Source organism: Citrobacter sp. Cb080 (genome assembly GCF_030334745.1).
GTDB classification, from domain to species: domain Bacteria; phylum Pseudomonadota; class Gammaproteobacteria; order Enterobacterales; family Enterobacteriaceae; genus Citrobacter; species Citrobacter braakii.
Map to the genome: position 1 here is coordinate 57672 of NZ_JAOWDG010000077.1, position 115343 is coordinate 173014.

Consider the following 115343-nt stretch of genomic DNA (forward strand, 5'->3'; position numbering starts at 1 on the left):
AGCGAAATAACAAGAACTTGTGGTGACAGATGACCAGTAGCTATCTGCATTTTCCGGATTTCGATCCGGTCATTTTCTCAATCGGACCCGTCGCGCTTCACTGGTACGGCTTAATGTATTTGGTGGGGTTTATTTTTGCGATGTGGCTGGCGACGCGCCGTGCTAATCGTCCGGGCAGTGGCTGGACCAAAAATGAAGTAGAAAATCTACTGTATGCGGGCTTCCTCGGGGTTTTCCTTGGAGGGCGTATTGGTTACGTACTGTTCTATAACTTCCCGTTATTCCTCGATAACCCGCTGTATCTGTTCCGCGTTTGGGACGGCGGGATGTCCTTCCACGGTGGGCTTATTGGTGTGATCCTGGTGATGATTATCTTCGCCAAACGCACCAAGCGTTCGTTCTTCCAGGTTTCTGATTTCATTGCCCCGCTGATTCCGTTTGGTCTGGGGGCAGGGCGTCTGGGCAACTTTATCAACGGTGAGCTGTGGGGACGCGTTGATCCGAACTTCAAGTACGCCATGCTGTTCCCGGGCTCCCGTACCGAAGATATTTTACTGCTGCAAACTAACCCGCAATGGCAGTCTATTTTTGATACCTACGGCTCGCTGCCGCGCCACGCCTCACAGCTTTATGAGATGGCGCTGGAAGGCGTTGTGCTGTTTATCATTCTTAATCTGTACATTCGTAAACCGCGCCCGATGGGCTCGGTATCCGGTCTGTTCCTGATTGGTTATGGCGCGTTTCGTATTATCGTTGAATTCTTCCGCCAGCCGGATGCGCAGTTTACCGGCACCTGGGTACAGTACATCAGCATGGGACAGATCCTCTCAATCCCGATGATTGTCGCAGGCATTATTATGATGGTTTGGGCGTACCGCCGCAGCCCACAGCAACACGTTTCCTGAGGAACCATGAAACAGTATTTAGAACTGATGCAAAAAGTGCTGGATGAAGGCACACAGAAAAACGACCGTACCGGAACCGGAACGCTTTCCATTTTTGGTCATCAGATGCGTTTTAATCTGCAGGAAGGGTTCCCGCTGGTTACGACTAAACGCTGTCATTTACGCTCGATCATTCATGAACTGCTGTGGTTTTTGCAGGGCGACACCAACGTTGCCTACCTGCATGAAAACAACGTCTCAATCTGGGACGAATGGGCGGATGAAAACGGTAATCTGGGCCCGGTTTATGGCAAACAGTGGCGTGCGTGGCCTACGCCAGACGGTCGCCATATTGACCAGATCACCACGGTGTTAAACCAGCTCAAAAATGACCCGGACTCTCGCCGAATTATCGTTTCTGCATGGAACGTCGGTGAGCTGGATAAAATGGCACTGGCGCCGTGCCACGCGTTCTTCCAGTTTTACGTGGCGGATGGCAAGCTCTCCTGCCAGTTGTATCAGCGTTCGTGCGATGTGTTCCTCGGTTTGCCGTTTAACATTGCCAGCTACGCCTTGCTGGTACACATGATGGCGCAGCAGTGCGATCTGGAAGTGGGTGATTTTGTCTGGACCGGCGGCGACACGCACCTGTACAGCAACCATATGGATCAAACGCATCTGCAGCTTAGCCGCGAACCGCGCGCGCTGCCGAAGCTGGTCATCAAACGTAAGCCTGAATCTATTTTTGACTATCGCTTCGAAGATTTCGAAATTGAAGGCTACGATCCGCATCCTGGTATTAAAGCGCCAGTGGCTATCTAATTGGCTTCATGCTGTCACAACCGACGCTCGTGTGCGTCGGTTTTTTTTGTCTCAAATCGCGTTCTTCGGCGTGGGTTCCTGAAATATTGCAACGACCTGCAACGCGACAAATATTCCTCGTAGCTCGCCGTAGAAACCGAATTTCCCGCTCGTTATTCATTTTCCTCACGCCATACTGGCAACATGAAAAAACAACACGGCTACACGCTTCTCGAAACCCTGATTGCGATGCTGATCGTCGCGGCGCTTGGCGCCTCGGGGCTGTATGGTTGGCAGCGCTGGCAGCAGCAACAGCGGCTATGGCAAACCGCCATTCAGGTGCGAGATTACCTGCTGCAACTGCGTGAAGATGCTAACTGGCGTAACCGCGATCACGTCATCAGCGTGATTCGGGATGGCACATCCTGGTGTTTTGTCAGCTCTGCTGCTGTGCAAACCACGTGTCTACCCGTTTCGCCCTTGGTTTTTACACCGCCTTGGGACGATGTCGAAATGGCAGAGATAACGCCTTCACTGGCCTTTTTTGGTCTGCGCAATACGGCATGGGCTGGACATATTCGCCTGAAAAATACGACAGGGGAATGGCGCGTGGTGGTGTCAGGCTGGGGGCGAATCAGGCTTTGCGAGAAAGATGAGGCCAGGTTATGTCAGTAAATGAACGGGGCTTTTCACTCCTTGAGGTGCTGATTGCTATGGCGATTAGCAGCGTTTTATTGCTTAGCTCAGCGCGATTTTTACCCGCGCTGCAGCGAGAGATCCTGCGCAACACGCGCCAGTTAGCGCTTGAAGATGAAATATGGCAGCGGGTATACACCGTGGCGAAGCATCTTCAGCGGGCAGGGTACTGCCGCGGAAACTGTGTCGGAGAAGGGCTGGAGATATCGGCTAAGGGCGACTGTGTCATTGCACGCTGGGATGCCAATAGCAACGGCATTTGGGAGAGCAGTCCCGCGAAAGAGGCCGATACGATTGGATTTCGTTTACAGGACAAGGTACTGGAGACCCTGCGGGGAGTAACGGACTGCAATGGAAAAGGGTGGGAGAAAATGACCGATCCAGCCACGATACAGATTGAGGCATTTCTGGTCGAACGTCTGAATATCAGCGGATATTCCCCGCTCCTTACGCTGCGTTTGCGCGGAGTGAACAATGCCGAACCACAAAAGGTTATTGAAGCAGTCTACAGCGTGACAGGATTCAACCTGTGAACCGTGAGCGGGGCGTTTCATCTTTAGCGATGGTCCTGTTACTGCTGGTGCTCGGTAGCCTTCTGCTGCAAGGCGTTAGCAGGCAGGAGTCCCGTTTTGCTTCGCGAGTGGTCACGCAAAGTCAGGCTCTGCAGCGCCAGGCGGTGGTGCAATCCGCGATGGAATGGGGGCGTATGCAGCCCTGGCGCTTACAACTCGCTGCACAGTGTCGGCGTTATACCACGCAGGATGCCGCGGTTTGCCTGCGACTGCTTACTAATAATTTCGTGCTGCTTATAGTCCATTATGAAGGGGTATCGTTATGGCGGCAGGGGGCGATTATTGATGACAATATCGAATATTCGGCGCATGGCTGGAGCGATTTTTGTCCACTAAAGGAGCAGGCACTATGTCAGATCCCCTGAACAGACAGCGTGGCTTTAGCCTGCCGGAAGTGATGCTGGCAATGGTGCTGATGATCATGATTGTGACCGCGCTGTCAGGATACCAGCGGGCGCTGATGAACAGCTTTATCATCAGAAACCAGTATCAGCAACTCTGGCGTCACGCCTGGCAGCAAACCCAGCTGTATCAGTTTTCATCGCCTTTGAACTGGCAGGTTAACCGAATGCAGACAACGAGCGCGGGATGTGTCAGCATCAACGTTAAAATTTCTTCACCCTTGGGCAGGCAGGGTCAGATGACGCGTCTGCATTGCCCGAATCGTCAGTAGTCAGGAGTCGCTATGTTAAGGGTCTACCACTCCAATCGTCTGGATGTGCTGGAAGCGTTAATGGAATTTATCGTTGAGCGCGAGCGGCTGGACGACCCCTTTGAACCTGAGATGATCCTGGTTCAAAGTACCGGTATGGCACAGTGGCTACAAATGACCCTTGCACAGAAGTTTAGTATTGCCGCCAACATCGATTTTCCGCTGCCCGCGAGTTTTATCTGGGATATGTTTGTGCGCGTGCTGCCGGATATCCCGAAAGAGAGCGCGTTCAGCAAACAGAGCATGAGCTGGAAGTTGATGACGCTGTTGCCGCAATTGCTGGATGGCGATGACTTCGCATTGCTGCGCCACTATCTGACGGACGACACCGATAAACGTAAGCTGTTTCAGCTTTCCTCGCGCGCGGCTGACCTCTTCGACCAGTATTTAGTCTATCGCCCTGAGTGGTTGACCCTGTGGGAAGCCGGGCGACTGGTTGAGGGACTCGGCGAGTCTCAGGCCTGGCAGGCGCCGTTGTGGAAAGCGCTGGTGGAACACACCGAGGAATTGGGCCAGCCGCGCTGGCATCGCGCCAATTTATACCAACGATTTATTCAGACTCTGGAAAGTGCGTCCGAGTGTCCGCAGGGACTGCCTTCTCGCGTCTTTATTTGCGGCATTTCGGCGCTGCCGCCGGTTTATTTGCAGGCATTGCAGGCGCTGGGCAAGCACATTGATATTCATCTGCTGTTTACCAACCCTTGTCGCTACTACTGGGGAGATATAAAAGATCCTGCCTGGCTGGCGAAGCTGATGGCGCGTCAGCGTCGGCACAGCTTTGAAGAACGCCATCTGCCGCTGTTTCGCGATAGTCAGAAAGCCGAAGGGGTGTTTAACAGCGATGGTGAACAGGATGTGGGCAACCCGATGCTGGCCTCGTGGGGCAAACTGGGGCGCGATTACATTTATCTGCTTTCAGAACTGGAAAATAGTCAGGAGCTGGATGCGTTTGTCGATATAACACCTGACAATCTTTTGCATAATATTCAATCGGATATTCTGGAACTTGAAAGTCATGCCGTGGCGGGCGTTACGCTTGAAGAGTATTCGCGTAGCGACAATAAACGACGGCTTGAACTAAACGACACCAGCGTGACTTTCCATGTTTGTCATAGTCCACAGCGCGAGGTAGAAATTCTTCATGACCGCCTGCTGGCAATGCTGGAAGCGGATCCCACGCTGACGCCGCGCGATATTATTGTGATGGTGGCGGATATCGACAGCTACAGCCCATTTATTCAGTCGGTCTTTGGCAGTGCGCCAGCTGAGCGTTACTTACCTTATGCGATTTCCGACCGTCGGGCGCGCCAGTCTCATCCTGTCTTACAGGCCTTTATTAGCCTGCTGTCGCTGCCGGATAGCCGTTTTGTCTCAGAAGATGTGCTGGCATTACTGGATGTGCCCGTGCTGGCGGCGCGTTTCAATATCGATGAAGAAGGGCTGCGCTATCTTCGGTTATGGGTCAATGAATCTGGGATTCGCTGGGGAATTGACGACGATAACGTGCGTGAACTGGAACTTCCGCCTACAGGTCAGCATACCTGGCAATTTGGTTTAACGCGCATGCTGCTCGGCTACGCGATGGAAAGCGCGCAGGGCGAGTGGCAATCGGTATTGCCATACGATGAGTCCAACGGTTTGATTGCCGAGTTGGTAGGGCATCTGGCCTCGTTGCTGATGCAGCTCAATCTCTGGCGTAGAGGGTTAGCGCAGGAGCGCCCGCTGGAAGAGTGGCTGCCCGTTTGTCGGGACATGCTTAATGATTTCTTCCTGCCGGATGCAGATACCGAAGCGGCGATGACACTGATTGAACAGCAGTGGCAGGCCATTATCACTGAAGGTCTGGGGGCTGAGTATGGTGATGCCATACCGCTTTCTCTATTGCGAGATGAGCTGGCTCAGCGTCTTGACCAGGAGCGCATTAGCCAGCGCTTCCTGGCGGGGCCAGTTAACATTTGTACGCTGATGCCGATGCGCTCTATTCCTTTCAAGGTGGTTTGCCTGCTGGGTATGAACGATGGCGTTTATCCGCGTCAGCTTGCGCCGTTGGGCTTTGATTTGATGAGTCAAAAACCGATGAGGGGCGATCGCAGCCGTCGCGATGATGACCGCTACCTGTTTCTTGAAGCATTGATTTCAGCACAGCAAACGCTCTACATCAGCTACATTGGCCGCTCCATTCAGGACAACAGCGAGCGCTTCCCGTCGGTACTGGTGCAGGAACTGATGGACTACATCGGGCAAAGCCACTATCTGCCGGGCGATGAATCATTGACCTGCGATCAAAGCGAAGCCCGGGCAAAAGCACACATTACCCGTTTGCATACCCGTATGCCCTTTGATGCACAAAACTATCTACCGGGCGAACAGCAAAGCTATGCCCGGGAATGGCTGCCTGCGGCGAGCCTGTCAGGAAAAGCGCACACGGATTTTGTCCAGACGCTTCCCTTTGAGATGCCTGAAGCGCTGACGCTGGAAACGCTGCAGCGATTTTGGGCTCATCCGGTAAGGGCTTTTTTCCAGATGCGTCTGAGGGTCAACTTCCGCTCTGAAGAAAGTGAGATCCCGGAAACGGAACCGTTCACTCTTGAAGGATTAACCCGCTATCAGCTTAATCAGCAATTGCTTAACACGCTGGTTGAAGAGAAGGATGCTGAACAACTGTTTCGCCGTTTTCGTGCGGCGGGCACGCTTCCCTATGGGCCATTTGGCGAAATTCTGTGGGATACGCAGCGTCAGGAGATGCAGTCGCTGGCTGAACGCATTATCGCCTGTCGTCAGCCCTGCCAGAGTATGGAAATCGATCTTAACTGTAACGGCGTGCAAATCACCGGTTGGCTGCCACAGGTGCAAGAGGACGGTTTGTTGCGCTGGCGCCCATCTTTGATAAGCATTGCGCAGGGTGTGCAACTTTGGCTGGAACATCTTGTCTATTGTGCCAGTGGCGGTACGGGAGAGAGCCGGTTGTTCCTGCGTAAAGACGGGGAATGGCGTTTTCCGCCACTGGATGCAGAGCAGGCACTGCTGTACCTGTCGCAGCTCATTGACGGGTATCGGGAAGGCATGTCGTCACCATTGCTGGTATTGCCCGAAAGCGGCGGCGCCTGGATAAAAACCTGTTATGACGCCGTAAATGATGCCATGTTAGATGACGATGCAACGTTGCAAAAAGCGCGCAGTAAGTTTCTGCAGGCCTATGAAGGCAACATGATGGTACGGGGTGAAGGTGATGATATCTGGTATCAGCGTCTTTGGCGTCAGCTGGATGCGGCTACGCTTGAGACCATTGTTTTACAGTCTCAGCACTACCTGTTACCGATTTTTCGCTTTAATCAGTCATGATGATTGTATAAAAATTGCGCAGTTCGATGGCTTCCACTATGATGCGCATTCTGTCACGGACTGATTCTTACAAAGAGAGGATGCTGGCTCGTTCAGCACATAGTCTTGCCCTGTTCAGACCACGTATTTATGCGTGCTTTGCTGTGAACAGGTGAATACGTTAATGATGAGGTTTGTGAATGCCCCGCAGCACCTGGTTCAGCGCATTACTGTTGTTCGTCGCCCTTTGGGTTCCCGTAAGTCAGGCAGATACCGGTTGGCAGCCTTTAGCTGAAACCATCCGTAAAAGCGATAAAGACACCCGCCAGTATCAGGCCGTGCGCCTTGATAACGGCATGGTCGTGTTGCTGGTATCCGATCCTCAGGCCGTGAAATCCCTTTCTGCACTGGTGGTTCCCGTGGGCTCGCTGGAAGATCCGGACGAGCATCAGGGGCTGGCGCATTATCTCGAACACATGTGTCTGATGGGCTCGAAAAAATACCCACAGCCGGACAGTCTGGCTGAATTCCTGAAAATGCACGGCGGCAGCCACAATGCCAGCACCGCGCCTTACCGTACGGCCTTCTATCTTGAAGTCGAAAACGACGCGTTGGTGGGGGCGGTGGATCGCCTGGCGGACGCTATTGCCGATCCGTTGCTGGATAAAAAATATGCCGATCGTGAGCGTAACGCGGTTAACTCCGAGCTGACGCTGGCGCGTACCCGAGACGGGATGCGTATGGCGCAGGTGAGTGCTGAGACCATCAACCCGGCGCACCCTGGCTCGCGTTTCTCCGGCGGAAATCTCGAGACATTAAGCGATAAACCGGGAAACCCGGTGGTGCAGGCATTACAAAAATTTCATGAAAAGTACTACTCCGCGAACCTGATGAAGGCGGTGATTTATAGCAATAAGCCGCTGCCAGAGCTGGCGCGGATAGCTGCTGACACCTTTGGACGCGTACCGAACAGAAATATCGCAAAGCCTGAAATTACCGTACCGGTAGTCACCGACGCGCAAAAGGGCGTCATCATCCACTATGTTCCGGCAATGCCGCGTAAAGTACTGCGCGTCGAGTTTCGTATCGATAACAACAGCGCGCAGTTCCGCAGTAAAACCGATGAGCTGGTTACCTATCTGATTGGTAATCGTAGCCCTGGCACGTTGTCTGACTGGCTGCAAAAGCAGGGACTGGTTGAAGGTATTCGTGCGGATTCCGATCCGGTGGTGAATGGGAACAGCGGCGTGTTAGCCATTTCCGCGACGTTAACCGACAAAGGGCTGGCGAACCGCGATGAAGTTGTTGCGGCAATTTTCAGTTATCTCAATCTGTTACGCGATAAAGGCGTCGATAAACGCTATTTTGACGAACTGGCGCACGTACTGGATCTCGATTTCCGTTATCCCTCCATCACCCGTGATATGGACTACGTGGAATGGCTGGCTGATACCATGATCCGCGTTCCTGTCGAACATACGCTGGATGCGGTGAATATTGCCGACCAGTACGATGTGAAAGCCGTTGAGCAACGCCTGGCAATGATGACGCCACAGAATGCGCGTATCTGGTATATCAGTGCGAAAGAACCGCATAATAAAACCGCTTATTTTGTCGATGCGCCTTACCAGGTGGATAAAATCAGCGACAAAACCTTTGCCGACTGGCAGAAAAAAGCGCAGGGCATTGCGCTGTCGTTACCGGAGTTGAACCCCTACATTCCGGATGATTTCACGCTGATTAAAACGGATAAAAAATACGCTCACCCGGAACTGATCGTTGATGAGCCGGATCTACGCGTGGTGTATGCGCCGAGCCAGTATTTTGCCAGTGAGCCGAAGGCTGACGTCAGCGTGATCCTGCGTAACCCGAAGGCCATGGACAGCGCCCGCAACCAGGTATTATTCGCACTTAACGATTACCTGGCGGGGATTTCGCTCGATCAGTTAAGCAATCAGGCGTCGGTAGGTGGAATTGGTTTCTCTACCAACGCTAACAATGGGTTGATGCTTAACGCCAACGGCTATACCCAACGTCTGCCGCAGCTTTTTCAGGCGCTGCTGAGCGGCTATTTCAGCTACACCTCAACGGATGAACAGCTGGAACAGGCGAAATCCTGGTATGCCCAGATGATGGATTCTGCAGAGAAGGGTAAAGCCTACGATCAGGCAATTATGCCAGTGCAGATGCTTTCTCAGGTGCCGTACTTCTCACGCGATGAGCGCCGTAAACTACTGCCTTCCATCACCCTGAAAGAGGTGATGACGTACCGCGACGCCTTAAAAACCGGTGCGCGGCCTGAATTCCTGGTAATTGGTAATATGAGCGCCGCTCAGGCGACGACCATGGCGCGGGATATCCAACAACAGCTTGGCGCTAACGGGTCACAGTGGTGTCGCAATAAAGATGTGGTTGTGGACAAGAAGCAGTCCGTCATCTTTGAAAAAGCAGGCAGTAGCACGGACTCCGCGCTGGCGGCGGTATTTGTGCCAACCGGATACGATGAATACGCCAGTTCAGCCTACAGCGCCATGTTAGGGCAGATTGTTCAGCCGTGGTTCTACAATCAACTGCGTACTGAAGAGCAGTTAGGCTACGCTGTATTTGCTTTCCCGATGAGTATCGGCCGTCAGTGGGGAATGGGGTTCCTGCTGCAAAGCAATGATAAGCAGCCGTCTTATCTTTGGGAGCGTTATAAAGCGTTCTTCCCGACGGCGGAAGCGAAGCTGCGGGCGATGAAACCTGAAGAGTTTGCGCAAATTCAGCAGGCGATTATTGCGCAAATGCTGCAGGCGCCGCAAACGCTGGGGGAAGAAGCCTCACAGTTAAGCAAAGATTTTGATCGCGGCAATATGCGCTTCGATTCACGTGATAAAATAGTGGCTCAGATTAAACTGCTGACGCCGCAAAAACTTGCCGACTTCTTCCATCAGGCGGTGGTTAAGCCGCAAGGCATGGCGATACTGTCACAGGTTTCCGGCAGTCAGAACGGGAAAGCAGAATATGTGCACCCGGAAGGCTGGAAAGTGTGGCAGACCGTCAGCGCGTTGCAGCAAACCTTACCCCTGATGAGTGATAAGAATGAATGATGCCGCTGAGTCCCTTGATCCACTGCGCTTGCCCCTGACGGGCGAGCGCCTGATTGAAGCCTCTGCGGGCACCGGTAAAACCTTTACCATCGCCGCCCTGTATTTACGTTTACTGCTTGGACTGGGCGGCTCTGCCGCCTTTCCTCGTCCTCTGACCGTTGAAGAACTGCTCGTGGTCACCTTCACCGAGGCGGCCACCGAAGAGTTGCGCGGTCGAATTCGTAGCAACATTCATGAACTGCGAATTGCCTGCCTGCGTGAAAAGACCGACAACCCGCTATATGCCCGTTTGTTAGATGAAATCGCCGATAAAAAACAGGCCGCTCACTGGCTGCTATTGGCTGAAAGACAGATGGATGAAGCGGCGGTGTTTACCATCCACGGCTTTTGTCAGCGTATGCTCAGTCTCAACGCCTTTGAATCAGGCATGCTGTTCGAACAGCAACTGATAGAAGATGAATCGCTGCTGCGCTATCAGGCCTGTGCGGACTTCTGGCGTCGACACTGCTATCCGCTACCCCGCGACATTGCGCAGGTGATTTTTGAAACGTGGAAAGGACCGCAGGCTCTGCTGAGAGACATCGATCGCTATCTGCAGGGGGAAGCGCCGGTCATCAAGGCTCCGCCGTCTGATGACGAAACGCTGGCTTCCCGGCACGAACAAATTCTCACGCGCATTAACCAGATCAAGCAGCAATGGCGTGATTCCGTTGATGAGCTGGATGGCCTGCTGGAAGCCTCCGGGATCGACCGGCGTAAATTTAATCGTGGTAACCAGGGCAAGTGGATCGAAAAGATCAGCGCATGGGCGCAAGAAGAAACCCAAAGTTATCAGCTTCCTGACGCGCTGGAGAAATTCTCACAGCGTTTTCTGGAAGAGCGCACTAAAGCGGGCGGAATAACCCCTCAGCACCCGTTGTTTGTCGCTATTGATGAACTGCTTAGCGAACCGTTAACTCTCCGCGATCTGGTGATCACCCGGGCGCTGGCGGAGATCCGTTCAGCGGTTGCCGAGGAGAAACGACGCCGCGGTGAGCTAGGCTTTGACGATATGCTCAGCCGTCTGGATGCGGCGTTGCGCAGTGAAAGCGGTGATGCGCTGGCGACGGCTATTCGTACCCGTTTTCCGGTCGCGATGATCGATGAATTTCAGGATACCGATCCGCAGCAGTACCGTATTTTTCGCCGGATCTGGCAGCATCAGCCGGATACCGCACTGCTGCTGATTGGCGACCCAAAACAGGCGATTTACGCGTTTCGCGGCGCGGATATCTTCACCTATATGAAGGCGCGCAGCGAGGTCAGCGCACACTATACGCTCGATACCAACTGGCGTTCGGCCCCCGGCATGGTCAATAGCGTAAATACGCTTTTCAGCCAGATGGATGACGCCTTTATGTTCCGCGAAATCCCCTTTAGCCCGGTAAAATTTGCAGAAAAAAACCAGTCGTTTCGGTTTGTTTTACACGGTGAGACACAGCCAGCCATGAGCATGTGGCTGATGGAAGGGGAAAGCTGCGGCGTAGGCGATTATCAGAACTACATGGCCCAGGTGTGCGCCACGCAAATTCGCGACTGGCTTAAGGCCGGGCAGTCTGGCGCTGCGCAACTGGTCAGTGGTAAAACATCCAGTCCGGTACGCGCGTCGGATATCAGCGTACTGGTTCGTAGCCGCCAGGAGGCGGCACTGGTCCGTGATGCGCTGACGCAACTGGCAATTCCCTCCGTCTACCTTTCCAACCGTGACAGCGTATTTGAAACGCTGGAAGCGCGGGAGTTGCTGTGGGTGCTGCAGGCGGTGATGACGCCGGAGCGTGAGAACACGCTGCGTAGCGCGCTGGCGACCTCAATGATGGGGCTGAATGCGCAGGATCTTGAAGCGTTAAATAACGACGAAAATGCCTGGGATGCGGTGGTCGAAGAGTTTGATGGCTATCGTCAGATCTGGCATAAACGCGGCGTGATGCCGATGCTGCGCGCGCTGATGACAACCCGCCAGATTGCGGAAAACCTGCTGGCGACGGCGGGGGGCGAACGCCGCCTGACCGATATTTTACATATCAGCGAACTGTTGCAGGAAGCAGGCTCGCAGCTGGAAAGCGAGCATGCGCTGGTGCGCTGGCTGTCCCAGCATATTCTTGAACCCGACAGCAACGCGTCCAGCCAGCAGCTCAGGCTGGAAAGCGACAAGCATCTGGTCAAAATCGTCACTATCCATAAATCTAAAGGGCTGGAGTATCCGCTGGTCTGGCTGCCGTTTATCACGAATTTCCGCGTCCAGGATCAGGCTTTCTACCACGATCGCAGCTCTTTTGAAGCCGTGCTGGATCTCAGCGATGCCGAGGAGAGCGTTGAGCTGGCTGAAGCGGAGCGTCTGGCGGAAGACCTGCGTTTGCTCTATGTCGCGCTAACCCGTTCGGTATGGCACTGCAGCCTTGGCCTGGCGCCGTTGGTGCGACGTCGGGGCGATAAAAAAGGGGATACCGATGTACATCACAGCGCCCTTGGTCGCCTGTTGCAAAAAGGTGAGCCGATGGATGCCGCGGGTCTGCGTAGTGCGATTGAAGCGTTGTGCAGTGATGATATTGCCTGCCAGACGCCTGCGCAGCCTGACGGTGAACGCTGGCAAGTTGCGCAAGCTGTTAGCTGCGAACTGAGTGCGAAAATACTGCAGCGTACGCCCGGCGATAGCTGGCGCGTGACCAGTTATTCCGGTCTGCAGCAGCGTGGGCATGGAATCGCGCAGGATCTGATCCCGCGACTGGATATTGATGCCGCAGGCGTTGGTGAGGTTATTGAAGAGTCAGGGCTTACTCCGCATCAGTTCCCGCGCGGCGCTTCGCCAGGTACATTCTTGCATAGCCTGTTTGAAGATCTCGACTTTACTCAACCGGTAGATCCGCGTTGGGTCGAGGAAAAACTGGCGTTGGGCGGTTATGACGCGCACTGGACGCCGGTTTTGACCGAATGGCTGGATGCCATTTTGCAGGCGCCTCTCAACGAGACGGGCGTGAGTTTGAGCCATCTTTCCGCGCGTGAAAAACAGGTGGAGATGGAGTTTTACCTGCCGATTTCGCAGCCGCTGATGGCCAGCCAACTTGATGCGTTAATTCGCCAATACGATCCTCTCTCCGCGGGGTGCCCTGCGTTGGAATTTATGCAGGTACGCGGCATGCTGAAAGGATTTATTGACCTGGTTTTCCGCCACCAGGGGCGTTATTACCTTCTCGATTACAAATCGAACTGGCTGGGGGAAGACAGCTCAGCGTATACGCAGCAGGCGATGGCCTCTGCCATGCAGGCGCATCGCTACGACCTGCAGTATCAACTTTATACCCTGGCGCTGCATCGCTACTTGCGCCATCGCATTGCTGATTACGATTATGAACGCCATTTTGGCGGCGTTATTTGTCTCTTCTTGCGTGGCATTGACAGTGAAAATCCGCAACAGGGAATTTACGCGACCCGACCAGACGGGGAGTTAATCGCCTTGATGGACGAGATGTTTGTCGGTGCGCCACTGGAGGAGATGTCATGACAATCCAGAAACGATTACTGGAAGCTGTGGAGCAAAAACAGCTCCGGCCTCTGGATGCCCAGTTTGCTCTGGCGGTTGCCGGAAATGATAACCCTGCCGTTGCGCTGGCGGCGGCGTTGCTTAGTCGTGAAGCAGGAGAAGGGCACGTCTGCTTACCACTTTCACGGTTATCCCTGAGCGAGGATGCCCATCCCCTTTTAAGCGCCTGGCTCGCTGAAGTGGGGGAGCCAGAAGACTGGACGGAATGTTTGCTGGCCTCCGGGGCGGTAAGCCGTGGTGAGCAACCCACGCCGCTGGTGCTGCACGGCGATCGCCTGTATCTGAATCGGATGTGGCATAACGAACGGGCGGTGGCTCGCTTTTTCAGTGAAGTTAACCACGCCATTGAGGTGGATGAACAACGGCTGACCCACACGCTGGCGGCGTTGTTTCCACCAGCGGAAGGTGTTAACTGGCAAAAAGTGGCCGCTGCGGTGGCGTTGACCCGTCGTATATCGGTGATCTCCGGCGGGCCGGGGACCGGAAAAACGACAACAGTTGCGAGGCTTTTGGCGGCGTTGATTCAGATGGCGGAGGGAGAACGCTGCCGTATTCGTCTGGCGGCTCCTACTGGAAAGGCGGCAGCGCGCCTGACTGCCTCGCTGGGCGCAGCGCTACGAGAACTGCCGTTAACCGAAGAGCAAAAGAAACGCATTCCCGATGACGCCAGTACGTTGCATCGATTATTAGGCGCTCAGCCAGGCAGTCAGCGCCTGCGTCATCATGCGGGAAACCCGCTGCATCTGGATGTGCTGGTGGTGGATGAAGCCTCGATGATTGATTTGCCGATGATGTCGCGCCTTATCGATGCGCTGCCGCCGCACGGGCGGGTGATTTTTCTTGGCGATCGTGACCAGCTCGCTTCCGTCGAAGCGGGGGCGGTGCTGGGGGATATCTGTGCTTTCGTCGGTGACGGGTTTACCCCGGAACGCGCCCGCCAGCTCAGTCGTCTGACCGGAAGCGCTATTCCGGCAGGTCTGGGAACTCAGGCCGCCGCTTTGCGCGACAGTTTGTGTCTGCTGCAAAAGAGTTACCGTTTCGGTAGCGATTCGGGAATCGGTCAGTTGGCTGCTGCGATTAATCGTGGTGACAAAGCCGCGCTCAAAACGGTCTTCCAGCAGGGGTTTAGCGACATCGAAAAACGCACGCTACATAGCAGCGAAGATTACGCCGCGATGTTGGATGAGGCGCTGGCGGGTTATGGGCACTATCTGGATTTACTGCGCGAGGGCGCTGAGCCGGATGCTGTCATTCAGGCCTTCAATGAGTATCAGCTGTTGTGCGCCCTGCGTGAAGGTCCGTTTGGCGTGGGTGGTTTGAATGAACGCCTTGAGCAGGTGATGGCGCAAAAACGTAAAATTCATCGTTCGACGCATAGCCGCTGGTATGAGGGAAGGTCGGTGATGATCGCGCGCAATGACAGTTCGCTGGGATTATTTAACGGTGATATCGGTATTGCCCTCGATCGTGGACAGGGCCTGAGGGTGTGGTTTGCGCTGCCGGACGGTTCTATCAAATCAGTCCAGCCCAGTCGCTTACCTGAACATGAAACCACCTGGGCGATGACCGTGCACAAATCGCAGGGATCTGAGTTTGACCATGCGGCGTTGATTTTACCCAGCCAGCATTCACCCGTGGTTACCCGCGAACTGGTCTATACCGCCGTCACCCGCGCGCGCCGGCGTCTGTCACTGTATGCCGATGAGCGGATATTAAGTAACGCCATTGCCACCCGCACTGAACGTCGCAGCGGATTGTCGGCGTTGTTTAATCAATAAAATTCGTCGCCGGATAAGGCATTTATACCGCATCCGGCAACGACCACTACCCCAAATCCGCCATCAGCACCTTTGACCGCCGCTGATAGTTGTACATCTCTTTCTTGCTTTCCGGCAGCAGGTCGATATCCACCGGCGTGAAACCACGTTCCTGGAACCAGTGAATGCTGCGCGTGGTCAGCACGAACAGCTTGCTCAGTCCCATTTGCCGGGCCTGCGCGGCGATCCGCTCCAGCAATACTTCCCCGCGCGATGAGCTACGGTAGTCCGGATGCACCGCCACGCACGCCATTTCGCCAATTCTCTCCTCCGGGAACGGGTACAGAGCGGCGCAGGCGATGGTCAGGTTATCGCGCTGAATAATCGTGAATTTGTCGATCTCCATTTCCAGTTGTTCGCGGGAGCGACGTACCAGAATGCCTTGCTGCTCCAGCGGGCGGATCAGCTCCAGAATCCCGCCGATATCGTTAATGGTAGCGCGGCGGATCTGCTCGGCGCTTTCCATTACGATCTGCGTACCGATCCCGTCACGGGAGAACAGTTCCTGCAGCAATGCGCCATCTTCCTGATAGCTGATCAGATGGCAGCGCCGTACCCCACTGCGACAGGCTTTCACTGCCCCGCGCAGGAAGCGCACTGTGCCGGAGCTGTAATCGCCTTTATCTTCCTGCAACTCAACGCGCGCCTGGGCTTCGTTAGGAAACAGCTCGGAAATAATATCGCCATCATCGTTGGTGACGCCCTGAGAGGAGCAAAAGCCGATCATTTTCTCTGCCTTCAGTTTGATAGCCAACTGCGTGGCGACCTCTTCTGAAGTCAGGTTAAAGCTCTCTCCAGTGACGGAAACGGCGACCGGGCCCATCAGCACAATCGCGCCACTGTCTAACTGCCGGTGAATGGCATCTTCATCAATACGACGAATACGTCCGCTATGGCAGTAATCCACGCCGTCATCAACGCCCAGCGGCTGGGAGATAATAAAATTACCGCTGACCACATTGATGTGCGCCCCCTGCAATGGCGTATTATTCAGGCTCATTGACAGGCGGGCGGTAATATCAAGCTGAAGTAACCCTGCCGCCTGTTTGACCAGCTCCAGGGTTTTAGCGTCGGTAACGCGCGTATTCTTGTGGTACACCGGTTCATGATGATGTGCCGCAAGATTGGCATCAATCTGCGGTCGTGCGCCATAGACCACGACAAGGCGGATGCCGAGGCTATGAAGAAGGCCAATGTCATTGACGATACTGGAAAAGTTTTCATGCTCGATGGCTTCGCCGCCCAGCATAATGACAAACGTCTTTCCCCGATGGGTATTGATATAGGGAACAGAATGGCGGAATCCCTGTACCAGTTCGGTTCTACGCTCCTTCACCACGGCACACCCTCATTGCATGATTATTCGTAATTTGTGTATTTTTATTCTGTTTTGACGCTGTGCGCAAGCGTAATTTTTACCCATGCCGAAGATTTTTCTCAGTAATGCCGTGAATATAAAAAGAATGTTTACCCTTTTATAGATGACAGATTATGCGTCATTCGCTAAAGTTTCCGGTCAATTCAGACGTTTTACGTATTACCTCAATAAAGATTTCTTTTTGCTCTGGAGAAGCATGTCGGGATCCAATTCAGCAATCAGTCGCCGCCGTTTACTGAAAGGTGCGGGTGCTATGTGGCTTTTGAGCGTCAGCCAGGTTGGTCTGGCTGCCATGAGTCAGGTCGTTGCCGTACGTGTCTGGCCAGCGTCCAGCTACACCCGCGTCACGGTAGAATCTAACCGTCTGCTGAAATACAAACAGTTTGCCCTGAGTAATCCTGAGCGTGTGGTTGTGGATATTGAAGGCGTTAATTTGAACTCGGTGCTCAAGGGCATGGGTGCGCAGATCCGTCCTGACGATCCGTATATTAAATCGGCGCGCGTCGGGCAGTTTGACCCACAGACCGTGCGGATGGTGTTCGAGCTGAAACAGAATGTGAAGCCGCAACTTTTTGCGCTGGCTCCGGTGGCAGGCTTTAAAGAACGTCTGGTGATGGATCTCTATCCTGCTAATGCCCAGGATGTTCAGGATCCGCTGCTGGCGTTGCTGGAAGAATACAACAAGGGCGATCTGGACAAACAGGTGCCGCCTGCGCAAAGTGGCCCGCAGCCGGGTAAAGCGGGGCGCGATCGTCCCATTGTCATTATGCTCGACCCAGGGCATGGCGGAGAGGACTCCGGTGCGGTGGGGAAATACAAGACGCGTGAAAAAGATGTGGTGCTGCAGATTGCCCGACGCCTGCGAGCCCTCATAGAGAAAGAGGGCAACATGAAGGTCTTTATGACGCGAAATGAAGATATCTTCATTCCGCTTAAAGTCCGCGTGGCGAAAGCGCAGAAGCAGCGTGCAGACCTGTTTGTCTCTATTCACGCCGATGCATTTACCAGTCGACAGCCCAGAGGTTCGTCGGTATTTGCGCTCTCCACCAAAGGGGCGACCAGCACCGCCGCGAAATATCTGGCGCAAACTCAGAACGCCTCGGATTTGATTGGCGGCGTCAGCAAGAGCGGCGATCGCTACGTCGACCATACCATGTTCGACATGGTGCAATCGCTGACCATCGCCGACAGCCTGAAGTTTGGTAAAGCGGTATTGAATAAGCTCGGTAAAGTCAACAATCTGCATAAGAACCAGGTTGAACAAGCCGGGTTTGCGGTACTTAAAGCGCCGGATATTCCGTCTATTCTGGTGGAAACCGCATTTATCAGTAACGTTGAGGAAGAGCGCAAGCTCAAAACTGCGACCTTCCAGCAGGAAGTTGCAGAGTCGATTCTGGCGGGGATCAAAGCCTACTTTGCCGATGGTGCGACGCTGGCGAGAAGGGGATAACAAAAAAGCGCTGAAAAGCGCTTTTTTTATGGACCACAGATACAAAAAAACACCCTTTAGGGTGTTTATAATGTTGGTTGCGGGGGCCGGATTTGAACCGACGACCTTCGGGTTATGAGCCCGACGAGCTACCAGGCTGCTCCACCCCGCGTCACCGTACTGCTTTATATTTTATCAAATTTGATTGGTTGCGGGGGCCGGATTTGAACCGACGACCTTCGGGTTATGAGCCCGACGAGCTACCAGGCTGCTCCACCCCGCGTCACCGTACTGCTTTTATTTCATCAAATTTTAATTGGTTGCGGGGGCCAGATTTGAACTGACGACCTTCGGGTTATGAGCCCGACGAGCTACCAAGCTGCTCCACCCCGCGTCCGTGGATGCGCACTATACTCTGCTCGCATTTTCATGCAACCCTTTTTTCACCTTGATCACGTTTTTAAGGTGAAAATGAACAAAAACAACGCATTCTGGATTGTTTTTTGCTCAAAATTTGCGTTCGGGTATGTATACGCATTTCATTAGGTTCGGGGGTTTGTTATCTTCGTCTCGCATTCAGGCAACATAAGACGAGAACAATGAAAGGACGTTGGGCAAAATATCTTCTTGCGGGAGCAGTCGTCGCGATGCTCGCCGCGTGTTCCTCAAAACCCACCGATCGTGGGCAGCAGTATAAAGACGGGAAATTTACCCAGCCTTTCTCACTGGTGAACCAGCCTGATGCGGTTGGCGCACCAATCAATGCCGGTGATTTCGCCGAGCAGGTTAATCAAATTCGCAGCGCTTCGCCACGTTTGTACGGCAACCAGAGCAACGTTTACAACGCTATCCAGCAGTGGTTACATGCGGGCGGTGATACGCGCAGTATGCGCCAGTTTGGTATTGATGCCTGGCAAATGGAAGGGGCGGACAACTACGGTAACGTCCAGTTTACCGGTTACTACACGCCGGTTATCCAGGCGCGCCATACGCGCCAGGGCGAGTTTCAGTATCCTATCTATCGCATGCCGCCAAAACGTGGGCGCTTACCAAGCCGTGCCGAGATCTACGCGGGCGCGCTGAGCGACAACTACATTCTGGCGTACAGCAACTCCCTAATGGATAACTTCATTATGGATGTGCAGGGTAGTGGTTACATCGATTTTGGCGATGGCAGTCCGCTTAACTTCTTTAGCTATTCCGGGAAAAACGGCCACGCCTATCGCAGCATCGGTAAGGTGCTTATCGACCGTGGCGAAGTGAAAAAAGAAGATATGTCGATGCAGGCTATTCGCCATTGGGGTGAAACGCACAGCGAAGCCGAAGTGCGTGAGCTGTTGGAGCAGAACCCATCATTTGTCTTCTTTAAACCGCAATCTTTTGCACCGGTCAAAGGGGCCAGCGCGGTACCGTTGATTGGCCGCGCATCTGTGGCTTCTGACCGCAGTATCATTCCGGCGGGCACAACATTGCTGGCGGAAGTCCCGTTACTGGACAATAACGGCAAGTTTACCGGCCAGTACGAACTGCGCCTGATGGTGGCGTTAGATGTGGGTGGCGCTATTAAAGGGCAACACTTCGATATCTATCAGGGCATTGGTGCTGACGCCGGACACCGTGCGGGGTGGTATAATCACTACGGTCGCGTCTGGGTACTGAAAACAGCGCCGGGTACGGGTAACGTGTTCAGCGGTTAATAGCCGGATGGCGCTCGATATTAATGAATTTGAGGTGTTATGTCTGTGGTTATCAGTGATGCCTGGCGCCAGCGTTTTGGCGGTACGGCGCGTCTGTATGGCGAAAATGCGCTGCAGTTGTTTGCCCAATCGCACGTTTGTGTGGTCGGGATTGGCGGGGTAGGGTCGTGGGCGGCGGAAGCGCTGGCGCGTACCGGTATTGGCGCCATCACGCTCATCGATATGGATGATGTGTGCGTCACCAATACTAACCGCCAGATCCATGCTCTGCGCGATAACGTAGGCCTGGCAAAAGCTGAAGTGATGGCTGAACGTATCCGCCAGATTAACCCGGAGTGCCGGGTGAACGTGGTCGATGATTTTGTCACGCCGGATAATGTTGCTGAGTATATGAGTGCGGGTTATTCGTATGTCATTGATGCTATTGATAGCGTGCGCCCAAAAGCGGCACTGATCGCCTGGTGTCGGCGTAACAAAATTCCGCTGGTGACCACCGGTGGTGCGGGAGGGCAGATCGACCCGACGCAGATACAGGTCGTTGATTTGGCAAAAACTATCCAGGATCCGCTGGCAGCCAAGCTACGCGAGCGACTGAAAAGCGATTTTGGCGTGGTGAAAAACAGCAAAGGCAAGCTGGGCGTGGACTGTGTGTTCTCGACCGAAGCGCTGGTTTACCCGCAGGCAGATGGCTCGGTATGTGCGATGAAGGCGACGGCGGAAGGGCCGAAGCGCATGGATTGCGCATCCGGTTTTGGCGCGGCCACTATGGTGACCGCCACCTTTGGCTTTGTTGCCGTCTCACACGCGCTGAAGAAGATGATGGCGAAAGCGGCGCGCCAGAGTTGAGTGTGTTGTGCCGGATAAGACGCGTTCGCGTCGCCATCCGGCAACCATCAAACCTGTCGGGCAGCCTCAAGAATCGCCTCGTTCAGAGCATGCAGCCCCTGGGTACGCGAGGCGCTGAGCTGCGCGCGTAAACCTAGCTCGTCAAATAATGCCATAGGCGAATGCGCCAGTAACTCGGCTGCAGTTTTACCTTCGACCGCCGTGAGTAATACCGCCAGCAGCCCGCGTACAATGCGACCTTCGCTGTCGCCGAAGAAATGCAAAGTACCATTCTCATGAAGGGTATGCCCCAGCCAAACGCGGTTTTCGCAGCCCGCGATCTCTTTGGCCTGTGCCTTTAGCGAATCAGGAAGAGCTGGCAACTGCTTACCCAGCAGAATCAGCTGGCGATATTTATCTTCCCACTGGGTGAGCGAGGTAAAGGTATTGCGTAACGTCTCTTCCGTTACGGTTGTGCCAAACGGGTGTCCAGCGAACAGAGGGCTTGTCATTAATCCACCAATATTTCCAGCGCGCGGTCAATGGCTGCGACCAACGCATCTACATCACTTTGCGTATTATAAGGTGCAAATGAGGCGCGTAGCGTCCCGGATACGCCCAGTTCTGCCAGCAGCGGTTGCGCACAGTGTTGTCCTGCACGCAGTGCAATGCCATATTCGGCCAGCAGTGTCACCATGTCGCTGTGATGAACGCCTGCGAAATCAAAGGCTAACAGACTTGAGTCCTGGCAGCGGAAGGAGCGAAAGCCGGGGCGTTTCGCCAGCGCATCTTCTGCCAACGTCGCCAGACCCCGGCTCCAGTTTTCGGCCTGCACCACGTCAACGTCCGCCAGCCATTCGAGCGCCGCGCTTAGTCCGATAACGCCAGCAACGTTAGGCGTACCGGCCTCCAGCTTCCATGGAGCAGCCTGGGTGGTGAAACCGTCAAAACTGACTTCGCTAATCATTTTACCGCCACCGAGCCAGGTAGACATGGCATCCAGCAGTTCCGGTTTACCGTACAGCACGCCAATGCCGGTGGGGCCATACAGCTTGTGGCCCGAGAACGCATAGAAATCAATGTCTAATTGCTGTACGTCGGCGGGGAAATGGACAATCCCCTGGGCACCATCCACCATCACCACCATTCCAGCCGCATGGGCGAGCGTAATGGCGCGGGCTAAATCCGGGCAACCGCCGGTAACGTTCGACATCTGCCCAAGCGCCAGAATGCGGCTGCGTGGAGTGATGAGTTGCGCGAGGCTTTCAACGTCTGGCAATAAATGGGCATTAAGCGGCAGCCTGACGACCTTCGCCCCCGTTTGCTCCGCCACCATCAGCCAGGGCACGAGGTTGGCATGATGCTCTGCTGCGCTAACGATAATCTCATCACCCGGTTGTAAGCGCGGTCGCGCATAGCTTTGGGCAACCATGTTGATCGCTTCCGTCGTACCGCGGGTCCAGACGATTGTTTTGTCATCCGGCGCATTAATCAGGCTTGCGACTTTTTCCCGTGCGGCTTCATAGCGTGCGGTCAGGCGTTGTGCTTCGGCAAACTGGCTGCGGTGGACGTTCCCGGCGCTCAGGCTATAAAACTGATGGGTGGCCTCAATCACTGCCTGCGGCTTCAGTGCGGTAGCAGCGCTGTCGAGATAGACGCCAGCATCGTTGAGTGCGGGAAATTGCGCGCGAAACTGCGCGGGGTTAAAAGCGTTCATGGTATTCCTCAGTTCAGTAAACCGATCGTGGCGCAAAAAGGGCGCTGATACAAGGGGTGTGCTAACCATCGGAATACTCTGGATATCCTGGCAAAGTCCACGCAGTGTCTTATGCTATATACCGTTAGGCGAGCAATTTAGCCTGTTACGGAGTGTGTTTTTAATAGCATAAATCGCTTTAAGGAGAAAAAGATGAAAAAGACTGCCGCAATTATCTCTGCTTGTATGCTGACTTTTGCCCTGAGCGCCTGTTCTGGTTCGAATTACGTGATGCACACCAATGATGGTCGATCAATCGTATCTGATGGTAAGCCACAGACCGATAATGAAACGGGGATGATTTCGTATAAAGACGCTAACGGCAACAAACAGCAGATTAACCGTACCGATGTGAAAGAGATGGTAGAACTGGATAACTAACCGGTCGTCCATCGACTAAGAGTCGGACAAAAAAAAGCACCGCAATTTGGCGGTGCTACATTAATCACTATGGACAGACAGGGTAAATGTACAGGAAGTGAAAAAGGGTAGCCTTGCTACCATGGTCTGAATCGCAGACCAATTGCAAACACAACAACACAACATCACAACCGTAAGCCAAAAGCCCACCAGAACACGCATTCCGATAAAACTTTTCGTTCCGGCTTCAGGAAGTGCCGCCACTATAGGTATTTGCTGGTAGAACCTCAACGGACAATTTATAATGGCTCAGATAAAAAAAACTAATAGGTTACAACCTGTTGGTTAATTGTTAAATTCATTTAACATCAAAGCCTAAAAGTCATGTCAAAACGATTACCACCCCTAAATGCGTTGCGTGTTTTTGATGCTGCAGCGCGTCATTTAAGCTTTACTCGCGCAGCAGAAGAGCTTTTTGTGACGCAGGCCGCAGTAAGTCATCAAATCAAGTCACTTGAGGATTTCCTGGGGCTGAAGCTGTTTCGTCGACGCAATCGATCTTTGCTGTTAACGGAAGAAGGCCAAAGCTACTTTCTCGACATCAAAGAGATTTTTTCGCAATTAACCGACGCGACGCGTAAACTTCAGGCACGCAGTGCAAAAGGTGCGCTCACTGTGAGTTTATTGCCCAGTTTTGCAATCCAATGGATGGTTCCCAGACTCTCTAGCTTTAACTCAGCTTATCCGGGAATCGATGTCAGGATCCAGGCGGTGGACCGTCAGGAAGACAAACTGGCTGACGACGTTGATGTGGCGATTTTCTACGGACGTGGCAACTGGCCGGGTCTGCGTGTTGAAAAATTGTACGCAGAATATCTATTGCCGGTCTGCTCGCCGCTATTACTCACCGGTGATAAACCGCTAAAGACGCCCGAAGATCTGGCGAAACACACATTATTGCACGATGCGTCGCGCCGTGACTGGCAAGCCTATACGCGCCAGCTTGGCCTGAATCATATCAACGTACAGCAGGGACCCATCTTCAGCCATAGCGCCATGGTGCTCCAGGCTGCTATCCATGGACAGGGAATTGCGTTGGCTAATAACGTCATGGCGCAATCCGAAATAGAAGCCGGACGTCTGGTCTGTCCGTTTAATGATGTTCTGGTCAGCAAAAACGCATTTTATCTGGTTTGTCATGACAGTCAGGCAGAACTGGGTAAAATAGCCGCCTTCCGTCAGTGGATTCTGGCGAAAGCGGCCACGGAACAAGAAAAATTCCGCTTTCGTTATGAACAATAATTTACGTAGGGTATTCACATGACCAGCCGTTTTATGCTGATTTTTGCCGCCGTAAGTGGCTTTATCTTTGTGGCGTTGGGCGCCTTTGGGGCACATGTTCTGAGTAAAACCCTCGGTGTCGTTGAGATGGGGTGGATCCAGACTGGCCTCGAGTATCAGGCGTTCCATACGCTGGCTATATTTGGCCTGGCCGTCGCCATGCAGCGGCGCATTAGCATTTGGTTTTACTGGAGTAGCGTGTTTTTGGCATTAGGAACGGTGCTGTTTAGCGGCAGCCTGTATTGCCTCGCGCTCTCGCATTTACGCCTGTGGGCGTTTGTTACCCCCGTCGGCGGTTTCAGCTTCCTTGTGGGCTGGGCGCTGATGTTAGTGGGCGCTATTCGATTGAAACGTAAGGGCGTTAGCCATGAATAAGGTTGTATTGTTGTGTCGCCCAGGTTTTGAAAAAGAGTGCGCCGCAGAAATTACGGATAAAGCAGGACGCCGGGAAATCTTCGGTTTTGCCCGCGTGAAAGACAATGCGGGTTACGTCATCTTCGAATGCTATCAGCAGGACGATGCCGAAAAGTTAGTGAAAGAGTTGCCGTTTAGCTCGTTGATTTTTGCCCGTCAAATGTTTGTGGTGGGCGAACTGCTGCAATATTTACCGCCGGAAGACCGCATTACGCCGATTGTCGGCATGTTGCAGGGCGTGGTGGAGAAAGGCGGCGATCTGCGCGTTGAAGTTGCTGATACCAATGAAAGCAAAGAGTTGGTTAAATTTTGCCGTAAGTTTACCGTACCGCTGCGCGCGGCGCTGCGGGAAGCGGGTGTGCTGGCAAAGTATGAAACGCCAAAACGTCCGGTGGTTCATGTGTTCTTTATCGCACCAGGCTGTTGCTATACCGGCTATTCCTGGCCTGACAATAACTCCCCGTTCTACATGGGCATTCCGCGTCTGAAGTTCCCGGCCGATGCGCCGAGCCGTTCAACACTGAAGCTGGAAGAAGCGCTGCACGTGTTTATTCCTGCCGATGAGTGGGATGAACGTCTGGCTAACGGAATGTATGCGGTGGATTTAGGGGCATGCCCGGGCGGTTGGACCTATCAACTGGTTAAACGCAACATGTGGGTTTACTCCGTGGATAATGGTCCGATGGCGCAAAGCCTGATGGATACCGGACAAGTTACCTGGCTGCGCGAAGACGGATTTAAGTACCGGCCAAATCGCAATAACATTTCGTGGATGGTTTGCGACATGGTGGAAAAGCCCGCGAAGGTTGCCGCCCTGATGGCGCAATGGCTGGTCAACGGCTGGTGTCGAGAGACTATCTTCAACCTCAAGCTGCCGATGAAAAAACGCTACGAAGAGGTGTCGCAAAACCTGGCTTATATTCAGGCACAGCTTGACGAGCATGGCGTAAATGCCCAGATTCAGGCGCGTCAGCTGTATCATGACCGTGAAGAAGTCACTGTGCACGTCCGTCGCCTGTGGGCTGCTGTTGGTGGTCGTCGCGACGAGCGATAAGGTAAAATTGCAGGCCGGATGAAGGCGTAAATGTCTCATCCGGCCTGCATTGTTTCAATCAGCGGCGTATCTGAAATAATATGCGTCACATCATCCAGATGCCCAATCCGGGCCTCTCCCGAACGATTAAATTTACTTTTATCGATCAGCAATAATGACTGCGCTGCGCGCTTAAGCAGAATGGACTTGAAGTCGGCATTGGTCGCGTTAGAGTCCCAGAGTGCGCCGTCGCTGTCGATCCCTGCGCAGGAAAAAATAAACAGATCGATCTCGAGTGGTTTGAGCTGCGAGATGAGCGAGGGGTTAACATAGCAACCGTATTTACGCTCAAGGCGACCGCCGGAGCTGATTAGCTGAAGGTGTTCGCGTTTAGCCAATTCCTGGCAAATGGGCTGGCTGTTGGTAAAGACGTGAATGTTGATGTCCGGTAACTGTCGCGCCAGGTACCAGCACGTTGAGCTGGCGTCCAGGGCTATCACCATACCTTCTTCGATCCATGCCAGCGCTTCGCGGGCAATATTCGCTTTGTGGGCATAGTGGCTTTTGAGTCGCATATGAAACGGGTCGCCGCTGTCCTGATTTTCCCGATGAATCACTTTGGCCCGCCCGTGATTGCGCAGCACTTTTCCCTGGGCTTGTAGCTCGCTGAGATCGCGGCGGATGGTCTCTTTGCTGACCTTAAGTTGCAAAGCAAGGGTTTCGGTTGTCAGATTTTTGTGGTTGGTAAGCAGATCTACGATCGCCTGCTGGCGCGCCGCTTTCATGTTCTGATCCTCATCTTATGATGAATGCCCGTAGCTGACGGGCATTCAGACCAGAGATTACGGGGTTACTCCTTTTTTTAATAGAATATTCCCGTACTTTGCCCGCTCTCCAGTGATAACGATCGCAAACGCCTGTTGCGCGCGTTCATAGAAGGCATAGCGGTCAATACGCGTGATGTCCGGGCAGGGGGTTTGCAGTGAAAGCGCCTGACGATAGCGGGCCTCGACGTCAGGATCGAGGGCATCGCCTTCAACAGCCGCCATCATCACCAGCGGTGGGGCATAGCTGTCCAGTTCAAAGAGCGGAATAATCGCCTGTAGAAGGTCGCTGACCAATAGACCGTCGGCGCGGATAACCTGCGGTCCCATGCTGTGGGCCGGGAAGTGGGCATCGGAAAATATAATCTCATCGCCGTGCCCCATCTCAGCCAGCACCTTCAGCAGGTCGGGCGAAATTAAGGGAGATATTGTTTTGAGCATGTTACTCGACTCCTGTTAGTTCGGATTCGGTTTGCGGATAGAAGTAACGGTACTGGTAGCGTACCTGCCCGCGTGCCTGTTCCGGTGAGGCAAATTCCCCAATGCCCGACCACGCAAACATTGCGGCACCTGCCACGGTGGTTTCGGCGTCATCCAGCACTTTGACAGGTATCCCGAGAACATTCGCTTTGATCTGATTCCACAACGCGTTACGGCTTCCCCCACCAACCAATAGCAGTTCTGTGGCCTGGAAATGACCGATTTTTTCCAGCGTATGGAGGTTTCGCTGCAGCTGTTCTGTCAGTCCTTCCAGCGCGGCGCGATAAAAGTGCCCACGGGTGGTATTGAGCGTAACCCCTTGCCAGCCCGCATTCTGACAGGCCAGCAGGTCGCAGTGCATCTTCACACCTTCGGCGCCTGCCGGGATGGCCCTGGCTTCGTCAATCAGCGTCTGCCAGGGGGTGTCGGCAGTCCACAGCAGCTTACGCACCCACTCGAGTACACCGGAAGCCAGCCACTGCATGCCGGGGTTATTAAGTCCAGCCTGGCTATCCAGCTCACAAGTGGAACCCGCATATTGGCTGAGCTGGGAGGTATCCACCTGCGCACTGCGCACCATCAGAATTTCCCATGTGCCGGAAGAGAGCACCGGTTCATCTGGTTGGGCTCCAGCGCCAAATAGCGCAAACTGCGTGTCGTGGCCGGCAGAGATGACCGGAATTCCCGCCGTAAGCCCGAGCAGGCTGGCAGCCTCCGGTTGCAAAGCCCCAATCTTTTCGCCTGCTTCAACCAGGCGCGGGAACAGACGGCGCGGTATGCCCGTAGCATGCAAAATGTCATGACTAAAATCGCGCTGCCGGATGTCCAGCAACTGGCTGGTGCCCGCCATGGTGATATCTGTAGTGAACTCGCCGGTTAAACGGTGGTTGATAAGCGACGAGATAAACAACCAGGCGTGCGCCTGCTCCAGAAATTGCGGATGGTTTTCTTTCAGCCACACCAGTTTATACAGCGTGTTGAAGCTAAATGCGCCGACGCCGGAAATTTCCTGCAATTGCTGCGGTGATATGTAGCGGTGAATATTCTCCATCACCGCTGCGGTGCGTGGGCATTTCCAGCTAATCACCGGATACAGCTGCTTGCCGTTCTTATCAACCAGCGTGCCGTCTACGCCAAAAGTGGTGACGGCGATCCCGCGGACATGGCAGGCGGCCAGTTGCGTGCAGAGGCGCTGACAGCAATCGGCGAAGCGTTGCAGAATGGCCTCCAGCGACCATTGATGCCAGGTACTGTTTTCTGTTGCGATGTCACTGGCGTTCGGGGTTGCTGCGCGGGCGACAATCTTTCCCTGTCGGTCAACGGCGATAGCCCGCACGTTGGTCGCGCCACAGTCGAGAACCAGGATAACGTCTTGTTTCATAATCGCTCCCCAAACGTAGCCGGATGGCGCAGCGCTTACCCGGCCTACAAAATTCACTGCGCAGGCCCGGTAAGCTTGCGCCACCGGGCCAGAGTCGCATTAACGCTTATACAGCGGGCCGTAGTTCTGGCAGGCGCGATAATCCTGGCCTTCCATATCCATACCATGGGCTGCCCAGGCTGAAGGGCGGTAAATTTTTTCGTCTTCCACGTTGTGCATACAAACCGGGATACGCAGCATGGCGGCGAGCGTAATAAAGTCCGCGCCCACGTGACCAATCGTCAGTACGCCGTGGTTTGCGCCCCAGTTAGCCATGACGGAATAGACATCGCTGAACGGGCCTTTACCGGTTAAGCGCGGGGCAAACCAGGTGGTTGGCCAGGTGGAGTTGGTGCGCGCATCAAGCTGGTCGCGCATCTCTTTCGGCAATTCCACGCTCCAGCCTTCCGCGATTTGCAGCACCGGGCCCAGGCCTTTGATGATGTTGATGCGGGTCATGGTGAACGGCACGCCGCCCTCGGTCAGGAAGCGAGAAGAATAGCCGCCGCCGCGGAAGTATTCGTGAATAGCCGGACACCATTCGGTAGCAGCCAGGCAATCATCCGCCTCTTTCTGTGAGATTTCCCAGTGCGGCTTCATAGTCGGTTTCCCTTCGCCGTCGCGCTGTTTGCAGGAGCCATCCAGCGCTGCCGAGCCGGAGTTAATCAGGTGAATAATACCGTGCTCAGCAAGGCCGGTAAGCGGTTTACCCGTGACGCGTTCAACCGCCTCTGGCGACCAGTAGGTGCGCACATCGGCAAAGACCTGCGCTGTGCCGGTGAGTTGATGACCAAACAGCATCGCCACGCCGTTCAGGCTGTCGTTTTCGGTGGCGACAACGAACGGTTCGCGAATGCCGTTCCAGTCAAAGGAGCTGTTGAGCAGTGCTTCGGCGGTATCGCCATTCGGGTATTGATCGGTCCAGTGACGCTGGCCCTGGAAGCCTGCGGCAATCGCGTTGCACCCCAGCGACTCTTCAACCCGACCTTTGTCTGCCAGTTTCTGGTTACCCTGCATCATGTCGCGAATGCACATGGCCATCAGCAGGCTCTCTTTCAGCACCGCACGGCTCTGCTCTGCGTTACGCTTATATTGCTGTGCGTTCTGATCTTCACCGTAGCGGAAGTTTTTATCCGCCCACGCCAGCGCCATTTCCAGCTCAGCTTCGTCATAGATTTTTTGGTCGATGCGACGACGCAGTTCGGTCATATCAACGGGTTGAACCTTCATTCCCAGCCAGGATTCAAAGAAGTTATGATCGACAATCGAGCCGGCAATGCCCATTGAAACACCGCCTACGGACAGGTAGCTTTTGCCTTTCATACTGGCAACCGCCAGGTCCGCGCGGGCAAAGCGCAGCAATTTTTCTTCAACATCGGCAGGGATCGTGGTGTCACCGGCATCCTGTACGTCATGGCCGTAAATAGAGAAGGCGGGAAGCCCTTTTTGATTATGCGCAGCCAATGCTGCGGCCAGATAAACTGCGCCGGGACGTTCTGTTCCGTTAAAGCCCCAGATAGCTTTCGGACGCATCGGATCCATGTCGATGGTTTCGCTACCGTAGCACCAGCATGGGGTAACAGTAATCGTCACGCCTACGTTCAGGCTGCTGAATTTTTCTTCACAGGCGGCAGATTCAGCCATCCCGGCAATGCAAGTGTCGGCAATCACACATTCAATTTGTGCACCACAGGCGTGACGAAGTTTCTCTGTGATCAGCGCAGCAGTGGCTTTGGCCATATTCATGGTTTGCTCTTCGAGCGATTCACGAACACCCATACGGCGCCCATCAATCACCGGACGAATTCCAATTTTCGGTAAGCTATTTTTGTTCATTCGAGGTTCCTCATCTCACTTTATGCCGTGCTGCAAAAGCGGATGTTGAACACCACTGTCGCAGTTGGCTGAATAACCCATTTTTGCTAACTCGAGTTAGCTTAGGTATTAGAGAGTTTTTTGCACAACTTTTTTGTTGTGGAACTGTGAGAGGCTTCACGAGAAGTGGTTAAAATTCGATCTGCGTCAAATAAACCAGGACGGGTATTTTCAATAAATCCTTTTTAAATTAATTGGTTGTAATAAATTGTCTGTTCAGCGTCACAGTTTTAAACCAAATGATTTGGCTATTTTGAGTAGCTAAAATAGCTTTAAAAGGCACTTCGCTAACTCGAGTTAGCATAATTGATAAAACGCATATGAACTTATAGGTAGTATTCGCATTAACGGTGACGATGGCTTCCTGGCAACGTTTTGCGCCTGATTCACTGATTGCAGTTTCTGTATATTGAGGAAAGCAGCAATGTCTGAAACATTTTTACAGATGAGTCATATTACGAAACGTTTTCCCGGCGTATTAGCGTTGAGTAATGTGGATTTTGCTTTACGCAAAGGAGAGGTTCATGCGCTGCTGGGTGAGAATGGCGCAGGAAAGTCTACGTTGATGAAGATTTTATCCGGTGTTTATCAGCCTGATGAAGGGGATATTATTTTTGAGGGACAACCTGTTACTTTTGCGAATCCGTTGAGTGCACAAAGCGCAGGTATCACCATCATTCACCAGGAGTTTAACCTTTTCCCTGAACTCACGGTGGAAGAAAATATATTTATTGGCAGGGAGTTTTGCAAAAATAATCGCTGGCGTCTGGATGAAAAACAACAGCGACAGGCAGCTATCGATATTTTGCAAAAATTAAACCTGAATATCTCTCCAGAAACGCTGGTGGCCGATCTGACCGTCGCGCAACAACAAATGGTTGAGATTGCTAAAGCGATATCGGTGAATGCCAAGATTCTTATTATGGATGAACCGACGGCAGCGCTGACCGAAACGGAAATTGACAGCTTATTTCAGGTAACTCGTTTGCTGAAAGAACAGGGAACGGGCATTGTTTATATCTCGCACAGATTAGAGGAACTGGCGCTGATCGCCGATCGCGCGACGGTGATGCGGGATGGTCAGTTTATTGCCACTGTGGATTATGATGCGGTTAAAATTAGCGATCTGATTGCCATGATGGTTGGGCGCGATCTTGGCAATATCTATCCTCGCCGCGAACCTTTGGCTCAACGCAAACCGGTGTTGGAAGTAAGCGGTCTGACGCGCAATGGCGTATTAAACAATATTGATTTCACTCTGTATCAGGGCGAAATTTTGGGCTTCGCCGGTCTGATGGGGGCAGGACGTACTGAGCTGGCGCGGGCGATTTTTGGTGCGGATCCCATTGATGGCGGAACCCTCAAGCTGAACGGTAACGTGACGGTAATTAAAGATATTCCTGATGCTATCAAACAGGGTATCAGCTATTTAACCGAGGACAGGAAAAAAGAGGGGCTGGCATTAGGACTGTCCGTTGAGCGCAATATTATGTTGGGCAATTATCCTGAGTATTCCGATCGTTATGGCAACGTGGACAGCAAACGTTGTCAGAAAACCAGCGAAGAACAGGTGAAAGCCCTACGCATTAAAACACCACATTTAGAACAGGCTGCTCTGAATTTAAGTGGTGGTAATCAGCAGAAAATTATTATTGCCAGATGGGTGTGTAAAGACACCGATATTCTCATCTTTGATGAACCCACTCGCGGTATTGATGTGGGTGCCAAACTTGAAATTTATGAATTAATGAATCGACTGGTGGCAAAAGGGAAGTCAATTATCATGATCTCCTCTGAATTACCGGAAGTGCTGGGTATGTGCGATCGCATTTTAGTGATGCGTAATGGACGTATTACCGGGGAGTTAGCTTCTGATGACGCCACACAAGAAAAAATCATGCAATATGCGACGTTAGAGGACTAATTTATGACTATCTCTGTAACCTCTTCAGACAGCAATAATAAGAAAATAAAAATTAACAAAGAACTTTTAATGCGCCTTGCGCCGCTTTTGAGTCTGATTATTTTAGTAATATTTTTTAGCTTTGGTTCGCCATTTTTCTTTAACACTGAAAACATCATGACAATCGCTCTGCAAACTTCAGTGATTGGCATTATGGCGATTGGCGTTACCTTCGTCATTATCACGTCAGGAATCGACCTTTCTCTTGGCTCGGTGGTGGCCTTTTCGGGTGTTGCGGTAGGCATCAGCGCCACGCTGGGATTGCCTCTGCCCGTATGTATTCTGGCCGGGGTACTGGCCGGTGGATTATGCGGCTATATCAATGGTCTGCTGGTCACCAAAATGACTATCCCGCCTTTTATCGCCACGCTGGGCCTGATGATGTCCGTCAGAGGCATCAATATGGTGATGACAGATGGTCGTGCGATTTATTTCGCTGATTACCCCACCTTCAAAATGCTGGCCCAGGGACGTCTGTTCGATGTGTTGCCTTATCCCGTTTTTTACCTGGTGGTGGTGGCGCTAATCGCCGCCTACATCCTGAAGAAAACGGTGATTGGTCGCTATGTTTACGCTGTGGGTAGCAATGAGGTGGCCGCACACCTTTCCGGTATTAAAGTTCAACGCGTCAAAATTTTCGTCTACGCCTTTTGTGGTCTGCTGACCGGGATCGCCGGGGTTATTCTGGCCTCACGTTTGAACTCTGGTCAGCCAACGGTTGGCGTGGGTTATGAACTGGAAGCCATCGCGGCGGTTGTTATTGGCGGTACGAGCCTGATGGGAGGAATTGGCACCATCGGCGGGACTATCATCGGCGCATTCATTATGAGCGTGTTGAAAAACGGTCTGAACCTGATGGGGGTTTCCCAGTTCTGGCAAATGGTGGCCATGGGCGTGGTGGTCATTGCTGCGGTTTATCTCGATACATTACGCAAAAAAATTCGTTGATTTACGCTCCCGGAAGTCACGGGGCATCATAACCCTGACGTTTAGGGTGACTCACTCAGAACGGAGTAAAACAATGAGAACCAGGAATTTTGTCTATGCGTTATCCCTGCTGGCCTGTATGACATCCAGCGTATTGGCTAAAGATATGAACCTTCCGGTGGTCAGTAAAGGTTTCCAGCATGAATTCTGGCAAACCGTAAAAATGGGGACGGAAGCGGCAGCAAAAGAGTCGGGTGATAAAACCAGCTATGTTGGCCCGGCGGATGAAACTCAGATTGCCGAGCAGATTCAGCTAGTTGAAAACGCGATGGCGCAAAAACCCAATGGGCTATTGCTGGCAGCGTTAGATGCCAATGCGCTGGCGCCATTAGTTGAGACCGCAAATTCACGCGGCATTAAAGTTGTGACGTTTGACTCCGGCGTGAATTCCGATATTCCAGTGAGCTTTGTCGCCACGAATAACCGTAAAGCCGGTGCTGAAGCGGCGGATGCACTGGCAGCGGAAGTGGGCAGCAAAGGTAAAGTGGGCATTATTGCGCACGTAGCGGGGACCTCCTCAGCGATTGAGCGTTCGGAAGGGTTTATTGCCCGCATGAAGGAGAAATACCCGGAAATCCAGGTGCTACCGGTCCAGTACAGCGATGGCGATCCGCAAAAAGCGATGGATAAAACCATCGATATGATCCAGGCCAACCCTGATATTGCAGGGATTTATGGCACCAATGAAGGCTCAACGCTGGGCGTAGCAAACGCCATTGATAGTCAAAACCTGAAAGGCAAAGTGAAAGTGATTGGTTTTGATAGCACCGAGGCAATCATTGCTTTCCTGAAGTCTGGGGTCATTCAGGGCTTTGTCGTGCAGGACGCTTATCAGATTGGCTACCAGGGTATCAAGACACTAAATGCAGCGGTATCGGGTCAGTCTGTACCGAAAGAAATTGATATTCCGGTTAAATTCGTTAATGCGAAGAACATTGACACCCCGGAAATTGACAAGCTGTTACACCCATTCGGTAAAAAATAACACCGTTGGGGCGACGTGCTCGCCCCATCATTCGCCAGCGTCAGGGAGTTACTATGGGCAGTGGATATTTCCTCGGTGTGGATGTCGGTTCCGCCAGCGTCAGGGCTGGTGTCTTTGATGCCAGTGGCAAACGGCTGGCTTTTGCGACACACGCCATCTCGCAGTTTCGACCCGGTCCTGAGCGGGTTGAGCAGTCATCTGCAGAAATCTGGCAGCAGGTTTGCCATGCAGTGAAGGAGGCGGTGTCGTCATCCGGGGTTCGCATTGAGGAGATTCGCGCATTGGGATTTGATGCCACCTGTTCATTGGTGGCACTGGATGAACAGGGGCGGGGTCTGGCGGTTTCACCAGGCGAACCATCGGACCATAACATCATCATGTGGATGGATCATCGTGCGGCGCAGGAGACGCAACGTATAAACGCCACGCAGGATCCGGCTCTGCGCTACGTTGGCGGTGAAGTCAGCGTCGAAATGGAGCTTCCTAAAGTACTGTGGTTGAAAAACCATTTTCCAGCCACCTGGCAGAGTGCGCATCGCTTCTACGATCTGGCGGACTTTCTGGTCTCTAAAGCTACCGCCTGTGATGTTGCTGGTCTGTGCACGCTGACGTGTAAATGGAACTATCTGGCACATGAACAACGCTTTAGCCACTCCCTGCTTGACGCTGTTGAGCTAACGGATTTGTTGGGAAAAATCCCGTCGCGGATCCTGCCGCCAGGCGCTGCCGTTGGAACGCTTAGCGCCGATGCGGCCCAGGCGCTGGGGCTGACGACTGCAGTGGTCGTCGCCAGCGGAATGATTGATGCCCATGCGGGCGGAGTAGCGCTTGCCGGTGTTGAGCCTGAGGGGACGTTGGCGTTGATCAGCGGAACGTCAAATTGCCATATGCTGTGCAGTGAGCAGGAGATTCATACACCTGGTGTATGGGGGCCGTACTGGTCAGCCATGCTGCCAGGCTACTGGCTGACAGAAGGGGGGCAAAGTGCCGCTGGGGCGTTAGTCGACTGGACACTTCAGGAGTCAGGAGCCAGCGCGGCACTATTTCACAAGGCTGAGGCGCGGGGTTGCCATCCCATCGTTTTAGTTAATGAATGGGTTGCCGCACTTGAGGCGCTGGAGCCAGAGCCTGGTCGTTATTTGCATGTGCTGGCCGATCACCACGGCAATCGTTCACCGCGCGCGCGACCCGATGCCCGGGGGAGTGTTTGCGGTTTGACTCTTGAGCGAGGCGAGATGCAGGTTGCTCGTCTGTACCTGGCGACATTACAGGCGATCGCCTGCGGTACGCGGCATATTATGGAAGTGATGCGCGAAAACGGTCACACCATTTCCCGACTGACGCTGTGCGGCGGCGCAACGCATAACCCACTGTGGTTGCGAGAATATGCCGATGCCACCGGATGCGATATTCATCTGATGCAGGAAGAGGATGCGGTGACGTTAGGGGCGGCCATCACTGGCGCGGTTGCCTGCGGCGCGTGGGAAAATATTCCATCTGCATGCCAGGCGATGGTTCGATCAGGCGAGGTGATTAAGACTAACCCGGCACGGCGGAACTTCTATGACCGCAAATATCAGGCTTATCTGATGATGTGGGATCAGCAGCAGGCGATTAACCAACTTATGCAGTAAGACAAAAGTTTAAAATACTTTTATGATTGTAGATTGACGTTTTTGGATGTGAACTGGGGCATATAAATGGCTAAAACAGTAGAACAGATAGCCAGCGATCTGAATTTATCGGTTACGACCGTACGACTGGTGCTGAACGGGAAAGCAGAGCAATATCGAATCAGTGTCAAAACCCAAACGCGTATTAATGAATATGTCGAGCGCTATGGTTACGTCATTAACCATTCAGCACGCAGCCTGAAATTGAATAAAACGGATACGTTGGGATTGATTGTGCCCAATATTTCCAACGTGTTTTTTGCCACACTCGCAGAAAAACTTGAGCAACGCTGTCGTCGTTCCGGTTATCAGCTAACGATTAGCTGTACCTATGACGATGTTGATTACGAAAATAAACTGACCAAAGCGTTAATAGCTCGCAATGTCGATGGCCTTTTTATTGTTCCCTCAACATTAGAGAATCAGCAGCACCATTTACGTCAGGTCAGAAAACCGATGGTGTTACTTGACCGTGATTTTAAGTATACCGATAACGCTCTGGTAGAAAGCCATAACATTTTGGGCGGCGAAAAATTGACGCAAAGTTTGTTTGACGCTGGAAAGTCGCCGATCTGGTTTTTGGTGGGAGATACCGGATTACCCAGCATCGGCGACCGTTTGCAAGGTTATCTTAATGCATTGAACAATAATGGTATTTTGCATAGCGATTGGGTGCGCGAAGGGCCGGACAACACGCCCGAGGGGGGTTATCGACTGATGGATGAGTTGATCGGCGAACAGGGCTGCCCACAGGCATTTATCGCCTCATCATTACCCGTACTGGAGGGGGCCATTAACGCTTTTCGTAATCGTTTTGGCACAATTCCACCTGAAATTAATATTGGGACATTCGATGAACACCCAATGCTGGGATTCCTCGCCAATAATGTCTGGTCAATGCAGCAGGATGAAAATGTTTGGGCGGAAAAAGCGTTCGATATGATGATGAGTGCTATTGATGACCAGCCAATTAAAGAAACTGTAAAAGTTGAGATGAAACTTATTAAGCGCGTAAGACAACCTTAATACGCCGCTATAAATAAATCGGCCTACTGAACCTGAATATATACGTTCAGTGGCTGCCTGTATCTGAAACCTGACCCGTCTTACTCTGCGGCTGCATTTTTCGCAATAAAGACGAGGGGAAACTGTACCCGGAGAATCATTATGGAAAGAATGCGTTTGTCACGAGAAATCATTGAAACCTGCCTTGAAATGACCAGCCTTGGATTGAATCAGGGGACGGCGGGAAATGTGAGTGCGCGTTATGAAAATGGGATGCTGATCACGCCCAGCGGTATTCCTTATGAAAGACTTACTGAAAATATGATCGTGTATGTAGATAACGACGGGAAATATGATAAAGGACAATTACCCTCCAGTGAATGGCGTTTTCACCTGGCGGCATACCAGACGCGTCCGGATGCCAATGCGGTTGTCCATAACCATGCCGTACATTGCACGGCCGTTTCTATTCTTAATCGCCCTATCCCGGCAATTCACTACATGATTGCGGCGGCAGGGGGGAACTCTATTCCGTGTGCGCCTTATGCGACGTTTGGTACACGAGAGCTGTCAGAGCATGTGAGCGTCGCCCTGAAAAACCGTAAGGCAACGCTTTTACAGCACCATGGGTTGATTGCTTGTGAAGCGAATTTGGAAAAAGCACTGTGGTTGGCGCATGAAGTGGAAGTTCTGGCCCGCCTTTATCTGAGCACGCTGGCGATTGTTGACCCGGTGCCGGTGCTGGATGACGAGGAGATCGCCATTGTGCTGGAGAAATTCAAATCTTACGGATTACGCATTGAAGAGTAATTTCGCATAGCGAAAAGGAGAAATACGATGGCGAACAGAATGATTCTGAACGAAACGGCATGGTTTGGCCGGGGAGCTGTTGGTGCATTAACCGATGAAGTCATCCGTCGTGGTTATCGCAAGGCGTTGATTGTGACTGATAAAAATCTGGTGCAGTGCGGCGTTGTCGATAAGGTGACTTCCCGAATGGATGCTGCTGGTCTGGCATGGGAAATCTATTCAGGCGTTATTCCTAACCCAACCATTGCGGTGGTGCAGGAAGGATTGGGTGTCTTTCAGCAAAGCGGCGCAGACTATCTGATCGCCATCGGCGGAGGCTCCCCTCAGGATACCTGTAAAGCGATTGGCATTATCAATAATAACCCTGAGTTTGCGGATGTACGCAGCCTTGAAGGGTTATCGCCAACGCGCAGCCCGAGCGTGCCGGTTATGGCTATCCCAACCACTGCGGGAACGGCAGCGGAAGTGACCATTAACTACGTGATCACTGACGAAGAAAATCGGCGTAAGTTTGTTTGTGTCGACCCCCATGACATCCCACAGGTAGCGTTCATCGATGCAGACATGATGGACGGCATGCCAGCGGCGCTAAAAGCCGCCACCGGAGTGGATGCCCTGACCCATGCTATTGAGGGGTACATTACGCGGGCAGCATGGGCGCTTACCGATGCGCTGCACATTAAAGCCATTGAAATGATAGCCGGGGCATTACGTGGTTCCGTTGCGGGCGATACCCAGGCCGGGGAAGCGATGGCGCTGGGCCAGTACGTGGCCGGGATGGGCTTTTCCAACGTTGGTCTGGGATTAGTGCATGGAATGGCACACCCGTTAGGCGCGTTTTATAACACGCCGCACGGCGTAGCAAATGCCATTTTGCTGCCGCACGTGATGCGCTATAACGCCGAATTCACCGGGGAAAAATTCCGCGATATCGCCCGGGTGATGGGAGTTAAGGTTGAAGAACTGACGCTGGCAGAGGCACGTAAAGCGGCAGTAGATGCCGTCTTCGCCCTTAACCGCGATGTAGGGATCCCGCTGCATTTACGCGATGTTGGCGTACGTAAAGAGGATATTCCTGCGCTGGCGCAGGCGGCATTTGACGATGTTTGTACCGGGGGAAATCCCCGTGAAGCGAATCTTGGGGATATCGTTGAGCTGTACCACACCGCCTGGTAATTTTTCAGCGTGACGGCGTGAAAGCCTTATCCGGCCTACCGGGGTGTTCGACGTGTAGGCCAGATAAGCACAGCGCCATTCGGCAACAGAGCTATCGCACCAACCGTAATTGCTGCAGGTTTCCGTCGATATGTAAGTCCGTTTGCAGCCGTGCGATATCGCGACACAGAAACGCCATCTCCTGGTGCTTCTCTAGTTTCTTGCGCCACTTGTCCGGTACTTCATCAAGATGCGCGTAAATGCCTTCCAGATGTTGAAACTGTACGAGCAGCTGCGTGGCGCTTTTGGGACCAATACCTGCAACCCCCGGTACTTTCGAACTGTTGATCCCGGCCAGTCCCCAGTAATCAGGCAACTGCTGCGGCAGCACGCCAAACTCTTTCTCAATAAACGGTGCATCCAGCCAGCGCTTCTGGAAGTAGTCACGAATACGTAGCGTCGGGGAGAGCAACTGACAATAGCCTTTATCGGTTGAGACGATGGTAGCCTGATGTCCCGCCTGGCTCACTTTAACCGCCAGGGTTGCGGCTAAATCATCGGCTTCATTCCCGCTGGAGACCCAACAGCAGACGCCGCGCTGTTCAAAAGCGGCGCGTAAGGCGGGCATTTCCTGGTGCAATTCATCAGGCATCGGGGGGCGACCTGCTTTGTAGTCAGGCAACCGTTGGTGACGCCAGCCGCTGTTGCGCGCTTCATCATCGAATACCGCCACGGCGTGCGTAGGCTGACTGTGCACAATCAGCTGATCGAGCGCGTGCTGGCACGTCTCTACGCAGGGTGAGCCCTGTACGGCGTGAATGCGGCGGATAAGATTCAGTGCATCGACAATGAGCAGGTGGACGGCCACGGTGTTCTCCCTAACAAATAAGTTTGTAGGGTAACATTCACGGCGAGGGGAGGCGAGTGTTGCGAAATAGCGTTATCTGTAGGCCGGATGGCAGCGAGCGCCTCATCCGGCCTACAGATCCTGAAACGTGGTGGGACTTAATCGCAGGTGACAATCTTCATCGCCAGACCGCCGCGAGATGTTTCACGGTATTTGGCGTTCATGTCTTTACCGGTTTCGTACATGGTCTCGATGACTTTATCAAGGCACACGCGCGGTTCGCTGGTACGGCGCAGCGCCATACGTGCGGCGTTCACTGCTTTAACCGAAGCAATGGCGTTACGCTCAATGCACGGTACCTGCACCTGGCCGGCAACCGGATCGCAGGTCAGACCCAGGTTATGTTCCATACCGATTTCCGCCGCGATGCACACCTGCGTTGGGCTACCGCCCAGCAGTTCAGCCAGACCGGCCGCAGCCATGGAGCAGGCAACGCCGACTTCACCCTGACAGCCCACTTCGGCGCCAGAGATAGAGGCGTTCATCTTGTACAGTGAACCAATGGCGCTCGCGACCAGCATGTAGCGTGCCAGCGAGTTAGCATTCACTTCGCGGATAAACTTGTCGTAGTACGCCAGCACGGCAGGAACAATCCCGCATGCGCCATTAGTTGGCGCCGTAACCACGCGTCCACCGGCAGCGTTTTCTTCGTTCACGGCCAGCGCGAACATGTTGATCCAGTCAACAACCGCCATCGGATCAGTGGTGGTTTTGTCGCTGCTGACCAGCATACGACGCAGCGCCGCCGCGCGACGTGGAACGCGCAGTTTGCCCGGCAATACACCTTCGGTGGTGATGCCGCGCTCAATCCCGCTGCGCATGACGTCCCAGACGTTGGCGAAGTGTTGTTCCAACTCTTCTTTGCTGTGCAGCGCCAGTTCGTTTTGCATCATCAGACCGGAAAGCGACAGGCCGGTTTCCTGGCAATGACGTTGCAAATCAGCCGCAGATTTATACGGATACGGCACGTTTACCGGAGAGTTGTTCGGTAAACCAAAATGTTCTTCATCAACGATGAACCCACCGCCAATGGAATAGTAAGTCTGGCTATAAATGGCTTTTTCGCCCGCCAGTGCGGTAATACGCATCCCGTTTTCGTGCAGAGACAGATTGTCCGCATGGAAATTCATGCACTTGTCGACCGGGAACTCGACCTCATGTTGACCGTCCGCCAGCAGCAAACGTCCATGAGTATTCACATCCTGGATAAAGGCCGGGATGGCATCAATGTCTACGGTATCCGGCAGATTACCCGCCAGGCCCATAATAATAGCGATGTCGGTATGGTGACCTTTCCCCGTCAGAGACAAAGAGCCATAGACATCAACCACTACGCGGGTTACGTCAGTGAGAATTCCGCGTGCAATCAGGTCATCCGTGAATTGTTTGCCTGCTTTCATCGGGCCAACAGTGTGGGAGCTGGAAGGGCCAATGCCGATTTTGAAAATATCGAATACGCTAATCATGAGGCGTCCATTGTGTATCGAGGTGCGCCGCCCCGAGGAGCGGCGCAGGGGAATTAACTGAACAGAGAGTAGAAAATAGCGGAGATAGCGATCAGGCCCATAATCACAACGAAGACGTTGCTGATATGGCCGCTGTATTTACGCATTGCCGGTACTTTCTGAATTGCATACATCGGCATCAGGAACAGAATCATCGCGATGATTGGGCCACCCAGGGTTTCAATCATACCGAGGATACTTGGGTTCAGCGTCGCCACAATCCAGGTGGTTACCAGCATGAACAGCGCAGTGATTTTGTTCAGTTTGTTGATTTCGATGGTTTTGCCTTTGCCGCGCAGAGACTTAATCACCATACCGTTGAAACCTTCACGTGCGCCCAGGTAGTGGCCGAGGAAGGATTTGGTGATAGCGATAATCGCGATGATCGGTGCCATCCAGGCAATGATCGGCGCGTTAAAGTGGTTTGCCAGGTAAGACAGGATAGAGATGTTCTGCTCTTTCGCTGCAGCCAGATCCGCTGGGGTCAGGCTAAATACGCAGCTGAAGACGAAGAACATAACGGTCAGCACCATCATGATGTGAGCGAATGCCAGAATCTTAGAGCATTTCTTCTCAGCTTCATCACCGTATTCTTCACGCTTCGCCACGGCGAAGGAGGAGATGATTGGTGAGTGGTTGAAGGAGAACACCATTACCGGAATTGCCAGCCACAGGGTCAACAGCAGTCCGTTGCCGGTGGTTGCTGCAGAGTCAAAGGACAGGGTTTCCAGAACTGCACCGCTCCACTGAGGGATCAGGTACAGCGCCAGCAGCATCAGGGCGGCAACAAACGGGAATACCAGGATGCTCATCGCCTTCACGATCATCTGCTCACCGAAACGCACGATGGTCATCATGCCGACAATCAGGATCAGAGACAGGATTGCGCGCGGCGGCGGCGTAATTGCCAGCTGGTGGGTCAGAAAGCTTTCGACGGTGTTGGTGATTGCTACGCTGTAGACCAACAGAATTGGGTAGATAGCGAAGAAGTAGAGCAGGGTAATCAGTTTACCTGCGCCTACACCAAAGTGTTCTTCTACAACTTCAGTAATGTCTTCACCCGGATTTTTACCGGACAGCACGAAGCGAGTCAGGCCGCGGTGTGCAAAGAAGGTCATTGGGAAAGCAAGGATCGCCATGATGATCAGCGGAATCATACCGCCTACGCCTGCGTTAATCGGCAGGAACAATACACCCGCGCCAATCGCCGTGCCGTAAAGGCCCAGCATCCACATGGTGTCTGTCTTGCGCCATGCGCTGCGGGTCTGGCCCGTAACGATAGTGCTGGTTTGAGTGTTTTCCATCTATTTCTCCTGGAGGAAGCTTAAAAAGTCGGGTTTGGGGTCAATCCAATGAGAAAATACCCGACTGTAAATCGAAATTCGATGAGCGATTTTTTATATAATTTTTCGCCGTAATAATTTGCGGGCGGAAAGATACATTTTAGTAATGAATGTATCAGTGATCGCGATCCCAAATGCAATAATCCACCTTTTATGTGGATAAATTTGGACCATTAATCTGTTAAAAAATAGTCAAAGCGAATTTACGGGCGCGAAGGCTAACATTAACGACATATATCATGAAAGCGAAGGCGCGAAGATACGAGCGTTACGCTGTAAAAACTGTTGTTTTTAGAGGATTTTGGCGACTAATAATAATTTCCTAAGATAAATCACGGTTGGCTTTTAAAGGTAATCGTTTGCGCAGCGCGTTATTTTTAATGAAACATCATCGGTATTTATATAATCGTCTGAGCTATGTGACTGGTATCACTAAAAAAAGCCGGGAGGCTGATGCGCCAAACCCGGCTTTGATATGGACAAAACTGTCACCGCGATAGCGTCTGCTGGCGGCTGTTGGAGGTTAGGCGCAAATCTCGTAGCAAGGGATATACGCGGAGCCAGGTAACTTCATACGATGCTGTGCAACAAAGCCCTGCAGGAGATCGTCCATGCGGCGCATCATTTCGCGGTCACCGTGGATTTTGTACGGGCCAAACTCTTCGATGGCGCGGATCCCGACTTCCTTCACGTTACCGGCTACAATCCCCGAGAACGCACGGCGCAGGTCTGCCGCCAGTACTTCCACGGGTTGATCCGGGTACAGCTTCAGGTTAGCCATGTTTTCATGGGACGGCTCGAACGGCATCTGCAAATCAGGCGCGATACGAATCGACCAGTTAAAGCTGTAGGCATCACCGGTGTCACGGCGGTTCTCTTTCACCAGCGGCATCGCTTTTTTCATCAGACGAGCCACTTCTGCTGCATCGTCTATGATAATGCGATAGTGGCGACGCGCATCTTCCCCCAGCGTGTGCACGATAAATTCGTCCAGCACGCGGAAGTAATCGGCGCTCTCTTTTGGTCCAGTCAGGATCAGCGGTAAAACCTGATCTTTATTGGCCGGGTTCATCAGGATCCCCAGCAGATACAGCAGCTCTTCTGCTGTCCCTACGCCGCCTGGGAAGATGATTATACCGTGGGCGATACGCACGAACGCTTCCAGACGTTTTTCAATGTCTGGCATGATTATCAGTTCGTTAACCAGCGGGTTAGGCGGCTCAGCGGCAATGATTGACGGTTCGGTCATACCGATAAAGCGGCTGTCTTTGTATCGTTGCTGGGCGTGACCGACCGCAGCGCCTTTCATTGGCGCTTCCATCGCCCCCGGACCACAGCCGGTACAGATGTTCAGTTCGCGCAGGCCCAACTGGGTACCAACGCGACGGGCGTACAGGTACTCGTTTTCGTTGATTGAGTGCCCCCCCCAGCAGACGACCATGTTCGGCGCTTCACCCACGTGTAGCGCCCGGGCATTGCGCAGGATCGAGAATACCAGGTTGGTAATATGCACCGAGCTTTCAAGATCCAGATGCTGAAAGCGACCGGCGTTATGGATCTGGCCATTGACGAACAGAATGTCGCGCAGCACGGCAAACAGGTTGGCCTGCAGTGCGCGAATAATGCGTCCATCAACAAACGCATCTTCAGGTGGGTTGATCAGTTCCAGCTTCACGCCCCGTTCGCGGCGCAGCACGTTAATGTCGAAACTTTCAAAGCGTGACAGCAGCTCTTTGCTGTTGTCGGTCAAACTGCCGGAGTTCAGAACGGCAAGCGAACAGTTACGAAACAGTTGATACAGGTCGCTGCTGGCCGTGCGTTTAAGCATATCGACTTCCAGCTGCGACAACATGTCCATTGAGCCAAGCGGGCTAATATGTGTAATCAAGTAAACTCCTTATGGGACGCAACACGTCATTCCCTGTTGATTACAATAGCCCTGGCTTATGACCTTTCACAACCTTGCGCGCGGAATCCGGCACGCAAAATTGAGAAAAAAGATTACTGACGTACCAGGCGCCCCGTTGCTGGGGTGAAATCGGTGTTGGTGCGCCATGGGTTAATGTCCAGGCCGCCACGTCGCGTGTAGCGCGCGTAAACGCTCAGTTTCTCCGGTTGGCAGAAGCGCAGAATGTCATTGAAAATGCGTTCCACGCACTGCTCGTGAAACTCATTATGGTGACGGAAGGAGACCAAATAACGCAGCAGCTTCTCGCGATCGATTTTTCGTCCGCGATACTGAATCTGTATGGAGCCCCAGTCCGGCTGGTGGGTGATCAAGCAGTTAGACTTCAGCAGATGGCTGACCAGCGTCTCTTCCACCGCTTTTTCACCGCCAACGGCATTTTCCAGATACTCTGTGCTGAACTGGTAGTTATCGATGACGATATCCTGATTGTCGATACAGGTGCCGTTAAAGTGGGCTATCGGTTGTCCTTCCAGTTCGTCAAGACGGTACAGCGCTACGCTGACATCACCCTGAGCACAAGCGCGCAGATCGTTTTCCAGCGTCTGGCGTACCGCATCCCAGGAATCAAAACGCGTCTGGTTAAAACTGTTCAGGTAAAGCTTAAAGCTTTTCGATTCGATCAGATTTACGCTGGTGTAATCCAGTTCTACATGACCGACCGCTACCTGCGGTAAACCGTTGGCATTCAGCCAAGACAGTTCATATAGCGTCCAGATATCGGCACCGTGAAAAGGCAGATTATCGGCCTGTAAATCCAGCGGGTCGCGGTTCAGGCTGCGTGGAACGCCCTGCAGCAGGCTGGCATCGTAATTGTCACGGTAATCTGTTGATTTACCGAGAGTCAGGCCGTCAAGCGCCTGATGATTTTCATAAGAGGACATGTTTCACCGTCATAAACCAGATACACTATGCGACAAGTGTATCCTGGCTTTTGTGAAGAGAGAAATCAGTGGACGAATTGACAGCGCAGGCGTTGACAGCCTTTACGACACGTTATTGCGACGCATGGCATGAAAAAAACAACAGCTGGCCCCTCAGCGAAGAGCTGTATGGCGTACCTTCTCCGTGCATCATTTCTTCCACAGACGATGCGGTATTCTGGCAACCTCAGCCTTTTGTCGGCGAAAAAAACCTCAATGCGGTTGAACGCGCCTTTGATATCGTGATACAACCAGCCGTTCACGCTTTTTACACCACCCAGTTTGCCGGGGACATGCACGCGCAGTTTGCGGATGAAAAGCTAACGCTGCTGCAAACCTGGAGCGAAGACGACTTTAGGCGCGTTCAGGAAAACCTGATTGGTCACCTGGTTACGCAAAAGCGCCTCAAGCTGTCGCCTACGCTTTTTATTGCCACCCAGGACAATGAGCTTGACGTTATTTCGGTGTGCAATCTCTCCGGTGAAGTGTGCAAAGAAACGCTGGGAACCCGTAAACGAACGGTGCTGGCGGACTCACTTGCGGAATTTCTCACTCAGCTTAAGCCAGTTCTGTAATCCAGATTGCCCTGAACCTTGCGAGAGATCTCTTACAAACCCTGTAGGACATTGCCAGGTGATAAGTAAAGACTTAATGAACGGATAAAATAATTATTCCTTATTATTCATAAAGTTAATGTTTTATTGTCAACTTTCATACGAAAATAATCTTAAGGGAGTGTCTGTAAGCATCTTGTAAGACAAGGCGAAACAGGCGATTCTATATCTGTCGACAAGGAGTCGCACAACGAAGAGAACATCAGGATGATGGCTCTTCGGCAGGACACACCAGGACGGTGTTACAAGGACAGGCTTCAGGATGAAGCAAAGCGGAAAGCGCTGGATGCGTTAAGGGACACCTCCAGGATGGAGAATGAGAGCCGGTCAGGATGTTCGGCGGGTCAGGATGGCCAGGACACTTCAGGATGAAGTTTTCACATCGGGGTGATGTGAGCAGGATGCACGAGTTCAGGATGAACAAGGTCGCAAGACCACAGGAAAAGTTGTCACGGATGAGCAGGGAGCACTAAAAGTAGCTGGAACGCTGCGAAACGAACCGGGAGCACTGTTTTTACAGTGCTCCCTTTTTTTATTTCCCTTCACTAGTGCTATTCTTCGCGCCAGATTTTTCATCATTGAGGTTAATTTCATGACGACTCATGACCGTGTGCGCCAGCAGTTACACGCGCTTGAAGCGCTACTGCGTGAACATAATCACTGGCGGTTGGATGAGCCTGCAGAGCATCTGTTTACCAGCACGCAGCCTTTTTGTATGGATACCATGGAGCCGGTTGAGTGGCTGCAATGGGTATTGATTCCCCGCATGCATACGCTGATTGATAACGCTCAGCCGCTTCCGCAGGCTTTTGCCGTCGCACCGTATTACGAAATGGCGTTGGCAGCCGATCACCCGCAACGCGAAATTCTCCTGACGGCATTGCAGGAATTGGATGCACTGTTTACAAGTGATAACGCCTGATGCTGGAGATTCTGTATCAGGACGAATGGCTGGTCGCAGTTAACAAACCTTCGGGCTGGTTGGTTCACCGCAGTTGGCTCGACCGGGATGAGAAAGTGGTGGTGATGCAAACGGTACGCGACCAGATTGGTCAGCACGTTTTTACCGCCCACCGACTCGACAGACCGACTTCCGGGGTACTGCTGATGGGGCTGTCCAGCGAAGCCGGGCGGCTGCTGTCCCAGCAATTTGAACATCATCAAATTCAGAAACGCTATCATGCGATTGTGCGTGGCTGGCTGATGGATGATGCCGTGCTGGATTACCCGCTGGTCGAAGAACTGGATAAGATCGCCGATAAATTTGCCCGTGATGATAAAGGCCCGCAGCCTGCCGTCACCCATTATCGCGGTTTGGCGACGGTTGAGATGCCGGTAGCGACCGGACGTTATCCGACGACCCGTTACGGATTGGTGGAACTGGATCCTAAAACCGGTCGAAAACACCAGCTCAGACGCCATCTGGCGCACTTACGTCATCCAATTATCGGCGACAGTAAGCACGGTGATTTGCGGCAAAACCGCAGCGCCGCTGAGTACTTTGGCTGTCAGCGTTTGATGCTTCATGCCAGCCAGCTTGCGCTGACTCATCCTTTTACCGGCGAACCGCTGGTTATTCGCGCCGGGCTGGATGATGTCTGGATGCAGGCGCTATCACAGTTTGGCTGGCGTGGACTTCTCCCTGAGAATGAAAGGGTTGAGTTCAGCGGGTTGTCAGGTCAGGATGAGCAGATAGATTCTTAAGTCCCAGGAGATTACGGTTATGGCGGAAATTGGAATTTTTGTCGGCACGATGTACGGAAACGCGTTGCTGGTTGCCGAAGAGGCCGAAGCTATTTTGACGGCGCAGGGTCATAAAGCCACGGTGTTCGAAGATCCCGAGCTCAGCGACTGGCAGGCATATCAGGAAAAATATGTGCTGGTGGTGACCTCAACGACCGGGCAGGGCGATCTGCCGGATAGCATCGTGCCGCTGTTTCAGGGGATCAAAGATAATCTCGGTTTCCAGCCAAATCTGCATTACGGGGTAATTGCGCTGGGTGACAGTAGCTATGTTAATTTCTGCAATGGCGGCAAGCAGTTCGATGCACTGTTGCAGGAACAAAGCGCCCAACGTGTAGGGGAAATGCTGCTGATTGACGCCAGCGAGCATCCTGAACCGGAAAGCGAATCCAATCCCTGGGTAGAAAACTGGGGAACCTTGCTTAAATAACCTTGCGCCCGGCAGCGCTTTGCTTGCACAGGCCTGTTACTCTCTTTTGGATTGTAGGCCGGGTAAGGCGTTGCTACCCGGCAACAAAACGCCCACCAAACGCCAATTTCGTGAAGCATCTTCCATTCCCTTAGGCTTATGCCATAAACAACCTCATTCACCTCCCGCAATGTTGTGTTTTTGCACGGTGAGGGTAAGAGGCACTCCTTCATATACTTTTCCCGTCAGTTCCCGAAAAGGCAGCGAGTCAGAATAAAACGGCCCTGAGCTGTACCAAAACTGCCACACACTAACCTCTCATTCTGATCACCCTACAGGTGCTGTACAGAATGAACTGGCGAAAGCCAAGATTCAGGAGTGCAACAATGAGTTCATTAAGTCAGGCGGCGAGCAGCGCGGAAAAACGCACTAACGCTCGCTACTGGATAGTGGTGATGCTGTTTATCGTCACATCCTTCAACTACGGCGATCGCGCCACCTTATCCATTGCCGGCTCGGAGATGGCCAAAGATATTGGTCTGGATGCGGTAGGGATGGGGTATGTATTCTCCGCTTTTTCATGGGCCTATGTTATCGGTCAGATCCCCGGCGGCTGGCTGCTCGACCGCTTCGGTTCAAAACGTGTTTACTTCTGGTCCATTTTTATCTGGTCCATGTTTACCCTGCTGCAGGGCTTCGTCGATATCTTCAGCGGCTTCGGCATTATCGTTGCGCTGTTTACCCTGCGCTTCCTCGTGGGGTTAGCCGAAGCGCCATCCTTCCCTGGCAACAGTCGTATTGTGGCGGCGTGGTTCCCGGCGCAGGAAAGGGGCACGGCGGTCGCTATTTTTAACTCGGCGCAGTACTTTGCCACCGTGATCTTCGCGCCAATCATGGGCTGGTTGACCCACGAAGTGGGCTGGTCGCATGTGTTCTTCTTTATGGGCGGTCTCGGGATTGTTATCAGCTTTATCTGGCTGAAGGTGATTCATGAACCGAACCAGCATCCGGGCGTAAACCAAAAAGAGCTGGACTACATTGCCGAAGGCGGAGCGCTGATCAATATGGATCAGGCGGCAGCCAAAGCCAAAGTGCCGTTCAGCGTGAAGTGGGGGCAGATCAAGCAACTGCTGGGCTCACGAATGATGATCGGTATTTATATCGGCCAATACTGCATAAATGCGCTGACCTACTTCTTTATCACCTGGTTCCCGGTTTATCTGGTACAGGCACGCGGTATGTCGATTTTGAAAGCCGGTTTTGTTGCCTCGGTCCCGGCCATTTGCGGATTCGCAGGCGGCGTGCTCGGCGGCATTATTTCCGACTGGCTGATGCGCCGTACCGGTTCGCTGAATATCGCCCGTAAAACGCCAATCGTACTGGGTATGCTGTTGTCGATGGTGATGGTGTTCTGTAACTACGTCAACGTGGAGTGGATGATCATCGGCTTTATGGCGCTGGCCTTCTTCGGCAAAGGCATCGGTGCGTTGGGATGGGCGGTGATGGCCGATACTGCGCCAAAAGAGATCAGCGGTTTGAGCGGCGGTCTGTTCAATATGTTTGGCAACATCTCCGGTATCGTTACGCCAATTGCTATCGGCTACATCGTAGGTACCACTGGCTCGTTTAACGGTGCGTTGATTTACGTCGGGGTGCATGCGCTGATTGCTGTAGTGAGCTATCTGGTGCTGGTGGGTGATATTAAACGTATCGAACTGAAACCTGTCGCAGGGCAATGATGATGACAACACAATCGAGTCCCATTATTACCGATATGAAGGTCATCCCGGTGGCCGGTCATGACAGCATGCTGCTCAATATTGGCGGGGCGCATAACGCATACTTTACCCGCAATATCGTCGTGCTCACCGATAACGCCGGAAATACCGGCGTCGGTGAGGCGCCGGGCGGTGAAGTGATTTATCAGACGCTGGTGGACGCGATTCCACAAGTGTTGGGCCAGGAAGTCGCGCGCCTGAATAAGGTGGTTCAGCAGGTGCATAAAGGCAACCAGGCCGCTGATTTTGACACCTTTGGCAAAGGTGCCTGGACCTTTGAACTGCGGGTTAATGCGGTGGCTGCGCTGGAAGCCGCACTGCTCGACCTGCTGGGCAAGGCGCTGAACGTGCCGGTCTGCGAACTGTTAGGGCCAGGCAAGCAGCGCGATGCGGTCACCGTGCTCGGCTATCTGTTCTACGTGGGAGATCGCAGCAAAACCGATCTGCCGTATCTGGACAGCACGCCGGGCAACCATGAGTGGTATCACCTGCGTCACCAGCAGGCGATGAACAGTGAGGCGGTGGTACGTCTGGCTCAGGCTTCGCAGGATCGCTACGGCTTTAAAGATTTCAAACTCAAAGGCGGTGTGCTGCCTGGCGAGCAGGAAATCGACACCGCTCGCGCGTTGAAACAATGCTTCCCGGATGCGCGTATTACGGTTGACCCTAACGGTGCCTGGCTGCTGGATGAAGCTATCTCCTTGTGTAAAGGGCTGAACGATGTTCTGACCTACGCCGAAGATCCGTGCGGCGCAGAACAGGGTTTTTCTGGCCGCGAAGTGATGGCCGAGTTCCGCCGTGCAACCGGTCTGCCGGTAGCAACGAATATGATAGCCACCAACTGGCGTGAGATGGGCCATGCGGTGATGCTCAACTCGGTAGATATTCCACTGGCCGATCCTCACTTCTGGACCCTTTCCGGCGCGGTGCGCGTGGCACAGTTATGCGATGACTGGGGACTGACCTGGGGCTGCCACTCTAACAATCATTTTGATATTTCCCTGGCGATGTTCACCCACGTCGGTGCCGCTGCGCCGGGCAACCCAACGGCGATCGACACCCACTGGATCTGGCAGGAGGGCGATTGCCGCCTGACCAAAAATCCGCTGGAGATTAAACACGGAAAAATTGCGGTACCCGACGCGCCCGGCCTGGGCGTGGAACTGGACTGGGATCAGGTACAGAAAGCGCATGAAGCCTATAAGGCGCTGCCCGGCGGCGCGCGTAATGACGCAGGCCCGATGCAGTATCTGATCCCTGGATGGACTTTTGACCGTAAACGTCCCGTTTTCGGCCGCCACTAATTTTGAATAAGGACTTAATTATGAGCGCACAATTTACTACCCCAGTCGTAACCGCGATGCAGGTGATCCCGGTTGCGGGCCATGACAGCATGCTGATGAATCTGAGCGGCGCACATGCCCCGTTCTTCACGCGTAATATTGTGATTATCAAAGATAACTCCGGTCATACCGGTGTGGGTGAGATTCCCGGCGGCGAAAAAATTCGTCAGACCCTGGAAGATGCCATTCCGCTGGTGGTGGGCAAAACGTTAGGTGAATACAAAAACGTACTGAATGCGGTCCGCAATACCTTTGCCGATCGTGATGCCGGTGGCCGTGGTTTGCAGACCTTCGATTTACGTACCACTATTCATGTGGTTACCGGGATCGAGGCAGCCATGTTGGATCTGCTGGGTCAGCATCTGGGTGTTAACGTCGCATCTCTGCTGGGCGACGGTCAGCAGCGTAGCGAAGTTGAAATGCTGGGTTATCTGTTCTTCGTCGGTAACCGTAACGCGACGCCGCTGCCGTATCAGAGCCAGCCGGATGAGAAATGCGACTGGTATCGCCTGCGTCATGAAGAGGCGATGACCCCGGATGCGGTGGTACGCCTGGCGGAAGCGGCATATGAGAAATATGGTTTCAACGATTTCAAACTGAAAGGCGGGGTGTTGGCCGGGGAAGAAGAAGCGGAATCTATTGTGGCGCTGGCGAAACGCTTTCCACAGGCACGCGTCACGCTCGATCCCAATGGTGCTTGGTCGCTGAATGAAGCGATTAAAATTGGTAAATACCTGAAAGGATCACTGGCTTATGCGGAAGATCCGTGCGGCGCCGAGCAGGGGTTCTCAGGCCGTGAAGTCATGGCGGAATTCCGTCGTGCTACCGGTCTGCCGACCGCCACTAATATGATCGCCACCGACTGGCGTCAGATGGGACATACGCTGTCGTTGCAGTCCGTGGATATCCCGCTGGCGGATCCGCACTTCTGGACTATGCAGGGTTCTGTCCGCGTTGCGCAGATGTGTCATGAGTTTGGGCTGACCTGGGGCTCGCACTCTAACAACCACTTTGATATTTCGCTGGCGATGTTTACTCATGTTGCGGCGGCGGCGCCGGGCAAAATTACCGCTATCGATACCCACTGGATCTGGCAGGAAGGCAATCAACGCCTGACCAAAGAGCCGTTTGAAATCAAAGGCGGCATGGTGCAGGTACCGGCGAAGCCGGGTCTGGGCGTGGAGCTGGATATGGATCAGGTTATGAAAGCTCATGAGCTGTATCAGCAACATGGACTGGGAGCGCGCGATGATGCCATGGGAATGCAGTATCTGATCCCGAACTGGACGTTTGATAATAAGCGTCCGTGCATGGTACGCTAAGCGAACTGGGACTGCTCCCATAAAGGGGCGGTTTTTCTCCTGGTGTATGCTTAACACAGTCAACATGCGTAAGGATGCTTTATGAAAATAGTAATCGCACCGGATTCCTATAAGGAAAGTTTGAGTGCGCTTGAAGTGGCAACGGCTATTGAGCTGGGATTTCGTGAGATCTGGCCTGAGGCGAATTACGTGAAGATCCCGGTCGCGGATGGCGGTGAGGGAACGGTCGAAGCGATGGTTGCCGCAACGCAAGGCCACCTTGTGCATGTTGATGTTACCGGCCCTCTGGGTAAAACGATTCAGGCATTTTATGGTTTATCCGGGGATGAGCGTTCGGCGTTTATCGAAATGGCGGCCGCCAGCGGACTGGAGCAGGTTCCCGCAGGTTTACGCGATCCGCTGAAAACGACCTCCTGGGGAACCGGGGAGCTAATCCGTCATGCGCTGGACGCGGGCGTTGAACATATTATTATCGGCATTGGCGGCAGCGCCACCAATGATGGCGGTGCCGGGATGGTGCAAGCGCTTGGAGCAAAATTACTGGATGCGCAAAATAACGATATTGCTCATGGCGGGACTGGCCTTGAATCACTCGCCCGGATTGATATTTCTCAGCTAGACCCGCGTCTTGCCGCGTGCCGTATTGAAGTGGCCTGCGATGTGACTAATCCGTTGACCGGTGAAGAGGGGGCCTCTGCGGTCTTCGGTCCGCAAAAGGGGGCGACGCCGGAGATGATTCCTCGTCTTGATCGGGCGCTCACGCATTATGCGCAACTCATTGCCCGCGATCTGGACGTCAACGTGCTGGAACTGGCGGGTGGTGGCGCGGCTGGTGGTATGGGGGCGGCACTGTATGCGTTTTGCGGTGCGCAGTTACGCTGCGGTATTGAGGTCGTGACGGATGCGTTACACCTCGACGACTGCGTTGCGAATGCGGATTTAGTGGTCACGGGTGAAGGACGTATCGACAGCCAGACCATTCACGGTAAGGTTCCGGTTGGCGTGGCGAAGGTGGCAAAGCGTTACAACAAACCGGTTATCGGCATTGCCGGGAGCCTGACGGCTGATGTCGGTGTTGTACATGAACATGGGCTGGATGCGGTTTTTAGCGTTATTTATACCGTTTGCACACTGGAAGAGGCGCTGAAGAACGCGAGTGAGAACGTACGAATGACGGCGCGAAACGTGGCCGCGACCCTGAAAGCGGGTCAGCAATTACGTTGAATGATGTGGCATGAAGGCCGGATAAGACGCGTGAGCGTCGTCATCCGGCAATCAGATCTTTACCCTAACAACTTCTTCGCTTCGCGCGCAACGTTATCCATTTCATCCAGAAGCTCTAAAAACTCAGGCTCCAGCTCTTCTTCTTTGCTCCCGCTACGTAATTGCTGCTCAATCAGCTGACACAGGTTTTTCATGCGGGGAACGCCGCTATAACCGCAACTGCCATGCAGTTTATGGATCATATCCACCAGTCCTTCAGGGTTTTCACCGACCAGCTGTTCTTCAATTTTATTACGCACTTCGGGCAGAAAATCGAGCAGCATTTGCAGCATATCCCGCGCCAGATCGTTTTTACCGGCGGCTTGCCTTAACGCCAGTTGCCAGTCGAGTGTGGTATTCGGATTGACGACCGGTTCAACAGCGAGCGCCCTCAGCGATGTGCTCGCGCCGGGTTTGTAGCGTAACAGCAGATTATGCAGCTTATCTTCTTCGATAGGCTTCGCCAGGTAATCGTTCATCCCGGCGCTGAGCAGCTTCTCTTTTTGCCCGGCCATGGCATGCGCGGTGACCGCAATGACCGGCGTCTGTTGTTGATGAGGAAGCTGGTGGATCAGTTCGCAGGCGCGAATACCGTCCATGTCTGGCATCTGAATATCCATCAGGATGAGATCAAACTGCATCTGTTTGGCGCGATCCACAGCCTGATGTCCGCTGTCGCAGAGCACGACGTGCTGCACTTTATCTTCCAGCAGTGCGCCAATCAGCTTGAGGTTCGCCGGGTTGTCGTCCACCGCCATGACGGTCATCGCAATTTTGCTCTCGTTTAACAGCAGCGGAGCCGCGCTGTGGTTCAGTTGACAATACTCTGTCAACGCTGGCAGTAAGCGGGTTGAGGTAAGAGGTTTCAACAGGCACGCCGCCGCGCCGCCCTGCTTTAATTTCTCAGCGTTGATCTGCGCATGGCAAGGCAGAGCCAGTAACAAAAAGTCGGTCATCGCCGCTGCGCTTGCCAGCCGCTCATGCTGCATGGTGAGCGGTTCGCGTAAAGTGATCGGTATGCCAAGCAGCAGAATATCGTAGTGATCCTTCGGCAGCCCGGAGAATGAAGGGCTGTAAATTACCTCCAGCGGCGTTTCACTCAAGATATCTAACGTGCATTGCGCCGCTGTGGCGTTAGGTTCAACGTAGGCCAGTCGCTTACCGGCCAGACAGTGCGTGGTTGAGCGATCCACGAGAACGTTAGGGTTGAGATCGAGGCTGATATGGAACCAGAACGTGGAGCCCCGGTTCGGCTGGCTGTGGAAGGAGATATCCCCGCCCATTTCATTGACCAGCTTTTGCGTAATGACCAGACCCAGTCCGGTCCCGCCGTGGCGGCGGGAAATACTGGCATCGGCCTGGCGGAAGGCCTGGAACAGGCGTGACTGATCGCGCTCAGGGATGCCAATTCCGGTATCGCGGATTTGCACTTCAATTTGCACTTTCGTGTTACTGAGGGCGCGTTTCTCGACCAGAATGTCGATATTGCCGCCTTCGGTAAATTTGATGGCATTGCCAACCAGATTAGTGATTACCTGCTGTAAGCGCAGCGGGTCCCCGATGACGTTGTCCGGCACGTCATTCTTAATATTTAGCGTCAGCTCAAGCCCTTTATCATGGGATGAGTGCGCTAACAGCGTGACGACGTCATCCAGCGTGCTACGTAGCGGGAATGGGATGCTTTCCAGAATCAGTTTGCCCGCCTCAAGTTTGGAGAAGTCGAGCACATCATTGATGATGGCCAACAGATTGTTGGCCGAGCGTTCAATCGTATTCAGGTGATCGCGCTGCGTCGTGTTGAGCTCGGTTTTAAGCGTCAGGCGGGTGAAGCCAATCACGCCATTCAGCGGCGTACGCAGCTCATGCGACATGTTAGCCAGAAACTCAGACTTAATACGCGCCGCTTCCTGGGCGCGTTTCTTCGCCAGATCCAGTTCGACGTTCTGGATTTCCATCTGCTCCAACGTTTCGCGCAGGTCAGAGGTGGCCTGGTCGATGTTGTGCTGCATCTCTTCATGGTAGGCCGCAAGTGACATCGCCATCGAGTTGATGCCATTTTTGAGCATATCCAGCTCGCCCAACATGAAACCTTCGACGCGGCTGTCGAGCTGTCCTCTACGTATTCGGTCAACGGTATTTACCATATTGCGAATCGGGCCAGTCACGTCGCGCATCAGACGCCAGCCAAAAATTAACGCAATACCGATACAAAACAGCATCATTACGCTGGAGATAAAGATCTCTTTATACTGCTGCAATCTTACTGACTTAAGGTCCAGTTCAAGCGCCACATACCCCAGCATATTTTCCGTATTTTTGGCGTCGCTGACGGCAGATTCATCCGGCGAATAGCTTTCCGATATAATTGGCGTTCGTAGGATCATGATATCCCCGAGCCGGGTGACGCTCAGCTTTCGGGGAAATGGTGAACCGGTTGCCAGCTGCATTTCAGACGGATCGAGATGAAAATTGGATGTGACAAACAGCCGGTTATTCTCGTCATAGACAGAAATTGCCCGCACGATATCGGAATGGCGACGATGCAGCACGCTGATAAGTTGGCCGATGGATTCTCTGTTTTGCAGATTCATGCCATATTCGCTGGAGACCGCGAGTGGCTCAATGATGCTGGCGCCAGCATCTTCCAGTTGACGCTGCAAGTCGTTATAGCGATGCACAACAAAAAAGATACTGAGCAGCAAACCAATCAGGACGGTCGGGGCCAGGATCAGAATCATCATGCGTGCGCGCAGGCTGTAGTTGGTCATGGAGTTCCGTTATGGGACAATTAGGGTCACACTGTTAAATAGAGAAATATCTCGTCGATGGCGCAATTCTACTCTGCAAAACGACGCGTGACGACGCGTCAGATCATAACCGTTACCGTCAATGACCTTGATCCTTTCGGCCAGGGCGTTGCTCGCCATAACGGAAAGGCGTTGTTTATACCGGAATTGCTACCTCAGGAAAGCGCCGAGGTGGTGATTACCGAAGATAAAAAACAGTTCGCCCGCGCGCAAGTAAAACGACGTTTAAACGACAGTCTGCAGCGTGAAGTGCCACGTTGCCCGCATTTTGGCGTGTGCGGCGGCTGCCAGCAGCAGCATGCCAGCATCTCGTTGCAGCAGCGTAGCAAAAGCGCGGCGTTGTCGCGTTTAATGAAATGTGAAGTGTCGGATGTTATAGCTGATACCCCGTGGGGCTATCGTCGTCGCGCCAGGTTGAGCCTGAATTATCGGCCAAAAGAACAAAAATTGCAGATGGGGTTTCGCAAATCCGCATCCAGCGACATTATCGATGTTAAACAATGCCCTATTTTGGTGCCCCAGCTTGAAGCGCTCTTGCCCCACATCCGGGCGTGTCTGGAAAGTCTGCAAGGGTTACGCCATCTTGGTCATGTCGAGCTGGTGCAGGCGGGGAGCGGAACCCTGATGATTTTGCGCCACACGGCGCCATTAAGTGTTCAGGATAAAGAAAAACTGGAATGCTTTTCGCATTCTCAGGGGCTGTCTTTGTTTCTGGCCCCGCAAAGCGAGATACTGGAATCAATATCAGAAGAGTCGCCCTGGTATGACTCAAATGGACTACGGTTAACCTTCAGCCCGCGTGATTTTATTCAGGTCAATGAAGGGGTAAACCAACAAATGGTGGCCCGTGCGCTCGAATGGCTGGATGTGCAACCTGAAGATCGCGTTCTCGATCTGTTCTGTGGAATGGGTAATTTTACCCTGCCGTTGGCAACCCGGGCTGCATACGTGGTGGGGGTGGAAGGGGTACCGGCGCTGGTGGAAAAAGGCCGGGAAAACGCGCTGAATAACGGATTACACAATGTGACATTCTTTCATGAAAACCTTGAGGAAGATGTTACCCGGCAGCCGTGGGCGAAAAACGGATTCGACAAAGTATTGCTCGATCCTGCGCGTGCGGGGGCTGCAGGTGTGATGCAACATATTATAAAATTAGAACCTATACGCGTTGTTTATGTATCCTGTAACCCGGCAACGCTGGCTCGTGACAGCGACGCTTTGCTCAACGCGGGATATGCCATACGGCGACTGGCGATGCTCGATATGTTCCCGCACACTGGACACCTGGAATCAATGGTCCTGTTTGAGCGTATGTAATAAATTTTGTACCCATTGGATTTCGGGTGGTAATGCAGCGTGAAAGACAATGGGTATGGCTTGTCGACTTCGACAGGCCAGGCCCCTTAAGGAGAGGACAATGGTTGCGGTAAGAAGTGCACATATAAATAAAGCTGGTGAGTTTGATCCAAAGAAATGGATCGCGAGTCTGGGGATCTCCAGCCAGCAGTCGTGTGAACGCTTAGCCGAAACCTGGGCGTACTGCCAGCAGCAGACACAGGGGCATCCGGATGCGGATCTGCTGTTGTGGCGTGGCGTGGAGATGGTTGAAATACTCTCCATGTTGAGCATGGATATCGACACGCTGCGCGCAGCAATGCTGTTCCCTCTGGCAGATGCCAACGTGGTCAGTGAAGACATCCTGCGCGAGAGCGTGGGCAAATCCATTGTTCATCTTATCCACGGCGTGCGGGATATGGCGGCAATACGCCAGCTTAAGGCCACTCATACCGATTCAGTCTCATCCGAACAGGTCGATAACGTTCGCCGCATGCTGCTGGCTATGGTGGATGATTTCCGCTGTGTGGTCATCAAGCTGGCGGAGCGGATTGCACATCTGCGTGAAGTGAAGGACGCTCCAGAAGATGAACGCGTTCTGGCGGCAAAAGAGTGCACCAATATCTATGCGCCGCTGGCCAACCGTTTGGGTATCGGGCAATTAAAATGGGAACTGGAAGATTACTGCTTCCGTTACCTGCACCCGGCTGAATACAAACGTATTGCCAAGCTGCTGCACGAACGTCGCATCGATCGCGAGCATTATATTGATGAGTTCGTCGGTCATTTGCGCTCAGAGATGAAAACGGAAGGCGTCAAAGCCGAAGTGTACGGACGCCCGAAACACATCTACAGCATCTGGCGCAAAATGCAGAAAAAGCAGCTGGCCTTCGATGAACTTTTCGACGTGCGCGCGGTGCGTATCGTGGCGGAGCGTTTACAGGACTGCTATGCCGCGCTCGGGATAGTGCATACTCACTATCGCCATCTGCCGGATGAGTTCGATGACTATGTCGCTAACCCGAAACCCAACGGCTATCAGTCAATTCATACGGTTGTGCTGGGACCGGGCGGCAAAACCATTGAAATTCAGATCCGTACGAAACAGATGCATGAAGATGCCGAACTGGGCGTTGCGGCACACTGGAAGTATAAAGAGGGCACCGCTTCAGGCGTGGCGCGTTCTGGTCATGAAGATCGTATTGCATGGCTGCGTAAGCTGATCGCCTGGCAGGAAGAGATGGCGGACTCTGGTGAAATGCTGGATGAAGTCCGTAGCCAGGTCTTTGATGACCGAGTGTACGTCTTTACGCCAAAAGGCGACGTTGTGGACTTACCTGCAGGCTCCACACCGCTCGATTTTGCTTATCATATTCACAGTGATGTGGGGCATCGTTGCATTGGCGCGAAAATTGGCGGGCGCATCGTACCGTTTACCTACCAGCTGCAAATGGGCGATCAAATTGAAATTATCACCCAGAAACAGCCCAACCCAAGCCGCGACTGGCTGAACCCTAACCTCGGCTATGTCACCACCAGTCGGGGGCGTTCGAAGATCCACGCCTGGTTCCGTAAACAGGACCGCGACAAAAACATCCTTGCTGGCCGCCAGATCCTCGACGATGAACTGGCGCATTTAGGCATTAGCCTGAAAGAAGCGGAAAAGCACCTGCTGCCGCGCTACAGCTTCAATGAGCTGGATGAGCTGCTGGCGGCGATTGGTGGGGGGGACATTCGCCTCAACCAGATGGTGAACTTCCTGCAGGCGCAGTTTAATAAGCCAAGCGCAGCCGAACAGGATGCCGCCGCGCTGAAACAGCTTCAGCAGAAAACGCAGGCGCCGCAGAGTCGCCGTAAAGACGACGGTCGCGTGGTGGTGGAAGGGGTGGGTAACTTGATGCACCACATCGCGCGCTGCTGCCAGCCGATTCCAGGCGATGAAATTGTCGGGTTTATCACTCAGGGCCGCGGTATTTCCGTGCACCGGGCGGATTGCGAACAGTTGACCGAGCTGCGCTCTCATGCGCCGGAACGAATTGTTGATGCGGTTTGGGGCGAAAGCTACTCGGCAGGATATTCGCTGGTGGTTCGCGTCCAGGCTAACGATCGCAGCGGCTTATTACGTGATATCACCACGATTCTTGCCAACGAGAAGGTGAACGTGCTGGGGGTTGCCAGCCGGAGTGATACCAAACAGCAACTGGCTACCATCGATATGACCATCGAAATCTATAACCTGCAGGTGCTCGGGCGCGTGCTTGGCAAGCTGAACCAGGTGCCGGATGTGATCGACGCACGTCGTCTGCACGGTAATTAATTATTTAATAGGCCAGATAAGTTTGCATGCCTGGTGAGGCGCGTTAGCGTTGCCATCAGGCATTGCCATGTTGCCGGATATCGGCTGTCGTCTTATCGGGCTTCGCGTATTGAAATTTCAGGATATTCCAATGAATCAAATCGACCGACTGCTCGGTATTATGCAGCGCCTGCGCGACCCGGAAAACGGTTGTCCCTGGGATAAAGAGCAGACATTCGCCACTATTGCCCCTTACACCCTCGAAGAAACCTATGAAGTGCTGGACGCAATTGCGCGGGAAGACTTCGACGACCTGCGTGGAGAGCTGGGTGACTTGCTGTTCCAGGTGGTGTTTTACGCCCAGATGGCGCAGGAAGAAGGACGTTTCGATTTCAATGATATTTGCGCCGCCATCAGCGATAAGCTTGAGCGTCGCCACCCACATGTTTTTGCTGATGTTTCTGCCAGTAACAGCACTGAGGTGTTGACCCGCTGGGAGCAAATCAAAAGCGAAGAACGCGCCCAGAAGGCGCAGCATTCCGCGCTCGACGATATTCCCCGTAGTTTACCGGCGTTAATGCGCGCCCAAAAAATCCAGAAACGCTGCTCTAATGTTGGCTTCGACTGGAAAACATTAGGACCGGTTGTCGACAAGGTTTACGAAGAGATCGATGAAGTCATGTTTGAGGCGAAGCAGGCTGTTGTCGACCAGGCTAAACTGGAGGAGGAAATGGGCGACCTGCTGTTTGCGACGGTCAATATGGCTCGGCATTTAGGTACTAAAGCAGAGACCGCATTGCAAAAAGCGAACGAGAAATTTGAGCGCCGTTTTCGTGAGGTTGAGCGAATTGTAGCGGCTCGGGGTCTGGAAATGACTGGTGTTGATCTGGAAACTATGGAAGAAGTCTGGCAACAGGTAAAACGGCAGGAAATTGATCTCTAAGGGATTTCGTCGGTCAAGGGCGATTTGTGTGATTTTTTAAATAACAAGCGCTTGATTTACGTCAAAAACATTTACCCCAAAGGGGCTATTTTCTCACTCCCGATGTTTATGTGAGCCTGGTGAAGAGGAGGAATAATGAAAGTTTGTGGCGCTCGTCATGTTCGGGTATACTACTTTCCCGTCTTGGTAATTCCATCGTTTCACCCTAACTTCTCAGGTCCAGCATGACAACGAACTATATTTTTGTGACCGGCGGGGTCGTATCCTCTCTGGGTAAAGGCATTGCCGCAGCCTCCCTGGCAGCCATTCTTGAGGCTCGTGGCCTCAACGTGACCATGATGAAACTGGATCCGTACATCAACGTCGATCCAGGTACTATGAGTCCAATCCAACACGGGGAAGTGTTCGTTACTGAAGACGGCGCTGAAACCGACCTGGACCTGGGTCACTATGAGCGTTTCATTCGTACCAAAATGACTCGCCGCAATAACTTCACTACCGGTCGAATTTACTCCGATGTCCTGCGCAAAGAGCGCCGTGGCGACTATCTGGGTGCAACCGTACAGGTTATCCCGCACATCACCAACGCGATTAAAGAGCGTGTCCTTGCCGGTGGCGAAGGTCATGACGTCGTTCTGGTTGAAATCGGCGGTACGGTCGGTGATATCGAATCCCTGCCATTCCTGGAAGCGATTCGCCAATTAGCGGTAGATATCGGTCGTGAACACGCGCTGTTCATGCACCTGACTCTGGTTCCTTACCTGGCCGCTGCCGGTGAAGTCAAAACTAAACCGACTCAGCACTCGGTAAAAGAGTTGCTGTCTATCGGTATTCAGCCTGACATTCTGATCTGTCGTTCCGATCGCGCGGTTCCGGCCAACGAACGTGCAAAAATTGCATTGTTCTGTAACGTGCCAGAAAAAGCCGTTATTTCAATGAAAGATGTCGATTCCATCTATAAAATTCCAGGCCTGTTGAAATCCCAGGGCCTTGACGATTATATTTGTAAACGATTCAGCTTGAACTGTCCGGAAGCTAATCTGTCAGAATGGGAACAGGTTATCTACGAAGAAGCGAATCCGGCAGGCGAAGTGACTATCGGTATGGTCGGCAAGTATATTGAACTGCCGGATGCCTATAAGTCAGTTATCGAAGCATTGAAGCACGGTGGTCTGAAGAATCGTGTCACCGTCAACATTAAGCTGATCGATTCGCAAGATGTCGAAACGCGCGGCGTTGAGATCCTGAAAGGTCTTGATGCAATCCTGATCCCTGGCGGCTTCGGCTACCGTGGTGTTGAAGGTAAGATCGCGACAGCGCGCTTTGCGCGTGAAAACAATGTTCCTTATCTGGGTATTTGCCTGGGTATGCAGGTTGCGTTGATTGAGTTTGCACGTAACGTAGTGGGTATGGATAACGCCAACTCCACGGAATTTGTGCCAGACTGTAAGTACCCGGTGGTGGCCCTGATTACCGAATGGCGCGATGAAGACGGCAACGTTGAAGTCCGTACCGAGAAGAGCGATCTGGGCGGCACAATGCGCCTTGGCGCCCAGCAGTGTCAGTTGAGCGACGATAGCCTGGTTCGTCAGCTGTACGGCGCGCCGACAATTGTTGAACGCCATCGCCACCGTTACGAAGTCAACAATATGCTGTTGAAACAGATTGAAGCTGCGGGTCTGCGTATTGCAGGCCGTTCCGGTGATGATCAGTTGGTCGAGATCATTGAGGTACCGAATCATCCGTGGTTCGTGGCCTGTCAGTTCCACCCGGAATTTACTTCCACGCCACGTGATGGGCACCCGCTGTTTGCCGGCTTTGTGAAAGCCGCCAGTGAACATCAGAAGCGTCAGGCGAAGTAAGAAGTAAAAAAGTTAGAACGGCAATGCACCCATCCGGGTGCATTGTTTGTCTGGAGTTTTAGTTTAACTTGTACTGAGGAAAATCTAATGTCCAAAATCGTTAAAATCATCGGTCGTGAAATCATCGACTCCCGTGGTAACCCGACTGTTGAAGCCGAAGTACACCTGGAAGGTGGTTTCGTTGGTATGGCAGCAGCTCCGTCAGGTGCTTCTACTGGTTCCCGCGAAGCACTGGAACTGCGCGACGGCGACAAATCCCGTTTCATGGGTAAAGGCGTACTGAAAGCTGTTGCAGCTGTTAACGGCCCAATTGCTCAGGCTCTGCTGGGTAAAGATGCTAAAGATCAGGCTGGCATCGACAAGATCATGATCGATCTGGACGGTACTGAAAACAAATCCAACTTCGGTGCAAACGCCATCCTGGCTGTGTCCCTGGCGAACGCCAAAGCAGCAGCTGCTGCTAAAGGCCTGCCGCTGTATGCACACATCGCTGAACTGAACGGTACTCCGGGCAAATACTCCATGCCGGTTCCGATGATGAACATCATCAACGGTGGTGAGCACGCTGACAACAACGTTGACATCCAGGAGTTCATGATTCAGTCGGTTGGCGCTAAAACCCTGAAAGAAGCCGTACGTATGGGTTCTGAAGTGTTCCATAACCTGGCTAAAGTTCTGAAAGCTAAAGGTATGAACACTGCAGTGGGTGACGAAGGCGGCTACGCGCCGAACCTGGGTTCCAACGCTGAAGCTCTGGCTGTAATCGCTGAAGCGGTTAAAGCAGCTGGCTACGAGCTGGGCAAAGACATCACCCTGGCGATGGACTGTGCAGCTTCTGAATTCTACAAAGACGGTAAATACGTTCTGGCTGGCGAAGGCAACAAAGCATTCACCTCCGAAGAATTCACTCACTTCCTGGAAGAACTGACCAAACAGTACCCGATCGTGTCCATCGAAGATGGTCTGGACGAGTCTGACTGGGACGGTTTCGCATACCAGACTAAAGTTCTGGGCGACAAAATCCAGCTGGTTGGTGACGATCTGTTCGTAACCAACACCAAGATCCTGAAAGAAGGTATCGAAAAAGGCATCGTTAACTCCATCCTGATCAAATTCAACCAGATCGGTTCTCTGACCGAAACTCTGGCTGCGATCAAAATGGCGAAAGACGCTGGCTACACCGCTGTCATCTCTCACCGTTCTGGCGAAACTGAAGACGCTACCATCGCTGACCTGGCTGTTGGTACCGCTGCAGGCCAGATCAAAACCGGTTCTATGAGCCGTTCTGACCGCGTTGCTAAGTACAACCAGCTGATTCGTATCGAAGAAGCTCTGGGTGAACAAGCGCCGTACAACGGTCGTAAAGAGATCAAAGGTCAGGCGTAATCCTGTTCTTTAACTCTTAACGTAAAAACCCGCTGCGGCGGGTTTTTTTATGCCGCTAAACTAAAGCAGTAGCGGTAAGGTCGCACTGGCGGTTTTCTGGCTCACATCACTGTACTTTTCATCCAGAGCAATCAGTGACGTGGTGAGCAGTTCTACCAACAGCATCACTCCCACCTTGGCGTTTAGCGCACCAGCACTCAACGGACCTTCTGGTTTGGCTGCGACCAGTTGAATATCACTCAGCGAAGCCAACGGACTGCGCGGCGTATTACTCAACGCCAGTACGCGCGCGCCTTGCTTACGCGCCAGTTTAACGACATGCAGCAGATCGCGCGTGGAGCCTGAGCTGGAAATCGCCACCACGAGCGTGTCTTTGCTTAGCGTTGTGGCGTTCATGGCTGCGCGATGCATATCGCTGAACATTTGTGCGGGTTTGCCCAAGCGCAGGAGTTTGTAATGTAAATACTCCCCCAGAATGGCGCTGGCCGCTACGCCATAAATCTGTACCGACTGCGCCTGATGCAGCGCAAGAGCGGCTGCTTCAAGTAATGCTCTGTCGAGTAATTTTGCGGTGTCCTGCAGTGCTTGCACGGATTCATTGACCACATTGTCAATTTCATCCCCGCTGTGCTCTACCGGCTGTTCTTGCTGGAGATCGAGTGCCAGCGCCATTTTGAACTCGTTATAGCCCTTACACCCCAGCGTACGGCACAGCCGTGTGACGCTAGCTTCGCTGGTGTCGCTTTCACGCGCCAGTTCGGTAATCGTTAGGTAGACAACTTTTGCCGGATCGCTTAGCACAAACTCTCCCAGCTTCTGTTGTGTTCGGCTATATCCGTCAACGCTCTGGCGCAATCTCAGCAGCAGGTTTTCATTTTCTGACATGCAAAATCCTTAATGCGTTTCTCTGCTGATAGTGTGGCGGAAAGCAGGGGAGAGATGCCAGTCATTTTAAAAAAGTATGATCGGCTTCCTGGTTTTTGATGATGATTTTCATTTATAAAAATAATTATGGTAAAAATTTTCATCACTAGTCGGGGAGATGAAAAAATGATGCAAATGTTTAGCGGCGCCTCATCGGGTGCATGGTTTGAAAAAGCGCAGCGCTTCGGCAAATCCTTCATGCTGCCGATTGCGGTATTGCCCGCCGCGGGACTGTTGTTAGGGATTGGCGGCGCACTGTCGAATCCAAACACATTGACGGCTTATCCGTTTTTGGATGTCGACTGGTTGCAGGCAATCTTCACAATCATGACCAGCGCCGGTTCTATTGTGTTTGCCAATCTTTCGGTGTTGTTCGCAGTGGGTGTCGCTGTAGGACTGGCGAAAACGGATAAAGGTACCGCCGGGCTGGCGGCATTGCTGGCATTTTTGGTGATGAATGCCACTATCAATGCCTTATTGACCCTCAACGGGACACTGGCGCACGAGAACCCGGGTGCCGTTGGCCAGGGGATGACGCTGGGTATTCAGACGCTGGAAACGGGCGTGTTTGGTGGGGTGGTTATTGGTCTTGTCACCTGCGCGCTGCATAGCCGTTTCAATAAAGTCTCACTACCTCAGTTCCTTGGTTTCTTCAGCGGTTCGCGCTTTGTACCGATTATTAGCTCCCTTGCCGCGATTGTCGTGGGGGCTGTCATGACAGTGGTTTGGCCGCATTTCCAGAAACTCATTTTTGGGCTGGGTGGTCTGGTGGATGCGACGGGTTATCTGGGGACACTGTTGTACGGCTTCATCCTGCGTATGCTTGGCCCACTGGGTTTACACCATATCTTTTATTTGCCGTTCTGGACGACGGCGCTTGGCGGTAGCGAAATCGTCAACGGCCAGTTGGTTGAAGGTACGCAGCGGATTTTCTTTGCCCAACTTGCCGATCCGAATACGCAGCAGTTCTATGCGGGCACCTCGCGCTTTATGTCCGGGCGATTCATTACCATGATGTTTGGCCTGCTTGGCGCATGCCTGGCGATGTACCACACTGCCAAGCCGGAGAACAGAAAGCTTGTCGCCGGCCTGCTGTTGTCGGCAGCCCTGACCTCTTTCCTGACGGGGATCACTGAGCCTATCGAGTTCTCCTTCCTCTTTGTGGCTCCCGTGTTATATGTCATTCACGCCTTCTTCGATGGCCTGGCGTTTATGATGGCTCATATTTTACATATCACTATTGGGCAAACTTTTTCGGGTGGGCTTATCGATTTCCTCCTCTTCGGCGTCTTACAAGGGGAAGCTAAAACCAACTGGATGTACGTTCCCATGGTGGGGATACCGTGGTTCTTCCTTTACTACTTTACCTTCCGCTATTTGATTAACCGCTTTGGCTGGCTGACACCTGGGCGTGAAAACGTAACCCCAATTGAATCCGGTCTGCCTCAAAGTGAACGCGCAGCGGCAGTCATCTCTGGGCTGGGAGGCAAAGAGAATCTGGAAGAGGTGGACTGTTGCGCCACACGCTTACGCGTGACGGTGAAAGAGAGCAGCAAGGTAGATGAAGCGGCGCTGAAAGCGACCGGAGCACGTGGCGTTATTATTCGCGGTAAAGGTGTTCAGGTGATTTATGGCCCGCATGCCACCATCATTAAAAACGAAGTCGAAGAGATCTTATCGTAATGAAAACTGTACTGGATTGCCTGAAAGGTAAATTAATCGTCTCCTGTCAGGCGCTGGAAAATGAGCCTCTGCACAGTCCATTTATTATGTCGCGTATGGCGTTGGCGGCAGCACAGGGCGGTGCGGTAGGTATCCGTGCGAACAGCGTGGTGGATATTCGCGCTATCAAAGAGATCGTCTCACTGCCGGTGATTGGGATTATCAAGCGCGATTATCCGGGTAGTGATGTGTTTATCACGGCCACCCTGCAGGAAGTGGATGAGTTGATGACCGTTGAGCCGGAAATTATTGCTCTGGACGCGACAGCGCGCCCGCGCCCTGGTGGGCAAACGCTGGAAGAACTGGTCGCACAAGTCCGCGCTCGCTACCCGTCCGTACTGCTGATGGCGGATATCGCCACTGTAGACGAGGCGGTGACCGCCGAGCGTCTGGGGTTTGACTGCGTGGGCACTACGCTCTACGGCTATACCGCTGACACTGTCGGGCATGTGCTGGCGGAAAACGACTGCGGTTTTTTACGTGAGGTGTTGGCTGCGGTCAGCATACCGGTCGTGGCGGAAGGAAACGTCGATACCCCGGAACGTGCTGCACGTTGCCTGGCATTAGGTGCCCATACCGTGGTGGTTGGAGGGGCTATCACGCGTCCGCAGCAGATTACGGCACGCTTTGCCGCGGCGATCGCCGCGTAAAGCATCGATGGGGCATGATACTTTGGCGGGGATCTGCGATAATTATCGTTTATCCCCATATTGAGAGCGCTATGCAGTACCCGATTAACGAGATGTTCCAGACCCTGCAAGGTGAGGGTTACTTTACCGGCGTCCCCGCCATTTTTATTCGTTTACAGGGATGCCCGGTTGGCTGTGCCTGGTGCGATACCAAACACACCTGGGATAAGCTTGAGGATCGGGAAGTTTCCCTGTACAGCATCCTGGCTAAGACCAAAGAGAGCGATAAATGGGGCGCGGCGAGCAGCGAGGAGCTGCTGGCGGTCATTGTGCGTCAGGGCTATACCGCCCGTCACGTGGTGATAACCGGTGGCGAGCCCTGCATTCATGACCTGATGCCGCTGACAGACCTGCTGGAAAAGAACGGCTTTAGCTGCCAGATTGAAACCAGCGGTACCCACGAAGTGCGCTGTACGCCAAATACCTGGGTGACCGTATCGCCGAAAGTGAATATGCGCGGCGGCTATGATGTGCTGTCGCAGGCGCTGGAGCGTGCGAATGAAATCAAACATCCGGTTGGTCGCGTTCGCGATATTGAAGCGCTGGATGAACTGCTGGCTACGTTGAGCGACGACAAACCGCGTATCATCGCCTTACAGCCAATCAGCCAGAAAGAAGATGCCACGCGTTTGTGTATTGATACCTGTATTGCGCGTAACTGGCGTCTGTCGATGCAGACCCATAAATATCTGAATATTGCCTGATGATAATGGGGTTATCGGCCTGCATTGAGTGCTACATGCAGGCCGGACAACCTTATGCGTTAGACCAGCTCTGAATCGAATTAACGTTATCCAGGCCGCCATGCAACACTTCATACGACTTTTTCAGGATCACATCGGTGTGCTGGGTTAAATCGCGGAAAATCCCTTTGTTCAGCGCGTCATAGCGTCTGGCGTTGCTTTCTATTGGTGTGAATACATCTTTCACCCGAACCATTTTTTCTATCGCGGTCTCATAGTTCGGATAGAGACCAAGCCCTACCGCCGTGTTAATTGCCGCGCCCAGGCTGGCGCAACCGTTAATGGCATTCCGTCTTGCTGGAAGATTGAACACGTCGGCAAAGATTTGCATGAATAGATCACTGTTTGAACCGCCGCCCGTAATGATAACTTGTTTAGCGAAGTGATTCATTTCGTTACACATATTGTCGTAATTGTTTTTCAGCGTCAGCGCAACGCTCTCCAGAATAGAGCGGTAAATCCAGGCGTAGTCCATGCTGGAGTCAAAGCCAATCATGATCCCACGTTTGAACGGTTCCCACGGGTTGGTCAGCCAGTCCAGGACGGTCATCAGGCCATTGCAACCGGGTGGTACGCTGGCCGCTTTCTTATTCAGCAAATCTTCCGGCGACAGATCCTGTGCTTTCGCATCCTGGATTAGTGATTCCCCCAACATATCCCGCAGCCAACTGACCGTCCACATCCCTTTGCGAATGCCATAGCCTTCGTAGAGCAGCGTTTGCGGAATCGAAGACATAATTGGCCAATAAGCGATTGGATCTTTGGGCAGCGCTTTGCCGTTCATCATCAGGGCGATATAGGTGCCTAATGAGATCACCGCGGTTTCGTCGTCCAGCAATCCTGCGCCCAGGGCCTCTACCGGTTTGTCGCTGGTGGTGCAAACCACCGGTAATCCGGCAGGGAAGCTGGTCGCCTTCGCGGCAGCGTCGGTCAAGTGCCCGATCACGGTTCCCGGCATCTGCACCTCGAACAGCATCCTGCGCGGGATATTGAATTTCTTCACCACCTCCGGATCGTCGCTCCATGTCCAGGTTTTGTAATCCACCGGCCACTGACCAAAGTAGTTGGCGATATTGTCTTTAAATTCACCGGTTAAGCGATGTGACAAATAACCTGAAAATGAGGTGACGTAAGCCACATCGGGATTGGCGTGCTCATAGGGGCGGGTGACGCGCGCGTCCTGCCAGCTGATCAATGGCGCAGCGGGCGTGCCGTCTGCTTTGAGCAATGCGCGACAGCAGCGAATGGAGCCCAGACCAATCCCGACAATGTCTTTTGGATCTCCCGCGAACTGGCTCATTAAGTCTTTGCCAGCAAAACACAATGAAGCCCATAAATCGTCTTCCGGATGCTCTGCCGTATCGGCGTCGGGAGTAAACATCGGTTGCAGGAGACCTTTTCCTTCACACACCACGTTACCTTCCAGATCGTACATCACAACCTTGGTACTTTGACTTCCGCCATCAATTCCAATGATGTATTTCTTTGACATTGTCATTCTCCTTTAATTTTCCATCTTCACTCGCCGGAGGTTTCTGCGGCCAGTGAGGTTATCTTTTCCGGTGCGGCGTTGTTGGTGCGAATTTTGCGAAACAATAAGAACGTGAAGAGGATGACCATGCACAGCGCCGCCAGTCCCATCAGCCACATATTGCGATAGGCTTGTGCCGCCGGGAGCGTATCCTGCCAGTGGCCGACAATCGGATAGACGAACACGTCGGGCAGAAAACCGATCACCGAGCAGATCCCTACGGTGGTTCCCATGATGTAAGAAGGGGTTCTGGCCTCGCCGGGACAGGCCCAGTAAAGCCCGCGCGAGGCGTAGCAGGTGAAGCCCAGTAGCAGAATCAGACCGATCCCCATAACCACGGACTGCGGATTTGAGTTCGTCACCAGCAGGGCAATCAGCGCAGCGGCGCCGACAATTGAAAGCAGTTGCACCACGCGCGTTGGCGACTTAATTTTGCTGTAGGTGGTGATGATGCCGCCCAGCGGCCCACAGATAGCCCGGAAGATCTTGTTGATGACGATCCCCATGTAGCTCGCCGCGACCAGCGACATGCCGTACATTTCAGTCAGATAGTTGGTGGAGTAGCTGAGAATGGCGTAGATCGTAAAGACGCCAAAAATAACCATGCTGCAATACCAGGTGGTGCTGATACGCAGCACGGCGATGATATCTTTGAGCTGAAACGCCTGCTTATCCTCTTTCGCACCGTGGCTGCGGCTGTTGCCATCGTTCACGAAGAACCAGCACAAAATTCCCAACAGGATGTAAACCACGCTATAAATCAGGATCACGGCCTTCAGGCTGTTGCTGTCGTCCGGTGCGAAGCGAGAAAAGACCCACATGGTAAATACCGCCAGCGACATGACGCCGACGCCGCGCAGGCCTTCCATCCAGCCCATGATTTTCCCTTGTTCACTGTGATCCCCCAGCAGCGAGGCGGCTTTAATTGATACCGACCACAGCATCAGGATTGTCGTGATGGCAAATGCGACCTGAATACAGAGCATGACCCACAGCGGTGGATAGGTCATCATCAGCAGACCGAGCAAGCCGGTAATTATCATGGCTGAGGTGATCATTTTGCGATGGGAGAATTTATCGGCAATAACGCCGCTGGGCGCATACAGAATAATAGCGGCAACGCCAAAGGTACTCATTATTAATCCAATTTCGGTATTGCTAAACCCCATGAATTTTGCCATGGGAATTTGATAGATATAACGTAAATAGGCTAAATCAAAACTAACGCCACCACTGAAACTAATAATGGCGAGTGTTATCCAACGGCGATATGAGGATTGTTGCATATCGGGCTCTCATTTTATGCAGACAAAAAAAAGAGAAAAGTAAACCGCCCTTTCAGGTGGATTACTTTTCTCAGGTCTCTAGTAATTGCGCTTAGAAATAACATGGAAGTGTGGGTTATAGTGTGAGAATAATCACGCTTCTTGTTTTTAGTCATCAATACAAAATGAACAAAACATCTGTGATTTTGATCACGTTAGATAATTTCTCGTTATGCTAAAAATTCATTCCAGTTACCAGAGATAATGAGAAAGGTGACTTCCCTCTAGCGGGGGAAGTTGCCTTTCTTTTTTTTGCCTAAAGGAATTTGGAGCCAGCTATGTCAATCGAATCTCTCAATGCATTCTCAATGAATTTTTTCTCCCTGAAAGGGAAAACGGCGATCGTAACGGGTGGCAACAGTGGTCTGGGTCAGGCTTTTGCGATGGCGCTGGCGAAAGCCGGGGCGAATCTGTTTATCCCAAGTTTTGTAAAAGATAACGGTGAAACGAAGGAAGTTATTGAAAAACAAGGTGTTGAAGTTGAATTCATGCAGGTGGATATCACCGAGAAAGGTGCCCCGCAGAAGATTATTGCCGCCTGCTGCGAGCGTTTTGGCACCGTTGATATTCTGGTGAACAATGCCGGAATTTGTAAGCTGAATAAGGTACTGGACTTTGGTCGTGCGGACTGGGATCCGATGATTGACGTCAACCTGACGGCGGCGTTTGAACTGAGCTACGAAGCGGCAAAAATTATGATTCCGCAAAACAGCGGTAAAATTATAAATATCTGTTCTTTGTTCTCTTATCTTGGCGGACAGTGGTCTCCGGCTTATTCAGCGACAAAACATGCGCTTGCCGGTTTTACCAAGGCGTATTGCGATGAATTGGGGCAATATAATATTCAGGTTAACGGTATCGCACCGGGATATTATGCAACGGATATTACGCTGGCTACGCGCAGCAATCCGGAAACGAATCAGCGCGTATTGGATCATATCCCAGCTAATCGTTGGGGCGATATCCAGGATTTAATGGGGGCTGCGATATTCCTTGCCAGTCAGGCTTCTAATTATGTTAACGGTCATTTACTGGTCGTCGATGGCGGTTATTTAGTTCGCTAATATCTACCTATAGTTTCTGTATTATTAATTGTTCTGCTAATTATCAGGAAGGAATAGCTATGCCTTTATCTCGCGAAGCGATTGTTGACCAGTTAAAAGAAATTGTTGGGTCCGAACGCGTAATTACCGATGAAACGGTATTAAAGAAAAACAGTATTGACCGCTTTCGTAAATATGCCGACATTCACGGTATTTATACACTACCCATTCCGGCGGCAGTGGTAAAACTCGGTTCGACAGAGCAGGTTTCCCGCGTTCTGGCGTTTATGAATCAGCATAAAATCAATGGAGTTCCGCGTACCGGCGCATCCGCGACGGAAGGGGGGCTGGAAACGGTGGTTAAAGACTCCGTGGTGCTGGACGGGGCAGGGATGAACCAGATCCTGAGCATTGATATTGAAAACATGCAGGCGACCGCTCAATGCGGCGTGCCGCTTGAGATTCTGGAAAATGCATTGCGCGAAAAAGGATATACCACCGGGCACTCGCCGCAGTCTAAGCCGCTGGCGCAGATGGGCGGCCTGGTTGCAACCCGCAGCATCGGGCAATTCTCCACTCTTTACGGTGCCATTGAAGATATGGTCGTGGGGCTGGAGGCGGTGCTGCCGGACGGCACGGTAACCCGCATCAAGAACGTGCCACGCCGGGCTGCCGGGCCGGACATTCGCCACATCATCATTGGGAACGAAGGCGCGCTGTGCTATATCACTGAAGTGACGGTGAAAATCTTCAAGTTCACGCCGGAAAATAACCTTTTTTACGGCTACATTATGGACGATATGAAAATCGGTTTCGATATCCTGCGTGAAGTGATGGTGGAAGGCTACCGTCCTTCGATTGCACGCCTGTATGACGCCGAGGATGGCACCCAGCACTTTACTCATTTTGCTGACGGGAAATGCGTGTTGATCTTCATGGCTGAGGGCAATCCGCGAATGGCGCAAGCCACTGGCGAGGGCATTGCGGAGATCGTCGCGCGTTATCCACAGTGTAAGCGTGTGGACAGCAAGCTGATTGAGAACTGGTTTAACCATCTGAACTGGGGCCCGGAAAAAGTGGCTGCCGAACGCGTACAGATCCTGAAAACCGGCAATATGGGCTTTACGACGGAAGTTTCCGGCAGCTGGAGCTACATCCATCAAATTTACGAAAACGTGATCCATCGTATTCGTACTGAATTCCCACACGCGGATGACATCACCATGCTGGGCGGTCACTCTTCCCATAGTTATATCAACGGTACCAACATGTACTTTGTGTATGACTACAACGTGGTGGACTGCAAGCCGGAAGAGGAGATTGATAAGTACCACAACCCGCTTAACAAGATTATTTGCGAAGAGACGATCCGTCTTGGCGGCTCAATGGTGCATCACCACGGCATCGGCAAGCATCGTGTTCACTGGAGCAAGCTGGAACATGGCAGCGCGTGGCCGCTGCTGGAAGGTCTGAAACGTCAGTTTGATCCAAACGGCATTATGAACACGGGAACGATCTACCCGATTGAGAAATAAACATCAGCTGGCTTCCTGATCGGGAAGCCACAATTTTACCGGACAGGGGTAGAAATGAACACTTCACCGGTGCGAATGGACGATTTACCGCTTAACGGTTTTCACTGTCGTATTGCCGCCTTGACCTTTGGTGCTCACCTTACCGACGGCTATGTTCTTGGCGTTGTCGGCTATGCCATTATTCAGTTAACACCTGCCATGCAGCTCACGCCGTTTATGGCCGGGATGATTGGCGGCTCGGCGCTGCTCGGGTTGTTTCTCGGTAGTCTGGTGTTGGGCTGGATTTCAGACCACATTGGTCGACAGAAGATCTTCACTTTCAGCTTTGTGCTGATCACCATCGCCTCTTTTTTACAGCTTTTCGCCACCTCGCCGGAACAGCTTATTGGTTTACGCATCCTGATTGGGATTGGGCTGGGAGGCGATTATTCCGTGGGGCACACCCTGCTGGCCGAATTTTCACCACGACGACATCGGGGAGTGTTACTGGGGGCTTTTAGCGTGGTATGGACCATCGGCTATGTGCTGGCAAGCCTGGCGGGACACCACTTTATTACCGAAAGCCCGGATGCCTGGCGCTGGCTGCTGGCGTCGGTGGCGCTGCCCGCACTATTGATTACCCTGCTTCGCTGGGGGACGCCGGAATCGCCTCGTTGGCTGCTGCGCCAGGGGCGTTTCGCGGAAGCCCACGCTATTGTTCACCGCTATCTTGGGCAGCACGTATTGCTCGGCGACGAGGTTTCTGCGGCGTCCGGAAAGCACATCAAAACGCTCTTTTCCCCTCTCTACTGGCGGCGAACCGCGTTTAACAGCGTGTTTTTTGTTTGTCTGGTGATCCCCTGGTTTGTTATCTACACCTGGCTGCCTACCATTGCCGGGACCCTCGGCCTGGAGGATGCGCTCACCGCCAGCCTGCTGCTGAATGCGTTGTTAATCGTTGGCGCACTGCTGGGGCTGGTATTAACACATCTGCTGGCGCACCGTCGGTTTCTGCTTGGGAGTTTTTTTCTGTTGGCTGCCACGCTGGTGGTGATGGCTTTTCTGCCGTCCGGTAGCTCGTTAACTTTGCTGCTTTTTGTCCTGTTCAGCACCACAATTTCTGCGGTCAGTAATCTGGTAGGGATCCTGCCTGCTGAAAGCTTCCCGACGGATATCCGCTCGCTGGGCGTGGGTTTTGCGACGTCGATGAGCAGACTTGGCGCGGCAATCAGCACCGGCCTGCTGCCCTGGACGCTGGCGCAATGTGGGATGCAGGTCACGTTGCTGCTGCTGGCTGGCGTGCTCCTCATTGGATTTGTGGTGACCTGGCTATGGGCACCGGAAACGAAGGCATTGCCGCTGGTGGCGGCCGGAAGCGTGGAGAAAATACAGGGAGGAGCAAATGAACATTCTGTTCGCGTTTAAGGCCGAACCAGACTCCGGTATGTTGGCGGAAAAAGACTGGCTGGCGGCGACGGAAGATACCCGTGGCCCGGACACCGCGCTGCTGCGCTGTTCTCCTGGTGCCGATGAGCAGGCGGCTGCGGCATTACTGCTGGCGCAACGTCGTGAAGGTTGTGATATGACGTTAACCGCGCTAAGCATTAGCGATGAGCGTGCTATTCATTGGTTGCGCTATTTTGCCGCGCTGGGTTTTGATAAGCCGGTGTTGCTGGAAACGACGGCGGATCTGCGCTTTGCGCCGGAATTCATTGCCCGGCAAATAACTGACTGGCAGCGTCATCACGGCGCGGATTTGATTATCACTGGCTGTCAGAGTAGCGAAGGGCAGAACGGGCAAACGCCATTTTTGATGGCTGAAATGTTGGCCTGGCCCTGCTTTACCCAGGTGGAGCGTTTTACGCTGACGCCGCCTTTTGTTGTTGTCGAGCAACGAACGGCGACCGGGTTGCGCCGCTGCCGGGTGCGGCTTCCGGCAGTGATTGCCGTCAGGCAATGTGGTGAAGTTGCGCTTCCCGTCCCCGGAATGCGTCAGCGTCTGACGGCGGCAAAAGCGACAATTTTACGTCAGCCAGCGTCCAGTGATGAAACTCCGAACGTGCAATGTCAGAAGCTGGTGCGACCGGCGCAGCGGCGCAGCGCCACGATTATCGACGGCGCGACGGCGCAGGAAAAAGCGCGGATATTGTGGAATGATTATTTGCGCCAGAGGATGCAGCCATGAAGATCGTTGTGATTACGGAATCGGGTGAATGCGCTGCACTGGCAGGCTGGATTGCAGAAAACGCGCTTAATGCAGCAGAACTGGAACGCTGGACTCTAGACCCGATGCCGGACGTGGCGGAGCAGGTGCTGGACGCGCTGGCGGCGCAGTGGTTGCTGACGCCAGCCGACATCCTGATTTTTCCGGCGGGTGCGCTGGGGGATGAGCTTGCGACGCGGCTGGCCTGGCGTCTGCATGGCGGCAGCGTTTGCCAGGTGCAGACGCTGAATGCGCAACAGGGGCTGGTGACGAAATCCCACTGGGGGAATGCGCTGACGGCCCGGCTACAAATCACCGCGCGTCCCTTGTGCCTTTCACTGGTGCGACAACCGGAAACGAGCGCGCCGGGCAACGTGCTGCCAGCAATGGTGGAGCGCCGGATTGCCCCCACCACACCTCCGGGCTGGCTGGATAGCGTAGAAAGCATCGACCGTGTTACAGCTCATCCTTTGTTGCAGGCCGGGCGTGTGCTGGTGGTAGGGCAGGGAAGAAGTGACGCCGATGCCGAAAAAATTACCGCTCTTGGTAAGGAGTTTGGTGCCGAAGTGGGATACAGCCGTGCGCGGGTTATGAACGGTGGTTTTGATGCTGAGCGCGTGATTGGCATCTCAGGTCATCTGCTTGCGCCGGATGTCTGCATTGTGGCGGGAGCGTCCGGCGCGGCGGCGCTAATGGCCGGGATTCGTCAGAGCCGGTTCGTCGTGGCGATAAACAGTGACGCCAGAGCGCCGGTCTTTTCACAGGCGGATGTCGGGATTGTGGATGACTGGCTGCCGGTGCTGGAGGCGTTGGCAGCCATCGCAGAAAATTAATTCAGGGGGATGCCGGGTCAGGTGTTTACACCGCTATCCGGCAGCTCGGGTTAATGCAGCTTTTTCGCTAACGTCCAGACGTCGGTGTTGGTAGTTGAAAGCGCCGCCACACCGGCTTTCATCGCATTGCGGGCGTCCTCTTCATCGCAAACCAGACCACCGGCAATCAACGGCTGGCGTATTTTTTCCGTCACCCACCCCAGCACTTTCGGCATACAGCCCGGTAGTATCTCAATACAGTCCGGGTTCGACTGTGCGACCTGCTTATCAATGTTGTGAAAAGAGATAGAGTCGACGATAAACAGGCGATGAATACAGAAAAAGCCCTCCGCCCGCGCGGCTTTCAGCATCGACGCTTTGGTACTGATGATGCCGTCGGCCTCAGTGACCAGCTTCAGAAACTGGATCACCACCTCTTTATTGGACGCGCCCTCCAGCAGATCAACGTGGATAAATGCGTACTTACCGGCATTTTTAATTTTCTTTACGATATGGCTGATGGTGCAGATATTACCGTATAGCACAGAAATGAACTGGCACTCGGAATCAATGGCTAATTGCAGACTGGCGTTGTCTTTCACCGCGGCAATAACCGGATTCTGGCGAAGCAGGTGTAACAGAGGCATAAATTATCCTATTAAATTATCCAAATCGGTAAGTGATGCCAAAGCCGGACGCGGGGTAGCGCCATTGTTGCAGCGTTTTTTCATCACACAGCAGTCGACAGGTACCACACTCCAGGCAGCCGCGAAAGCTGACCCGTAGCTCACCTTCCGCCGTAAGAGAAAACAGTCCGGCGGGGCAGGATGCGATCAGCCGTTGTGCCGTTTCGCTGTCAACAACGGTCGCAGGAACAATATGTGAAATGTCGGCGGGACGCCAGACGTTACGGGCTACAGACATCGTAAGCTCCTGATGATATCGCCTGCCAGATGACGCAGGCCGTGACGACGAAACTGACGCCAGACAATCTGGCGCAGCGGGGCTACCGGGCGGTCGCCCTGATGCCAGATTTCATGGGAAATAGCCTCCATCAGCATGGGCCATTGACGATACCATCCGGGGCGCTGGAGCAACGCCGGAACATCCCGGTAACGTTGCAGAACGTCCCACAGCAGGCTGTGCTGGATGTCGTGGTGATAAGCCGGAAACAGATTTTGCGGCTCGCGTTTCCGGCAGGCGTTAATCAATGTTTGCGCCGCAGCCTGAGCACCAATGAGCGCCATATCCATGCCGCGAACGGACAAACCGGTATTCACACAGCTGCGCAGCGCATCGCCCACCAGCAGCCAGCCTTCTCCTGCATATTGTACGGGCAGGCTGTGCAACCCGCCTTCTGGAACCAGATGCGCACCATATTCCAGCGTTTCGCTGCCTCTGAGCAGCGGATGTAACGCCGGATGCGTCTTGAGCCGCTCCAGCAGTTCAGCCGCCGGGACATCGCTTTGTGCCAAAGAGGAGAGCGGACAAACCACGCCCAGAGAGAGCGTCTCCTGATTGGTGTAGAGAAACGCGCCGCCGGGAAGTTCGCCACAAATATTGCCACTGAACAGCATTGCCGCGCCTTCGTCATTGGATAAGCGGAAACGTTCCTCAAGTAACGATTTATCCAGCGCCAAAGTCTCTTTAATGCCTAATGCCATTGCGGTTGTCGAGGGACGCGGCAGGAATCCGTAGCGCTCGGCCAGTACGCTGTTTGCCCCTTCCGCCAGTACCACATAACGGGCGTACAGCGTCTCGTTATCGGCAATAACGCCGCAGACTCTGCCCTCTTCGATATGGAGCGCCTCGACCGTCACACCGCTGATAAACTGTACGCCTTCGGCCTCGGCCTGGGCGACAAACCACGGGTCGAAGCGGGCGCGCAGCAGGCTCCATGAGTCTCCCTCCGGTTGCAGGCTGGAGTACGTCGTTGCGCCATCGCGAGTCAACAGCGAGAGATTTTCCTGGGTAATTCGGCGTTCAAGTGGGGCTGAATGTTGGAAGTGGGGAAGAAGTTCACCGAGCGCGTGAGTATACAGACGCCCGCCGGAAAGGTTTTTACTGCCGGGAAGCTCGCCGCGTTCAATAAGCAAAACTGACAGTCCTGCTCGCACGCAGCGTAAAGCACAAGCGGTGCCCGCTATCCCTGCACCGATAATAATAATATCGAAATCGTCAGACATGTTGTGCTCCAGATATCCAGAGCACATAACCCTAACAGAGTGTTAGTTAAGGAAAATTGACCGTCGCCACAGACGATACAATCATTCCCCGCGATACACGCAGCCTGCTGTGCAGGTCTCTTTCACCATTACGGCACTCAGCAGAGGGACAACCGGTTTAACCTGATCCCAAATCCATTTGGCCAGAACTTCACTGGTTGGGTTTTCTAAGCCGGGAATATCGTTCAGATAGTAGTGATCGAGTCTGTTGTAAGTTGGCTTAAACGCGGCTTTTAACTCAGAAAAATCCATGATCCAACCGGTATGCGGATCGACTTCACCGGTAATTTCAAGACGCACCATAAATGAGTGACCATGCAGGCGGCCACACTTATGCCCTTCCGGTACATGCGGCAGGCGGTGAGCGGCTTCGAAGGTGAAATCTTTAAACAAGGTGGTGGACATTTTTTACTCTCAAGAATGCGAAAAACCGCCGTAGGGTACCGTAAAGAGCGAATTTTATCATTAGTTAAAAGGGCGCTGAGTATCAGAACGACCTATTCATGATGGTGATGTTTAATAATTATTGATATATCATATAGTTATCTAATCTGTTTTGATGTTAATAACTATAACTAAAACAGGTTAGTTCATTTGGTTATTTGTTATTTCTATCCCTTCTTTAATTGTTACTATCCCCGCCGTTAACCTTATCTTCAGTTTGGGTTTTATTGCTGAAATCCGCTTTGCTTACTGGAACATGACAACGCATGACGACACAGGCCCCACCTTCCGCTCTGCTACCGCTAAACCCGGAGCAACTGGCACGCCTTCAGGCGGCCACGACCGATTTCACTCCCGCACAGCTTGCGTGGGTTTCTGGCTATTTTTGGGGCGTGCTGAATCAGCAGCCAGGCAGCAATGCGGCGACTCCTGCGCCTGCTGCTGAAATGCCTGGCATTACGCTTATCTCCGCCTCGCAAACCGGTAATGCGCGTCGTGTGGCGGAAGCCCTGCGCGATGATCTGATCGCTGCAAAGCTCAACGTCACTCTCATCAATGCTGGCGACTATAAATTCAAACAAATCGCCAATGAGAAATTGCTGATCGTAGTGGCGTCGACGCAAGGGGAAGGTGAACCGGCGGAAGAAGCCGTAGCGTTGCATAAATTCCTGTTCTCGAAAAAAGCGCCGAAGCTCGATAACACCGCTTTTGCCGTGTTTGGTCTTGGTGACACTTCTTACGAGTTTTTCTGTCAGTCAGGAAAAGACTTCGATGCAAAACTGGCTGAGCTGGGCGGAGAACGTTTGCTTGACCGCGTGGATGCCGACGTCGAATACCAGGGCGCGGCAGCCGAATGGCGTGCCCGTCTGGTTGATGTCCTGAAAGCGCGTGCCCCTGCGGCATCGTCTGTGCAAGTTGCTGCGAGCGGTGCGGTAAACGAAGTACACACCAGTCCGTACACCAAAGAAGCGCCGCTGACGGCGTCGCTTGCGGTGAATCAGAAAATCACCGGTCGCGACTCGGAAAAAAATGTACGCCATATTGAAATCGATCTCGGCGATTCCGGCCTGCGCTACCAGCCGGGCGATGCCTTAGGAGTCTGGTATCAGAACGATCCTGAGCTGGTCAAAGAGTTGGTTGAATTGCTGTGGCTGAAAGGAGATGAGCCGGTCACGGTTGACGGCAAAACCCTGTCGCTCACCGAAGCGCTGCAGTGGCATTTCGAGCTGACGGTTAACACCGGCAATATCGTCGAGAACTATGCCACTTTAACCCGTAGCGACTCTCTGCTGCCGCTGGTGGGCGACAAAGCGCAATTGCAGCATTACGCCGCAACCACGCCAATCGTCGATATGGTGCGCTTCTCTCCGGCGCAACTGGACGCCCAAACGTTGGTTGAGCTTCTGCGACCGCTGACGCCGCGTTTGTATTCTATTGCCTCTTCCCAGGCGGAAGTGGAAAGCGAAGTGCACGTCACCGTGGGCGTGGTGCGTTATGACATTGAAGGTCGTGCCCGTGCTGGTGGTGCGTCCAGTTTCCTCGCCGATCGCGTGGAAGAAGAGGGCGAAGTGCGCGTGTTCATCGAACACAACGATAACTTCCGCCTGCCGGCTAACCCGCAGACACCGGTGATTATGATTGGACCGGGCACGGGGATTGCGCCGTTCCGTGCATTCATGCAGCAGCGTGCGGCTGACGGAGCCGAAGGCAAAAACTGGCTGTTTTTTGGCAACCCACACTTTACCGAAGATTTCCTGTACCAGGTGGAATGGCAGCGTTACGTCAAAGAGGGCGTACTGAGCCGCATCGATCTCGCCTGGTCGCGCGATCAAAAAGAAAAAGTCTACGTACAAGATAAACTGCGCCAACAAGGTGCGGAACTGTGGCGCTGGATAAACGACGGTGCCCACATTTATGTCTGCGGCGACGCTAATCGCATGGCGAAAGACGTTGAGCAGGCTTTGTTGGAAGTGATTGCCGAATTCGGTGCTATGGATATCGAAGCGGCGGATGAATTTTTAAGTGAGCTGCGCATTGAGCGCCGTTATCAGCGAGATGTCTACTAATGAGCGAAAAATACCCAGGACCATTGGTGGTCGAAGGCAAGCTGTCCGACGCTGAGCGTATGAAGCTGGAAAGCAACTATCTGCGCGGAACTATTGCCGAAGATTTAAACGACGGCCTGACCGGCGGCTTCAAAGGCGATAACTTCCTGCTGATCCGTTTTCACGGTATGTACCAGCAGGATGACCGCGATATCCGCGCCGAACGAGCCGAGCAAAAGCTGGAGCCGCGTCACGCGATGCTGCTGCGCTGCCGTCTGCCGGGTGGGGTGATCACCACCAAACAGTGGCAGGCGATCGACACGTTCGCCCATGACAACACAATTTACGGCAGCATTCGTCTGACCAACCGTCAGACCTTCCAGTTTCACGGCATTCTGAAGAAGAACGTTAAGCCGGTACACCAGATGCTGCATTCGGTCGGGCTGGACGCGCTGGCGACCGCCAACGACATGAACCGTAACGTTCTGTGTACCTCTAACCCGTACGAGTCCGAGCTGCACGCCCAAGCCTATGAATGGGCGAAGAAGATCTCCGAACATCTGCTGCCGCGTACTCGCGCCTATGCAGAAATTTGGCTGGATCAGGAGAAGGTAGCGACCACCGACGAAGAGCCGATCCTCGGTCAAACCTATCTGCCGCGTAAGTTTAAAACCACGGTCGTAATCCCGCCGCAGAACGACATCGATCTGCACGCCAACGACATGAACTTCGTAGCGATTGCCGAAAACGGCAAGCTGGTGGGCTTTAACCTGCTGGTCGGCGGTGGTTTGTCGATTGAGCACGGCAATAAGAAAACCTACGCCCGCACCGCGAGCGAGTTCGGCTATCTGCCGCTGGAGCACACCTTGGCGGTAGCAGAAGCTGTGGTGACAACGCAGCGCGACTGGGGTAACCGTACCGATCGTAAAAACGCCAAAACTAAATACACGCTTGAACGCGTTGGTATCGACACGTTCAAAGAGGAAGTGGAGCGTCGCGCGGGTATTAAATTTGAGCCGATCCGCCCGTACGAGTTCACCGGTCGCGGCGATCGTATTGGTTGGGTAAAAGGGATCGACAATAACTGGCACCTGACGCTGTTTATTGAAAACGGCCGTATCTTGGATTATCCGGGCCGTCCGCTGAAAACCGGCCTGCTGGAGATCGCGAAGATCCACAAAGGGGATTTCCGCATCACCGCCAACCAGAACCTGATCATTGCTGGTGTGCCGGAAAGCCAAAAAGCGAAGATCGAGAAGCTGGCGCGCGATCACGGATTGATGAATGCGGTGAAGCCGCAGCGTGAAAACTCGATGGCCTGCGTGTCGTTCCCGACCTGTCCGCTGGCGATGGCGGAGGCCGAACGTTTCCTGCCATCGTTCACTGATAAAGTGGAAGCTATTCTCGAAAAACACGGCATTCCTGACGAGCATATCGTGATGCGCGTTACAGGCTGCCCGAACGGCTGCGGCCGCGCGATGCTGGCGGAACTGGGCCTGGTGGGTAAAGCCCCGGGGCGCTACAACGTACACCTTGGCGGTAACCGCATGGGCACGCGCATTCCGCGTATGTATCGCGAAAATATTACGGAATCGGAAATTCTCGACTCCGTTGACGAACTGGTTGGGCGCTGGGCGAAAGAGCGCGAAGCGGGTGAAGGCTTCGGTGATTTTACGGTGCGTGCGGGCATCATTCGCCCGGTGCTCGATCCCGCCCGGGATTTCTGGGAATAAAGTGAAATTGACTTATCGGGTCTGCTGAATCTGTAGGCCTGATAAGCGCAGCGCCATCAGGCAAGGTAAACAGCGAGGAATTTATGTCCAAACTCGATCTCAACGCGTTGAACGCGCTGCCGAAAGTTGAACGCGTTATGGCGTTGGCACAAACCAACGACCAACTGGAAAATTTGAGCGCCGAGGATCGCGTGGCGTGGGCGCTGGAAAACCTGCCTGGTGAATATGTACTGTCATCAAGCTTTGGTATCCAGGCGGCAGTAAGCCTGCACCTGGTGAATCAGATTCACCCGGATATCCCGGTGATCCTCACCGATACGGGCTATTTGTTCCCGGAAACCTACCAGTTTATTGATGAGTTAACGGACAAGCTCAAGCTTAATCTGCAAGTCTACCGGGCGAAGGAGAGCGCGGCCTGGCAGGAAGCGCGCTACGGCAAACTGTGGGAACAGGGCGTTGAAGGCATTGAGAAATACAATGAGATCAACAAAGTCGAACCGATGAACCGCGCGCTTAAAGAACTCAATGCGCAAACCTGGTTTGCCGGCCTGCGCCGCGAACAGTCGGGCAGCCGGGCGCATTTGCCAGTGCTGGCTATCCAGCGCGGCGTGTTTAAAGTGCTGCCGATCATCGACTGGGACAACCGTACCGTTTACCAGTATCTGCAAAAGCACGGCCTGAAATACCATCCACTGTGGGATCAGGGCTATCTGTCAGTTGGTGATACCCATACCACCCGCAAATGGGAGCCGGGTATGGCGGAAGAAGAGACGCGGTTTTTCGGATTGAAGCGCGAGTGCGGATTGCACGAAGGGTAAAAGATAAAAGCCCGGTAATGATTACATATTACCGGGCTTCTTCGTCAGGATTTACCCGCTTTTGCCAGTTCTTTTACCAGCGGGAGCATAATGCGTACCACGTCGCGGCTACGGTGCTCTATCCTGCCCGGTAAGGCTTTATCGATATGCTGCTGGTTATCCAGTCGCACATCGTGCCAGCTGTTGCCTGCCGGGAACGAGGCGCTTTTGGCGCGCTGTTGATAGCTATCTTTCTTGCCCAGACTCCAGTTGGTTGCTTCAACGGAGAGCACGGCAATGCCCGCATCGTCGAAGACCTCTGCATCGTTACAACATCCAGTACCTTTCGGATAGTTTTTGTTCAGTCCCGGATTGGTGCTGGCTACGATACCGCGGCTGTGCGCGATGGCCAGCGCCCGGTCACGCGTCAATTTTCGCACCGCTTCCGGGGTTTTCTTACCGCTATTGAAATAGAGCTTATCGCCGACGATCAGGTTATCGAGGTTGATAACCAGCAGCGTATTTTTCTTCTCGGCGGCGCTCATTCGCTTCAGGATGTTCTCCGCGCCCAGTTTGCCTTCTTCCTCGCCGCTGGTGGCGATAAATCGAATGCCGTACTGCGTCGGCACGTCTTTGAGTTTTTCCGCCAGTTCCAGCATCACGCCAAGCCCTGCGGCGTTGTCATCAATACCTTGCAGGGTCAATCCACCCAGATTGGCATCGGAATCGGCGTCGCTCTGTGCGGCGTAGGTGTCGAGGTGCGCCATGATAATAATCTGCTGTGGCGCTTTACCCTCATGTGCGGCAATAACGGTACTCCCCGTGACGTTATGCCAGTTTTTACGGTTATTTTTGGCGGTATAAACATAACGGCTATTAAACGTTCGAATATCACTGCTGTAGCCCATCTGCTGAAATTGCTGACGAATATAATCAGCAGACAACATTTCTGCCGGAGAGCCCGTTACGCGGCCTGGGAAAAACGTTGCGATATATCGAGCCTGGGTATTTGCGATATCTCCAGGTTTGGAAGATGTTGCCTGTGCGGGAAGGATAAAGCACGCGCCGAGCGCCAGGATTGCAAGAAGGGGGCGCGTTGCGGAAAACATAATGAGTCCTTAAATACCAAGCAGAAATTTTTAGCCGCTAGTATGAAACCGTGATCGAGGTAAAACAATTTCATTTGCTCCTAAATGCCCTAAATTCGGTAGCTTAAGCACTTTTTGATATTTGCTTTTCCGGATCGTTATTCCTTTGAGGAACTACTCATTCCAATTCGTAATTTCATTCGCCCTCTTGCCCTCCCTATAGTCAGGTTATCTGAGCATCGTTAGCAAAATAACGGCATTACATAGGAACGGTTATGGATCAAAAACGACTTACCCACCTGCGGCAACTGGAAGCGGAAAGCATCCATATTATTCGTGAGGTGGCCGCCGAGTTTTCGAATCCGGTGATGATGTATTCCATCGGCAAAGATTCCAGCGTAATGCTGCATCTGGCGCGCAAAGCGTTTTATCCTGGCACGTTGCCGTTCCCTCTGCTGCACGTTGATACCGGCTGGAAATTCAGCGAGATGTACGAGTTTCGTGACCGCACGGCGAAAGCCTACGGTTGTGAACTGCTGGTGCATAAAAACCCGGAAGGGGTGGCGATGGGCATCAACCCGTTTGTTCACGGTAGCGCCAAGCATACCGATATTATGAAAACCGAAGGGTTGAAGCAGGCGTTGAACAAATACGGTTTCGACGCCGCGTTCGGTGGCGCTCGTCGTGACGAAGAGAAATCGCGTGCCAAGGAGCGCATTTATTCTTTCCGCGATCGTTTTCATCGCTGGGACCCTAAAAATCAGCGTCCGGAACTGTGGCATAACTACAACGGACAGATTAACAAAGGCGAAAGCATTCGCGTATTCCCGCTCTCCAACTGGACTGAACAGGATATCTGGCAGTACATCTGGCTGGAAAATATCGACATCGTGCCGCTGTACCTGGCGGCGGAGCGTCCGGTGCTGGAACGCGACGGTATGCTGATGATGATTGATGACGACAGAATCGATCTGCAACCGGGTGAAGTGATTAAAAAACGCATGGTGCGTTTCCGTACGCTCGGCTGCTGGCCGTTAACAGGCGCGGTGGAGTCGAATGCGCAGACGCTGCCGGAAATCATCGAAGAGATGCTGGTCTCAACCACCAGTGAACGTCAGGGCCGCGTGATTGACCGCGACCAGGCGGGCTCCATGGAGCTGAAGAAACGTCAGGGGTATTTCTAAGGAGCCGCCATGAACACGACACTTGCACAACAAATTGCTAATGAAGGCGGCGTTGAAGCCTGGATGGTCGCCCAGCAACACAAAAGCCTGCTGCGTTTTTTAACCTGCGGTAGCGTGGATGACGGGAAAAGCACCCTGATTGGTCGCCTGCTGCACGACACGCGTCAGATTTATGAAGACCAGCTTTCATCGCTGCACAACGACAGTAAACGTCACGGTACTCAGGGCGAAAAGCTCGATCTGGCGTTATTGGTTGACGGCTTGCAAGCCGAGCGCGAGCAGGGCATCACCATCGACGTGGCTTACCGTTATTTCTCTACCGAGAAGCGTAAATTTATTATTGCGGATACTCCCGGCCATGAGCAGTACACTCGCAACATGGCGACCGGTGCGTCGACCTGCGACCTGGCGATCCTGCTGATCGATGCGCGTAAAGGCGTGCTGGATCAGACCCGTCGTCACAGCTTTATCTCCACGCTACTTGGGATCAAACACCTGGTGGTCGCGATCAACAAAATGGATCTGGTGAACTTTAGCGAAGAGACATTTAACCGCATTCGCGAAGACTATCTTACTTTTGCTGAACAGTTGCCGGGCAACCTGGATATCCGGTTTGTGCCGCTCTCTGCGCTGGAAGGCGACAACGTGGCTTCACAAAGCGCCAGCATGTCGTGGTACAGCGGTCCGACGCTACTGGAAGTACTGGAAACCGTTGAGATCCAACGCATAGTTGATACTCAGCCGATGCGCTTCCCGGTGCAGTATGTGAACCGACCGAATCTGGATTTTCGTGGTTATGCCGGGACGCTGGCCTCCGGTAGTGTGAAGGTAGGGCAACGCGTCAAAGTGCTGCCATCCGGCGTTGAGTCGAGCGTGGCACGGATCGTAACCTTTGATGGTGATTTACAGGAAGCACATGCGGGTGAAGCGATCACCCTGGTATTGAAAGATGAGATCGATATCAGCCGGGGCGACCTGCTGCTTGATGCCGGTGAAGCGTTACCTGCGGTACAACGCGCTGCCGTTGATGTGGTGTGGATGGCGGAACAACCGTTGTCGCCTGGACAGAGCTACGACATCAAAGTCGCCGGTAAGAAGACCCGCGCACGCGTTGATAACGTGCAGTACCAGATTGATATTAATAACCTGACCCAACGTGATGTTGAAGCGTTGCCGCTAAACGGCATCGGTCTGGTTAATCTGACCTTTGATGAGCCGCTGGTGCTGGATACCTATCAGCAGAACCCGGTTACGGGCGGGCTGATTATCATTGACCGCCTGACCAACGTTACCGTTGGCGCGGGGCTGGTACGTGAGCCAATCGTCCAGGAGCACACCGCGGCTTCTCAGTTCAGCGCGTTTGAGCTGGAGCTTAATGCGTTAGTGCGTCGCCATTTCCCGCACTGGGGCGCGCGCGATCTGCTGGGAGGAAAATAATGGCGCTGCATGACGAAAACGTCGTCTGGCATGCCCATCCTGTTACACCGCAACAGCGGGAACAACGCCACGGTCATCGTGGTGTTGTGCTGTGGTTTACCGGGCTGTCTGGTTCCGGTAAATCCACGGTCGCAGGGGCGCTGGAAGAGGCGTTGCACAAGCTGGGAGTGAGTACCTATTTGTTGGATGGCGATAACGTGCGCCACGGCCTGTGCAGCGATCTTGGGTTTAGCGATGCCGATCGTAAGGAGAATATTCGTCGGGTTGGCGAGGTGGCTAACCTGATGGTGGATGCGGGTCTTGTGGTGTTGACCGCCTTTATCTCTCCACATCGCGCCGAACGCAAAATGGTCCGTGAACGCGTTGGCGAAGGGCGTTTTATTGAGGTTTTTGTCGACACGCCGCTGGCAACGTGCGAATTACGCGATCCAAAAGGGCTGTATAAAAAAGCGCGGGCGGGTGAGTTGCGCAATTTCACCGGAATTGATTCGGTATACGAAGCGCCTGAATCGCCAGAGATTCATCTTGATGGTGAACAATTGGTAACAAATTTGGTACCCCAATTATTAGACCTGCTGAGGCAGGAAGATATTATCAGATCCTGAGACACCCGAGCTTGTATGCCCGGTCAGTCACGGTCACAGGATTAGATATGCGTAACAGCCATAACATTACTATTACAGAGTCAGATACCTTCGCCGCCGACGATGAAACCACCTGGTCACTACCGGGTGCTGTGGTCGGTTTTATCGCGTGGCTGTTGGCGCTGGGGATTCCGTTTCTAATTTATGGCCCTAACACACTCTTTTTCTTCATTTATACCTGGCCCTTTTTCCTCGCATTGCTGCCCGTGGCGATTGTCGCGGGTATTGCGCTGCACTCCCTATTGAAGGGGCTGTTGCTGCTGAGCATTACCTGCACCCTACTGGTGGTTGGGGCGATGTTTGGTGCGCTATTTCTGTGGTTGTTGGGTTAGGCAAACGCCTTTTTTAAACAATCGCTGATGTTGCTCACTCTCTGGTCATAATTCAAACCGTAACCAACAATGAGATTATGTTCTCCTTTCACGGGGTATACGTAACAACGGGCAAATGTGGTACATTTGCCCGCGTTGTCGCGGCATTCCCGACCGTTGATGTAAAGTTGTCTGCGGAAGTTATGGGATGTTAATGCCGTTTTTCAGGGGGCAGGATGGGTAAACTAACGCTGCTGTTGCTGGCTTTATTGGTCTGGCTGCAGTATTCGCTGTGGTTCGGTAAGAACGGCATACATGACTATAGTCGCGTCAACGATGATGTTGCTGCGCAGCAAGCTACGAACGCGAAACTTAAAGCACGTAACGATCAGCTCTTTGCCGAAATTGACGATCTCAATGGCGGACAAGAGGCTATTGAGGAGCGCGCGCGCAACGAACTCAGCATGACTAAGCCGGGCGAAACCTTTTATCGTCTGGTGCCTGACGCGTCTAAACGCGCTCAGACTGCAGGGCAAAACAATCGATAAACCGTCCAGGGATTTAACATGGCAGCCACTTTATTGGACGTTTGCGCCGTGGTGCCGGCTGCCGGGTTTGGCCGCCGAATGCAAACAGAGTGTCCTAAGCAGTACCTCTCTATTGGCAATAAAACCATTCTTGAACACTCGGTTGATGCGCTGCTGGCTCATCCCCGGGTGACGCGAGTCGTTATCGCTATCAGCCCAGGCGACAGCCGCTTTGCCCAACTTCCACTCGCCGCGCATCCGCAAATTACCGTAGTGGATGGCGGCAACGAGCGTGCCGATTCTGTCCTTGCCGGTTTGCAAGCCGCAGGTGAGGCAAGTTGGGTACTTGTGCATGACGCCGCGCGTCCGTGTCTGCACCAGGATGATTTAGCCCGTTTGCTGGCAATCAGTGAGACCAGCCGCACCGGCGGGATCCTGGCGGCACCAGTACGCGACACGATGAAGCGCGCGGAGCCGGGCCGAACAGACATTGCCCATACGGTCGATCGCACCGATTTATGGCACGCGTTGACGCCGCAGTTTTTCCCTCGCGAGCTGTTGCACGACTGCCTGACCCGTGCGCTCCACGAAGGCGCAACCATTACGGATGAGGCCTCGGCGCTGGAATATTGCGGCTTACATCCTCAGCTCGTTGAAGGACGGGCTGATAATATTAAAGTAACGCGTCCAGAGGATTTGGCGTTGGCCGAATTTTATCTGACCCGGACTACCCACCAGGAGAAGACATAATGCGAATTGGACACGGTTTCGACGTACACGCTTTTGGCGGAGAAGGCCCAATTATCATTGGTGGTGTGCGCATCCCGTATGAAAAAGGATTGCTGGCGCATTCTGATGGCGATGTGGCGTTACACGCGCTAACTGATGCTCTGCTGGGCGCGGCTGCGCTGGGGGATATCGGTAAACTCTTCCCTGACACCGACCCGACCTTTAAAGGTGCCGATAGTCGTGAATTATTGCGAGAAGCCTGGCGGCGTATTCAGGCCAAAGGCTATACGCTTGGTAATGTGGATGTGACAATTATTGCTCAGGCGCCAAAGATGCTGCCGCACATTCCGCAAATGCGCGTGTTTATTGCCGAAGATCTCGGCTGCCATATGGATGATGTTAACGTGAAAGCGACCACCACGGAAAAACTCGGTTTTACCGGGCGTGGGGAAGGGATTGCCTGTGAAGCGGTGGCGTTACTCATTAAGGCACCGAAATGACTGTGTTTGACGATCTGACGTATCTCCATGGCAAACCACTGGGCCATGGCGTCCTGAAAGCGAATCCGGAAGACTTTGTTGTCGTCGAAGATTTAGGCTTCGAACCGGATGGCGAAGGCGAGCATGTTTTGGTGCGCATCCTGAAAAACGGTTGTAACACCCGTTTTGTGGCTGACGCGCTGGCGAAATTCCTGAAAATTCACGCCCGTGAAGTGAGCTTTGCCGGGCAGAAAGATAAGCATGCGGTCACGGAACAGTGGCTGTGCGCGCGTGTACCGGGCAATGCAATGCCTGATCTAAGCAAATTTGAGCTCGAAGGCTGTAAAGTTCTGGAGTACGCGCGCCACAAGCGTAAGCTGCGTTTAGGGGCGCTGAAAGGCAACGAATTTACGCTGGTGTTGCGTGAAGTGAGCGAGCGGAATGACGTTGAAGCGCGTTTGCAGGCGATTAGCGAACGCGGCGTACCGAACTATTTTGGCGCTCAGCGTTTTGGTATTGGCGGTAGCAACCTGCAAGGGGCGCTGCGCTGGGCGCAAAGCGATGCGCCGGTGCGCGATCGCAATAAACGCAGTTTTTGGTTGTCGGCGGCCCGTAGCGCGTTGTTTAATCAGATAGTCAGTGAACGCTTGAAAAAAACAGACTTTAATCAAGTTGTTGACGGCGATGCGCTACAATTATCCGGACGCGGAAGCTGGTTTGTCGCCACACAGGAAGAACACACTGAATTACAGCGTCGCGTCGATGAGAAAGAATTGATGATCACAGCGGCATTACCGGGCAGCGGTGAGTGGGGAACTCAGCGCGACGCACTGGCGTTTGAAAAAGCCGCTGTTGCTGATGAAACTGCGCTGCAGTCTCTGTTATTGCGCGAGAAAGTCGACGCGTCGCGTCGCGCTATGTTGCTGTATCCACAACAATTAAGCTGGAACTGGTGGGATGACGTAACCGTCGAGTTACGCTTCTGGCTACCGGCAGGTAGCTTCGCCACCAGTGTTGTAAGGGAACTTATTAACACAATGGGTGATTATGCGTATATTGCTGAGTAACGATGATGGGGTCCACGCACCCGGTATACAAACGCTGGCGAAAGCGCTGCGTGAGTTTGCTGACGTACAGGTGGTTGCCCCGGATCGTAACCGCAGTGGCGCGTCTAACTCGCTGACGCTGGAATCTTCACTTCGCACCTTTACCTATGATAACGGCGATATTTCCGTACAAATGGGTACGCCCACCGACTGCGTCTATCTGGGCGTGAACGCATTAATGCGTCCGCGTCCGGACATTGTCGTTTCTGGTATTAATGCGGGTCCTAATCTGGGTGATGATGTTATCTATTCCGGTACCGTTGCGGCGGCAATGGAAGGTCGTCATCTGGGGTTCCCGGCGCTGGCTGTTTCACTCGATGGCCATAAACACTACGATACTGCTGCCGCAGTAACCTGTCGTATCTTACGGGCGCTGAGTCGTGAACCGCTGCGCACCGGTCGCATTTTGAATATCAACGTGCCGGATTTACCACTGGATCAGATTAAAGGTATTCGCGTCACGCGCTGCGGCAGTCGCCATCCGGCGGATCAGGTTATTCCACAGCAGGACCCACGCGGTAATACGCTGTACTGGATCGGGCCACCGGGTGAAAAGTGCGACGCCGGGCCGGATACGGATTTTGCCGCCGTCGATGAAGGCTATGTTTCTATCACGCCGCTGCATGTCGATTTAACCGCATACGGCGCGCATGAGGTGGTTTCTGACTGGTTAGACAGCGTGGGAGTCGACACGCAATGGTAAGCAGACGCGTACACACTCTTCTTGAACAATTACGTGCGCAGGGCATCAGAGATGAGCTTGTCCTCGATGCGCTCGCCGCCGTGCCGCGTGAAAAATTCATTGATGAGGCGTTTGAACATAAGGCCTGGGACAATATTGCCCTGCCGATTGGTCAGGGGCAGACGATTTCGCAGCCTTATATGGTTGCGCGAATGACCGAACTGCTTGAGCTAACGCCGCAGTCTCGGGTGCTGGAAATTGGTACTGGCTCTGGCTACCAGACGGCGATTCTGGCGCACCTGGTGCATCATGTGTGCTCCGTTGAGCGCATTAAAGGTTTGCAATGGCAGGCGCGTCGCCGCCTGAAGCAGCTTGATTTACATAATGTTTCGACCCGTCATGGTGATGGATGGCAAGGCTGGCAGGCGCGAGCTCCGTTTGACGCTATCATTGTAACGGCAGCGCCGCCCGAGATCCCGACCGCATTGATGATGCAACTGGATGAGGGCGGCATTCTCGTCTTACCCGTGGGCGATGAGCACCAGTTTCTGAAGCGGGTGCGTCGTCGGGGAGGCGAATTTATTATCGATACCGTGGAGGCCGTACGTTTCGTTCCCTTAGTGAAAGGGGAGCTTGCGTAGATAGCGCTGCTGAATACCTGGAGTTTTCCTGGTTATTCTCGAAAGAGTAAGCGTATTGTGACGGGGCCTTGCACGGTGATTACGTCACTGGTTTTAACCAATTTTCCTGGGGGATAAATGAGCGCGGGAAGCCACAAATTTACCGTTCGCCGCATTGCGGCATTGTCACTGGTTTCACTATGGCTGGCAGGTTGTTCAAACACCTCGAATCCACCAGCGCCGGTCAGCTCGGTTAACGGTAGTGCATCAACGAACACCAGTTCTGGCATGCTGATTACGCCTCCACCCAAAATGGGCTCGACGTCGACAGTACAGCAGACGCCACAGATCCAGTCGGTGCAGCAACCAACCACACAGCCAACGCAAATCCAGCCTGTTGCTCAACAGCCTGTGCAGATGGAAAACGGTCGTATTGTATACAATCGTAAGTATGGGAATATTCCGAAAGGTAGCTACACGGGCGGCAGTACCTATACTGTTAAGAAAGGCGATACCCTTTTCTATATTGCCTGGATAACCGGGAACGATTTCCGTGACCTCGCACAACGCAATAACGTTCCGGCCCCGTATGGCCTGAATGTCGGTCAAACTCTGCAAGTGGGCAACGCGTCTGGTGCACCGATTACCGGTGGCAATGCCATCACCCAGGCGGATGCAGCACAGCAAGGAGTTGTGACCAACCCTGCACAAAATTCCACCGTTGCTGTTGCTTCGAAACCAACAATTACGTATTCTGAGGATTCAGGTGAACAAAGTGCTAACAAAATGTTGCCGAACAACAAGCCTGCTGGGACTGTGGTCACAGCGCCTGTAACGGCTCCAGCAGTTAGCACAACCGAATCAACTGCAAGCTCAACGTCGACTAGCTCGCCAATCTCTACCTGGCGCTGGCCGACTGACGGCAAAGTGATCGAAAACTTTGCGGCTACCGAAGGTGGCAATAAAGGGATTGACATTGCAGGCAGCAAAGGACAGGCTATTGTCGCGACCGCAGATGGACGCGTCGTCTATGCCGGTAATGCGCTGCGTGGTTACGGTAATCTTATTATCATCAAACATAACGATGATTACCTGAGCGCCTACGCCCATAACGATACAATGCTGGTCCGGGAACAACAAGAAATCAAGGCGGGGCAGAAAATAGCTACCATGGGTAGCACCGGAACCAGTTCAACACGCTTGCATTTTGAAATTCGTTACAAGGGGAAATCCGTAAACCCGCTGCGCTATTTACCGCAGCGATAATTAGGCGGAACCAGGCTTTCACGTGCTAGTTCCGTTAGGGATCACGGGTAGGAGCCACCTTTATGAGTCAGAATACGCTGAAAGTTCATGATTTAAATGAAGATGCGGAATTTGATGAGAACGGAGTAGAGGCTTTTGATGAAAAAGCCTTGAGTGAAGAGGAACCCAGTGATAACGACCTGGCTGAAGAAGAGCTGTTATCGCAGGGGGCCACACAGCGTGTGTTGGACGCGACTCAGCTTTACCTTGGTGAGATTGGTTATTCACCACTGTTAACAGCCGAAGAAGAAGTTTATTTTGCGCGTCGCGCACTGCGTGGAGATGTCGCATCTCGCCGTCGCATGATTGAAAGTAACCTGCGTCTGGTGGTGAAAATTGCTCGTCGTTATGGCAATCGTGGTCTGGCATTGCTGGACCTGATTGAAGAGGGCAATTTAGGGCTTATCCGTGCCGTCGAGAAGTTTGACCCGGAACGTGGGTTCCGCTTCTCAACATACGCAACCTGGTGGATCCGCCAGACGATCGAACGGGCGATTATGAACCAAACCCGTACGATCCGACTGCCGATTCACATTGTAAAAGAGCTGAACGTCTATCTGCGTACCGCGCGTGAGTTGTCGCATAAACTGGACCACGAACCGAGTGCAGAAGAGATTGCTGAACAACTGGATAAACCGGTTGATGACGTCAGCCGTATGCTCCGACTCAACGAGCGTATTACCTCGGTAGACACCCCGCTGGGTGGCGATTCCGAAAAAGCGTTGCTGGATATTCTGGCCGATGAAAAGGAAAACGGTCCGGAAGACACCACGCAAGACGATGATATGAAACAGAGCATCGTCAAATGGCTGTTCGAACTGAACGCCAAGCAGCGTGAAGTGCTGGCACGTCGTTTTGGTCTGCTGGGGTACGAAGCTGCGACACTGGAAGATGTGGGCCGTGAAATTGGTCTCACTCGTGAACGTGTTCGCCAGATTCAGGTTGAAGGTCTGCGTCGTCTGCGTGAAATTCTGCAGACTCAGGGACTGAATATCGAAGCGCTTTTCCGCGAGTAAGCACAAGTTCTATCAAGAAAGGCCAGTCTCATTGGGACTGGCCTTTTTCTTTAGGGCTACCGCTATCGGGCTCTTTTTGCTACACCAGACTTTTCAACCGGTAGATCCACTCCAGCGCCTGGCGAGGCGTTAGTGAATCCGGGTCGAGATTTTCCAGCGCATCAACGGCGGGTGACGTTTCTTCCGGTACTGACAGCAGCGACATCTGCGTGCCGTCGACCTGGGTTGCGGCAACATTTGGCGCGATGCTTTCCAGTTCGCGCAGTTTTTGCCGCGCGCGTTTGATCACCTCTTTCGGTACGCCAGCCAGGGCAGCGACTGCCAGACCATAGCTCTTGCTCGCCGCGCCATCCTGCACGCTGTGCATGAAGGCGATGGTATCGCCGTGCTCTAACGCATCCAGATGCACATTAGCGACACCCTCCATTTTCTCCGGTAACTGCGTCAGTTCGAAGTAGTGGGTCGCAAATAAAGTTAATGCTTTGATTTTATTCGCCAGATTTTCTGCGCATGCCCATGCCAGCGACAGGCCGTCGTAGGTGGAGGTGCCGCGTCCAATCTCATCCATCAGCACCAGACTGTTCTCGGTGGCGTTATGCAGAATGTTGGCGGTTTCGGTCATTTCTACCATGAAGGTGGAACGACCTGATGCCAGATCATCCGCCGCGCCCACGCGGGTAAAGATACGATCGATAGGCCCGATCTCGACTTTCTGTGCCGGAACGTAGCTGCCGATATAGGCCAGTAGCGCAATCAACGCAGTCTGGCGCATATAGGTACTTTTACCCCCCATGTTTGGGCCGGTGATGATCAGCATTCGTCGCTGAGGCGAGAGGTTAAGCGGGTTGGCGATAAACGGCTCGGTCAGCACCTGTTCAACCACCGGATGACGTCCCTCGGTAATACGAATGCCGGGTTTATCGGTGAAGATCGGACAGGTGTAATTCAGGGTATAAGCACGCTCCGCGAGGTTGACCAGCACGTCCAACTCCGCCAGCGCGCTGGCGCTCTGTTGCAAATCAGCCAGGTGTGGCAGCAGCATGTCGAACAGTTCGTCATACAGCTGTTTTTCCAGCGCCAGCGCTTTGCCTTTTGAGGTCAGAACTTTGTCTTCGTACTCTTTCAGTTCCGGAATAATGTAGCGTTCGGCGTTTTTCAATGTCTGGCGGCGTACGTAGTTAATTGGCGCCAGATGACTTTGCCCACGGCTGATCTGAACGTAGTAGCCGTGCACGGCGTTAAATCCTACTTTCAGCGTGTCCAGACCGGTGCGTTCGCGTTCGCGGATTTCCAGTCTGTCGAGGTAGTCCGTGGCGCCATCAGCCAGCGCTCGCCACTCATCAAGCTCTTCATTGTAGCCTGGGGCAATGACGCCGCCGTCACGTACGAGCACCGGCGGAGCTTCCACGACGGCACGTTCCAACAGTTCACGCAGCTCAGTAAACTCACCCATTTTCTCGCGCAGCATCTGCACGGGGGCACTGTCTACGTTTTCCAGCTGTGCGCGCAGTTCGGGTAATTGCTGGAAGGCATGACGCATACGGGCCAGATCGCGCGGGCGCGCAGTACGCAGGGCCAGACGCGCCAGAATACGTTCCAGATCGCCTACCTGACGCAGCACGGGTTGTAATTCGCTGGTGGTATCCTGCAGCGCGCCGATGGTCTGTTGGCGCTCGATGAGGATTTTGGTGTCGCGGACCGGCATATGCAGCCAGCGCTTGAGCATACGGCTACCCATCGGTGTCACGGTGCAGTCGAGTACTGAAGCCAGCGTGTTTTCCACCCCGCCCGCCAGGTTCTGGGTGATTTCCAGATTGCGGCGTGTGGCGGCGTCCATGATGATGCTGTCCTGCTGACGCTCCATGGTGATGGAACGAATATGCGGCAGCGAGGTGCGTTGGGTATCTTTTACGTATTGCAGCAGACAGCCGGCAGCGCATAATCCGCGTGGGGCGTTTTCCACGCCAAAGCCAATCAGATCCCGCGTGCCGAACTGCAGATTTAACTGCTGACGGGCGGTATCAATTTCAAATTCCCACAGCGGACGACGACGCAGGCCGCGACGTCCCTCTATCAGCGAGGTTTCGGCAAAATCCTCGGCATACAGCAATTCAGCGGGGTTGGTGCGCTGCAATTCCGCGGCCATGGTTTCGCGATCAGCGGGTTCACTGACACGAAAACGCCCGGAGCTGATATCCAGCGTAGCGTAGCCGTACCCTTTACTGTCTTGCCAGATGGCGGCCAGCAGGTTGTCCTGGCGTTCCTGCAACAACGCTTCATCACTGATGGTGCCTGGTGTGACAATACGTACCACTTTGCGCTCAACCGGGCCTTTGCTGGTCGCCGGATCGCCAATCTGTTCACAAATAGCAACGGACTCACCCTGATTGACCAGCTTGGCGAGGTAGTTTTCTACCGCATGATGAGGAATGCCTGCCATCGGGATTGGCTCGCCCGCAGATGCGCCGCGTTTGGTCAGGGAGATATCAAGCAACTGAGACGCGCGTTTCGCATCGTCATAAAACAGTTCGTAAAAGTCGCCCATGCGGTAAAACAGCAGTATTTCCGGGTGCTGAGCCTTCAGCTTGAGATACTGCTGCATCATGGGGGTATGGCTAGAGAAGTCCTTATCAATGTCTTCATTCATATTGATTTTACTCATTTTTTAATTCTTTCAAGTGCTCATATGGCCCCAGGTAAAACCCCTTTAAACCCACATAAACCCATAAATTTGTAGCTCACTTGTAGCCCAAAGCGTGATAGATTGGTTGTACTCCTTCTTTGGGTTACAAATGGTGGTGATACTTTGAAAACAACTCTCAATCAGGCTTTTATTATCAACAAGTTAAGTATTAATGTTAAGCCTGAGCTCAGTAGCTCTGGAAAAGTCGTTTTCGAAGCCAACCCTGACCAAAAACCTTACATAGTTTTTGACGATCATCGAGATTCACCCGTTGGCTTCGGTGTGAAGGTCAGTTTGACGAAAAAAACCTATGTAATCCAGCGAAGAGTAGCCTCTTCAGATCGTAATGTCAGTGAGGGTAAGAAGCCAAGCTCTGTCTTGAAAGTAAAGGTTGGGAATGTGTCCGATTTTCCGAGTATCGATCAAGCCCGTGAGGCAGCTCGGCAGTTGGTTCAGACAATGATTGCAACAAAGAGAAATCCCAACAAGATTAAAAGGGAACTCGATCTGGCTGAATTGACCGTGAGTGAAGCTTTTGCCCAATACAGGAGTCACTTACTTGGCAGAACCAAACCAGCTAAACCAAACACTCTCAATGTGTTAGACAAAGCTGAGAATCGGTTGAAAGAATGGCAAAACCTTCGAATCAAGGATCTTACTGGTAATGAAATCCTTCGAAAGTTTGACGAGATTGCTTCAAGAGCCAGAACAGCAGCAGAACAGACTTTTAGGTGGGCCAATGTTGCTGTAAAACACGCAATCGAGATTGAAGCTGGGAATGCTCAGACCCAGCAACGACAACCTTCGTTGTCCTATAATCCTTTTTCAATTTTAAAGGTACAGAAGAAGTTCAGAACACGATCTGAGCTGGAAGATAGCTATCGTGCCAAGGGTGTACGAAATCCATTGTCCCCCAAAGATACTTTGGGACGGTTTCTAGCTGCATTACACAATAAGAGAGGTTTTAATCGTTTGGGTTGTGATTATCTGTTGCTGACCATTTTGACAGGAGCCAGGAAAGAAGAGACAGCAACACTGTGCTGGCGAGAGGCCCTGACAGAAGAGGAAGTCAGAACGACAAGCTATGTCGATCTCGAAAACCGGGTTATTCGCTTTTACGACACGAAAAATCGTAACGACCATGAGCTTCCAATCTGTGATGCTACAAAGCGAATTCTGGAAGACCGACGAGATATCGTCAACGATACCGAAATACGGGCAGATAAACGCAAATGGGTTTTTCCGGCTCGTTCATCACGAAGCAAGGTTGGACATTATTCTGACAGTAAAAGCTTGCGCGAGTATATCTGTCAGGAAGCTGGAATAATGAAGCTGGGAATGCACGATCTGCGAAGAACTTTTGGCCGTGTTGCAGAAGAACTAACTTCGTATGCAGTGGTGAAAAGATTGCTTAACCACCGTAATACCACGGACCCTACTGAAAGATATGCTGAGCCTGATAACGAGCGAGTTTTTGAGGCACTTCAACGGATTGAGCTTCATATGCTGATGACAGTACCTGAGTTGTATAATACACTTTTGGCTTCGGCGAAATATCAACCATTGCCAACAAATTAGGGGGACAGGGAATGAGTGCAATCGATACTTTAAGGGAATATGCTGAAGTATGGCGGCTATTTGGTAGTATGCCAGATGATGCAACCCTGAGTGCTGAAGTTTCGGCCCTTTACCTTGGTGTAAGTGTCAAAACATTGGCTCGTTATCGCCAGACTGGTAATGGCCCTGCTTATATCCAATACCAGGCTGAAGATAGCAAAGCAAGAAATCAACGCGTAAATTATCTGTTGGGTGATTTAAAAACCTGGCGGGATAATCATAAAGTGAACAGCACAATGGAAGCAGCACAGGTCCGTGGGTTGGCTTTTGCTTCTTTGGCTGATTTTACCAAGCCAGAGCCTTTCTGGACTATTGATAATAAAATTTATTCTCATGCCCTTACTGTATCTGACGAAGTATTCAAGGAGCTATTAAATACCTCTCGCGCAGAAGTTATTTGGATCTCTCTTGAGAAAGTGTTGTTTGAGAACTGGCATGCTTCGAGAGAGCGCCAGAAATGGAATGACGTTTTTGTTAGTGTACTAAGTGGGATGGTTAAATCATGTGAAATTGAACAAGAACGTCATATACTTAATGATATTTTATGATTAATTTCATTCCCAATATAAAATTAAATTTATATTGGGAAATAGTCATTTGCGGAAGTATAAATTGTTCAACAGCATTATTTATTATTTTAATCAAATGGAATGCCGTCTGTAGGATATCTTCTTTTGGGATTTTTAACCGGCTTTGTTTTACTCCCTGCACGATAAAAGTTAAACGAATTGGCAAAGTCTTCTGTCTCCAGTCTGGACTTTCTAAATTTATCCATCAGATCTTCATTGAAACGACGAGGGATTCCTTTAACACACAAGTTTGAATTAAGGTATACTTGGTTATCTATGGCGTCACGAATAAGTATTTTTCTCTCAAATAACTCTTTGAATGCGCGTGAGACATTTGATTTATTCAGCCCAAGATCTTTGGCTATACGTGACTGTGAAAAATCAGGGATAATATTTCCATAATCAATTACTGAGAAGAGATAAAGCACAATTCTAAACGCTGTGGGCGTCAAATCCATCCTGGCGAGTGTGGCCATATTGCCTTTGAATATCATTGAGAAATCGTCTCTGAATGACGTTTTTTTATAGCTATTTGCTTTAATCTTTATTTCTTCCAGATCTTCGGGCATAACCTCTAATGCTTCTGCAATAATGGACTTTTGTTCTTTAGTTAATACAACGCTTGTGATTGACATGATGGCTCCTTTTTTATTGTTGTGATTACATATATGGCACATTTAATTTATTTGTCAACTTTGTTGGTAGTATTATTTAATTGTATTTACTTTGAGATTTTACGGTTTTTATTTAGTGGGAGATGGTTGGTTATCAAATTTAAAACAAGGGGTGCTAAATTTCACCATCACCTGTTATGTAATTAATGATTTTTGGTTCTGAAATTAATAACGGCAGGGTTTGTTTAATTATTTGATTTTATTGGTTAATTTTCAATTGTGTTCTGCAAGATAAAAGAGTGATAAAGAAATAAGAAACCACAGTTTTGCATTAGAACGATACTCAAGGCCTTGGTGTACCTGATGAAAACACTTTTATTATTGTTTTTCTTACATAATATCATTTCTTAAGTGAAGCCTGCGCAACTGTGTGTTGCGCCATTGGGCTTCAGAACATTACTACAGTATTTTCTGTAAGTATAAATACGCTTCGCGCACGAGTTCATAGACCTGAGGTTAACTGTCATTACAAATACGCTTCGCGCAAAAAATCAGGAGGCTGAGTTGATCGGGAAAGCGAACACAGATACATGATTTGCCCATTTGCTGAGTACGGCTCACGCCGGGACCCTTCGGAAAAACCCTTTCTGCTTCAGCGAGTGAGTGCTGTGGGCACTCAGCGGCGCTGCCAGGGAAACAAAATTATGGTTTTCACCGGTTTGGTAAAAATAATTAACATTTATCGGTAGTCGGGGCGTAAGCCAGTGCGTAGCACGCTCTCAAAAATATTCCTGTGGTTTTTTTATCTGAAATATGGAAATGACTCAGATAATTGAAATATGAAATAGTAATGCAATCTGGAGGACTCAATATCTCCACAGTGAAAGCTGTTTTAAGTGAGAATAGAATAAATATTGTTTTATAAAAATATTTTTAAATTACTATTGATTTTATTTTTGAAGATGATAGTACTTAATTATAAAAACAAAAAATGGAGAAAATTATGAGTGCTATTGATGTTTTATCTCAGGAGGAAAAGTTTATACATGTTGTTGATAAATTTATAACCCATCATCACAACAGCGTTAATAACAATGTCTTTTACAAAAAACTTTATGTTCTCTTCGCCGGGTATCATCTGAAGTATTTTTATTCACGGGCGCAGTATCGCAATTCATGTTATCACGTTGATAACATTATGCAGATGTTTACAGGAGTCGTTTCAACCCTGAACACAACTCTGCTCAGGAAGCTTGCAAACAGCAATACATTGCTGCATTGCCTGAATTCACTTGTGAATTATATTTCAGGCAATCTGGACGAAGCAGAGCATATTTATGCTGATTTGCTGGCTCAGTATGAAAAGAAACGCATTGCAGGCTCTCTGGCTTATACTCCGCCAGGCTCAGTGATCAGGAAAAGACTTTGATAGCGGCAGCAGCGTGTACAAGGAATGGGATGCTGAATGGTGGAGAGAAATGGAGCTGGCGTTTCCGGCAGGTCAAAATCGAGTATTAAAAAGGCAGGAGCCACCCAGTTGGCGTCCCGCCTGTCGTGATGGCTTTAAGGTGGGTTTACTTATCAACGACCTGCCAGCCATCATCCGTTTTGACAAGGGTTACAGCAGCAGTACGCTTTTCGTTATCGACAATAGCCGTCACATTGCATTTATAACTTTTATCAGAGACTTCTACGCAGTCATGCTTTTTGACTGATTTTAATTCGCGCAGTGCGTCTTTTGGGACATCCTTGCCTGCTATAGATTTCACGAAAGCATTCGCCTGCGCAACGACCTTATTCATGGCAGTGTAAATATCCTGTTCGGAAGGTTCGCTGTTACAGCCACTCAGCAACGATGCAGCGGTAACGAGTGTGATAACGGCATAAGTTTTCATAAATAATTCCCTGGCTGTAACGTGAGTTATTGAATCAGACCTGTATTCATTCTGCTTGTATTTTCAGAGAACGACCATTTGCTGACCGTTTCTCCTTTAAATTCGATTTCCAGCGTTTTGGCCTGCGTCTGTGAGCCCCCCGTCAGCAGCCCGACAACGGGAATAAATGTGGTGGCATCAAACTGATTGTTATCCATCGAATAAGTCCATTCTTCATTTCCACTATCAAGTGTAGTCTTGGTTTCGGGCTCGCCTAATGCGGTAATTATTTCTGATTTCGTTGTTTTATTTTTGATGATTTTTGACTGCAGACTTTGTGATGTTTCGTTTTTGAGATGCTGATTGCCTGATGTCGAACAGCCAGAAATAAGTAAAGCGGAAATAAAAAACGCAGAAGTAATGAATTTTTTCATAGGTCCCTCATGTTAATTTTTTATGTTTGCTGTGGTGTGAAATTAATATCACCGTATAAAGATAACTCTGTCTGCATAGGTCTTTTTAATTATGCAGATAAGAATAATAACGCTGGCAAAAAACGTAATGACTGAGACAGGAGTACTGCCGGTCAATGAAAATACTAACCAGGCGAGAGCTAATGCCACGAATTGAAAAAGGAATGCCACACTGAGCGGACTTTCACCATAGGCCACTTTTGCATGGCAGCCTTTGCAAATCCGCACGCCGTGCGGGCTTTGTGTAAAGCAGAAGGGGCAGCTAATCGTTTTATTATCCATCATGACTCCATGGCCTGATTTAAGGTGATGTATTTTTGAACATTTTCGATGAATGACCCGCTTTAGTAAAATTGCTTGTACCGATCGATGATTGCTTTGTGATAGGTTTTAACTATCGTAATCAAATTATCGATCTATATAAACGATCAATAATTTATTGACTATCATTGCATTATAAACTAAGGATTCTTATGGTGTGAGGTGCTGGTTATTACTAACTGATTGTTCCTGAAGGGAATGACCGGCTGTGAAAGGAATGGGTTCTAATAGGTGCAGATGAAGAATCTTGCGGAAATGATGTATTGTGGCATGCAGCAGTGACAGTCCCTTGCGCCTTAGAAGTACAACAATTTGGCTGAGTAGTAAAAGCCACGCCTTCAGGCGACGCTGGCGGGGTATCTGACGGGTTGTATTGTGCAGCTTGCTCCTGAGCTGAATGATACCCACTATCTCCTGTTGTCTTTCCAGACGAATTTTTTCTTCAAGCTGATGGATTTTCTCCAGAATCGTTTCCCGGTTTGCAGCCTGTTCTTCAGACTCGCATGATGGCATTGGCATTGGCATTGGCATTGGCACTGTTAATGGCACAGGTGCAGGTACTGTTGGCTTTTGTGCTTGTTTCAGTAAAGTCAGATGTTCCGGTACGAAATCAATCAATGTTTGCAGGGAAGACCAGCCATATTTTTTACCCAATTGAGAGGCTTTAAAGGCAATACCTTGGTACTGAAATGAAAAGCCGTTCATTTTTCCCGTTGAGGCGATATTGGGTTTGCAGCTGACGTCTACCTTTTCCAGCATAGCGATAAAAGTCAGCAAATCAGGGCGGCCGGTTAACGCATTATCAATCAGGCTCTGCAGAGTGGACCTGGGGCAGGGAGTTGTCGTTCTTTCAGCCATCATCAGCTCGTTGCGGGAAGGCTTTCTTTTCTCCTGACTATGACTACTGATTGCAGATGTGGTTTGAGTGAGTTTGTGGACTTTCTCCAGCTCGCTGATAATCCGGGTACTGATAAGATTTTCATTTTTCCCAAGGTACAGCTTCCCACCGACCATGTTAATTCTGTTAGCTATTATATGGATATGCTGCCCGTCCGAATCATCGTGCATGATATAGCAGCGAAGATGGGTTTCAGTGAATCCCATCCGGGTCATATAATCGTCAGCGAATGCCGCCCATTGTCTGACTGACAGTGTTTCTCCCTTTGGCAGGCGAAGCGAATTATGCCAGACAGGTTTGGCGACACCGGGGCGCAGTAGTCTTGTGCCTTCAAATTCACTGATAAGTTCAGCAGCAGTGCTTCCCGTCATGTTGCCACCGATAATATAAGGCGTGATTTTGTGGTGAGATCCTGACTTAAGGCTATAGAGAACCACACCTGCAAACTGTTTACCCCGCTTTATTTTCTGCATGCCTTTCACTGGTCTTGCTCCAGAAAGGTTGATGGAATAAGGTGATCCCTGAGAGTTTTGATTTGTCTGCGCAGGGCGAAGAGTTCTGTACGGGTCAGTTCGCTGTCAGGGCTTTTGCTGTCGAGATGATTCAGCAGGCGGTTTAAATCCTGTGAAAGGTTGCCGAGTTTAATCCATGCTTCACGATTGATTTCAGGTAATACCGGTGGGAGTTTGTTGAGGGATGCCATTCTTAGCCATTCCCCTTTTTTATAAGGGCCTCTTTTACTATCGAGAATAGATAATTCTTCTTCGTTTAACCGAACGCTGACGCAGTGAGTTCGAACTTCATTAGGTGAATATTTTGCTGTATGGAATTTACCTCTTCTTGAGCTTCTTGATAGATCTTCTTTACTTTCATTTTTATGCATATCTAACCTTTTTTTATATGTGTTCATGATCTACAGTTAGCGCATTGGTAAAATAAGTCAAGGCAGTGTCGAAATTTATAAATAAGAGAGGTGGAGCAGATTGCTAATTAGGTAATCTGCTCTGGGTAAAAATAGAGTTCATATTAAATTCATTATGACAGTGAGGAGGGGTGGAGATTACAATCTACGTTTTACTGGCATTAAAGAGATTGTTTGTTTCATAATTTCGCTAAGTTTCTTTCTCTCATGTTCTGCTATATATTTACAAATCTCATCATGTCGAATATGCTGTTCCAGTTGTTTTTTATCTATTTTGATGTCATTGCGGATAAACCATTTAATGGTTTCAATGTCCCCGCGTAAATCATAACCTCGCAGTACAATATGGCGAAAATGTGTGTTGCTGATATCTGTCTTCTTCTTTAGTTCACTGAAGAAAGAGCTCATTTCATTTTCATTGGCACTTAGATAAACCTGGCAGTTATCAGAGATAGTAAAGTTAAGGTTTTTCTTCTGAAGCAAATCCATTATCTGCAGACTTTCGCTGTTGAGGTAGTTGAAAATTACTGGACTGCTATCCTTCATACTAATATGACGAATGAGCATTTTGGCTTTGAAATCGCCTAATGAATAGCAAATTTCAAAAATACCGTGACCCTGGTTATCTCTGTGGTTTATATCGCAACCGGCCTGTACCATCAAATCAAAGATAGAGTGATTTTTTACGTAAAAAAGTATTGTTCTTCCGCATTTATCCACATTGTTGACATTAATTCCAGCATTGATCAGGGTTTTGCAACAGGATATATTATCAGCTAACGAGCATAAACAGGTTTGGCCGAGACCATTTTTGTGGTGTATATCTACGCCGGAATCAATCAATTTTTTCAGTATGTGAGGATTTCGCTGGTTAAACAAAACATTGTGACCATAGTTGTCAGCATGGTTAAAATCTATTCCTGCTTTAACCAGAGTGTCAATCATTCTTGGGTTTTTACAGTAAAACAGTATATTTCTTCCAAACGAATCCAGTGTATTAATATCGGAGCCTGCATTAATGCAAGCCTGAATGTCTTTTGGAGTTTTACAAGAGAGTAATGCATTTATTGCGTTGTTATTCATAATTTTTCTCCTCTGTTAAGCGACTAATCTGATATAGTTGTCATGGTTGGTTTTATATTCCTTTATTTTTTTAATGTCTTCGTAAATTCGAGCGAGTGAAAACCATGAGATCTCTTTCAACATGTTTTTGTTGCTTACATACAAAATGTTACCACCGCGAAATGAAAAAGCATTATGGAATGTACTTTCATTCGTCGTTTTGAGAAATCGAATGAAATTTTTTATTGTCTCTTTTTTGTTCATGTTATAAGAGGTGAATGTATAGATAGAGAATACGGTTAAAATATTTCTCTTCGAGACCATATGTCTTGAGAAATAATCGAAATAAAATCTTTGCTCATGAGTGTCACTTTTGCAGAAAAAAGAAAATTGTGGATTATATAATCTATAAAGATCTGCGTTCTTTTTTGTTTTGGCGAGATAGTTAGTCAGGCTTGGATAGTTTGTTTTATTCATTTTAGTTCTCCTTTATTTAATTAACAAAGGAAATATATATTATTAAATAAACAAAATGCAAATATATTTTTATATTTATTTAATTAAATAGATATATTTTTATTATATTTTATATAAGGTGTTGTTTTTCATTGTTATATTATTTTTATCAAAAAGTGCTGTGTTTTATTTGATTGATTTGGTTTGAGAGTAGTGATTGATATTGTATGAATTGGCGATGAGGGTGTTTTAAAAAAAATTTATCAAAGTGCTAAGGTGCAATGTGGGGCTTTGTATTAAATTAATGATGTTAGCGCCCCTTGGCTATCTAACTAAAGGTTAAAGCCAAGGGGAGAGTGTTCAGGCAGATTCAATTCATAATCTTTTTTTTGTAATTGCTTTACAGGTAACTGGTTGAAGCGTTGTTCGTAAAACCTTTTGCTCTCTCTGTGATTTTTCCTGGAGAATTTCTTCATAGAAGTAGCGTTCTTTTAGTGATTCTATATCAACTTTTATATCATGACATATTAACCATTTAATTAGCAGTCTTCCTACATAGTGAGTCAGTAGATATGTACTGTTTATGTAAAACCAAACATGACTAATGTCTGTCAGTTTCTTTAGTTGTAAAATTAATTTTTTAACTTCGGCATTTGTTGGTGTGATAATGCACTTATCACTTATCTCAAATTCATTTTTTTGCTTTATAAGTAACGACAACAGCTCAATTGATTTAAATGTAATGTTCGTGAATACAATTTTTGAACTGTCTTTAAGATGAATATTACGGATAAGAAAACGAATGTAGTTATCGTTTTTAGATTCCCAGTGAGTATATTTACCAGCTGTGCTGTGGTTTTCTGACTGCCAGTAATCGAATGCTGTCTGCCCGCTTAAATTTTTATGATTAATGTCGCAACCAGCCTCAATGAGTGCATCGTATACATATCCTTCAAATGGAATGAAAAGAAAGGAGTTGCCATAGCTATCTTTGGTATGGATATCTAGTCCAGCTTTGATAAGATATTTTACTAACCCTGGTGAAACATCAATATGTTGAATCGCAAGGGTGCCTGACTTATTCCGGTGGTTAACATTAATACCATTGCTGACAAGAAGTTCCACTGTTTCAACATTTTGAGCATAGAATAATGCATTATTACCGTCATTATCCAAGTGGTGAATGTCAATGTCAGCGTCAATCATTGCCTGTATAGCTTCAGGTACATTACAGGTAAAAAGAGCAGTTTGACCTTTACTATTGCACATATTTATATCCATGCCAGCCTTAAGGCAACGAAGGACACCATTTTTAGACTTTACACGGAATAGGTTATTTTTATTATTTTCTCTTGATATCATTATTTATCTCCTTTTTTGTTGTTTTCAAGATATTAATGACACCAGATTTTACGGTATTCAAATTTATTTTTGTTTTATTAGGGGGTGTCTGATTTGGTTTGCTTGAGGTTATTCTTAACTTAATGGAACATAGGGGCGTTAAGGTTATCCTATGTGATGTGGATCAACCATTTTCACAAGAATATTTATCCATATTGGAGCTAATCTGTATAAAGGAGATAATTAGAGGCGCAGATATTAATACTATAGAGAGTAATGCTATAGGATATGGAAAAGATCATGTAATATAATGGTGGTTATTAATGTTCTTCTTAATTTTGGAAATTAAATGAGTAGTGTTTTTTATGAGGTTTTTTGCTGTTGATAATTCTTATTAAAATTTGAAGAGCATCCTTTAAGTTATTCGGCTTGAGGATGCTCATTTAAAATTTAAGCAGCGGAGTCTTTTTCAACAGCCAGGAAGGGCGAGTTATCAAGTGCTGCAAAAGATGCTTCATTATTTAGAAGCCGGATAAAGTATCTCTTTTGATCTTTAGTATTAAGGTTTATTAATCCTCCTGTTAGATCAATATTCCGTTGAAATACAGGGAATTTTTGCATAACTTGTTGTATTTGAGGGACTGAAACTCCCGTTTTTACTAAGTTCCCTTTTGAAACCATAGCAAGTCTACGCATAAATGCTCTGTCTTTATACATGTCCTTGAAAATATCTAGTGGCACTGGCATACCTTGTGTATTAACAATTCCAAGGTTTATTATTAATGGCGTTGAGTTATTTGCAAGATTATCTATTACACTTTCTAATCCATACATTCTTTCAAGAAGTTTAATGTTTAGCGCATAGTACTTATTCTGAAAAAAGAAGAAGTCAATCGTGTCATTTATATCAATACTGTCATGAGTGATCTTATCTAAGGTTCTGCCATTTAGACTCAAGAAAGACTTTTTTGTTTTCTTATGTAGAGAAACAGGATATTTATGTTGGTAAATGACTACGCTGTTTCCATTACCATCACAAAGGTGGTAAATTACGGCTTTTACCGATGTCAGGCTTTGTGTTGCAAAATCAAACTGTGTTGCATTCCCATTGACACCGAAATTTAGCACGTTGTTCATTTTAGTAAATTCAATTGGGAGATGATTAATTGCTAAGTGATCATATTCGAAAACTTGTTTATCTCTTTCTAATAAAGTGGATACAAGTGGAACGGCCACTTTACCTCTGTTAGGTTCAATAATATTATTGATTAAGCTTTTAGAAAATGAAGTGGTCAGATCTTTTTCAGCATTAGGTTCAAGGTTAACCTTAAATATATCTATCGTACCTTGAATATCAGCGACAAAAAAAGCTTCGCCAGAGATGCATTTCGATTTTGAAATATTTTCAATGTTAGTGAACATGCCATGACCTCTACACTATTTTAGCCAAATAAGTTTCATTGTCGATTTTTATATACTTTATATTATCTGTGCTCTTTAGAACACTGCGGCAGATTACTGTGCATTTTTTCACTCCACGGTCATGGACATTAGCTTTGTATATTCTGAATCCGAGTATTGCAAGTGATGGGTTAGAATAAAACCGGTTTGTCTTTACGTATATTGCGCCGATTACAAATATCATCAATCCTAAATTTAATACAGTTCTCTTACTATCGACATCAGTGAAAACTAAGGGCATTATATAAGTGGTTAAAAACTCTAAATGTTCATGGTTTTCATTGCTGATATCCGAGACAGTGCATGCAACAGACCAACCCGAACCAAAGCTATTTGCAAGGACTATTAAAATAATTGCACCAATAAAGATGAAAATCAAACTAACTATGAAAACGATATTTCTCACTTTCAATGACGAGATTGAGAAAGTAAAGTTTTCAGTAAAAATATAGTCCCACACATTTTTTATCAAAACCTTATCGTAGGACATAATTAATAATGATAAAAATAGAAGCCATAGTGATAGTATATATAGTACTGTTTTAAGATATGGCCTGCTATCCATTAGCTTCTCCTGTATAACTTAAAATAGTTTGTATGTTAAAAATTTAGGGGAATCATTTTCCTAATTCTCCAGCTAAAAGTTCAGCCTGCTTCAAAATGGTCTCTGTGGCGAGCAAGGACATATCGGGTGGATAACCATATTTTTTGAGCAGACGTTTTACCACCACGCGAATTTTTGCTCTTGCTGCTTCTTTCACTGTCCAGTCAAGACTGACATTGTTGCGGATAGCCTCTGTAAGTACGACTGCCAGTTCTCGTAGTTTTTCCTTTTCCATTAACTCGCGAGCACTGTCGTTATCTGCAACAGCAGAATAGAAGGCATATTCATAAGCGCTGAGGTTTAACTGGCTGGCAAGGCTGTCAGATTCCTGGATAGTCTTGGCAAGCTTGATTAGCTCATCAATTACCTCCGCTGCGGTCAGTACCTTGTTCTGGTAGCCATTGATTGCAGAGGTCAGCATATCAATCAGTTTTTTGCCTTGGGTGATACTTTGATTCGAGCGAACCTTGATCTCGTCAGAAAGCAGTTTTTTAAGCGTTTCCAAAGCAATATTTCTGTGTTGGTAATCCTTCATTTCCTGAAGGAATTCTTCAGAAAGAACGGAAATATCAGGCTTTTGTATCCCAGCAGCGTCAAAAATATCAACAACTTTATCGGTAACCAGAGCCTGATCGATAGTCTGTTTTACCCGAACTTCCAGACTGTCATTGTGTTCTTCTTCTGATCCGTCTGAGTTTTCAGTAAATTTATTCAGTCTGGCTTTTACTGCCTGGAAGAATGCTACTTCGGGTGCCGCTTCCATTGCTTTATCGTGCGGTGTCGCCAATGCAAATGCCTGCGACAAGGCTGCAACCGCAGCCAGGAAACGCATTTTACCTTTACCGTTATCCAGCCCTAAAATATGGTTTTCTGATTCAAGAATAATTTTCAGGCGTTGTGAAGTAGTTGCGGCAAAGTAAGCTTTGTAATCGTAGCCATGCATCATGCCTTCCAGGATTTCCAGCTTTTCCTGCATGAGCGTTACAGCTTCTTCCTGAACCTCAGCAGGATCTCCACGTCCACCTGCATCAGAGTAAAAGGAGAGGGCTTCTTTTAAATCAGAGGCAATGCCCAGATAGTCAACAACCAGACCGCCTATCTTATCTTTATACACACGGTTCACACGGGCAATTGCCTGCATGAGGTTGTGGCCTTTCATTGGTTTGTCGATATACAGCGTATGCATGCTGGGAGCGTCGAAGCCGGTTAACCACATATCACGCACTATCACCAGTTTCAGCTTGTCGTCGTCATCCTTCATACGATTAGCCAGAACCTGACGTTCTTTTTTTGTGGTGTGGTGTTTAGCGATTTCTGGTCCGTCAGCAGCAGAAGAGGTCATGACGACTTTAATCACGCCATCATTTAGATTATCGCTGTGCCATTCAGGTTTTAACTCTATGATTTCTTTATAAAGTTCAGCAGCAATACGACGGGACATGGTGACAATCATGCCCTTGCCATGATCGGCATTAGATTTTAAGCGCTGTTCAAAGTGCTGAACCATATCCGCCGCAATAGCTTTAATACGTTTTGAACTGCCAATCAAACCTTCGATTCTGGCCCATTTAGACCGTTCTTTCTGGGTAAGCGTCAGCTCGTCTTCGTTAAACTCATCGTCGAAGTCTTCAATTAGCTGGCGACCTTCGTCACTGATGGCAATTTTGGCAAGACGGCTTTCATAGAAGATACGCACGGTTGCACCGTCTTCTACGGCCTGTGAGATATCGTAGATATCAACGTAGTTACCAAAAACAGCAGGTGTGTTTACGTCCGTTTTTTCTATGGGGGTTCCGGTAAAGCCAAGATAGGTAGCATTGGGCAAGGCATCACGCATATATTTGGCAAAGCCGTAAACGGTGCGTTTACCTGTTACGTTGCCTTCGCTGTCTTTCACGTCAACTTCTTTGGCGCTGAAACCGTACTGGGAACGGTGTGCTTCATCAGCGATAACGACAATATTAGTTCTGTCTGACAGCAACTCATAGATATTGCTGCCATCATCAGGCTGGAATTTTTGAATAGTAGTAAACACCACACCGCCAGAGGCGACACGTAAATATTCTTTGAGTTCTTCCCGGTTGTTGGCCTGTTTTGGTGTCTGACGAAGTAGCTGAGTGGCAGAAGAAAACGTACCGAATAGCTGATCATCCAAATCGTTACGGTCAGTGATCACTACCACTGTTGGATTATTCAGCGCCAGTACAATCTTCCCGGTATAAAACACCATCGAAAGCGATTTACCGGAACCCTGGGTATGCCACACGACCCCCGCTTTACGATCTCCGGTTTTTTGCGCATTAACAAGAACTTTACTGTTACGTCCCTGCTGGCGCAGTGCTACTTCGGCAGAGGGGGAATCTGCATTTACACCTGAGGCACGAATAGTGGAAAGTACTGCTGCATTAACCGCGTAGTACTGGTGATAAGCAGCCATTTTTTTAACGGTACGGATACTGATAATCCCTTTGCTGTCTTCATGTTTGCTGGCTTCAAACACGATAAAGTGGCGGATCACATCCAACAGCGTTACAGGATTAAGCAACCCCTGTAATAAAACTTCGAGCTGTGGTTGGGTACTGGTAGCTTGTGTTTTACCATTAGCGGTTTTCCATGTCATATAACGACTGAAATCGGCGGAAACCGTTCCCGCTTTGGCTTCCAGTCCGTCTGAAACAACATTAAAGGCATTGTAGGTAAACAGGCTGGGGATTTGGTTCTGATACGTTTTTATCTGGTTATAAGCACCTGATACCGTGGCATTTTCATCAGCGGCGTTTTTTAGTTCGATAACGATCAACGGCAGACCGTTAACAAATAAAATAAGATCTGGTCGGCGGGTATGGTTGCCTTCTTTGATAGTGAGCTGATTAATGACCAGAAAATCATTATTCGTAGGATCGTTAAAGTCGATCAGATAAGCCAGTTCTCCTTGTGTATTACCTTCCTTACAGACTTCGATATTGATTCCTTCAGTCAATAGGCGATGAAAGGTTAGATTGTTTACCATTAGAACAGGTGAGGCAATCTGCATCACCTGTTTTAACGCTTCTTCACACTTCTGCTCATTAAGGTGCGGATTCAGGCGTTGCAAGGCTGTACGCACTTTATCTTCAAGGATAACTTGCTGATAGCTACGTAACGGGTTGATTCCACTGGGTTCAATGTCCGGGCCGTAAACATACTCATAGCCCAGCCCTTGTAGGTGTTCAACCGCCATAAGTTCAATATCAGACTCAGTCATCTTTGCCATGCGTACTGTCCTTATTGTCGCTTTATCTGAGAGCGGGTTGTGCACCCGCTTAATTAATTTATGCTACAGATTCAAGTTTTTCTTCTGCATACTGAACTCGTACTTCACCACTCATCAGTTTGGGAAGCAGGGTGTCGCGGAGAGTTTCTAGTGTTTTAATTTGCTGAGTGTTCATCTCTTTCTTACTAAATATCGGAGATATTTCTTCATTAAATTTCTCAATTGAATTTAAAGAAGGAAACTTCAAGTTTACAGACTCGAAAGTTCTTGTCGTAATAGTGTCAAATACGCTGCCATAAGCTGCTGTCAGCAAATCATCGACAATAAATCCAACCAGAAGATATATGAAGAAAGGATAGTTTCCAATTTTTGAAACAATGCCATAATTGGATTGACTAAAAGCCATATCTCTTGCTAAAAGAGCATACTTTCCCACTGTACCACGAGCACTTATAACGGTTGAGTTTTTAGGCAGCAATTTAGCTGAACTGTTTTGAAGTCCCGCTAAGCTTATAGACTTTTCTGTGCTATACAGATAGCCTTGATGAGCTGCTGAAATATCTCCTCCGGAAATCCAAGGTATCTCATCAGTCCAATATTCAGCAACTGAAGTTTTTGGCGTTCCACCTCCAACTAATGTGAATATATCTAGGACATTTTTTTCTTGCCATTCATCATTGCTATCCACATCAAACCATTGCCTAAACAAGGTTTCAGCCATAGATTCTAGTGTTTTATTCTGGCAATGAAGCAGGTCTATTTTTTCATCAAGAGATGAAAGGACAGAAGCTATAGCTTTCTGTTCTAACTTTGTGGGTAATAAAAATTCATATTCACATATTTTTTTGGGAGAAGTATGCATTACAGAAGTACCACTTGCAGAGTTTGCAATAAACTCTTGGTACTCACGAGTACGCATCTTCCAATACAAATACATTTTGTCTAAGTCATTATTTAAAATTTGTACTAATCCAACTCGTTGATTATGAAGGTAAATATTATTGTCATTAGGAACTAATGCAGCATAACCAAGAGTATCTGTTTCCTTACTTAAGTCGGTCATTGTAACTATCAGTTCACCACCATTGAACCTATATTGTTCAGGATAGGTTTCACCTGAGTAGTATTTGAATTTAGAGGATTTGAAGCCACCTCCAATATTGAAGTTTCCTGGCGTTACAAGGATTTTTTTTGTTTCTTGTGAAGTGATAAATTTACCGGGGAAAGCATATCCGTGTTTAATCGTAACAAAGTCACCAAGCTTCACTACATTTTTAAAAGTCATAAAACCACCTTTGCCAAATTATCAGCGATAGCTTTATTTAATCGTGATTCTTCTTCCAATTGTGCTTCAAACTCCGCTTTAAGAGCCGTAAAGCGTTCTTTAAAGTCGAAGTCGTCTTCTTCATCAGCAAGACCAACATAACGACCAGGTGTCAGCACATAGTCAAGTTTAGCAACTTCATCAATGTCTACTGACGCACAGAAACCCGCAATATCTTCATATTCGCCACCTTTGTTACGCCAGATATGGTAGGTGTCTGCGATGGTTTTAATATCGTCGTCAGAAAGCACTTTGGTACGACGATTAATCAAATGACCAAGATTACGGGCATCGATAAACAGAATTTCTTTACTGCGATCACGATACTGGCTGCTGTTTACACGATCACGACGCATAAACCATAATGCA

99 protein-coding genes, 3 tRNA genes and 1 pseudogene (1 of these 103 only partly in view) are annotated in these 115343 nt (G+C 51.1%); 63 read left to right on the top strand and 40 right to left on the bottom strand.

Features of this window, described 5'->3' with window-relative positions; all coding sequences use genetic code 11:
- Positions 1-29 precede the first annotated feature (29 nt).
- The 10 genes from lgt (at position 30) to recD (ending at position 15430) form a co-directional block, all read left to right on the top strand.
- Complete coding sequence (lgt, locus tag OGV38_RS16020; RefSeq protein WP_003825606.1) at positions 30-905, top strand: prolipoprotein diacylglyceryl transferase; 876 nt, start codon at positions 30-32, stop codon at positions 903-905.
- A gap of 6 nt (positions 906-911) precedes the next feature.
- Complete coding sequence (gene thyA / locus OGV38_RS16025; RefSeq protein ID WP_003033990.1) at positions 912-1706, top strand: thymidylate synthase; 795 nt, start codon at positions 912-914, stop codon at positions 1704-1706.
- 183 nt (positions 1707-1889) lie between these two features.
- Positions 1890-2360, top strand: coding sequence for a prepilin peptidase-dependent protein (locus OGV38_RS16030; protein ID WP_016157377.1), 471 nt, complete (start codon positions 1890-1892; stop codon positions 2358-2360).
- Positions 2351-2914 (top strand): prepilin peptidase-dependent protein, encoded by a 564-nt coding sequence (locus tag OGV38_RS16035; protein WP_109018335.1) that lies wholly within the window; start codon positions 2351-2353, stop codon positions 2912-2914. The genes OGV38_RS16030 and OGV38_RS16035 overlap by 10 nt, the downstream gene beginning before the upstream one ends.
- Positions 2911-3318 carry a DUF2509 family protein gene (locus tag OGV38_RS16040; RefSeq protein WP_047499364.1) on the top strand — a complete coding sequence of 136 codons (408 nt, stop codon included), beginning with the start codon at positions 2911-2913 and terminating at the stop codon, positions 3316-3318. The genes OGV38_RS16035 and OGV38_RS16040 overlap by 4 nt, the downstream gene beginning before the upstream one ends.
- Complete coding sequence (locus OGV38_RS16045; RefSeq protein ID WP_047359086.1) at positions 3303-3626, top strand: prepilin-type N-terminal cleavage/methylation domain-containing protein; 324 nt, start codon at positions 3303-3305, stop codon at positions 3624-3626. The genes OGV38_RS16040 and OGV38_RS16045 overlap by 16 nt, the downstream gene beginning before the upstream one ends.
- A 12-nt stretch (positions 3627-3638) precedes the next feature.
- The gene (gene recC, locus OGV38_RS16050) at positions 3639-7007 is read left to right on the top strand and encodes an exodeoxyribonuclease V subunit gamma (RefSeq protein ID WP_286474004.1); all 3369 of its coding nucleotides are present in this window, start codon (positions 3639-3641) and stop codon (positions 7005-7007) included.
- 179 nt (positions 7008-7186) lie between these two features.
- Positions 7187-10075: a pitrilysin gene (gene ptrA / locus OGV38_RS16055; RefSeq protein WP_269518011.1), complete on the top strand. Its 2889-nt coding sequence runs from the start codon at positions 7187-7189 to the stop codon at positions 10073-10075.
- Entirely contained in the window at positions 10068-13613 is a 3546-nt protein-coding gene (recB, locus tag OGV38_RS16060; protein WP_269518010.1) for an exodeoxyribonuclease V subunit beta, read from the top strand. Before ptrA ends, recB begins: the two co-directional genes overlap by 8 nt.
- Positions 13610-15430, top strand: a complete 1821-nt coding sequence (recD, locus tag OGV38_RS16065) for an exodeoxyribonuclease V subunit alpha (RefSeq protein ID WP_286474008.1) — start codon at positions 13610-13612, stop codon at positions 15428-15430. Before recB ends, recD begins: the two co-directional genes overlap by 4 nt.
- Positions 15431-15476: 46 nt before the next feature.
- Here the strand turns inward: recD and argA are convergent, their stop codons facing one another.
- Positions 15477-16808 carry an amino-acid N-acetyltransferase gene (argA, locus tag OGV38_RS16070; RefSeq protein WP_047414370.1) on the bottom strand — a complete coding sequence of 444 codons (1332 nt, stop codon included), beginning with the start codon at positions 16806-16808 and terminating at the stop codon, positions 15477-15479.
- A 235-nt stretch (positions 16809-17043) separates the two neighbouring features.
- Between argA and amiC the strand changes: the two genes are divergently transcribed.
- A complete protein-coding gene (amiC, locus tag OGV38_RS16075; protein ID WP_016154266.1) occupies positions 17044-18297 on the top strand; it encodes an N-acetylmuramoyl-L-alanine amidase AmiC in 1254 nt (417 codons plus the stop codon).
- Positions 18298-18371: 74 nt separating this feature from the next.
- Here the strand turns inward: amiC and OGV38_RS16080 are convergent.
- The 3 genes from OGV38_RS16080 to OGV38_RS16090 all read right to left on the bottom strand — a co-directional run bounded on the left by OGV38_RS16080 (position 18372) and on the right by OGV38_RS16090 (position 18670).
- Positions 18372-18448: transfer RNA gene (locus OGV38_RS16080), tRNA-Met, on the bottom strand.
- Between the two features lie 34 nt (positions 18449-18482).
- Positions 18483-18559: transfer RNA gene (locus tag OGV38_RS16085), tRNA-Met, on the bottom strand.
- Positions 18560-18593: 34 nt separating this feature from the next.
- Positions 18594-18670, bottom strand: a tRNA-Met gene (locus tag OGV38_RS16090).
- Between the two features lie 205 nt (positions 18671-18875).
- Between OGV38_RS16090 and mltA the strand changes: the two genes are divergently transcribed.
- Positions 18876-19973: a murein transglycosylase A gene (mltA, locus tag OGV38_RS16095; protein ID WP_269518006.1), complete on the top strand. Its 1098-nt coding sequence runs from the start codon at positions 18876-18878 to the stop codon at positions 19971-19973.
- Between the two features lie 39 nt (positions 19974-20012).
- Entirely contained in the window at positions 20013-20819 is an 807-nt protein-coding gene (gene tcdA / locus OGV38_RS16100) for a tRNA cyclic N6-threonylcarbamoyladenosine(37) synthase TcdA (protein WP_019077596.1), read from the top strand.
- 47 nt (positions 20820-20866) lie between these two features.
- Here tcdA and csdE read toward each other — a convergent pair whose 3' ends face one another.
- The gene (csdE, locus tag OGV38_RS16105; protein ID WP_047357912.1) at positions 20867-21310 is read right to left on the bottom strand and encodes a cysteine desulfurase sulfur acceptor subunit CsdE; all 444 of its coding nucleotides are present in this window, start codon (positions 21308-21310) and stop codon (positions 20867-20869) included.
- The gene (gene csdA, locus OGV38_RS16110) at positions 21310-22515 is read right to left on the bottom strand and encodes a cysteine desulfurase CsdA (RefSeq protein WP_286474011.1); all 1206 of its coding nucleotides are present in this window, start codon (positions 22513-22515) and stop codon (positions 21310-21312) included. Before csdA ends, csdE begins: the two co-directional genes overlap by 1 nt.
- A gap of 192 nt (positions 22516-22707) precedes the next feature.
- Here csdA and OGV38_RS16115 point away from each other — a divergent pair, with 192 nt between their 5' ends.
- The 4 genes from OGV38_RS16115 to rlmM all read left to right on the top strand — a co-directional run bounded on the left by OGV38_RS16115 (position 22708) and on the right by rlmM (position 25723).
- Positions 22708-22935 (top strand): YgdI/YgdR family lipoprotein, encoded by a 228-nt coding sequence (locus OGV38_RS16115; protein ID WP_016154261.1) that lies wholly within the window; start codon positions 22708-22710, stop codon positions 22933-22935.
- Positions 22936-23298: 363 nt separating this feature from the next.
- Positions 23299-24216 carry a glycine cleavage system transcriptional regulator GcvA gene (gene gcvA / locus OGV38_RS16120; RefSeq protein ID WP_016154260.1) on the top strand — a complete coding sequence of 306 codons (918 nt, stop codon included), beginning with the start codon at positions 23299-23301 and terminating at the stop codon, positions 24214-24216.
- 18 nt (positions 24217-24234) lie between these two features.
- Positions 24235-24630 carry a DUF423 domain-containing protein gene (locus OGV38_RS16125; protein WP_003034037.1) on the top strand — a complete coding sequence of 132 codons (396 nt, stop codon included), beginning with the start codon at positions 24235-24237 and terminating at the stop codon, positions 24628-24630.
- Positions 24623-25723 (top strand): 23S rRNA (cytidine(2498)-2'-O)-methyltransferase RlmM, encoded by a 1101-nt coding sequence (rlmM, locus tag OGV38_RS16130; RefSeq protein WP_003034040.1) that lies wholly within the window; start codon positions 24623-24625, stop codon positions 25721-25723. The genes OGV38_RS16125 and rlmM overlap by 8 nt, the downstream gene beginning before the upstream one ends.
- A 35-nt stretch (positions 25724-25758) precedes the next feature.
- Here rlmM and fucR read toward each other — a convergent pair whose 3' ends face one another.
- The 4 genes from fucR to fucI all read right to left on the bottom strand — a co-directional run bounded on the left by fucR (position 25759) and on the right by fucI (position 30262).
- Entirely contained in the window at positions 25759-26487 is a 729-nt protein-coding gene (gene fucR / locus OGV38_RS16135; protein ID WP_019077594.1) for an L-fucose operon activator, read from the bottom strand.
- A gap of 57 nt (positions 26488-26544) precedes the next feature.
- Positions 26545-26967 carry an L-fucose mutarotase gene (fucU, locus tag OGV38_RS16140; protein ID WP_019077593.1) on the bottom strand — a complete coding sequence of 141 codons (423 nt, stop codon included), beginning with the start codon at positions 26965-26967 and terminating at the stop codon, positions 26545-26547.
- A gap of 1 nt (position 26968) precedes the next feature.
- On the bottom strand, positions 26969-28387 hold the full coding sequence (gene fucK, locus OGV38_RS16145) for an L-fuculokinase (protein WP_269517996.1): 1419 nt from the start codon (positions 28385-28387) through the stop codon (positions 26969-26971).
- Positions 28388-28486: 99 nt separating this feature from the next.
- The gene (gene fucI, locus OGV38_RS16150) at positions 28487-30262 is read right to left on the bottom strand and encodes an L-fucose isomerase (RefSeq protein WP_286474016.1); all 1776 of its coding nucleotides are present in this window, start codon (positions 30260-30262) and stop codon (positions 28487-28489) included.
- Positions 30263-30725: 463 nt separating this feature from the next.
- Between fucI and OGV38_RS16155 the strand changes: the two genes are divergently transcribed.
- The 7 genes from OGV38_RS16155 (at position 30726) to fucO (ending at position 38900) form a co-directional block, all read left to right on the top strand.
- Positions 30726-32225: a sugar ABC transporter ATP-binding protein gene (locus tag OGV38_RS16155; RefSeq protein ID WP_046276142.1), complete on the top strand. Its 1500-nt coding sequence runs from the start codon at positions 30726-30728 to the stop codon at positions 32223-32225.
- A 3-nt stretch (positions 32226-32228) separates the two neighbouring features.
- Positions 32229-33212, top strand: a complete 984-nt coding sequence (locus OGV38_RS16160; protein WP_003034055.1) for an ABC transporter permease — start codon at positions 32229-32231, stop codon at positions 33210-33212.
- 73 nt (positions 33213-33285) lie between these two features.
- On the top strand, positions 33286-34236 hold the full coding sequence (locus OGV38_RS16165; RefSeq protein ID WP_016157361.1) for an ABC transporter substrate-binding protein: 951 nt from the start codon (positions 33286-33288) through the stop codon (positions 34234-34236).
- A 53-nt stretch (positions 34237-34289) separates the two neighbouring features.
- Positions 34290-35870, top strand: coding sequence for an FGGY-family carbohydrate kinase (locus OGV38_RS16170; RefSeq protein WP_049040358.1), 1581 nt, complete (start codon positions 34290-34292; stop codon positions 35868-35870).
- Between the two features lie 66 nt (positions 35871-35936).
- On the top strand, positions 35937-36935 hold the full coding sequence (locus tag OGV38_RS16175) for a LacI family DNA-binding transcriptional regulator (RefSeq protein WP_269517987.1): 999 nt from the start codon (positions 35937-35939) through the stop codon (positions 36933-36935).
- Positions 36936-37076: 141 nt separating this feature from the next.
- Entirely contained in the window at positions 37077-37724 is a 648-nt protein-coding gene (gene fucA / locus OGV38_RS16180; RefSeq protein WP_003034062.1) for an L-fuculose-phosphate aldolase, read from the top strand.
- 27 nt (positions 37725-37751) lie between these two features.
- The gene (gene fucO, locus OGV38_RS16185) at positions 37752-38900 is read left to right on the top strand and encodes a lactaldehyde reductase (RefSeq protein WP_019077588.1); all 1149 of its coding nucleotides are present in this window, start codon (positions 37752-37754) and stop codon (positions 38898-38900) included.
- A gap of 91 nt (positions 38901-38991) precedes the next feature.
- On the opposite strand, the gene xni is transcribed toward fucO, so the two are convergent.
- The 5 genes from xni to queF all read right to left on the bottom strand — a co-directional run bounded on the left by xni (position 38992) and on the right by queF (position 45484).
- Entirely contained in the window at positions 38992-39747 is a 756-nt protein-coding gene (gene xni / locus OGV38_RS16190; protein ID WP_019077587.1) for a flap endonuclease Xni, read from the bottom strand.
- Positions 39748-39884: 137 nt separating this feature from the next.
- The gene (locus OGV38_RS16195) at positions 39885-41252 is read right to left on the bottom strand and encodes an L-serine ammonia-lyase (protein WP_019077586.1); all 1368 of its coding nucleotides are present in this window, start codon (positions 41250-41252) and stop codon (positions 39885-39887) included.
- 53 nt (positions 41253-41305) lie between these two features.
- Positions 41306-42595, bottom strand: a complete 1290-nt coding sequence (locus tag OGV38_RS16200; RefSeq protein WP_016154247.1) for an HAAAP family serine/threonine permease — start codon at positions 42593-42595, stop codon at positions 41306-41308.
- 562 nt (positions 42596-43157) lie between these two features.
- The gene (gene ppnN, locus OGV38_RS16205) at positions 43158-44522 is read right to left on the bottom strand and encodes a nucleotide 5'-monophosphate nucleosidase PpnN (protein ID WP_003840366.1); all 1365 of its coding nucleotides are present in this window, start codon (positions 44520-44522) and stop codon (positions 43158-43160) included.
- A gap of 113 nt (positions 44523-44635) precedes the next feature.
- A complete protein-coding gene (gene queF, locus OGV38_RS16210; RefSeq protein WP_016154246.1) occupies positions 44636-45484 on the bottom strand; it encodes an NADPH-dependent 7-cyano-7-deazaguanine reductase QueF in 849 nt (282 codons plus the stop codon).
- Between the two features lie 68 nt (positions 45485-45552).
- On the opposite strand from queF, the gene syd reads away from it, so the two are divergent.
- The 8 genes from syd (at position 45553) to OGV38_RS16250 (ending at position 53956) form a co-directional block, all read left to right on the top strand.
- Complete coding sequence (syd, locus tag OGV38_RS16215) at positions 45553-46098, top strand: SecY-interacting protein (RefSeq protein ID WP_019077584.1); 546 nt, start codon at positions 45553-45555, stop codon at positions 46096-46098.
- 631 nt (positions 46099-46729) lie between these two features.
- Positions 46730-47059, top strand: coding sequence for a YqcC family protein (locus OGV38_RS16220; protein ID WP_016154244.1), 330 nt, complete (start codon positions 46730-46732; stop codon positions 47057-47059).
- Positions 47059-47841, top strand: a complete 783-nt coding sequence (gene truC, locus OGV38_RS16225; protein ID WP_216404159.1) for a tRNA pseudouridine(65) synthase TruC — start codon at positions 47059-47061, stop codon at positions 47839-47841. Before OGV38_RS16220 ends, truC begins: the two co-directional genes overlap by 1 nt.
- Before the next feature lie 19 nt (positions 47842-47860).
- Positions 47861-48310, top strand: coding sequence for a flavodoxin (locus OGV38_RS16230; RefSeq protein ID WP_016154242.1), 450 nt, complete (start codon positions 47861-47863; stop codon positions 48308-48310).
- A gap of 365 nt (positions 48311-48675) precedes the next feature.
- Positions 48676-50028 carry a galactarate/glucarate/glycerate transporter GudP gene (gene gudP / locus OGV38_RS16235; RefSeq protein ID WP_016154241.1) on the top strand — a complete coding sequence of 451 codons (1353 nt, stop codon included), beginning with the start codon at positions 48676-48678 and terminating at the stop codon, positions 50026-50028.
- Between the two features lie 2 nt (positions 50029-50030).
- Positions 50031-51371 (top strand): enolase C-terminal domain-like protein, encoded by a 1341-nt coding sequence (locus OGV38_RS16240; protein WP_029139643.1) that lies wholly within the window; start codon positions 50031-50033, stop codon positions 51369-51371.
- A gap of 20 nt (positions 51372-51391) precedes the next feature.
- The gene (gudD, locus tag OGV38_RS16245; RefSeq protein WP_016154239.1) at positions 51392-52732 is read left to right on the top strand and encodes a glucarate dehydratase; all 1341 of its coding nucleotides are present in this window, start codon (positions 51392-51394) and stop codon (positions 52730-52732) included.
- A gap of 81 nt (positions 52733-52813) precedes the next feature.
- Positions 52814-53956: a glycerate kinase gene (locus OGV38_RS16250; protein ID WP_269517974.1), complete on the top strand. Its 1143-nt coding sequence runs from the start codon at positions 52814-52816 to the stop codon at positions 53954-53956.
- 59 nt (positions 53957-54015) lie between these two features.
- Here the strand turns inward: OGV38_RS16250 and barA are convergent, their stop codons facing one another.
- A complete protein-coding gene (barA, locus tag OGV38_RS16255) occupies positions 54016-56763 on the bottom strand; it encodes a two-component sensor histidine kinase BarA (protein WP_269517971.1) in 2748 nt (915 codons plus the stop codon).
- A gap of 57 nt (positions 56764-56820) precedes the next feature.
- Between barA and rlmD the strand changes: the two genes are divergently transcribed.
- The 5 genes from rlmD to eno all read left to right on the top strand — a co-directional run bounded on the left by rlmD (position 56821) and on the right by eno (position 64624).
- Positions 56821-58119, top strand: a complete 1299-nt coding sequence (gene rlmD, locus OGV38_RS16260; RefSeq protein WP_286474025.1) for a 23S rRNA (uracil(1939)-C(5))-methyltransferase RlmD — start codon at positions 56821-56823, stop codon at positions 58117-58119.
- Positions 58120-58219: 100 nt separating this feature from the next.
- Entirely contained in the window at positions 58220-60454 is a 2235-nt protein-coding gene (relA, locus tag OGV38_RS16265; RefSeq protein ID WP_016154235.1) for a GTP diphosphokinase, read from the top strand.
- Positions 60455-60584: 130 nt separating this feature from the next.
- Positions 60585-61376: a nucleoside triphosphate pyrophosphohydrolase gene (gene mazG / locus OGV38_RS16270; RefSeq protein ID WP_016154234.1), complete on the top strand. Its 792-nt coding sequence runs from the start codon at positions 60585-60587 to the stop codon at positions 61374-61376.
- A gap of 224 nt (positions 61377-61600) precedes the next feature.
- Positions 61601-63238, top strand: a complete 1638-nt coding sequence (gene pyrG / locus OGV38_RS16275; protein ID WP_016154233.1) for a glutamine hydrolyzing CTP synthase — start codon at positions 61601-61603, stop codon at positions 63236-63238.
- 87 nt (positions 63239-63325) lie between these two features.
- Complete coding sequence (eno, locus tag OGV38_RS16280; protein WP_286474028.1) at positions 63326-64624, top strand: phosphopyruvate hydratase; 1299 nt, start codon at positions 63326-63328, stop codon at positions 64622-64624.
- A 60-nt stretch (positions 64625-64684) separates the two neighbouring features.
- Here the strand turns inward: eno and OGV38_RS16285 are convergent, their stop codons facing one another.
- Positions 64685-65509 (bottom strand): MurR/RpiR family transcriptional regulator, encoded by an 825-nt coding sequence (locus tag OGV38_RS16285; RefSeq protein WP_049040365.1) that lies wholly within the window; start codon positions 65507-65509, stop codon positions 64685-64687.
- Between the two features lie 165 nt (positions 65510-65674).
- Between OGV38_RS16285 and OGV38_RS16290 the strand changes: the two genes are divergently transcribed.
- The 3 genes from OGV38_RS16290 to queE all read left to right on the top strand — a co-directional run bounded on the left by OGV38_RS16290 (position 65675) and on the right by queE (position 68663).
- A complete protein-coding gene (locus OGV38_RS16290) occupies positions 65675-67231 on the top strand; it encodes a maltose/glucose-specific PTS transporter subunit IIC (RefSeq protein WP_286474031.1) in 1557 nt (518 codons plus the stop codon).
- Complete coding sequence (locus OGV38_RS16295; RefSeq protein ID WP_016154230.1) at positions 67231-67920, top strand: N-acetylmannosamine-6-phosphate 2-epimerase; 690 nt, start codon at positions 67231-67233, stop codon at positions 67918-67920. Before OGV38_RS16290 ends, OGV38_RS16295 begins: the two co-directional genes overlap by 1 nt.
- Before the next feature lie 71 nt (positions 67921-67991).
- A complete protein-coding gene (queE, locus tag OGV38_RS16300; RefSeq protein WP_269517963.1) occupies positions 67992-68663 on the top strand; it encodes a 7-carboxy-7-deazaguanine synthase QueE in 672 nt (223 codons plus the stop codon).
- A 52-nt stretch (positions 68664-68715) separates the two neighbouring features.
- On the opposite strand, the gene OGV38_RS16305 is transcribed toward queE, so the two are convergent.
- Together OGV38_RS16305 and OGV38_RS16310 are read right to left on the bottom strand one after the other, a co-directional pair.
- A complete protein-coding gene (locus OGV38_RS16305) occupies positions 68716-70194 on the bottom strand; it encodes an FGGY-family carbohydrate kinase (RefSeq protein ID WP_269517961.1) in 1479 nt (492 codons plus the stop codon).
- 26 nt (positions 70195-70220) lie between these two features.
- Positions 70221-71519, bottom strand: coding sequence for an MFS transporter (locus OGV38_RS16310; RefSeq protein WP_103284164.1), 1299 nt, complete (start codon positions 71517-71519; stop codon positions 70221-70223).
- A gap of 317 nt (positions 71520-71836) precedes the next feature.
- Between OGV38_RS16310 and OGV38_RS16315 the strand changes: the two genes are divergently transcribed.
- From OGV38_RS16315 to OGV38_RS16335, 5 genes and pseudogenes are all read left to right on the top strand, one after another.
- Positions 71837-72622 (top strand): SDR family oxidoreductase, encoded by a 786-nt coding sequence (locus tag OGV38_RS16315; protein WP_286474035.1) that lies wholly within the window; start codon positions 71837-71839, stop codon positions 72620-72622.
- A 59-nt stretch (positions 72623-72681) separates the two neighbouring features.
- Positions 72682-74136, top strand: coding sequence for an FAD-binding oxidoreductase (locus OGV38_RS16320; protein ID WP_286474038.1), 1455 nt, complete (start codon positions 72682-72684; stop codon positions 74134-74136).
- Between the two features lie 45 nt (positions 74137-74181).
- A pseudogene (locus OGV38_RS16325) lies at positions 74182-75540 on the top strand (MFS transporter); the annotation flags it as partial.
- A complete protein-coding gene (locus OGV38_RS16330) occupies positions 75518-76300 on the top strand; it encodes an adenine nucleotide alpha hydrolase family protein (protein ID WP_286474041.1) in 783 nt (260 codons plus the stop codon). The pseudogene OGV38_RS16325 and the gene OGV38_RS16330, both read left to right, overlap by 23 nt.
- Entirely contained in the window at positions 76297-77151 is an 855-nt protein-coding gene (locus OGV38_RS16335; RefSeq protein WP_049040372.1) for an electron transfer flavoprotein subunit alpha/FixB family protein, read from the top strand. Before OGV38_RS16330 ends, OGV38_RS16335 begins: the two co-directional genes overlap by 4 nt.
- A 50-nt stretch (positions 77152-77201) precedes the next feature.
- Here OGV38_RS16335 and OGV38_RS16340 read toward each other — a convergent pair whose 3' ends face one another.
- The 4 genes from OGV38_RS16340 to queD all read right to left on the bottom strand — a co-directional run bounded on the left by OGV38_RS16340 (position 77202) and on the right by queD (position 79760).
- Positions 77202-77777: a glycerol-3-phosphate responsive antiterminator gene (locus OGV38_RS16340; protein ID WP_016157338.1), complete on the bottom strand. Its 576-nt coding sequence runs from the start codon at positions 77775-77777 to the stop codon at positions 77202-77204.
- Between the two features lie 16 nt (positions 77778-77793).
- On the bottom strand, positions 77794-78054 hold the full coding sequence (locus tag OGV38_RS16345; RefSeq protein WP_075847512.1) for a ferredoxin family protein: 261 nt from the start codon (positions 78052-78054) through the stop codon (positions 77794-77796).
- Positions 78045-79316, bottom strand: a complete 1272-nt coding sequence (locus tag OGV38_RS16350) for an FAD-dependent oxidoreductase (protein ID WP_210591942.1) — start codon at positions 79314-79316, stop codon at positions 78045-78047. The genes OGV38_RS16345 and OGV38_RS16350 overlap by 10 nt, the downstream gene beginning before the upstream one ends.
- A gap of 81 nt (positions 79317-79397) precedes the next feature.
- On the bottom strand, positions 79398-79760 hold the full coding sequence (gene queD / locus OGV38_RS16355; RefSeq protein WP_016154218.1) for a 6-carboxytetrahydropterin synthase QueD: 363 nt from the start codon (positions 79758-79760) through the stop codon (positions 79398-79400).
- A gap of 305 nt (positions 79761-80065) precedes the next feature.
- On the opposite strand from queD, the gene cysJ reads away from it, so the two are divergent.
- The 3 genes from cysJ to cysH all read left to right on the top strand — a co-directional run bounded on the left by cysJ (position 80066) and on the right by cysH (position 84395).
- On the top strand, positions 80066-81865 hold the full coding sequence (gene cysJ / locus OGV38_RS16360) for an NADPH-dependent assimilatory sulfite reductase flavoprotein subunit (RefSeq protein WP_286474046.1): 1800 nt from the start codon (positions 80066-80068) through the stop codon (positions 81863-81865).
- Entirely contained in the window at positions 81865-83577 is a 1713-nt protein-coding gene (gene cysI, locus OGV38_RS16365; RefSeq protein ID WP_016154216.1) for an assimilatory sulfite reductase (NADPH) hemoprotein subunit, read from the top strand. Before cysJ ends, cysI begins: the two co-directional genes overlap by 1 nt.
- An 83-nt stretch (positions 83578-83660) precedes the next feature.
- Positions 83661-84395 carry a phosphoadenosine phosphosulfate reductase gene (gene cysH, locus OGV38_RS16370; RefSeq protein ID WP_049040375.1) on the top strand — a complete coding sequence of 245 codons (735 nt, stop codon included), beginning with the start codon at positions 83661-83663 and terminating at the stop codon, positions 84393-84395.
- A gap of 44 nt (positions 84396-84439) precedes the next feature.
- Here cysH and OGV38_RS16375 read toward each other — a convergent pair whose 3' ends face one another.
- Complete coding sequence (locus tag OGV38_RS16375) at positions 84440-85483, bottom strand: aminopeptidase (protein WP_286474050.1); 1044 nt, start codon at positions 85481-85483, stop codon at positions 84440-84442.
- A 254-nt stretch (positions 85484-85737) separates the two neighbouring features.
- Between OGV38_RS16375 and cysD the strand changes: the two genes are divergently transcribed.
- The 10 genes from cysD to OGV38_RS16425 all read left to right on the top strand — a co-directional run bounded on the left by cysD (position 85738) and on the right by OGV38_RS16425 (position 93202).
- Entirely contained in the window at positions 85738-86646 is a 909-nt protein-coding gene (gene cysD, locus OGV38_RS16380) for a sulfate adenylyltransferase subunit CysD (protein ID WP_003034152.1), read from the top strand.
- A 9-nt stretch (positions 86647-86655) separates the two neighbouring features.
- Complete coding sequence (gene cysN, locus OGV38_RS16385; protein ID WP_053389704.1) at positions 86656-88083, top strand: sulfate adenylyltransferase subunit CysN; 1428 nt, start codon at positions 86656-86658, stop codon at positions 88081-88083.
- On the top strand, positions 88083-88688 hold the full coding sequence (gene cysC / locus OGV38_RS16390) for an adenylyl-sulfate kinase (RefSeq protein WP_019077557.1): 606 nt from the start codon (positions 88083-88085) through the stop codon (positions 88686-88688). The genes cysN and cysC overlap by 1 nt, the downstream gene beginning before the upstream one ends.
- Positions 88689-88735: 47 nt before the next feature.
- Positions 88736-89059 carry a DUF3561 family protein gene (locus OGV38_RS16395; protein ID WP_016154211.1) on the top strand — a complete coding sequence of 108 codons (324 nt, stop codon included), beginning with the start codon at positions 88736-88738 and terminating at the stop codon, positions 89057-89059.
- A 215-nt stretch (positions 89060-89274) separates the two neighbouring features.
- The gene (gene ftsB, locus OGV38_RS16400; protein ID WP_003034163.1) at positions 89275-89586 is read left to right on the top strand and encodes a cell division protein FtsB; all 312 of its coding nucleotides are present in this window, start codon (positions 89275-89277) and stop codon (positions 89584-89586) included.
- Positions 89587-89604: 18 nt separating this feature from the next.
- Positions 89605-90315: a 2-C-methyl-D-erythritol 4-phosphate cytidylyltransferase gene (gene ispD, locus OGV38_RS16405; RefSeq protein ID WP_016154210.1), complete on the top strand. Its 711-nt coding sequence runs from the start codon at positions 89605-89607 to the stop codon at positions 90313-90315.
- The gene (gene ispF / locus OGV38_RS16410; protein ID WP_016154209.1) at positions 90315-90794 is read left to right on the top strand and encodes a 2-C-methyl-D-erythritol 2,4-cyclodiphosphate synthase; all 480 of its coding nucleotides are present in this window, start codon (positions 90315-90317) and stop codon (positions 90792-90794) included. The genes ispD and ispF overlap by 1 nt, the downstream gene beginning before the upstream one ends.
- Positions 90791-91840 (top strand): tRNA pseudouridine(13) synthase TruD, encoded by a 1050-nt coding sequence (gene truD, locus OGV38_RS16415; protein WP_016154208.1) that lies wholly within the window; start codon positions 90791-90793, stop codon positions 91838-91840. The genes ispF and truD overlap by 4 nt, the downstream gene beginning before the upstream one ends.
- Entirely contained in the window at positions 91821-92582 is a 762-nt protein-coding gene (gene surE, locus OGV38_RS16420) for a 5'/3'-nucleotidase SurE (protein WP_019077556.1), read from the top strand. Before truD ends, surE begins: the two co-directional genes overlap by 20 nt.
- Positions 92576-93202 (top strand): protein-L-isoaspartate(D-aspartate) O-methyltransferase, encoded by a 627-nt coding sequence (locus OGV38_RS16425; protein WP_003034172.1) that lies wholly within the window; start codon positions 92576-92578, stop codon positions 93200-93202. Before surE ends, OGV38_RS16425 begins: the two co-directional genes overlap by 7 nt.
- A gap of 32 nt (positions 93203-93234) precedes the next feature.
- On the opposite strand, the gene OGV38_RS16430 is transcribed toward OGV38_RS16425, so the two are convergent.
- The gene (locus tag OGV38_RS16430) at positions 93235-93462 is read right to left on the bottom strand and encodes a hypothetical protein (RefSeq protein WP_223870215.1); all 228 of its coding nucleotides are present in this window, start codon (positions 93460-93462) and stop codon (positions 93235-93237) included.
- On the opposite strand from OGV38_RS16430, the gene nlpD reads away from it, so the two are divergent.
- Positions 93365-94447 carry a murein hydrolase activator NlpD gene (nlpD, locus tag OGV38_RS16435; protein ID WP_230330220.1) on the top strand — a complete coding sequence of 361 codons (1083 nt, stop codon included), beginning with the start codon at positions 93365-93367 and terminating at the stop codon, positions 94445-94447. The two genes, OGV38_RS16430 and nlpD, sit on opposite strands and share 98 nt — an antisense overlap.
- Before the next feature lie 62 nt (positions 94448-94509).
- A complete protein-coding gene (gene rpoS, locus OGV38_RS16440) occupies positions 94510-95502 on the top strand; it encodes an RNA polymerase sigma factor RpoS (protein WP_000081498.1) in 993 nt (330 codons plus the stop codon).
- Between the two features lie 79 nt (positions 95503-95581).
- On the opposite strand, the gene mutS is transcribed toward rpoS, so the two are convergent.
- Positions 95582-98149: a DNA mismatch repair protein MutS gene (mutS, locus tag OGV38_RS16445; protein ID WP_286474158.1), complete on the bottom strand. Its 2568-nt coding sequence runs from the start codon at positions 98147-98149 to the stop codon at positions 95582-95584.
- Between the two features lie 159 nt (positions 98150-98308).
- Between mutS and OGV38_RS16450 the strand changes: the two genes are divergently transcribed.
- Together OGV38_RS16450 and OGV38_RS16455 are read left to right on the top strand one after the other, a co-directional pair.
- A complete protein-coding gene (locus tag OGV38_RS16450; RefSeq protein WP_001530776.1) occupies positions 98309-99763 on the top strand; it encodes a tyrosine-type recombinase/integrase in 1455 nt (484 codons plus the stop codon).
- Positions 99764-99774: 11 nt separating this feature from the next.
- Positions 99775-100350 carry a hypothetical protein gene (locus tag OGV38_RS16455; RefSeq protein ID WP_004114867.1) on the top strand — a complete coding sequence of 192 codons (576 nt, stop codon included), beginning with the start codon at positions 99775-99777 and terminating at the stop codon, positions 100348-100350.
- Positions 100351-100439: 89 nt separating this feature from the next.
- On the opposite strand, the gene OGV38_RS16460 is transcribed toward OGV38_RS16455, so the two are convergent.
- Positions 100440-101006, bottom strand: a complete 567-nt coding sequence (locus OGV38_RS16460) for a helix-turn-helix domain-containing protein (RefSeq protein WP_016239675.1) — start codon at positions 101004-101006, stop codon at positions 100440-100442.
- Positions 101007-101988: 982 nt separating this feature from the next.
- On the opposite strand from OGV38_RS16460, the gene OGV38_RS16465 reads away from it, so the two are divergent.
- Positions 101989-102414, top strand: a complete 426-nt coding sequence (locus tag OGV38_RS16465; protein WP_004114857.1) for a hypothetical protein — start codon at positions 101989-101991, stop codon at positions 102412-102414.
- A 145-nt stretch (positions 102415-102559) separates the two neighbouring features.
- On the opposite strand, the gene OGV38_RS16470 is transcribed toward OGV38_RS16465, so the two are convergent.
- The 13 genes from OGV38_RS16470 to OGV38_RS16525 form a co-directional block, all read right to left on the bottom strand.
- A complete protein-coding gene (locus OGV38_RS16470) occupies positions 102560-102880 on the bottom strand; it encodes a hypothetical protein (RefSeq protein WP_000860569.1) in 321 nt (106 codons plus the stop codon).
- A gap of 26 nt (positions 102881-102906) precedes the next feature.
- Positions 102907-103293 (bottom strand): SEN1984 family lipoprotein, encoded by a 387-nt coding sequence (locus OGV38_RS16475; RefSeq protein ID WP_000713577.1) that lies wholly within the window; start codon positions 103291-103293, stop codon positions 102907-102909.
- A 48-nt stretch (positions 103294-103341) separates the two neighbouring features.
- Positions 103342-103614 carry a hypothetical protein gene (locus OGV38_RS16480; RefSeq protein WP_004114852.1) on the bottom strand — a complete coding sequence of 91 codons (273 nt, stop codon included), beginning with the start codon at positions 103612-103614 and terminating at the stop codon, positions 103342-103344.
- Positions 103615-103803: 189 nt separating this feature from the next.
- The gene (locus tag OGV38_RS16485; RefSeq protein ID WP_286474054.1) at positions 103804-105033 is read right to left on the bottom strand and encodes a relaxase/mobilization nuclease domain-containing protein; all 1230 of its coding nucleotides are present in this window, start codon (positions 105031-105033) and stop codon (positions 103804-103806) included.
- The gene (locus tag OGV38_RS16490) at positions 105030-105434 is read right to left on the bottom strand and encodes a hypothetical protein (RefSeq protein ID WP_001594377.1); all 405 of its coding nucleotides are present in this window, start codon (positions 105432-105434) and stop codon (positions 105030-105032) included. The genes OGV38_RS16485 and OGV38_RS16490 overlap by 4 nt, the downstream gene beginning before the upstream one ends.
- A gap of 177 nt (positions 105435-105611) precedes the next feature.
- Positions 105612-106556, bottom strand: a complete 945-nt coding sequence (locus tag OGV38_RS16495; RefSeq protein ID WP_001062023.1) for an ankyrin repeat domain-containing protein — start codon at positions 106554-106556, stop codon at positions 105612-105614.
- Between the two features lie 15 nt (positions 106557-106571).
- Complete coding sequence (locus OGV38_RS24980; protein ID WP_004114837.1) at positions 106572-107012, bottom strand: hypothetical protein; 441 nt, start codon at positions 107010-107012, stop codon at positions 106572-106574.
- Between the two features lie 354 nt (positions 107013-107366).
- Positions 107367-108353: an ankyrin repeat domain-containing protein gene (locus OGV38_RS16500; protein ID WP_004114835.1), complete on the bottom strand. Its 987-nt coding sequence runs from the start codon at positions 108351-108353 to the stop codon at positions 107367-107369.
- Between the two features lie 429 nt (positions 108354-108782).
- Positions 108783-109754 (bottom strand): Kiwa anti-phage protein KwaB-like domain-containing protein, encoded by a 972-nt coding sequence (locus OGV38_RS16505; RefSeq protein ID WP_097719177.1) that lies wholly within the window; start codon positions 109752-109754, stop codon positions 108783-108785.
- 10 nt (positions 109755-109764) lie between these two features.
- Entirely contained in the window at positions 109765-110358 is a 594-nt protein-coding gene (gene kwaA / locus OGV38_RS16510) for an anti-phage protein KwaA (RefSeq protein ID WP_071561525.1), read from the bottom strand.
- Positions 110359-110410: 52 nt separating this feature from the next.
- Positions 110411-113650, bottom strand: a complete 3240-nt coding sequence (locus OGV38_RS16515) for a type I restriction endonuclease subunit R (protein WP_063614833.1) — start codon at positions 113648-113650, stop codon at positions 110411-110413.
- A gap of 58 nt (positions 113651-113708) precedes the next feature.
- Positions 113709-114935 (bottom strand): restriction endonuclease subunit S, encoded by a 1227-nt coding sequence (locus OGV38_RS16520; protein ID WP_097719176.1) that lies wholly within the window; start codon positions 114933-114935, stop codon positions 113709-113711.
- On the bottom strand, positions 114932-115343 hold the final stretch of the coding sequence (locus tag OGV38_RS16525) for a type I restriction-modification system subunit M (protein WP_286474067.1). The gene runs 1136 nt beyond the window's last position; the window shows 412 of its 1548 coding nt (coding positions 1137-1548); the start codon falls outside the window, past its right edge — the gene reads right to left on this strand; the stop codon is at positions 114932-114934. The genes OGV38_RS16520 and OGV38_RS16525 overlap by 4 nt, the downstream gene beginning before the upstream one ends.

Excerpts from the sequence above, each read along its gene's own strand:
- lgt (WP_003825606.1), top strand. The coding sequence starts at position 30 with ATGACCAGTAGCTATCTGCATTTTCCGGATTTCGATCCGGTCATTTTC.
- thyA (WP_003033990.1), top strand. The coding sequence starts at position 912 with ATGAAACAGTATTTAGAACTGATGCAAAAAGTGCTGGATGAAGGCACA.
- OGV38_RS16030 (WP_016157377.1), top strand. The coding sequence starts at position 1,890 with ATGAAAAAACAACACGGCTACACGCTTCTCGAAACCCTGATTGCGATG.
- OGV38_RS16035 (WP_109018335.1), top strand. The coding sequence starts at position 2,351 with ATGTCAGTAAATGAACGGGGCTTTTCACTCCTTGAGGTGCTGATTGCT.
- OGV38_RS16045 (WP_047359086.1), top strand. The coding sequence starts at position 3,303 with ATGTCAGATCCCCTGAACAGACAGCGTGGCTTTAGCCTGCCGGAAGTG.
- recC (WP_286474004.1), top strand. The coding sequence starts at position 3,639 with ATGTTAAGGGTCTACCACTCCAATCGTCTGGATGTGCTGGAAGCGTTA.
- ptrA (WP_269518011.1), top strand. The coding sequence starts at position 7,187 with ATGCCCCGCAGCACCTGGTTCAGCGCATTACTGTTGTTCGTCGCCCTT.
- recB (WP_269518010.1), top strand. The coding sequence starts at position 10,068 with ATGAATGATGCCGCTGAGTCCCTTGATCCACTGCGCTTGCCCCTGACG.
- recD (WP_286474008.1), top strand. The coding sequence starts at position 13,610 with ATGACAATCCAGAAACGATTACTGGAAGCTGTGGAGCAAAAACAGCTC.
- amiC (WP_016154266.1), top strand. The coding sequence starts at position 17,044 with ATGTCGGGATCCAATTCAGCAATCAGTCGCCGCCGTTTACTGAAAGGT.
- mltA (WP_269518006.1), top strand. The coding sequence starts at position 18,876 with ATGAAAGGACGTTGGGCAAAATATCTTCTTGCGGGAGCAGTCGTCGCG.
- tcdA (WP_019077596.1), top strand. The coding sequence starts at position 20,013 with ATGTCTGTGGTTATCAGTGATGCCTGGCGCCAGCGTTTTGGCGGTACG.
- csdE (WP_047357912.1), bottom strand. The coding sequence starts at position 21,310 with ATGACAAGCCCTCTGTTCGCTGGACACCCGTTTGGCACAACCGTAACG.
- csdA (WP_286474011.1), bottom strand. The coding sequence starts at position 22,515 with ATGAACGCTTTTAACCCCGCGCAGTTTCGCGCGCAATTTCCCGCACTC.
- OGV38_RS16115 (WP_016154261.1), top strand. The coding sequence starts at position 22,708 with ATGAAAAAGACTGCCGCAATTATCTCTGCTTGTATGCTGACTTTTGCC.
- gcvA (WP_016154260.1), top strand. The coding sequence starts at position 23,299 with ATGTCAAAACGATTACCACCCCTAAATGCGTTGCGTGTTTTTGATGCT.
- OGV38_RS16125 (WP_003034037.1), top strand. The coding sequence starts at position 24,235 with ATGACCAGCCGTTTTATGCTGATTTTTGCCGCCGTAAGTGGCTTTATC.
- rlmM (WP_003034040.1), top strand. The coding sequence starts at position 24,623 with ATGAATAAGGTTGTATTGTTGTGTCGCCCAGGTTTTGAAAAAGAGTGC.
- fucR (WP_019077594.1), bottom strand. The coding sequence starts at position 26,487 with ATGAAAGCGGCGCGCCAGCAGGCGATCGTAGATCTGCTTACCAACCAC.
- fucU (WP_019077593.1), bottom strand. The coding sequence starts at position 26,967 with ATGCTCAAAACAATATCTCCCTTAATTTCGCCCGACCTGCTGAAGGTG.
- fucK (WP_269517996.1), bottom strand. The coding sequence starts at position 28,387 with ATGAAACAAGACGTTATCCTGGTTCTCGACTGTGGCGCGACCAACGTG.
- fucI (WP_286474016.1), bottom strand. The coding sequence starts at position 30,262 with ATGAACAAAAATAGCTTACCGAAAATTGGAATTCGTCCGGTGATTGAT.
- OGV38_RS16155 (WP_046276142.1), top strand. The coding sequence starts at position 30,726 with ATGTCTGAAACATTTTTACAGATGAGTCATATTACGAAACGTTTTCCC.
- OGV38_RS16160 (WP_003034055.1), top strand. The coding sequence starts at position 32,229 with ATGACTATCTCTGTAACCTCTTCAGACAGCAATAATAAGAAAATAAAA.
- OGV38_RS16165 (WP_016157361.1), top strand. The coding sequence starts at position 33,286 with ATGAGAACCAGGAATTTTGTCTATGCGTTATCCCTGCTGGCCTGTATG.
- OGV38_RS16170 (WP_049040358.1), top strand. The coding sequence starts at position 34,290 with ATGGGCAGTGGATATTTCCTCGGTGTGGATGTCGGTTCCGCCAGCGTC.
- OGV38_RS16175 (WP_269517987.1), top strand. The coding sequence starts at position 35,937 with ATGGCTAAAACAGTAGAACAGATAGCCAGCGATCTGAATTTATCGGTT.
- fucA (WP_003034062.1), top strand. The coding sequence starts at position 37,077 with ATGGAAAGAATGCGTTTGTCACGAGAAATCATTGAAACCTGCCTTGAA.
- fucO (WP_019077588.1), top strand. The coding sequence starts at position 37,752 with ATGGCGAACAGAATGATTCTGAACGAAACGGCATGGTTTGGCCGGGGA.
- OGV38_RS16195 (WP_019077586.1), bottom strand. The coding sequence starts at position 41,252 with ATGATTAGCGTATTCGATATTTTCAAAATCGGCATTGGCCCTTCCAGC.
- OGV38_RS16200 (WP_016154247.1), bottom strand. The coding sequence starts at position 42,595 with ATGGAAAACACTCAAACCAGCACTATCGTTACGGGCCAGACCCGCAGC.
- queF (WP_016154246.1), bottom strand. The coding sequence starts at position 45,484 with ATGTCCTCTTATGAAAATCATCAGGCGCTTGACGGCCTGACTCTCGGT.
- OGV38_RS16220 (WP_016154244.1), top strand. The coding sequence starts at position 46,730 with ATGACGACTCATGACCGTGTGCGCCAGCAGTTACACGCGCTTGAAGCG.
- truC (WP_216404159.1), top strand. The coding sequence starts at position 47,059 with ATGCTGGAGATTCTGTATCAGGACGAATGGCTGGTCGCAGTTAACAAA.
- OGV38_RS16230 (WP_016154242.1), top strand. The coding sequence starts at position 47,861 with ATGGCGGAAATTGGAATTTTTGTCGGCACGATGTACGGAAACGCGTTG.
- gudP (WP_016154241.1), top strand. The coding sequence starts at position 48,676 with ATGAGTTCATTAAGTCAGGCGGCGAGCAGCGCGGAAAAACGCACTAAC.
- OGV38_RS16240 (WP_029139643.1), top strand. The coding sequence starts at position 50,031 with ATGACAACACAATCGAGTCCCATTATTACCGATATGAAGGTCATCCCG.
- gudD (WP_016154239.1), top strand. The coding sequence starts at position 51,392 with ATGAGCGCACAATTTACTACCCCAGTCGTAACCGCGATGCAGGTGATC.
- OGV38_RS16250 (WP_269517974.1), top strand. The coding sequence starts at position 52,814 with ATGAAAATAGTAATCGCACCGGATTCCTATAAGGAAAGTTTGAGTGCG.
- barA (WP_269517971.1), bottom strand. The coding sequence starts at position 56,763 with ATGACCAACTACAGCCTGCGCGCACGCATGATGATTCTGATCCTGGCC.
- rlmD (WP_286474025.1), top strand. The coding sequence starts at position 56,821 with ATGGCGCAATTCTACTCTGCAAAACGACGCGTGACGACGCGTCAGATC.
- relA (WP_016154235.1), top strand. The coding sequence starts at position 58,220 with ATGGTTGCGGTAAGAAGTGCACATATAAATAAAGCTGGTGAGTTTGAT.
- mazG (WP_016154234.1), top strand. The coding sequence starts at position 60,585 with ATGAATCAAATCGACCGACTGCTCGGTATTATGCAGCGCCTGCGCGAC.
- pyrG (WP_016154233.1), top strand. The coding sequence starts at position 61,601 with ATGACAACGAACTATATTTTTGTGACCGGCGGGGTCGTATCCTCTCTG.
- eno (WP_286474028.1), top strand. The coding sequence starts at position 63,326 with ATGTCCAAAATCGTTAAAATCATCGGTCGTGAAATCATCGACTCCCGT.
- OGV38_RS16285 (WP_049040365.1), bottom strand. The coding sequence starts at position 65,509 with ATGTCAGAAAATGAAAACCTGCTGCTGAGATTGCGCCAGAGCGTTGAC.
- OGV38_RS16290 (WP_286474031.1), top strand. The coding sequence starts at position 65,675 with ATGATGCAAATGTTTAGCGGCGCCTCATCGGGTGCATGGTTTGAAAAA.
- OGV38_RS16295 (WP_016154230.1), top strand. The coding sequence starts at position 67,231 with ATGAAAACTGTACTGGATTGCCTGAAAGGTAAATTAATCGTCTCCTGT.
- queE (WP_269517963.1), top strand. The coding sequence starts at position 67,992 with ATGCAGTACCCGATTAACGAGATGTTCCAGACCCTGCAAGGTGAGGGT.
- OGV38_RS16305 (WP_269517961.1), bottom strand. The coding sequence starts at position 70,194 with ATGTCAAAGAAATACATCATTGGAATTGATGGCGGAAGTCAAAGTACC.
- OGV38_RS16310 (WP_103284164.1), bottom strand. The coding sequence starts at position 71,519 with ATGCAACAATCCTCATATCGCCGTTGGATAACACTCGCCATTATTAGT.
- OGV38_RS16315 (WP_286474035.1), top strand. The coding sequence starts at position 71,837 with ATGTCAATCGAATCTCTCAATGCATTCTCAATGAATTTTTTCTCCCTG.
- OGV38_RS16320 (WP_286474038.1), top strand. The coding sequence starts at position 72,682 with ATGCCTTTATCTCGCGAAGCGATTGTTGACCAGTTAAAAGAAATTGTT.
- OGV38_RS16330 (WP_286474041.1), top strand. The coding sequence starts at position 75,518 with ATGAACATTCTGTTCGCGTTTAAGGCCGAACCAGACTCCGGTATGTTG.
- OGV38_RS16335 (WP_049040372.1), top strand. The coding sequence starts at position 76,297 with ATGAAGATCGTTGTGATTACGGAATCGGGTGAATGCGCTGCACTGGCA.
- OGV38_RS16340 (WP_016157338.1), bottom strand. The coding sequence starts at position 77,777 with ATGCCTCTGTTACACCTGCTTCGCCAGAATCCGGTTATTGCCGCGGTG.
- OGV38_RS16345 (WP_075847512.1), bottom strand. The coding sequence starts at position 78,054 with ATGTCTGTAGCCCGTAACGTCTGGCGTCCCGCCGACATTTCACATATT.
- OGV38_RS16350 (WP_210591942.1), bottom strand. The coding sequence starts at position 79,316 with ATGTCTGACGATTTCGATATTATTATTATCGGTGCAGGGATAGCGGGC.
- queD (WP_016154218.1), bottom strand. The coding sequence starts at position 79,760 with ATGTCCACCACCTTGTTTAAAGATTTCACCTTCGAAGCCGCTCACCGC.
- cysJ (WP_286474046.1), top strand. The coding sequence starts at position 80,066 with ATGACGACACAGGCCCCACCTTCCGCTCTGCTACCGCTAAACCCGGAG.
- cysI (WP_016154216.1), top strand. The coding sequence starts at position 81,865 with ATGAGCGAAAAATACCCAGGACCATTGGTGGTCGAAGGCAAGCTGTCC.
- cysH (WP_049040375.1), top strand. The coding sequence starts at position 83,661 with ATGTCCAAACTCGATCTCAACGCGTTGAACGCGCTGCCGAAAGTTGAA.
- OGV38_RS16375 (WP_286474050.1), bottom strand. The coding sequence starts at position 85,483 with ATGTTTTCCGCAACGCGCCCCCTTCTTGCAATCCTGGCGCTCGGCGCG.
- cysD (WP_003034152.1), top strand. The coding sequence starts at position 85,738 with ATGGATCAAAAACGACTTACCCACCTGCGGCAACTGGAAGCGGAAAGC.
- cysN (WP_053389704.1), top strand. The coding sequence starts at position 86,656 with ATGAACACGACACTTGCACAACAAATTGCTAATGAAGGCGGCGTTGAA.
- cysC (WP_019077557.1), top strand. The coding sequence starts at position 88,083 with ATGGCGCTGCATGACGAAAACGTCGTCTGGCATGCCCATCCTGTTACA.
- OGV38_RS16395 (WP_016154211.1), top strand. The coding sequence starts at position 88,736 with ATGCGTAACAGCCATAACATTACTATTACAGAGTCAGATACCTTCGCC.
- ftsB (WP_003034163.1), top strand. The coding sequence starts at position 89,275 with ATGGGTAAACTAACGCTGCTGTTGCTGGCTTTATTGGTCTGGCTGCAG.
- ispD (WP_016154210.1), top strand. The coding sequence starts at position 89,605 with ATGGCAGCCACTTTATTGGACGTTTGCGCCGTGGTGCCGGCTGCCGGG.
- ispF (WP_016154209.1), top strand. The coding sequence starts at position 90,315 with ATGCGAATTGGACACGGTTTCGACGTACACGCTTTTGGCGGAGAAGGC.
- truD (WP_016154208.1), top strand. The coding sequence starts at position 90,791 with ATGACTGTGTTTGACGATCTGACGTATCTCCATGGCAAACCACTGGGC.
- surE (WP_019077556.1), top strand. The coding sequence starts at position 91,821 with ATGCGTATATTGCTGAGTAACGATGATGGGGTCCACGCACCCGGTATA.
- OGV38_RS16425 (WP_003034172.1), top strand. The coding sequence starts at position 92,576 with ATGGTAAGCAGACGCGTACACACTCTTCTTGAACAATTACGTGCGCAG.
- rpoS (WP_000081498.1), top strand. The coding sequence starts at position 94,510 with ATGAGTCAGAATACGCTGAAAGTTCATGATTTAAATGAAGATGCGGAA.
- mutS (WP_286474158.1), bottom strand. The coding sequence starts at position 98,149 with ATGAATGAAGACATTGATAAGGACTTCTCTAGCCATACCCCCATGATG.
- OGV38_RS16455 (WP_004114867.1), top strand. The coding sequence starts at position 99,775 with ATGAGTGCAATCGATACTTTAAGGGAATATGCTGAAGTATGGCGGCTA.
- OGV38_RS16460 (WP_016239675.1), bottom strand. The coding sequence starts at position 101,006 with ATGTCAATCACAAGCGTTGTATTAACTAAAGAACAAAAGTCCATTATT.
- OGV38_RS16465 (WP_004114857.1), top strand. The coding sequence starts at position 101,989 with ATGAGTGCTATTGATGTTTTATCTCAGGAGGAAAAGTTTATACATGTT.
- OGV38_RS16470 (WP_000860569.1), bottom strand. The coding sequence starts at position 102,880 with ATGAAAACTTATGCCGTTATCACACTCGTTACCGCTGCATCGTTGCTG.
- OGV38_RS16475 (WP_000713577.1), bottom strand. The coding sequence starts at position 103,293 with ATGAAAAAATTCATTACTTCTGCGTTTTTTATTTCCGCTTTACTTATT.
- OGV38_RS16480 (WP_004114852.1), bottom strand. The coding sequence starts at position 103,614 with ATGGATAATAAAACGATTAGCTGCCCCTTCTGCTTTACACAAAGCCCG.
- OGV38_RS16490 (WP_001594377.1), bottom strand. The coding sequence starts at position 105,434 with ATGCATAAAAATGAAAGTAAAGAAGATCTATCAAGAAGCTCAAGAAGA.
- OGV38_RS16495 (WP_001062023.1), bottom strand. The coding sequence starts at position 106,556 with ATGAATAACAACGCAATAAATGCATTACTCTCTTGTAAAACTCCAAAA.
- OGV38_RS24980 (WP_004114837.1), bottom strand. The coding sequence starts at position 107,012 with ATGAATAAAACAAACTATCCAAGCCTGACTAACTATCTCGCCAAAACA.
- OGV38_RS16500 (WP_004114835.1), bottom strand. The coding sequence starts at position 108,353 with ATGATATCAAGAGAAAATAATAAAAATAACCTATTCCGTGTAAAGTCT.
- OGV38_RS16505 (WP_097719177.1), bottom strand. The coding sequence starts at position 109,754 with ATGTTCACTAACATTGAAAATATTTCAAAATCGAAATGCATCTCTGGC.
- kwaA (WP_071561525.1), bottom strand. The coding sequence starts at position 110,358 with ATGGATAGCAGGCCATATCTTAAAACAGTACTATATATACTATCACTA.
- OGV38_RS16515 (WP_063614833.1), bottom strand. The coding sequence starts at position 113,650 with ATGGCAAAGATGACTGAGTCTGATATTGAACTTATGGCGGTTGAACAC.
- OGV38_RS16520 (WP_097719176.1), bottom strand. The coding sequence starts at position 114,935 with ATGACTTTTAAAAATGTAGTGAAGCTTGGTGACTTTGTTACGATTAAA.